The following is a 115,343-nucleotide window of genomic DNA, read 5'->3' as shown; positions in this document are numbered from 1 at the left end:
CGTGCTGACGTTGCACCGCGCCGACCGCGTCGGTGAACGCATCTACAACGTGCGCAAGCAGGAGCTGCGCGGCTTTGACAGCATTTTCCAGAGTTCCAAGGTCATGGCCGCCGTGGTTCGCGAAGCGCGACGCATGGCGCCGCTGGATGCGCCTCTATTAATAGAAGGCGAAACCGGCACCGGCAAAGAACTGCTCGCGCGTGCCTGTCATCTGGCCAGCCCGCGTGGTCAATCGCCGTTGATGGCGCTTAACTGCGCCGGTTTGCCGGAGTCGATGGCCGAGACCGAGCTGTTCGGCTACGGCCCCGGCGCGTTCGAAGGTGCGCGCGCCGAAGGCAAGCTGGGGCTGCTGGAGTTGACGGCGGGCGGCACGCTGTTTCTCGACGGCGTGGGGGAAATGAGCGCGCGCTTGCAGGTGAAGTTGCTGCGCTTTTTGCAGGACGGTTGCTTCCGCCGCGTAGGCAGCGATGAAGAGGTGTACCTGGATGTGCGGGTCATCTGCGCCACCCAGGTGGACTTGTCTGAACTGTGCGCCCGTGGCGAATTCCGCCAGGACCTTTACCACCGTCTAAATGTGCTGTCCCTGCATATCCCGCCGCTGCGCGAATGCCTCGACGGCCTGGCGCCGCTGGTGGATCACTTCCTTGATCAGGCCAGCCGGCAGATCGGCTGCCCGCTGCCGAAGCTCGCGACGGCTGCGATGGATCGTCTGAGCCACTACCACTGGCCAGGCAACGTACGGCAGTTGGAAAACGTGCTATTCCAGGCGGTGTCGTTGTGCGATGGCGGGATGGTCAAGGCCGAGCATATTCGGCTGCCGGACTATGGCGTGCGTCAGCCCCTTGGCGATTTTTCCTTGGAGGGCGGCTTGGAGGACATTGTCGGGCGCTTCGAGAAGGCGGTGCTGGAAAGTTTGTACGCCGAGCACCCGAGCAGTCGGCAGTTGGGCAAGCGGTTAGGGGTATCGCACACCACCATCGCCAATAAATTGCGCGATTACGAAGTCGTCAAGGCCGACAAATAACCCACTGGCTAAACAGGGGCAAGCTGTGGGGGCGGGCTTGCTCGCTCCCACATCATTTGAATTTTTGTCGCCTGTAATACCGGTGTTTGCCGCACGCGGCAGTAGTCCGCCGTTTTTTCGACTCTCAGCCGGCAGCCTAATCCACCCATCTCCCGCCAAACCCCCGTCCCGCCTGCACTTCTCCTTCTTTTCCAAAGTTGGTTCGCAAATTGCTTAAGCCTTATCAGTACAGCGGTGGGCGGCAAGCGTCCGTCAGAAAGAGGAAAGAGCGTGGACAAGTACCTTTATGTGGCAATGACCGGCGCCAGCCAGAATGCTCTGGCGCAGAAGGCCCATGCCAACAACCTGGCGAACATTTCCACCAATGGTTTCCAGCGTGACCTGGAGCAGGCGCGTTCGATGCCAGTGTTCGGTGACAGCTTTCCGGCGCGGGCGTTTGCCTTGACCGAGCGCCCAGGCACTGACTTCTCCCCTGGCGCGATGATTGAGACCGGCCGTGACCTGGACGTTGCCGTCAGCGGCGATGGCTGGATGGCCGTGCAAACCCCGGATGGCGGCGAGGCCTACGTGCGCAGCGCCAGCATGAACGTCGATGCATTGGGCGTGCTGCGGGCCGGCAACGGCATGCCGATCATGGGCAACGGTGGCCCGATTGCCGTGCCGCCCCAGCAGAAAATCGAAGTGGGTGCCGACGGCACCATCAGCATCCGCGCCATGGGTGAAGGCCCGCGTGTGATGGCTGAAGTGGACCGCATCAAGCTGGTCCAGCCGGACCTGAAGAACATGAGCAAAGGCCTGGACGGCACCATCCACACCAAGGATGGCCAGCCGGCTCAAGCCGACGCTAGGGTCACGCTGACCTCGGGCTTTCTGCAGGCGAGCAACGTCAATGCCGTAGAAGAAATGACAGCGGTGCTGGCGCTTTCTAAGCAGTTCGAGCTGCACATCAAGATGATGAACAGCGCCAAAGAAGACGATCAGGCCATGACTCGCGTCATGCAGATGAGCTGATAGCCCCTAACTAATTTGCAACGCGGCGCCAACAAACAGGCGCACGAAGGAGAACAGCATGCTTCCGGCTCTATGGGTTGCCAAAACAGGTCTGTCCGCCCAGGACACCAACCTGACCACCATTTCCAACAACTTGGCCAACGTGTCGACCACGGGTTTCAAACGTGACCGTGCCGAGTTCCAGGACTTGCTCTATCAGATCAAGAAACAGCCAGGCGCCCAATCGACCCAGGACAGCGAACTGCCGTCGGGCCTGCAACTGGGTACCGGTGTGCAGATCGTCGGCACCCAGAAGAACTTCAGCGCCGGCAACCTGCAGCAGACCGGCCAGCCGCTGGACATGGCCATCAACGGCCGTGGTTTCTTCCAGATCCTGCAACCGGACGGCACCACTTCCTACACCCGTGACGGTACTTTCCACTTGGATTCCAACGGCCAGATCGTGACGGCCAACGGTTTCTCCCTGGAGCCAGCCGTTGTCGTACCAGCTGATGCCAAGACGTTCACTGTCGGCAACGACGGCACCGTGTCTATCACCGTCGCCGGTAACCCGGCTTCGCAAGTGATCGGTAACCTGCAAACCGCCGACTTCATCAACCCGGCCGGCCTGCAGGCCATGGGTAACAACCTGTTCCTGGAAACCGCCTCCAGCGGCGCACCGCAAATCGGCACCCCTGGCCTGAACGGTTTTGGCACCACGCTGCAAAGCACCCTGGAAACGTCCAACGTGAGCACCGTTGAGGAGATGGTCAACATGATCACCACCCAGCGCGCCTACGAGATGAACTCCAAGGTGATCTCCACCGCCGACCAGATGCTTTCGTTCGTAACGCAGAATCTGTAATCAAGTCTATGGGGCGCCCCTGAGGTCGCCTGCAACACCGTGAGGTAAGGGTCATGAATCGCTATGTTTCTGTTCTGGCATTGAGTGGGATTGCCGTGCTCGCGGGCTGTGTCGCCCCGACGCCAAAACCCAATGACCCGTACTACGCGCCGGTGTTGCCACGCACGCCGTTGCCGGCGGCTGCCAACAATGGCTCGATCTATCAGGCGGGCTTCGAACAGAACCTGTACAGCGACCGCAAGGCGTTCCGGGTCGGTGACATCATCACCATCACCCTGAACGAGCGCACCCAGGCCAGCAAGAACGCCAACTCTCAAGTCGGCAAGACCAGTAAGGCTGGCATCGGCCTGACGTCGTTGTTCGGCGCCGTGCCCAACGTCAACAACCCATTGGGTGATGGCGACCTGAGCCTCAGCGCCGGCTACAGCGGCGACCGTGCCACCAGCGGCAAAAGCGCAGCGGGGCAGGGCAACAGCCTGACCGGTTCGATCACCGTGACCGTAGCCGATGTATTGCCCAACGGCATCCTCGCCGTACGCGGTGAAAAGTGGATGACGCTCAATACCGGTGACGAACTGGTGCGCATTGCGGGCATGGTTCGCGCCGATGACATCACCACCGACAACACCGTGCCGTCCACGCGTATTGCCGATGCACGCATCACTTATTCCGGCACGGGCGCCTTTGCCGATGCGAGCCAGCCGGGCTGGTTCGACCGTTTCTTCCTTAGCCCGCTGTTCCCTTTCTAGGTGGCCACTTTGAACTTCAAACAGCTGATGGCGGCCGCGCTCCTGCTTTGCTTAAGCGCTGTCGCCCAGGCCGAACGCCTGAAGGACATCGCGAGCATTTCCGGTGTGCGTTCCAACCAGTTGATCGGCTACGGCCTGGTGGTGGGGCTCAATGGTACGGGTGACCAGACCACCCAGACCCCGTTCACCCTGCAGACCTTCAACAACATGCTCTCGCAGTTCGGCATCAAGGTGCCGGCCGGTTCGGGCAACGTGCAACTGAAAAACGTCGCGGCGGTGTCGATCAGTGCTGACTTGCCGGCGTTCTCCAAGCCCGGCCAACTGGTGGACATCACTGTCGCGTCGATCGGTAACTCGAAAAGCCTGCGTGGCGGCACCTTGCTGATGACGCCGCTCAAGGGGATCGACGGCAACGTCTACGCCATCGCCCAGGGCAACCTGGTGGTGGGCGGGTTTGATGCTGAAGGTCGCGACGGCTCGAAGATCACTGTCAACGTGCCGTCGGCGGGTCGTATCCCAGGCGGTGCCAGTGTTGAACGCACTGTGCCGAGCGGCTTCAACCAGGGCAACAGCCTGACCCTGAACCTCAACCGCTCCGACTTCACCACCGCCAAGCGTGTGGTGGATAAGATCAACGACATGCTCGGCCCTGGCGTGGCCCAGGCGATCGACGGCGGCTCGATCCGTGTGACCGCCCCGCTGGACCCCAGCCAGCGCGTCGACTACCTGTCGATCCTGGAAAACCTTGAAGTCGACCCGGGCCAGGCTGTCGCCAAAGTCATCATCAACTCGCGTACCGGTACCATTGTGATCGGCCAGAACGTCAAGGTATCGCCGGCAGCGGTGACCCACGGCAGCCTGACCGTGACCATCACCGAAGACCCGATCGTCAGCCAACCTGGGCCTTTGTCCAACGGCCAGACGGCGGTGGTGCCACGCTCACGCGTCAACGCCCAGCAAGAAGCCAAGCCGATGTTCAAGTTCGGTCCCGGCACCACCCTGGATGAGATTGTCCGTGCGGTGAACCAGGTGGGCGCGGCGCCCGGCGACTTGATGGCGATTCTCGAAGCACTGAAACAGGCCGGCGCCTTGCAAGCCGACCTGATAGTGATCTGAGGCCATGGTCATGGACATGCGCAAGAGCGGTATCAGCAGCACGGCGGACTCGGGGTCTTACTCCGACTTGAACCGGCTTAACCAGCTCAAGGTCGGCGACGACAAGAACAGCGAAGGCAACATGCGCAAGGTCGCGCAGGAGTTCGAGTCGCTGTTTTTGAGCGAGATGCTCAAGTCCATGCGTTCGGCCACCGAGGCGTTGGGTAAGGACAACCCGCTGAACACGCCGGCCGCCAAGCAATATCAGGAAATGTACGACCAGCAACTCGCGGTCTCGATGTCCCGCGAAGGCGGGGGTATCGGCCTGGCCGATGTGCTGATGCGTCAGATGCAGAAGAACAAGCCGGTGGAGGCCCAGGCCGCCACCCTGCAGGGCCCTGCGGCGGCAGGGGCTGCCAAGAAAGTCGACGTGCCGACGGAAATTGCCGCCGGCACCCAGGCCGAAGGTCCGTTGGGCCGTTCCAATGGCCAGCGTCCGCTGTGGGCTTACCGCGTGGCAGAGCCACAGGCTGGGGCTGCTGCATCGCACAGCAATGACATGGAATTGATGAACCAGCGTCGGATTGCCTTGCCGAGCAGGCTGACTGATCGCCTGCTGTCCGGCATCGTGCCGAGTACCGATGCAACCACCGTCGCCAAGTCTGCGCCACTGCGTAACAGCGCGGCCGATGACAACGTGGTCAACAGCACGGCGCGCACTTTCGCGGTGCCGGGCGACCGCATGCAGGTCTACGGCCGTGCCGTGGCCCAGCCACCGTTGGCGCCGGCGAAGAAGGCCTTCAGTTCGCAGGATGAATTTGTCGCGACCATGTTGCCAATGGCCAAGGCGGCCGCCGCGCGCATTGGTGTCGACCCGAAGTACCTGGTGGCCCAGGCCGCCCTGGAAACTGGTTGGGGTAAATCGGTGATGCGCGCCCAGGATGGCACCAGCAGCCACAACCTGTTTGGCATCAAGGCCGGCCAGAGTTGGCAGGGCGAGAAAGCGCGTGCGATCACCAGCGAGTTCCGTGACGGGGCAATGGTCAAGGAAACGGCGCAGTTCCGTTCCTACAACTCTTACCAGGACAGCTTCCATGACCTGGTGACATTGCTGCAAAGCAATGATCGCTATAAAGAAGTTGTGAAGTCGGCCGACAACCCGGAACAGTTTGTACGCGAGTTGCAAAAAGCCGGTTACGCAACCGACCCGGCCTACGCCAGCAAGATTTCGCAGATCGCCAAAACGATGGACAGTTACCAGAACTACGCTGCCGCTGGCGCAACCACACATTTATAAGGTCTGAACCATGAGTTTGCTCAATATCGGGATGTCGGGGCTTAACGCTGCTCAAGGATCGTTGTCGGTCTTGAGTAACAACATTGCCAACGCCAACACGGCGGGCTATTCGCGTCAGCAGACTACCCAGAGCGCGAATGCGTCGAACCAGTACGGCGGCGTGTTTATCGGCAGCGGTACCACCCTGGCTGACGTGCGCCGGGTGTACAACGAATACCTGGACACGGCGTACCAGAACAGCACCTCGCTCAACAGCGATGCCAAGGCTTACCTGGATCAAGTGAGCGCCGTGGACAAGACGTTGTCGGACAAGACTACGGGCATGTCGTCCGTGCTCAGTTCGTTCTTTGCCGCTGTTCAGACCGCCTCGGCTAACCCGAGTGATACCTCGGCTCGCCAGATACTGCTGACCAGCGCCCAGACATTGAGCAACCGCTTCAACTCGATCTCCAGCCAATTGAGCCAGCAGAAAGAAACCATTAACAGCCAGTTGACCTCCTTGACCGATCAGGTCAACCAGCTGACCTCGTCGATTGCTTCGCTCAACAAACAGATTACCCAGGTGCAGGGGTCTTCGAACACCACCCCGGCCAACCTGCTGGACGCGCGCGCCGAAGCCGTACGTTCGCTCAATGAGTTGATCGGCGTGAACGCCAGCGAGAAGAACGGTGTGTTCAGCGTCAGTACCGGTACCGGCCAGTCCCTGGTGCTGGGCGATCGGTCCAACACCCTTTCTGCCGTACCGAGCAAGAGCGACACCAGCCAGTACACGATTCAGATGAATGCGGCTGGCGGGACGACGATGGACCTGGGCAACGTGATCAGTGGTGGCAGCATCGGTGGCTTGCTGCGCTATCGCAGCGATGTGTTGATGCCGGCCATCAATGACCTGGGTCGCATTGCTATCGTCACTGCCGATACGATCAACAGTCAACTGGGCCAGGGTATCGACCTGAACGGCGAATTCGGCTCGTCGATGTTCAAAGACATCAACAGCGCTGCGTCTGTCGCGCTGCGTAGCCTTTCCGCTCAAGGTAATCAGGGCGTTGGTAGCCTGGGTGTTACGATCAAGGACACCAGCAAGCTGACCAACTTCGATTACAAGGTCACCTTCAGCGACCCTGTCGATCTCAACAAAGTCACCGTCGAGCGCTCTGATGGCAAAGCCATGGGCACGTTTGATATCACGGCTACACCGCCCTCGGTGATCGATGGTTTCACCCTGGAACTCAAGAACGGACCGATGCAGGCGGGTGACAGCTTTAAAGTCAGCCCGACCGCCAGTGGCGCCCAGAATATCGGTACTGTCCTCAACGACCCGAGCAAGATTGCGTTTGCCGCGCCGCTGAACGGGGAGGCCAGCAAAACCAACCAGGGTACCGGTAGCTTCACACCGCCGACCCTGACCCTGCCCCTGGATATCCAGGGTGGCGCTACTACCGCGCAACAGCGCGTTGGCATTGAAAATTCGATGCCGGTGAAGATGGTGTTCGGCAAGCCGGCGGCTGATGGCACTCAGAGCTATACCCTTAACGACGCCAAGGGCGATCCTATCGGCTCGGGGACCATCATTCCGGGGCAGGCCAATAAAATCACCGTCAACGTGCCGATGCGTGATGCCAGCGGTGCCCTGGTGGTGCCGGCCAAGAGTTTTGGTTTTGACACCACGGTTGCGGGCTCGCCGACCGAGGGGGATAGCACCACCTTTTCGTTTAACGCCACGGGCGTATCCGACAACCGCAATGCCCAGCAACTGCTGAATCTGCAAACCAAGGCCACCGTGGGCGTGGCGACAGATGGCACCGGCGGCACGAGCCTGGTCGGGGCCAACAGTAAGTTGGTGTCTACTGTAGGCGCCAAGGCCGCTGCGGCCACCACTGACACCACGGCCACCAATGCGTTGCTGGCGGCTAACAAAAATGCGCGCAACTCCGTGTCCCAGGTCAACCTGGACGAAGAGGCGGGCGACATGATCAAGTTCCAGCAGTACTACACAGCGTCGTCGCAGATCATCAAGGCTGCGCAAGAAACCTTCAGCACGCTGATTAATAGTCTTTAAGGGAGTCTGGGACGATGCGCATTTCTACACAGCAGTATTTCGACACCAGTGCGAGCAAGTATCAGAACAATTATTCCAGCGTGGTTAAGGCCCAGGAACAGGCGAGTTCCGGCGTGCGTGTACAGACCGCTGGGGATGATCCGGTGGCCGCGCAGCGTTTGCTGATGTTGCAGCAGCAGAAAGATATGCTGGCGCAGTCCAGCGGTAATATCAGCTCCCTGAAAAGTTCGCTGACCAACGAGCAGAGCATCCTGGATGCGCTCGACAAGGCGATGCAGGCTGGCAAGCAGCTGGCCCTGCGGGCTGGCGGTGTGACCAGCGATGCTGATCGCAAGTCAATCTCGGTCGAAGTGGGGGCCCTGGAAGAGCAGGTACTGGGTTTGCTCAACAGCAAGGATGCGGCAGGCAATTACTTGTTCTCCGGCTCCAAGACCCAAACCCCCCCGTATTCGCGCAACAGCGATGGCACCTACAGCTACCAGGGCGACGAAAACGAACTGAGCCTGCAGGTTTCCGAGACGCTCACGGTGCGCACTGGCGATACCGGCAAAACCATTCTGGGAGGGGCGGCCAACAGCAGTCGCACCCAGTCCACCTACATTGCACCTGCGGCTGCGCCTCTTCCGCCAGCGATTTCTCCGCCTTTGGTCGATGATAAAAAGGTTGCGATTTCGGCCGGCCTGGTGACTTCGGGTATCGACTACACCAAGCAGTTTGCCGACGGCCAACCTTACAAGCTGACCTTCACCAGTAGCACCCAGTACAAGGTGACGGACAAGGACAACAATGACATTACCTCAGAGATTGCGGGTAATGGCACGTTCGATTCCACCAAGGAAGGCAGCGGCAGCGTGAACCTACGCGGGGTTAAGTTCGACATCACCATCGACCTTACCGACACCGCCACCGGGCCGAATGCCGATGCGTTGGTCAAGGGCCGCGAGTTCAACCTGGCTGCCAAGCCGGATGCGTTCAATGTCTCGCGTACCGCGAGCAACCAGTCGACCGCGCAACTGACCAACGGCAACGTCAGCAGCGCGGCGGACTATTCCAGCACCTTTCCCGGCAATAGCGGGGTGCTGATCAAGTTCAGTGACACTGACCCGACGGCCTTCAAGGTATTTGCCCAGCCGTATACCGCCGACAGCAAAGAGATCGATTCGGGCGTTATCGACACAGCCACGACGCCGAATACCATCACTGCGGCCGGTGTGACCTTTGGGTTGAGCGGTACGCCGCAGACCGGCGACCAGTTTGCCGCCGGTGCCAGCACCCAGAAAACCCAGAACGCCCTCGACACCTTGAGCCAGCTGCGCCAAGCCCTGGAAAAGCCGGCCGATGGCATCCCGGGCGCGCGGGTCAAGCTTCAGGACGCGCTGAACGCTGCGGTCAGTAACCTGACCAACTCGACCACCCAGCTGGGCAATGTGATTGGCTCCATTGGTGCGCGGGAAAATGCGCTCGATGTGCAAGCTGACGCAAATGCCAGTATCGGCCTGGCCAATACCACCACCATGAGTGCACTGGCCAATATCGACATGGGCGAAGCCGCGATCAACCTGACCCTGCAGCAGACCATGCTGGAAGCCTCGCAGCTGGCGTTTGTAAAAGTCTCGCAGTTGAGCCTCTTCAACAAGATGTAAGTGGCGTGACGTCAAGCGGCCCGCTCTGGAAACAGGGCGGGCCGTTGTTGTTTATGGGGTTTAATTGTTTGAAGGTTTTGCACAAAGCACACAAAATTGAGTGACCTGTGAGTCATAAAGCGCATCTTCACTGTATCGTGTGAAAAGGATAAGTCGTCACAGGGTCCTTGCGGGACGGCTTTCAGCGAGATTTTTATGGGGTTACCCCCTTTATTGTCAGCACTCCGGGCGCAGTCCCAGGGGTGTTCTCCAGCTATTTAGTATTGGGAAGCCACAATGATTGGCATAAAAAGCATCGCCAGTTACGTGCCGGCAGACGGGATCGATAACTACGCCCAGGGCGCCAAATTCGCCAAGGATGAAGAGTTCATCATTGGCAAGATCGGTTCGGCGTTTTTGCCGCGCAAGGATGCCGCGCAGGAAACGTCTGACCTGTGTGTCGAAGCGGTCAACGCTTTGTTTGCCAACAACCCGGATTTGAAGCGCGAGTCCATCGACGCACTGATCGTTGTGACCCAGAACGGTGATGAAGAGGGCTTGCCCCACACCGCCGCCATCGTCCAGGACAAACTCGGCCTGCCGACTCACGTTGCGGCGTTCGATATTTCCCTGGGCTGCTCGGGCTACGTCTACGGCATCTATGCGATGAAGGGCTTCATGGAAGCCGCGGGCCTGAAAAACGGCCTGCTGGTCACCGCCGACCCGTACTCGAAGATCGTCGACCCGGAAGACCGCAACACCACCATGCTGTTCGGCGACGCCGCCACCGCCACCTGGATGGGTGAAGACGCACCGTGGCTGCTGGGCAAGGCCAAGTTCGGCACCGACGGTTCCGGCGCACCGCACCTTAAGGTCAGCGACGGCGTGTTCTTTATGAATGGCCGCCAGGTGTTCAACTTCGCGCTGCTTAAAGTGCCGGCGCATTTGCACGAGCTGCTCAACGAGTCGGACCTCAAGGCTGACGAGATTGATGCCTTCTGCATTCACCAGGGCAGTGCGGCCATTGTCGACGCCGTGGCGCGTCGATTTGAAGACGCTCCGGTGGACAAGTTCATCAAGGACATGGTCGAAACCGGCAACACCGTTTCATCGAGCATTCCATTGCTGCTGGAAAAACACGTGATGGACGCCACCTGGAAGCGCGTGGCAATCAGTGGTTTTGGTGTGGGCCTGTCGTGGGGTTCGGCGATTCTCTATCGCCCTTGATGCTTTAATCGCTTCAATAAAAAAAACGCCGATGATCGAAAGATTATCGGCGTTTTTTATTTGGCGCCAGAAAACCCAATGAATTCGGGGTTTCGAGCCTGCGTAAACCCTTGAATTACAAGGGGTGGCACGACGCCAGTAAATAATTTCAAAAAAATCCTCAAGCATCCGGCTACCACGACGATAACTATTACGTAGGTTCTCAGGCCACACCCGGCGGTTGCCAGGGCCGGAAGCCGCAGTATCCATCCAACGAGGATTTCGTCATGGCTTTAACAGTAAACACCAACATTGCTTCGATCACTACTCAGGGTAACCTGAACAAAGCTGGCGGCGCCCTGGCCACTTCCATGCAGCGCCTGTCTTCCGGCCTGCGTATCAACAGCGCTAAAGACGACGCTGCCGGCCTGCAGATCGCTAACCGCCTGACCAGCCAAATCAACGGCCTGGGCCAAGCAGTCAAAAACGTGAACGACGGTATCTCGATCGCTCAGACCGCTGAAGGCGCGATGCAGGCTTCGACCGACATCCTGCAAAAAATGCGTACCCTGGCTCTGTCCTCGGCAACTGGTTCCCTCAGCCCTGACGACCGTAAGTCGAACAACGACGAATACCAGGCTCTGACTTCGGAACTGACCCGTATCTCCACTACTACCACCTTCGGTGGCCAGAAGTTGCTGGACGGTTCGTACGGTACCAAAGCCATCCAGGTTGGCGCCAACGCTAACGAAACCATCAACCTGAGCCTGGAAAACGTTTCGGCCAACAACATCGGCTCCCAGCAGCTGAAAAGTGTTGCCATCGCTCCAGGTACCGGTACTGTTGCAGGCGCGATCAACGTAACGGGTAACGGTCAAACCGGTACTTACACCGCTGCTGCCGGTGATTCGGCTAAAACCATCGCCAGCAACCTGAACGGCCTCATCGGTGGCCTGACTGCAGCTGCCAGCACCGAAGCCAAGTTCGCAGTAGACGAAGCGGCCGCTACTCTGGCTCCTGCCTCGTTCACCCTGACCGTTGGCGGCGCTGCCGTTGAGTTCAAGGGCGTTACCACCCAATCCGGCCTGGCCGACCAGCTGAAATCCAACGCCGCCAAACTGGGTATCAGCGTCAGCTACGACGAAAGCAAAAAGACTCTGGAAGTCAAGTCCGACACCGGTGAGAACATCGTGGTCAGCGGTTCGACTGATCCAGGTTCGGTGACTGTTGCTGCTAAAGATGGTGCTGGTGCTTACGGTACTGCAGTTGCCTTGGCGGACGCCCTGATCGTTACCGGTCAAGTGTCGCTGGATTCCGCCAAAGGCTACTCCCTGAGTGGTGCTGGTGTTGCTGGTCTGTTCGCGGCCGGTGCTGCTACCGAAGCAGCTGCGATCAAGACCACCGTTGCTCAAACCGACGTGACCGACGCCACCAAGGCCCAGAACGCCCTGGCTGTCATCGACAAAGCCATCGGCACCATCGACGGTGTTCGTTCGGGCCTGGGTGCTACCCAGAACCGTCTGACTACTACTGCAGACAACCTGCAGAACATTCAGAAGAACTCCACCGCTGCACGCTCCACCGTTCAGGACGTCGACTTCGCTTCCGAAACCGCCGAGCTGACCAAGCAACAAACCCTGCAATCGGCTTCCACCGCGATCCTGTCGCAGGCTAACCAGCTGCCATCCGCTGTACTGAAGCTGCTTCAGTAACACCAGCGCTTGGTAACTAACGGAAGGGCGCGTCTACGTGCCCTTCCGTTTTTTCGGTTTAGAGGAGATTGGACATGGACATGAGTGTAAAGCTGAACCAGTCTTATCCGCCGGTTGCCCCTCAAGGCGCACCTGTGCAGGTGGCCGCCGACAAGAGCGTCACTAAAGTCCAGGAAACCCCGGCCACAGGCAAAGAGCCTGAGCGTGCGGACCTGGAAAAAGCAGTTACCGATATTCGCGAATTCGTACAAGCGTCCGAGCGCAAGCTGGACTTTTCCATTGATGACTCCACCCATCGTGTGGTGGTCAAGGTGATCGCCACCGACAGCGGTGAAGTGATTCGCCAGATTCCGTCGGAAACGGCGCTGAAGCTGGCACAGAACCTTTCCAGCGCAAGCCACCTGTTGTTTGACGACAAGGTCTGAGCTGGCATGAAACTTGTTGCTGTCGTGTCTTGAGGTGTAATAAGTCAAGATAACGGCAGCCACCGAACAGGAGATAGATGATGGCGGGTTCAACGGTAAGTGGTATCGGTTCGAACATCGATACGCAAGCGATCGTGAAGTCCTTGGTGGACGCCGAAAAGGTGCCCAAGCAGACGCAGATCAATACCGCGTCCCAGAAGGCGACCACCACGCTGTCTTCGATCGGCAAGATTCAGGCGGCGCTGGATGCGTTCCGTGGTGCCCTGGACACAATGTCCACCGGCAACAGCTTCACCGGCTTGACGGGCTCATCCTCGGATGAAAAGGTCGCCACCATGACGGCGAGCAACACGGCGTCAAACGGTAGTTTCCGTTTGATCGTGACTCAGCTGGCCCAGGCGTCCAAGTTGTCCAGTACAACGTTCTCCGCGGGTGCCAATGCGGTGGTAAACGCCACTGATAAGCCGACGACGTTGACCATCACGCAGTCGGGCAAGGGCTACGACCTGAGCGTCCCGGCTGGTGCGACACTGCAGCAGGTGCGTGATTCGATCAATACCCAATTCGGTACTTCGGGGTTGAGTGCGAACATCCAGACCGACGCCAATGGTTCGCGGTTGATCCTGACCTCGACCACCATGGGGACGGGCTCAGACCTGACGCTGTCGGGGACTTCGGGATTGGATGTCGGCGCCACAGTGGTCGATGACCCCCAAGACGCGCTTTACAGCATTGATGGGGTCAATTCCGTTTCCAAATCCAACAACATCGAAGGCGCCTTGAGTGGGGTGAACATCAAGCTGGTCTCGGTCTCGGCTACCGTGACGGCTGGTGACGTTTCCCCAGATGCGAAGAGGAACGCTACGCTGATTACGGTCAGCACTAACAACGCGGCCCTCAAATCCGGGGTCAAGGGCTTTGTCGATACTTACAACGCCTTGATGACTGCGATGACCGCCGAGACCAAGGTCACTACCAACCTCGATGGCAGCACTACGGCGGCGGCCCTGACGGGCGACTCCAGCATGCGTGCGCTGCAGAACGCTATCCGCAACGAGTTCAACAAGCTGTCTGGCACCGGTACGTTCAAGTCCCTGGCTCAATTCGGCGTAGGTACGAGTTCGACAACCGGCATGCTGGCGTTGGACGATAAAAAATGGGACGCGGCGGTCAAGACCAACGCAGCCGACATCAGCAGCATGTTTTCCGGCAAAACCGGCATGCTGGCGCGCATGAAAAGTGCCACGGATGATTACGCCAGGGCAAGCACCGGCGTACTGGCTACGCGCACGGCTTCTTTGTCGGACACGTTGAAAGATCTGTCCAAGGACCAGGCAACGCTCGATGAGCGCATGACCCTGCTCACCAGCAGCCTCTCCGCCAAATACAATGCCATGGACACCCTGGTCGCCCAATTGCGCCAGCAAAGCACCAGCGTCATGACCACGCTCAATGCATTGAACAACCCAAAAACCAATAATTGATCCCTTCAGTGGATACGGGCCAGACACTTGTCTGGCCTTTTTTTATCATTGACGACTGGCCTAAAGCTTTTTGCGGCCCAGTCGACATATTGGTTACTGAATTCCTTTTCGCTGTCGCCTGTCACGAGGTAGAAACATGAATCCCATGAGAGCCCTTCGCCAATACCAGAAGGTCAATTCCCATGCTCAGATCTCCGAAGCCAGCCCGCATCGCCTGGTGCAGATGCTGATGGAAGGCGGCCTGGACCGCATGGCCCAAGCCAAAGGTGCGCTGGCGCGTGGTGACATCGCGGCCAAGGGTCTGATGCTCGGCAAGGCGATTGATATCGTGATCGGCCTGCGTGACGGCCTGGATGCGCAAAAAAGTGATAACCCGGCTTACGTCCAGCAGTTGGAAAGTTTGTATGCATATATGACCAACCGACTGATGGAAGCGAACCTGCATAACGACGCCGACATGATCGACGAAGTGGCGCGTTTGCTGATCACCGTAAAAGAAGGCTGGGACGCTATTGCGGCGCCACAGGCAGCAGCAGAATAAGGCCACCGGCCTTGAGGTACACGTTATGAGCCAAGCACTGCAACGCATTGATGAAACCCGTGAGGCGCTGATGGGCGCGCTGGCGGACCGTAACTGGGACGCCATCGGCGAACTGGACCTGGGCTGCCGTCACGTTATCGATGAGGTGCTCAGTGAAGCGCCAGTGGACGAGGATGCGTTGCGTGAGAAGCTTGAGAGCCTGTTGGCGGTTTACCAGCAATTGCTTGAGGTGACGACTGGCGAGCGCCAGGCGATTTTCGAAGAGATGTCGCAGATCAACCAAGCGAAAAATGCGTCGAAGGTCTACCATCTGTTCGGGTGAATGCGCTTAGTTAATCCGGGCGGCGCGTCATATATTTGACTGTGCCAGCATTTTTGACTTAACTAGTGCTGTTTTCAGATTTCAGACGTCTATAGAGTAAGAAGTCCTACAGCCGTCTTGATTGCCCTCACACCGGGCAGGAAGTTTTACTAGGGAAGTTGCTATTGCATGTGGCGTGAAACCAAAATTCTGCTGATCGATGACGATAGCGTCCGCCGCCGCGACCTGGCGGTGATTTTAAATTTTCTCGGTGAAGAAAATTTGCCCTGCGGCAGCCATGACTGGCAGCAGGTGGTCAGCTCATTGTCGTCGAGCCGTGAAGTCATATGCGTGCTGATCGGGACGGTAAACGCTCCTGGCGCTGTTTTGGGCTTGTTAAAGACACTGTCCACCTGGGATGAGTTCCTGCCTGTGTTGCTAATAGGCGATATTTCTTCTGTCGATCTGCCAGAAGACCAACGCCGCCGCGTGCTTTCCACCCTGGAAATGCCGCCCAGCTACAGCAAACTGCTGGATTCCCTACACCGTGCCCAGGTCTATCGCGAGATGTACGATCAGGCGCGCGAGCGCGGTCGTCATCGCGAACCCAACCTGTTCCGCAGCCTGGTCGGCACCAGCCGTGCCATCCAGCATGTACGCCAGATGATGCAGCAAGTGGCCGACACCGACGCCAGCGTACTGATTCTCGGCGAGTCGGGCACCGGCAAGGAAGTGGTCGCGCGCAACCTGCACTATCACTCCAAGCGCCGCGACGGGCCTTTTGTGCCGGTCAACTGCGGGGCGATCCCGGCAGAGTTGCTCGAAAGCGAACTGTTCGGCCACGAGAAGGGCGCCTTTACCGGGGCGATCACCAGCCGTGCCGGGCGTTTCGAGCTGGCCAACGGCGGCACCTTGTTCCTTGATGAAATCGGCGATATGCCGCTGCCGATGCAGGTCAAGCTGCTGCGCGTGTTGCAGGAGCGCACCTTCGAGCGTGTGGGCAGCAACAAGACCCAGAGCGTCGACGTGCGCATCATCGCGGCCACCCACAAGAACCTCGAAAGCATGATCGAGGTCGGCAGCTTCCGCGAAGACCTGTACTACCGGCTCAACGTCTTCCCGATCGAGATGGCCCCGCTGCGTGAGCGCGTGGAAGACATCCCGCTGCTGATGAACGAACTGATCTCGCGCATGGAGCACGAAAAGCGCGGCTCGATACGGTTCAACTCCGCTGCAATCATGTCCCTGTGCCGCCACGGCTGGCCGGGTAACGTGCGCGAGCTGGCCAATCTGGTGGAGCGCATGGCGATCATGCACCCCTATGGCGTGATCGGCGTGGTCGAGTTGCCGAAGAAATTCCGCTACGTCGACGACGAAGACGAGCAACTGGTCGACAGCCTGCGTAGTGACTTGGAAGAGCGCGTAGCCATCAACGGCCATACCCCGGACTTCGGTTCCACCGCCATGTTGCCGCCTGAAGGTCTGGACCTGAAGGACTACCTCGGCAACCTGGAACAAGGCTTGATTCAACAAGCCCTGGACGACGCCAACGGCATCGTCGCCCGTGCCGCCGAGCGCCTGCGCATCCGTCGAACCACCCTGGTGGAGAAAATGCGTAAGTACGGTATGAGCCGCAAAGAAGGTGATGAACAGGCAGATGATTGACGCCTGTTTTTCAAGCCGCTGATTTTGGGTGTCCGGCCTCGCCAATACTGTTCCGTTTTTGACGGCGTCTGTTGCCGTCATACTGCGTTGCAGCTCCTCCCCATAGCCAGCTATGAGTCGTCGCTGCGCCTTGTCTGACGGCAACAGCCACTCGTCAAAACGAAACTGTATTGGCGAGGCCGGGCACCTTGGTTTTTTTTCGGCACAAGTATTGCAAAAGCCCTCGCAACGTTCCGTTTAACTGACGGTCAGCCAAGCGAGAGAGCATGATGCCCCACGCCGCCCAACTATCTTCGGCCCCTGTTACCCAGGGGTTGATCCCGCCTGTAGAACCGCTGTCCCGTCAGGGGCTTGAGCACGCGTTCTCGCAGTTCAACCAGATGTCGAGCCAGCTGACCGATTCCTACAGCCTGCTCGAAGCCAGGGTGTCCGAGCTAAAAGGCGAGCTGGCCGTGGTCAGTGCCCAGCGCATGGAAGAGCTGGCCGAGAAAGAACGCCTGGCCAACCGCCTGCAAAACTTGCTGTCGCTGTTGCCAGGTGGCGTGATCGTCATCGATGAAGACGGCCGCGTGCGCGAAGCCAACCCGGCCGCCTGCGACATGCTTGGCCTGCCGCTGGAAGGTGAATTGTGGCGCCACGTCATCACTCGCTGCTTTGCGCCGCGTGAAGACGATGGCCACGAAATCTCCCTCAAAGACGGCCGTCGCCTGTCCATTGCTACCCGATCTCTTGACGCGGAGCCGGGCCAACTCGTGCTGCTCAACGACCTGACCGAAACCCGTCACCTGCAAGATCAGCTGGCGCGCCACGAGCGTTTGTCCTCGCTGGGGCGCATGGTCGCGTCTCTGGCGCACCAGATCCGCACGCCGCTGTCGGCAGCGTTGATCTACGCCAGTCATTTGACTGATGAGCAATTGCCCGCTGCCACCCATCAGCGCTTTGCAGGGCGCCTTAAAGAGCGTCTGCATGAGTTGGAGCATCAGGTGCGTGACATGCTGGTGTTTGCCCGCGGTGAATTGCCGCTGACCGATCGCATTACGCCGGCCGAGTTGATGCAGGCTCTGCAAGCGGCGGCCGCCACCCATATTCAAGACGTCCAGGTGCGCTGGCAATGCGACAGCCACCTCGGTGAGCTGCTGTGCAACCGCGACACGCTTGTAGGTTCGCTGCTTAACCTGATCGAAAACGCCACCCAGGCCAGTGGTCCCGGTGCGCGGCTCAAGGTGCACCTGTACAGCCGTGGGCAAACCCTGCGCCTGTGCATCAGTGACAGCGGTAGCGGCATCGAGCCCGCCGTTTTGCAGCGTTTGGGCGAACCCTTTTTCACCACCAAGACCAACGGTACGGGCCTGGGCCTGACCGTGGTCAAGGCAGTGGCGCGTGCTCATCAGGGGGAATTGCAGCTGCATTCCCGTCTGGGGCGTGGCACTTGTGCATTGATGACCTTGCCGCTGTTTTCATGCGCGGCAAGCGCGGAGTAGAGAGGATATGGCTATCAAGGTTCTGTTGGTGGAAGACGATCGCGCCCTGCGTGAAGCATTGGCTGACACGCTGCTGCTGGCGGGTCACGACTACCGAGCGGTCGGTTCTGCCGAGGACGCCTTGGAGGCGGTGGAGCAGGAGTCCTTCAGCCTGGTGGTCAGTGATGTGAACATGCCCGGTATGGACGGCCACCAGTTGCTCGGCCTGCTGCGTGCACGTCAACCGCAGTTGCCGGTGTTGCTGATGACCGCCCATGGCGCCGTGGAGCGCGCGGTCGACGCGATGCGCCAGGGTGCGGCGGATTACCTGGTCAAGCCATTCGAGCCTAAAGCACTGATCGAATTGGTCGCTCGGCATGCCCTCGGCGTGATCTCTGCCGGCGAAGGCGAGGGCCCGATTGCCTTCGAACCGGCCAGTGCTCAGTTGCTGGAACTGGCGGCCCGCGTGGCGCGCAGTGATTCCACTGTGTTGATCTCCGGCGAGTCCGGCACCGGCAAAGAAGTGCTGGCACGTTACATCCATCAGCAATCGACCCGCGCCAAGCAACCGTTTATCGCGATCAACTGCGCGGCAATTCCCGACAACATGCTCGAAGCCACGTTGTTCGGTCACGAAAAAGGCTCGTTCACCGGCGCCATCGCGGCCCAGGCTGGCAAGTTCGAACAGGCCGACGGCGGCACCATCCTGCTCGATGAGATTTCGGAAATGCCTCTGGGCCTGCAAGCCAAGTTGCTGCGGGTCCTGCAGGAACGTGAAGTAGAGCGTGTCGGCGCACGCAAGCCGATCCAGCTGGATATCCGCGTGGTCGCTACCACCAACCGCGACCTGGCGGGCGAAGTGGCGGCGGGGCGCTTCCGTGAAGACCTGTTCTACCGTCTGTCGGTATTTCCCCTGGCCTGGCGCCCGTTGCGCGAGCGCCCGGCGGACATCATCCCGCTGGCCGAACGCCTGCTGAACAACCACGTCAAAAAAATGAAGCACGCTCAGGCACGCCTGTCCGCTGAGGCCCAGGCTTGCCTGATCAGCTATCCGTGGCCGGGCAACGTGCGGGAATTGGACAATGCCATCCAGCGCGCGCTGATTCTGCAGCAGGGCGGGCTGATCCAGCCCCAGGATTTCTGTTTGGCCATGGGCAGCGGTGTGGCGCCGCTCCCGACCTTGGCGCCCGCGCCCGTGGTGGCTGAAATCGAAACTGCCGGTGCCCTGGGCGACGACCTGCGTCGCCGCGAATTCCAGATGATCATCGACACCCTGCGTTCCGAACGCGGCCGCCGCAAAGAGGCCGCCGAACGCCTGGGCATCAGCCCGCGCACCCTGCGTTACAAGCTGGCGCAGATGCGCGACGCCGGCATGGACGTGGACGCGTACCTATTCGCCACCTGATCTGTATCGAGGCCGACAAGCTTTGTCGCCTTTTCTTACGACTTGATACAGAGCTGGCACCCTTGTTGCTACTTCCCCTAGTAATTGCGGCGTAGCGTCAAAAAACTGCGGGTTGTCGGAGAGAGAAGTTCATGAGCCAAGGTATTGAGTTCAATCGGTTGATGTTGGATATGCGCTCCATGCAAATGGACGCCATGGCTCAACCGAAATCCGTCGCGCCAGCGCCGGAATTGGGCCAAAGCAGTTTCGCCGACATGCTGGGTTCGGCGATTAACAAAGTCAGTAGCACCCAGCAAGCCTCCAGCCAGTTGGCCAATGCGTTCGAGATCGGCAAAAGCGGCGTGGACCTCACCGACGTGATGGTCGCTTCGCAAAAGGCCAGCGTTTCGTTCCAGGCGCTGACCCAAGTGCGTAACAAGCTGGTTCAGGCTTACCAAGACATCATGCAGATGCCGGTTTAAGGACGAGATTTAAGTCATGGCAGAAGCAGTCGTGGACAACGCACCCGCCAAGGCAGACGGCAAGCCGCCCCTGTTTGGCCTGTCGTTCCTGGAAAACCTCTCTGAAATGACCATGCTGCGTCAGGTGGGCCTGATGGTCGGCCTGGCTGCCAGCGTGGCAATTGGTTTTGCCGTGGTGCTGTGGTCGCAGCAACCTGATTACCGGCCGCTGTATGGCAGCCTGGCGGGCATGGATTCCAAGCAGATCATGGAAACCCTGGCCGCCGCCGACATCGCCTACACCGTTGAGCCCAACTCCGGGGCGCTGCTGGTCAAGGCCGACGATGTGGCCCGTGCGCGCATGAAGCTCGCGGCGGCCGGCGTGACCCCGTCCGACAGCAATATCGGTTTTGAAATCCTCGACAAGGACCAGGGCCTGGGGACCAGCCAGTTCATGGAAGCCACTCGCTACCGTCGTGGCCTGGAAGGCGAACTGGCGCGCACCATCTCCAGCCTGAATAACGTCAAGGGTGCACGCGTGCACCTGGCCATTCCGAAGAGCTCGGTGTTTGTGCGCGATGAGCGCAAACCCAGTGCTTCGGTATTGGTTGAGCTGTTTTCTGGCCGCTCCCTTGAGCCTGGCCAGGTCCTGGCGATCATTAACCTGGTAGCCACCAGTGTTCCTGAGCTGAACAAGTCGCAGATCACCGTCGTTGACCAGAAGGGCAACCTGCTGTCCGACATGGCCGAAAACTCCGCGCTGACCCAGGCCGGCAAGCAGTTCGACTACAGCCGTCGAATGGAAAGCATGCTCACCCAGCGTGTGCACAACATCCTGCAACCGGTGCTGGGCAATGATCGCTACAAGGCTGAAGTGTCCGCCGACATCGACTTCAGCGCCGTCGAGTCGACCTCCGAGCAGTTCAACCCGGACCAACCGGCGTTGCGCAGCGAGCAGTCGACCAGTGAACAACGCACCGCCGCCAATGGCCCGCCGCAAGGCGTGCCGGGTGCCCTGAGCAACCAGCCACCGGCCCCGGCCTCGGCCCCGCAAACCACGGGTGGCGCTGCCGCTACTGCGGGTGCGATTCAGCCTGGCCAGCCATTGCTGGATGCCAACGGCCAGCAGATCATGGACCCGGCCACCGGCCAGCCGATGCTCGCACCGTACCCGGCGGACAAGCGTAACCAGTCCACCAAGAACTTCGAGCTTGACCGTTCCATCAGCCACACCAAGCAACAACAGGGTCGCGTCAATCGCCTGTCGGTGTCGGTGGTGGTCGATGATCAAGTCAAGGTCAACGCTGCTGACGGTGCGGTAACCCGCGCCCCATGGAGCGCCGACGAATTGGCGCGCTTCACTCGCCTGGTTCAGGACGCGGTCGGTTTCGACGCCAGCCGTGGTGACAGCGTCAGCGTCATCAATATGCCGTTCTCCGCCGAACGTGGCGAAGTCATCGCCGAGGCCGCGTTCTACACACAGCCGTGGTTCTGGGACATCGTCAAGCAAGTGCTGGGTGTGTTGTTTATCCTGGTACTGGTGTTTGGCGTGCTGCGCCCGGTGCTCAACAACATCACCGGCAACGGCAAGAAACAACTGGCTCCCTTCGGTGGCAGCGATGTCGAGTTGGGTGGCATGGGCGGCCTGGACGGCGAACTGGCCAACGACCGCGTCAGCCTGGGCGGCCCGCAAAGCATTCTGTTGCCAAGCCCGAGCGAAGGCTATGACGCTCAGTTGAACGCAATCAAGAGTCTGGTAGCAGAAGACCCGGGCCGTGTGGCCCAGGTCGTGAAAGAGTGGATTAACGCAGATGAGTGATCGAGCCGCTGTTGCCAAGCTCACCAAGGTCGATAAAGCCGCAGTCTTGCTGCTGTCCCTCGGTGAAACCGACGCCGCCCAAGTGCTGCGCCACATGGGCCCCAAAGAGGTTCAACGGGTCGGCGTGGCCATGGCGCAAATGCGCAATGTGCACCGCGAGCAAGTCGAGCAGGTGATGAGCGAGTTCGTCGAGATCGTCGGCGACCAGACCAGCCTGGGCGTCGGCTCCGACAGTTACATCCGCAAGATGCTCACTTCGGCCCTGGGCGAAGACAAAGCCAACGGCCTGATCGACCGCATCCTGCTGGGTGGCAACACCAGCGGCCTCGACAGCCTGAAATGGATGGAGCCGCGCGCCGTTGCCGACGTGATCCGCTTCGAGCACCCGCAGATCCAGGCGATCGTAGTGGCGTACCTCGACCCCGACCAGGCCGGTGAAGTCCTCGGCCACTTCGACCATAAAGTGCGCCTGGACATCATCCTGCGCGTGTCGTCGCTGAACACCGTGCAGCCGGCGGCCCTGAAAGAACTCAACACGATTCTCGAGAAGCAGTTCTCGGGCAACTCGAATGCCTCGCGTACCACCCTGGGTGGTATCAAGCGCGCGGCCGACATCATGAACTTCCTCGACAGCTCGGTCGAAGGCCAGTTGATGGACTCGATCCGCGAGATCGACGACACCCTGTCCGGCCAGATCGAAGACCTCATGTTCGTGTTCAACAACCTCTCCGATGTCGACGATCGTGGCATCCAGGCGTTGCTGCGCGAAGTCTCCTCCGACGTGCTGGTACTCGCACTCAAGGGCTCGGACGAGGGCGTCAAGGAAAAGATTTTCAAGAACATGTCCAAGCGCGCCTCGGAACTGTTGCGCGACGACCTGGAAGCCAAAGGCCCGGTGCGCGTCAGCGACGTGGAAACCGCGCAGAAAGAAATCCTCACCATTGCCCGCCGTATGGCCGAAGCCGGAGAAATCGTTCTCGGCGGGAAGGGCGGCGAAGAAATGATTTAAGGCGCTTTCCATGTCGAACAAAGATGAGGCACCCAGCGATCTGATTCGCGCACGGGATGTCGGCGGGTTCGACATCTGGTCGTTGCCCAGCTTCGATCCACACGTGCCGGAGCCTGAGCCGGAGCCGGTTGTAGAAGCTCCGGTGGAAATGGAAGAAGTGCCGCTGGATGAAGTCCAGCCACTGACCCTGGAAGAGTTGGAAGGCATCCGCCAGGAGGCCTACAACGAAGGCTTCGCCGTCGGTGAAAAAGACGGTTTTCGCAGCACCACGCTCAAGGTGCGCCAGGAAGCCGAGGTAGCGCTGAGCGTCAAGCTGGCCAGCCTGGAGCGCTTGATGGGCTGCCTGTTCGAGCCTATCGCCGAGCAGGATTCGCAGATCGAAAAGTCCATGGTCGACCTGGTGCAGCACATTGCCCGCCAGGTGATCCAGCGTGAGCTGGTGCTGGACTCCAGCCATATCGAAAGCGTGATGCGCGAAGCGCTTAAGCTGCTGCCCCTGGGCGTCGGCAATGTGCGGCTGTACATTAACCCGCAGGATTTCGAACAGGTCAAAGCCCTGCGCGAGCGCCATGAAGAAACCTGGCGCATCGTCGAAGATGCGGCGCTGCAACCCGGTGGCTGCCGTGTCGAAACCGAACACAGCCGGATCGACGCCACGGTGGAAACCCGCATCAGCCAGATCACGGCCAAGCTGCTGGACCAGGCCCACGAGCAGGTGTTGAACCCGGCAGAGCCTGACCTGAGCGTGGACCTGGACGCACCCGATGCGCCTTGATCGCACCAGCTTCGCCAAGCGCTTGAGCGGTTACGCCGAAGCCACAGAGTTGCCCGGCCAGCCAATCCTTGAAGGGCGCCTGCTACGCATGGTCGGCCTGACCCTCGAGGCCGAAGGCCTGCGCGCCGCCATGGGCAGCCGCTGTATGGTGATCAACGACGACAGCTACCACCCGGTGCAGGTCGAAGCCGAAGTGATGGGCTTTTCCGGCAACAAGATTTTCCTGATGCCCGTCGGCAGCCTGGCAGGCATTGCCCCCGGCGCTCGCGTGGTGCCATTGGCCGATACCGGCCGTCTGCCCATGGGCATGAGCATGCTCGGCCGCGTACTCGACGGCGCCGGTCGTGCGTTGGATGGCAAAGGCGGCATGAAGGCCGAAGACTGGGTGCCAATGGACGGCCCTACCATCAACCCGCTTAACCGTAACCCCATCAGCGTGCCGCTGGATGTGGGCATTCGCTGCATCAACGGATTATTGACGGTCGGTCGCGGCCAGCGTCTGGGCCTGTTCGCCGGTACCGGCGTGGGTAAGTCGGTGTTGCTGGGCATGATGACGCGCTTCACCGAAGCCGACATCATTGTGGTGGGGCTGATCGGCGAGCGGGGCCGCGAGGTGAAGGAATTCATCGAGCACAGCCTCGGCGAAGAAGGCCTCAAGCGCTCGGTTGTGGTCGCGTCGCCGGCGGATGACGCGCCGCTGATGCGTCTGCGCGCCGCCATGTACTGCACGCGCATCGCCGAATATTTTCGCGACAAGGGCAAGAACGTCCTGTTGCTGATGGATTCGCTCACACGTTTCGCCCAGGCCCAGCGGGAAATTGCCCTGGCCATTGGTGAACCGCCGGCCACCAAGGGCTATCCGCCGTCGGTGTTCGCCAAGCTGCCCAAGCTGGTTGAGCGCGCCGGTAACGCCGAGGCCGGCGGTGGCTCGATCACCGCGTTCTACACCGTATTGTCTGAAGGCGATGACCAGCAGGACCCGATTGCCGACTCGGCGCGGGGCGTGCTCGATGGCCACATCGTGCTGTCGCGGCGCCTGGCAGAAGAGGGGCACTACCCGGCCATCGACATCGAAGCGTCCATCAGCCGGGTGATGCCGGCGGTGGTTACGCCGGAACACATGGCCCGCGCGCAACAGTTCAAACAGCTGTGGTCGCGCTACCAACAGAGCCGCGATTTGATCAGCGTCGGCGCCTACGTGGCCGGCGGCGATCGCGAGACTGACCTGGCTATCGCCCTGCAACCGCAGTTGGTGACCTACTTGCGCCAGGGCCTCAACGACAAGATCAGCATGGGCGAAAGCGAAGCGCACCTGCAGACGATCTTCGCTCCTGCGCCGGGCGGCTAAGCCATGGCCAACAGCCGTGCTGCGCGCCTGGCTCCGGTGGTGGACATGGCCGAAAAAGCCGAAAAAACCGCCGTTCAGCGCCTGGGGTATTTCCAGGGCCAAGTCCGCCTGGCGGAAAGCAAACTGGGTGACCTGGAGCGCTTTCGCGGTGAGTACCAGCAGCAATGGATCGAGCGCGGCACCCAAGGTGTCTCGGGCCAATGGTTGATGGGCTACCAGGGCTTTCTCAACCAGCTGGAAACTGCCGTCGGCCAGCAACGCCAGAGCCTGGCGTGGCACCAGAACAACCTCGACAAGGCCCGCGAAAGCTGGCAGCAGGCGTTTGCCCGCGTCGAGGGCTTGCGCAAACTGGTGCAACGCTACATTGACGAAGCGCGGGCGCTGGAAGACAAGCGCGAGCAGAAGCTGCTGGACGAACTGTCACAGCGCCTTCCACGCCAAGAACAGTATTAAGGAGTGGGCTTACCTGCGATGGCCACGGGCATTTACACACACAAATATTGCATAGCCCACACACATTTGATTTGTTGTGTTGCCCATAGCCGGTTCACCTGCTAAACCTTGTGTCATTGCCAATGACAAGGAAGCAGTCGCATGTCAGTTGAGTCAGAAGTATCCCTGGATGGGAAGAAATTGACGATCGTGATCAAAGGTCGGTTCGATTACGGCAGCCATCAAACCTTTCGCGAGGCCTATGAGCCGTTCAACAAAGTGCCTGAGTTGTACGTCGTCGACTTGAAGGACACCCTCTACATGGACAGCTCGGCCTTGGGCATGCTCTTGCTGTTGCGTGATCACGCGGGGGGCGACGACTCGGAAGTCCGGGTAATCAACAGCAACTCCGATGTGCGCAAGATCCTCGCTATCTCCAACTTCGACAAACTGTTCGACATCAGTTGAGCGCCCTGGCCCCCGTCCTTGAACCGCTGACGATCCTGATCGCCGAAGACAGCGCCGCCGACCTGCTGTTGCTGGCGACCATCGTACGGCGCCAGGGCCACCAAGTGCTGACGGCCACCAACGGTGCAGAGGCGGTCGAGGTGTTTATCCGTGAGCGCCCGCAGTTGGTGTTGATGGATGCGCTGATGCCGGTGATGGATGGCTTTGAGGCGGCGCGCCGGATCAAGCAGTTGGCGGGTGAAGAGCTGGTGCCGCTGATTTTCCTCACCTCCCTGCGTGAGAGCGAGGCCCTGGCCCAATGCCTGGATGCCGGCGGCGATGATTTCCTGCCCAAACCCTACAACCAACTTATTCTCGCGGCGAAGATCAATGCGATGGACCGTCTGCGGCGGTTGCAGGCCACGGTCCTGCAGCAGCGAGACCTGATCGCCAAGCATCATGACTATCTCCTGCATGAGCAGCGGGTGGCCAAGGCGGTGTTCGACAAGGTTGCGCATTCGGGCTGTATCAACGCCGCGCCGAATATTCGCTACCTGCAATCGCCCTACGCGTTGTTCAACGGCGACTTGCTATTGGCCGCCTACACGCCCTCCGGCGACATGCATGTGTTGCTCGGCGATTTCACCGGCCACGGCCTGCCGGCGGCGGTGGGCGCCATGCCCCTGGCAGAAGTGTTCTACGGCATGACCGCCAAGGGTTACGGCCTGGCGCAAGTTTTGAGCGAGATGAACGCCAAGCTCAAGCGCATCCTGCCGGTGGACATGTTCTGCTGCGCCACGCTGTTGTGCCTGAGCACGCAGCGGCGGGTGGTGGAGGTGTGGAACGGCGGCATGCCCGAAGGGTATGTGCATGAAGTCGCCACCGGCAGACGCACGCCACTGGCATCCCGACATTTGCCGTTAGGGGTGCTGTCGGCGGAGGCCTTTGATGATCGCACTGAAGTCTGGCCCATGGCCCTGGGCGACCGGGTGTTCTTGCTGTCCGATGGCGTGTTGGACACTGCTGGCGCCAATGACCAGCTGTTTGGCGCAGAGCGTTTGCAGCAGGTGTTCGCTGCCAATCGCGAGCCTGACCGTTTATTTGAAGATATCGAACAGGCCCTGGCGGCGTTTCGAGGTGAAGCGCGGGATGACGTGAGCATGGTGGAAATCACCCTGCAAGCCGGCCAGCAGCCGCGTGCCACCGGGCAGTTATACGCCGACAGCGGGCAGGCATGCCCGCTGGATTGGTCGGTGAGTTTTGAATTCCGCGCCGAAACGTTAAAACGTTACAACCCTTTGCCGTACCTGTTGCAACTGTTGCTGGAAATCCATGGCCTTCGCGAGCAGAGCGGGGCGCTTTACAGCGTGATGGCCGAGCTGTATTCCAACGCGCTGGAGCATGGCGTGCTGGGCCTGGACTCCCGGCTCAAGCGCGATGCCCAAGGGTTTGCCGAGTATTACCACCTGCGCAATGACCGCCTGAACCTGCTGACCAGCGGTTATGTGCGGGTGCATGTGCAGGTGGTGCCGACGCAGGGGGGCGGTCGCCTGAGCCTGTGTATTGAAGACAGCGGCGCGGGCTTTGACGTGGAACAGGTGCTGGCGCGGCCGCGGGACATCGACCGTCTGTCTGGCCGGGGGTTGAGCTTGGTACGGCAGTTGAGCAGCGATGTACGCTGGTCCGATGGCGGGCGCAGTGTCTGCGTGGAGTTTTGCTGGGAGGCTCTGGCATAATCTGCCGATTCTTGATCAAGGAGCGAGCAAGTGATTGATCTACATCTGGACCCAGATGTGTTGTCGGGTTTGCAGGAAGTCATGGAAGGCGAGTATCCCAAGTTGCTTGATACCTTTCTCGACGATTCCCAGAAGCGTGTCGAGGCGCTGCGCAAGGCGCGGGATGATGCGAAGGCGTTGGGGCGGATTGCGCATAGCTTCAAGGGGAGCAGTGGGAACCTTGGGGCGGTGCGGTTGGCGCAGTTGTGTCAGCGGTTGGAAATTGAGTCGGTTCAATCCACCACGGATCTGGGGGCGCTCGTGGATCAGATTGATTATGAGTTTGCTTTGGTTAAGCCGCTGTACGAGTCGGAGCGGCAGCGGTTTGGGGTTTGAGTTGCGGTTGTGTGCATATCCGTTATTTAGGTCATGGCTACTTATGGTTTCGCTCTTACAGCGACTCACTTTTGGAAAGGCCCAAAAGTAAGCAAAAAGCCTTCGCCCCAACACTCGGCACCTCGCTTAGGCTCGGTGTGCCCGAACGAAGGCTTTGGAGCGTGGGCCGCCGCGATGGGCCATCCTTGGCCCAGCGCGTCTAACCGGCGTCCTGCCGGGTTACCCACGCTCCAAAGCCTGCGTTCGGCCAGCGTGTTTAACGGGGCGCCCCAGATCAAAAGCAAAGCGCGGCGGCCTTAGGGCCGACCGGGGTTTTGAGGCCGGCCTCGGTCACCTGTTGGAGCTGGCTTGCCTGCGATGGCATCGCCCTGGTTTATCTGATGTACCGAGTTGCCTGCATCGCAGGCAAGCCAGCTCCCACAATTTAAATCTCCATTCATCAGGCAGATATCAACCTGCTCTTGATCTGCTCTTGATCTGCTCTTGATCTGGCTTGTGATCTTGATCTGAGGCGCCCCGTTAAACACGCTGGCCGGAATTCGACATGGATTTGGGGGGTAAACCGGCAGGGATGCCGGTTTAGCCGCCCCGCGCCATGGATGGCGCGTGGCGGCGGCCCCCCAAATCCATGTCGGATTACGGGCACACCGAGCCTAGGCGAGGTGCCGAGTGTTGGGGCAAGAGCCCTTTGCTTACTTTGGGGCTCTTTTCCAAAGTGAGCCGCCGTAAGGGCGGAACCAATAGCAGCCGTAACCGCAGAAACGGATATGTACACAATAAAACCAGTCCAACAAGAAACCTGGCCCAACTCTTGCTCTACCTCCTGATACTGCATCCCCGATCCCCATGCAGTGGAGACCTTTACCTATGCCAGTCGCCCCGAATTCGCTCCTTCAGGCTGCCCCTGCGGCCAAGCCTCAAGCACCCGTCGCCAACCCACCGGCAGCGGTTGCGACCCCACGGGACACGGGCCCTGGCTTCGCTCAAGTGTTCGCCAGCCAAGGCGCCAAACCCACGCTCAAGGCCGACGATAACTCGCCCAAACCCACTGCCGGCAAGTCTTCGGATGCAAGTGCCAAACCTGCAGCGGGCAACGACAAACCTGCCGCCAGCACGCCAGCGGTTGCCGATAGCGGCAAACCCTTGCCTGCCACCCCGCCGGCCAAGACCGACGACTCTGCCAGCAAAGACGACGACGCATCGTCCGACCCGACCCTCGTGCAGCAGCCTCCGGCTGATCCGGTGGTCGATCCGGCATTGATTGCCACCGTCACCCCGGTGGCTGTGCCGGTAATACCGGTAGAAACCCCCGCGCCCCTGACCGCCGCCAAGGATGACAAGGCTCAGCCGGTAGTCGCGGCACCGATCGCAGCAACCGAGGAGGCCAAGCCGGCCTTCGACCCGGAAGCTGATCCCCTGGATGCCATGCCGGCCGTGCGCCTGGCGATGGAGCAGGGCGGTCATGTCTCTGCCAGCAGCCAGGCGCAGGCGAAAGCGGCCCCGCCCCCGACTCAAGATCAGCCGACCGCCGCGCAGAATTTTGCTGCTGGCCTGGCCACTATGGTCGACCAGCAAGCCTCCAAGGACAGCACTGACCAAGGCGGCGACAAAGCGTTCAGTGGGCTGATCGAGGACGGGCTCAAGGACCTGAAGAACGCCAGCAGCGACACCCGTGTCGATGACTTCGCCAACCGCTTGGCCGCGTTGACTCAAGCCGCCACGCCGAAAACCGCCAATGCCTTGCCGCCGGTGACTAATGCGCCATTGGCCATGCACCAGAGCGGCTGGACCGACGAAATCGTCAACCGCGTGATGTACCTGTCCAGCGCCAACCTCAAGTCGGCGGAGATCCAGTTACAGCCGGCTGAACTCGGTCGCCTGGATATCAAGGTCAACATGACCGCCGACCAGCAGGCCCAGGTCAACTTCATGAGCGCCCACCCGGTGGTGCGTGAGGCGCTGGAAAGCCAGTCGGGGCGTTTGCGCGAGATGTTTGCCCAGCAGGGGATGGGGCAGGTGGATGTGAACGTGTCTGACCAGTCTCGTGGTCAGGAACAACAACAGCCGCAGGCCCAGACCCGTGGAGTGGGCGGCGGCAGCGGGCGTGGTGACAGCGGCGACAACGGCGCTCACGTTGACGTGGCTGAAGCTGTCGCGCCTGTGACCTCTACGGTGATCGGCTCCAGCGCTGTCGATTACTACGCCTGACTCGAACCCTGCACAGGCCTAAATGTAGGAGCGGGCTTGCTCGCGAATGCGGTGGATCAGTGACAGATGGATTAACTGACACACCGCATTCGTGAGCAAGCCCGCTGCCACATGGGATATCCAGCGTGACATCTGCCCCTGTCTACCAGACAACTCTGGCATAACACTTGCTCTTGCCTTTCCGTAGATCTATGAATCCCCGAATAGTGACGGATTATTGGCATGGCGAAGAGCGACGACGCAGTAAAAGCACCCGCAGGCAAAGGTAAGCTCAAGCTTATCCTGTTGATAGTCGTGGGCCTGCTCCTGGCCATCGGCGCCTCGGTGGGTGGCACCTGGTACATCATGCACAGCAGCGCCGCCAAACCGGCAGCCGCCGCTGAAACTGCCAGTAACGTCAAGCAACCGGCAATCTTCGAGCCGATGCTTCCGGCCTTTGTCGCCAACTTCAATCAGAACGGTCGTCAACGCTACCTGCAGGTGAGCATCACCTTGCTGGCGCGTAACCAGTCGGACCTGGATGCCCTCAAGGTGCATATGCCAGTGATCCGCAACAACTTGGTGATGCTGTTCTCCGGCCAGAGCTTCGACACACTTGCCACCCCGGTAGGCCAGGAAATGCTGCGCCAGAAGGTCACTGCCAGTGTGCAGGAAGTGGCCCAGAAGGAACTCGGCAAAGTCGTGATCGAACAGGCGCTCTTCACTAACTTCGTATTGCAGTAGGATCACGACATGGCCGTGCAAGACCTGCTGTCCCAGGATGAAATCGACGCGCTGCTGCATGGTGTCGACGATGGTCTGGTACAGACCGAAATGGCTGCCGAGCCCGGCAGCGTCAAAAGTTATGACCTCACCAGCCAGGATCGCATCGTCCGTGGGCGCATGCCGACCCTGGAGATGATCAACGAACGTTTCGCCCGTTACACCCGCATCAGCATGTTCAACATGTTGCGCCGTTCGGCGGACGTGGCGGTGGGCGGTGTGCAGGTGATGAAGTTCGGTGAGTACGTGCATTCGCTGTACGTGCCCACCAGCCTCAACCTGGTCAAGATCAAGCCGCTACGCGGCACTGCGCTGTTCATCCTTGACGCCAAGCTGGTGTTCAAGCTGGTGGACAACTTCTTCGGTGGCGACGGCCGTCACGCCAAGATCGAAGGCCGTGAATTCACCCCCACCGAACTGCGGGTGGTGCGCATGGTGCTGGAGCAAGCCTTCATCGACTTGAAGGAAGCCTGGCAGGCGGTCATGGAAGTCAATTTCGAGTACATCAACTCGGAAGTGAACCCGGCCATGGCCAACATCGTCGGCCCCAGTGAAGCGATTGTGGTGTCGACGTTCCACATCGAACTCGATGGCGGCGGCGGCGACCTGCACGTGACCATGCCGTACTCGATGATCGAGCCGGTGCGCGAAATGCTCGACGCTGGCTTCCAGTCCGACCTGGACGACCAGGACGAACGTTGGGTCAAGGCCCTGCGCGAAGACCTGCTGGATGTCGACGTACCGCTGAGCGCCACCGTGGCCCGTCGCCAGTTGCGTCTGCGCGATATTTTGCACATGCAGCCGGGGGACATCATCCCTGTCGAATTGCCGGAAGAAATGATCATGCGCGCCAGCGGCGTGCCGTCGTTCAAGGTCAAGCTCGGCTCCCACAAGGGCAACCTGGCACTGCAAGTGGTCGAGCCGATCAACCGTCGCTGATTCGCCCTAATTAATTTATGAATGTTTGCTCCGCCGAGGACATGTAATGGCTACCGAACACGAAAACACTTCCGCCGAAGACCAGGCCCTGGCTGACGAATGGGCGGCTGCCCTGGAAGAAACCGGCGATGTTGGCCAAGACGATATCGATGCGCTGCTGGCCGCTGACGCTGCCACTGCACCGGCCGGCAATCGCCTGCAAATGGAAGAATTCGGCAGCATGCCGAAGAACAACGACCCGGTGACCCTCGACGGCCCGAACCTGGATGTGATTCTCGACATTCCGGTGTCGATCTCCATGGAAGTCGGCAGCACCGAAATCAACATCCGCAACCTGCTGCAACTCAACCAGGGCTCGGTCATCGAGCTCGACCGCCTGGCCGGCGAGCCGTTGGACGTGCTGGTGAACGGCACCCTGATTGCTCACGGCGAAGTGGTCGTGGTCAACGAAAAGTTCGGCATCCGCCTGACGGACGTGATCAGCCCGAGCGAACGCATCAAGAAGTTGCGCTGATATGAAACGGCTGATCGTGGGACTGTTAGTCGCATTGCCCCTGGACGCCTGGGCCGCTGAACCGGTGGCCCAGGCCGCCGCTGCGCCCGTGGGCAGTGTCGGCGGGCAGCTCACTCAGCTGGTGCTGGGCCTGTTGCTGGTGGTCGGCTTGATTTTTGCGCTGGCCTGGCTGATGCGCCGCGTACAGCGCGTGGGCCCGGGCAACGGCCAGGTGATCGAAATGATCGGCTCCCGTGCCCTCGGCCCGCGTGATCGGCTGGTGTTGGTGCAAGTGGGTGAGGAACAGATCCTGCTGGGCATTACCCCCGGACGCATCACTCCGCTGCACGTGCTCAAGACGCCGGTAAACGTGGACCCGTCCAAGCCCGCCACGCCAGAATTCGCTCAGCGCCTGATGGAGTTGCTGGGCAAGGATCAGAAGGATAAGAAGTAATGCGCGTTTTATTGACGCTCATGCTGTTGCTGGCGGCGCCATTGGCGCTTGGCGCCGACCCGCTGTCGATCCCGGCCATTACGCTGGGCACCAATGCGGCCGGAGCGCAGGAGTATTCGGTCAGCCTGCAGATCCTGCTGATCATGACCGCGCTGAGCTTTATCCCGGCGTTTGTCATGCTGATGACCAGCTTCACGCGGATCATCATCGTGTTCTCCATCTTGCGCCAGGCCCTGGGCCTGCAGCAGACGCCGTCGAACCAGATCCTCACCGGCATGGCGTTGTTCTTGACGATGTTCATCATGGCGCCGGTGTTCGACAAGGTGAACCAACAAGCGCTGCAACCGTACCTGGCGGAGAAAATGACCGCCCAGGATGCGATCGACAAAGCCCAGGTCCCGATCAAGGATTTCATGCTGTCGCAGACCCGCTCCAGCGACCTTGAGCTGTTCATGCGCCTGTCCAAGCGCACCGACATCGCCACCCCCGACCAGGCGCCGCTGACCATCCTGGTGCCGGCGTTTGTCACGTCCGAGTTGAAGACCGCGTTCCAGATCGGCTTCATGATCTTTATTCCGTTCCTGATCATCGACTTGGTGGTGGCGAGCGTGCTGATGGCGATGGGTATGATGATGCTGTCGCCGCTGATCATCTCGTTGCCGTTCAAGATCATGCTGTTTGTGTTGGTGGACGGCTGGGCGCTGATTATCGGCACCCTGGCCGGCAGTTTCGGCGGGGTATAGCGCGATGACACCTGAAGTTGCCGTCGACCTGTTTCGTGAAGCGCTGTGGCTGACCACCTTGATGGTCGCCGTGCTGGTCGTCCCGAGCCTGTTGGTGGGCTTGCTGGTGGCGATGTTCCAGGCCGCGACCCAGATCAACGAACAGACCTTGAGTTTCCTGCCGCGCCTGCTGGTGATGCTGGTCACGCTGATCGTTGCCGGTCCGTGGCTGGTACAGACCTTCATGGAATATATCCTGCAGTTGTACGGCAGTATTCCGCAGTTGATCGGCTGACCCGATGCAGTCTTTGCTGGCATTGACCGACACTCAGATCAGCACCTGGGTGGCGTCCTTCATCCTGCCGCTGTTTCGCGTAACGGCGATGTTGATGGCCATGCCGGTGTTCGGCACGACCCTGGTGCCACGGCGCGTGCGCCTGTACTTTGCGGTGGCGATTACCGTAGTGATCGTGCCGGGTTTGCCACCGATGCCGCCGGTGAATGCCATCGACCTCAGCGCACTGCTGCTGATTGCCGAGGAGGTCCTGATCGGCGCTATGTTGGGGTTCTCCCTCTCGCTGTTTTTCCAGGCCTTTGTCATCGCCGGGCAAATCATCTCGATCCAGATGGGCATGGGCTTCGCGTCCATGGTCGACCCTACGAACGGTGTGTCGGCGGCGGTGATTGGGCAGTTCCTGACCATGCTGGTGACCCTGCTGTTCCTGGCGATGAATGGGCACTTGGTGGCGTTCGAGGTGTTGACCGAGAGCTTCACCACCTTACCGGTCGGCTCGGGGCTGGTGGTCAATCACTTCTGGGAAATCGTGGGGCGCTTGGGTTGGGTGTTGGGCGCCTCGCTATTGCTGGTGTTGCCGGCGATCACTGCGCTGCTGGTGGTCAACATCGCGTTTGGTGTGATGACCCGCGCGGCGCCACAGCTGAACATTTTTTCGATTGGTTTCCCGTTGACCCTGGTGTTGGGCATGGGGATTTTCTGGCTCGGCCTGGCTGACATTCTCAATCAGTATCAACCGCTGGCGACCGACGCCCTGCAGTTCTTACGTGATCTGGCAAGGGCGCGCTGAGCCATGGCCGAGAGCGAGAGTGGTCAGGACAAAACAGAAGACCCCACGGAGAAACGTAAAAAGGACTCGAGGGAAAAGGGCGAGATTGCGCGCTCCAAAGAGCTCAACACAGTTGCGACCATGATGGCCGGCGCCGGCGCCTTGCTGATCTACGGCGGTGGCCTGGCGCTGGACTTGATGGAGTTGATGAAGCACAACTTCGCCTTGCCCCGCGAGGTGCTGCTCAATCCTGGTGCCATGGGCCAGTACCTGCTGCACTCGGGGAAAATCGCGCTCCTGGCGGTGCAGCCGATCCTGATCACCTTGCTGCTGGCCGCGTTGATCGGCCCGGTCGCCCTCGGCGGCTGGCTGTTCGCCGCCGGCAGCATGGCCCCCAAATTCAGCCGCATGAACCCCGGTGCCGGGCTCAAGCGCATGTTTTCCGCCAAGGCTCTGGTGGAGTTGCTCAAGGCCCTGGCCAAATTCATTCTGATCTTGTTTGTGGCGCTGATGGTGCTCTCGTCGGATATCGACGACCTGCTGCGCATCGCCCATGAACCGCTGGAGTCGGCGATCATTCACAGCGTGCAGGTGGTGGGCTGGAGCGCGCTGTGGATGGCCGCCGGGCTGATCATCATTGCCGCCGTGGATGCGCCGATCCAGCTGTGGGAAAGCCATAAGAAACTGCTGATGACCAAGCAGGAAGTGCGCGACGAGCACAAGGATTCGGAAGGCCGCCCCGAGGTGAAACAGCGTATTCGCCAACTGCAACGGGAAATGTCCCAGCGCAAGATGATGGCCGCGGTGCCCGACGCCGACGTGGTCATCACCAACCCGACGCACTATGCCGTGGCCCTCAAGTACGACCCGGAGAAGGGGGGGGCGCCGATGTTGTTGGCCAAGGGCAGTGACTTTACGGCCCTTAAGATTCGTGAGATTGCGGTGGCCAACAACATCCTGTTGCTGGAGTCGCCGGAGTTGGCGCGGTCGATCTTCTACTCCACCGACCTCGACCAGGAAATTCCCGCCGGGTTGTACCTCGCCGTGGCTCAGGTGTTGGCCTATGTCTATCAGATCCGCCAATACCGTGCGGGCAAGGGCAAGCGCCCGGACCCGCTGAAAGACTTGCCAATCCCGCCTGAATTACGCCGCGACTCCTGATCATCTCCGCCTATCACGCCTCATGATCTTCCGTCTACCTGTCATATTTGACAGTAGCCATCTTGTGCTTCCCGCAGTTCTACTACAGCCAGCACTGCGCGCAGGCTGTAAACGAGATGCAGGGAGAGAGGGGAAGATGTTCAGAGGCACGGTCAAATCTTATGACCGCAAGACTGGGAAAGGTTGGATTGCCCTGGAAGGTGGGGACGACGTGCAAGTGGATCTCTTGGGTTCTCGCTGCATCTGGCTTGCGGTGGGCCAGCGAGTGGAATTTTGCATGATTCACCGGCCCGATGGCGTCTTTGCGTGCGAAGCCAGAGTTATCCCTAATGTCCTTGAGCGAGATGTCAGGGGAACGGCAATGGCAACCGGTACGGTGAAATGGTTTAACGCGCAGAAGGGGTTTGGGGTTATCACTCGGGACGAAGGTGAAGCTGATCAATAGCGTCGGTTGTTCGGCGCCATCGAGCACTCGCTCCGCCAGCCCAATCAGCTGTGCGACGCCCCGTGCGCCCCCTCATTTGAATCGATTCACACTTGGGAGTTCGGTTGCTTGTGAGGTCATCACAGCTCAAGCCAGAAGCGATCTAAGCGGCAAAGCAAAAGTTGGAAGGCTTCTTGCAATAACGCCTTCAGGACGCCTCCCGGCGTCAAAACTTTGCTTCAAGGGATACGAGGAATACCGGTGGTTGATCGCTCTCAAATGCTCGGCACGGCACGTTCCACCCTGACTGACCTCTCGCGGGGCAATCTGGGTGTGCCGTTGTTGTTGCTGGTGATGCTGGCAATGATGATGTTGCCAATGCCGCCGTTCCTGCTGGACGTGTTCTTCACCTTCAACATTGCCCTGTCGGTCGTCGTGCTGCTGGTTTGCGTATACGCCTTGCGGCCGCTGGATTTCGCGGTATTCCCGACCATTCTGCTGATCGCGACGCTGCTGCGGCTGGCGCTGAACGTGGCGTCCACCCGCGTGGTGATGCTCAACGGCCAAGACGGCCACGCGGCGGCCGGTAAGGTGATCCAGGCCTTCGGTGAGGTGGTGATCGGCGGTAACTACGTGGTCGGTATCGTGGTGTTTGCGATCCTGATGATCATCAACTTCGTAGTGGTGACCAAGGGTGCCGGGCGGATTTCCGAGGTGAGCGCGCGTTTTACCCTCGACGCGATGCCCGGCAAACAGATGGCCATCGACGCCGACCTCAACGCCGGCCTGATCGACCAGAACCAAGCCAAGTCACGCCGCCTGGAAGTGGCCCAGGAGGCCGAGTTCTACGGTTCCATGGACGGTGCCAGCAAATTTGTGCGCGGTGACGCCATCGCTGGCTTGCTGATCCTGTTCATCAACCTCATCGGCGGCGTCGCGGTCGGCATCTTCCAGCACGGCATGACCTTTGGCGAGGCGGGCAAGGTTTATGCCTTGCTGACCATCGGTGACGGTTTAGTGGCGCAATTGCCATCACTGTTGTTATCCACAGCTGCAGCGATCATGGTGACCCGTGCTTCGGGCTCCGAAGACATGGGCAAGCAGATCAGCCGGCAGATGTTTGCATCGCCCAAGGCGTTGGCCGTGGCGGCAGGCATCATGGCGATCATGGGTATCGTGCCGGGCATGCCTCATGTCTCGTTCCTGAGCATGGCCGCCCTTGCCGGTGGCGCTGCGTACCTGTTCTGGAAAAAGCAAAACGCCGTCAAGGTGCAGGCCTTGCAGGATGTTGCGCGTCAGCAGGAGCTGCTGCCATCCCCGGCCCGCGCCCAGGAAACCAAGGAGTTGGGCTGGGATGACGTGACGCCGATCGACATGATCGGCCTGGAAGTGGGCTACCGCCTGATTCCGCTGGTAGACCGCAACCAGGGCGGCCAATTGCTCGCGCGGATCAAGGGCGTGCGCAAGAAGCTGTCCCAGGACCTGGGCTTCTTGATGCCCACCGTGCATATCCGCGACAACCTCGACCTGGCCCCAAGCGCCTACCGCCTGACCTTGATGGGCGTGATCCTGGCGGAAGCCGAGATTTACCCGGACCGCGAGTTGGCGATCAACCCAGGGCAGGTATTCGGCAGTCTCAACGGCATCACCGCCAAAGATCCGGCTTTTGGCCTGGACGCGGTGTGGATCGAAATCAGCCAGCGCAGCCAGGCGCAGTCCCTCGGTTACACCGTGGTCGACGCCAGCACCGTGGTCGCCACCCACCTCAATCAGATCCTCTACAAGCACTCCCACGAGCTGATCGGCCACGAAGAAGTCCAGCAATTGATGGGTTTGCTCGGCAAAGCCTCGCCAAAACTCGCCGAAGAGCTGGTGCCGGGCATCCTCTCGCTGTCGCAATTGCTCAAGGTGCTGCAGGCGCTGCTGGCCGAACAAGTACCGGTGCGCGACATTCGCAGCATCGCCGAGGCCATCGCCAATAATGCCGCCAAGAGTCAAGATACTGCCGCTCTGGTGGCTGCGGTGCGCGTCGGATTGTCCCGCGCAATCGTGCAAAGCATTGTAGGGCTTGACTCCGAGCTGCCTGTGATCACCTTGGAACCAAGGTTGGAACAGATTTTGCTCAATAGTATTCAGAAGGCCGGGCTTGGTCAGGAAGAGGGCGTCCTGCTGGAGCCAAGCATGGCTGAGAAGCTGCAGCGTTCGTTGATCGACGCCGCACAGCGCCAGGAGATGCAAGGCCAACCAGTGATCCTGCTGGTGGCAGGCCCCGTCCGGGCGATGTTGTCGCGGTTTGGACGCCTGGCAGTACCGAATTTGCACGTTTTGGCTTATCAGGAAATTCCTGACAATAAGCAAGTGACTATCGTCGCGACAGTAGGGCCGAACGGCTGAGGGTAGTGGGTTATGCAAGTTAAGCGTTTTTTCGCCGCCGATATGCGTCAGGCCATGAAACTGGTTCGTGATGAGCTGGGCGCCGACGCCGCGATTATCGGAAATCGTCGTATTGCCGGCGGTGTCGAGCTGACGGCTGCCCTGGACTACACCCCCTCGGCACTGGCGCCGCGCGTGCCGAACATGGAGCTCGAAGACGAGCTGCGCAAGACGGCGTCGCGCATTGTCTCGGCCCAGGCTGAACTGAGCATGCGTGGCGACAGCGATGCCACCACCAATCGCCAATTGTTCGCCGGCTTGCCGCTGACGGCTTCCGAACCGTTGGTTGAGCCGACCTTCAAAGAACCGCAGCGCCCTGCCGCGCCAGCCCCGGCTGCTGGCGTCGACCAGCGTGTGTTCGACTCGATGCGTTTTGAACTCAACGGCCTGCGCGAACTGCTCGAAGTGCAGCTAGGCTCGCTGGCCTGGACGCAGTTGCAAGGCAGCAAGCCGCAACAGGCCAACCTGTGGCGCCGCCTGCAACGCATCGGCCTGTCCGGCCCGCTGTCGCGTGACCTGCTGGCCCTGACCACCGAAATCGAAGAACCCCGCCAGGCCTGGCGCATGTTGCTGGCCCACTTGGCGCGGATGATCACCACGCCGGAAATCGAACCTCTGGAAGAGGGCGGTGTGATTGCCATGGTCGGCCCTGCCGGCATGGGCAAAACCACCACCCTCGCCAAGCTGGCGGCGCGTTATGTGCTCAAGTACGGCGCGCAGAACATCGCGCTGGTGAGCATGGACAGCTACCGTATTGGCGCCCAGGAACAGCTCAAGACCCTGGGCCGAATCCTCAATGTGCCGGTGACCCACGTTGACCCGGGCCAGTCCCTGGCCAACGCTCTCGACCCGTTGCTGCGCAAGCGCGTGGTGCTGATCGATACCGCCGGCCTGCAAGCCAGCGACCCGGCCTTGCGCATGCAGCTTGAAAGCCTCGCCGGGCGTGGCATCAAGTCGAAGAATTACCTGGTGCTTGCAACCACCAGCCAGAAACAGGTTCTTACCGCTGCGTATCATAGTTACAAGCGTTGTGGCCTGTCCGGTTGCATCCTCACCAAGCTCGATGAAACCGCGAGCCTGGGTGAAGTGCTGAGCCTGGCCATCAGTCATGAATTGCCGGTCGCCTACCTGACCGACGGGCCGCGGATTCCGGATGATCTGCACCTGCCGCGCCGTCATCAGTTGGTCAGCCGTGCTGTCAGCGTGCAAATGCAAGAAGAGCCTAGCGAGGAAGCGATGGCCGATATGTTCGCCGACCTTTACCACAGCCCCGCAAAACGGGTGGGTTGAGGTCAGGATGAACACCATGAAATGTATCTACATCGATGGTCTGCAAGCGATTCACGCGGCCAAGCCATGTAGCCTGCGTCTAAGCAAGACAAGGTAAAGAAATAAAATGGGCAGCATGCATCCCGTACAGGTGATCGCGGTGACCGGCGGCAAAGGTGGCGTCGGCAAAACTAACGTGTCAGTGAATTTGTCCCTGGCCCTGGCAGAGCTTGGCCGTCGCGTCATGCTGCTGGATGCTGACCTGGGGCTGGCGAACGTTGACGTTCTGCTGGGGTTGACGCCCAAACACACCCTTGCCGATGTGATCGAGGGCCGCTGTGAGCTGCGCGATGTGCTGCTGCAGGGCCCCGGTGGCATCCGCATCGTGCCGGCGGCCTCTGGCACCCAGAGCATGGTGCACCTGAGCCCGGCGCAGCATGCCGGCCTGATCCAGGCGTTCAGTGATATCGGCGACAACCTCGACGTGCTGGTGATCGACACCGCCGCCGGGATCGGCGAGTCAGTGGTCAGCTTCGTGCGCGCTGCGCAGGAAGTCTTGCTGGTGGTCTGCGATGAACCCACCTCGATTACCGACGCCTACGCCCTGATCAAACTGCTTAACCGCGACCACGGCATGAACCGCTTCCGCGTCCTGGCCAACATGGCCCAGAGCCCGCAGGAAGGGCGCAATCTGTTCGCCAAGTTGACCAAGGTCACGGACCGCTTCCTCGATGTCGCCTTACAATACGTTGGCGCAGTTCCCTACGACGAGTGTGTGCGCAAGGCTGTGCAAAAGCAGCGTGCAGTCTACGAAGCGTTTCCTCGTTCCAAATGCGCATTGGCGTTCAAGGCTATTGCCCAAAAGGTCGATACTTGGCCGTTGCCCGCCAACCCTCGGGGGCATCTGGAGTTTTTCGTCGAGCGATTGGTTCATCAGACGAGCGCAGGACCGGTGCTATGACAGCGAACGGCTACAACGCTTACAAGAAGTCTGCCCGTGACAGCCAGGGCGAGTTGATCGAGCGCTACGCGCCCTTGGTCAAGCGCATTGCCTATCACTTGCTGGCACGCCTGCCCGCCAGCGTCCAGGTCGAAGACCTGATCCAGGCTGGCATGATCGGCTTGCTCGAGGTGTCGACCAAATACGACGCGAGCAAGGGGGCGAGTTTCGAGACGTATGCGGGTATCCGTATCCGTGGCGCGATGCTCGATGAAGTGCGTAAAGGCGACTGGGCGCCGCGTTCGGTACACCGCAATACGCGCATGGTCAGTGACGCAATTCGCGCAATTGAAGCAAAAACCGGTCGCGACGCTAAAGATCACGAAGTTGCGGCCGAACTCCAATTGAGTCTCGACGATTACTACGGGATTTTGAACGATACCTTGGGCAGCCGCTTGTTCAGTTTCGACGACCTGTTGCAGGACGGCGAACACGAAGGGCTGCACGAGGACGGCGCGAGCGCTCATATGGAGCCATCGCGCGACCTGGAAGATGAACGCTTCCAGGGGGCGCTGGCGGAAGCGATTGCCAATTTGCCGGAGCGGGAGCGGCTGGTGTTGGCGCTGTACTACGACGAAGAGCTGAACCTCAAGGAAATCGGTGAGGTCCTGGGGGTCAGTGAATCGCGGGTCAGCCAGTTGCATAGCCAGTGCGCAGCCCGCTTGCGGGGGCGTTTGGGAGAGTGGCGAGCGCGCTGACAGGCAGTGTGGGGACACTGCAGACGATACCGCGACGGTGATTGACCTTCGCGGGTTCGACCCGTGGTGGCCCCGGCAGTCCTTTTTGTGTAATGCCTGTTGAATGATATGGCGCGTCCAGGTGCTGGGCGCGTTTAAGACTGCTTGGAGGTCGAATTGGACAAGAACATGAAAATCCTCATCGTTGATGACTTCTCAACGATGCGGCGGATCATAAAAAACCTGTTGCGTGACCTTGGGTTCACTAACACGGTCGAGGCGGATGACGGCATCACAGCCATTCCGATCCTCAACAGCGGCAGCATCGACTTTCTGGTAACAGACTGGAACATGCCGGGCATGACCGGTATCGACTTGCTGCGCCACGTGCGTGCTGACGAAAAGCTGCGCAGCCTTCCTGTGCTGATGGTGACCGCCGAAGCCAAGCGTGAGCAGATCATCGAAGCCGCCCAAGCCGGGGTTAACGGTTACGTGGTCAAGCCATTCACTGCATTGGCCTTGAAAGAGAAGATCGAAAAAATCTTCGAACGCATCCACGGCTAATGCCATCGCGGGGGAGCTATGGAGCATAAAGAAACGTCACAGGGAGACTTTGAGTCAACCCTGAAAAAGCATGCTCACCAGTTGGTCGACAGCCTTGAAAAAGGCCATTTCGGCGACGCGGTGCAGTTGATCCATGAGCTCAACCAGACCCGTGACCGCGGCCTGTACCAGGAAGTGGGCAAGCTCACGCGCGAGCTGCACAGTGCGATCGTCAATTTCCAGATTGACCCGCATATGCCCCAGGCCGAAGAAATTTCGCAAATCACCGATGCCACCGAACGCCTGTCCTACGTGGTCAGGCTGACTGAGGCGGCGGCCAACCGCACCATGGACCTGGTGGAAAATGCCACGCCCCTGGTCAATGGCATGGCCACCGAAGCCCAGGCCCTCAGCGTTGACTGGGGCCGCTTCATGCGTCGCGAAGTCGGGGCTGAAGAGTTCCGTGAGCTGGCGCGTCGGGTCGAAGGGTTCTTGTCACGCAGCGAGCAGGAAAACCGCACGGTTTCCAGCAACCTCAACGACATTCTGCTCGCCCAGGATTACCAGGACCTCACCGGCCAGGTGATCAAGCGTGTGACTCAGTTGGTCACCGAAGTAGAAAGCAACTTGCTCAAATTAGTGCTTATGGCAGGCCAGGTAGACCGTTTTGCCGGTATCGAACATGACCGCGAAGCGATCCTCTCGGAAAAAGATCCACAAAAACATCTCGCCAAGGGTGAAGGTCCGCAGATTCATGCCGATAAACGTGAAGACGTTGTATCGGGTCAGGATGATGTTGATGACCTGTTATCCAGTTTAGGCTTCTAAGGAGCACCCACATGAGCTTCGGCGCCGATGAAGAAATCCTTCAGGATTTCCTTGTAGAGGCCGGCGAAATTTTAGAGCAACTGTCCGAACAGCTGGTCGAGCTGGAAAGCCGACCAGATGATGCGAACCTGCTCAATGCAATTTTTCGCGGTTTTCACACTGTAAAAGGGGGCGCCGGCTTCCTCCAGCTCCATGAGCTGGTGGAGTGCTGCCACATCGCCGAGAACGTGTTCGACATCCTTCGCAAGGGGGAGCGTCACGTTGATTCGGAGTTGATGGACGTGATTCTCGAAGCACTGGATGCGGTCAACGGGATGTTCAGCGAAGTCCGCGAACGTGCCCCGATCACCGCGGCCACGCCGGAACTGTTGGCTGCGCTGGCACGTTATGCGGAGCCCGCCGACCTGTCGGCTGCGCCGGTAGCAGAAGCGGCGCCCGAGCCAGTGGCTGAGGCCGAGCCGGACGTGACGGACAGCGAGTTCGAGCAGTTGCTCAACTCCCTCAGTGCCGTGAAGGCCGAGGCAGAAGCACCGCCTGCGCCTGTTGCCGCGCCAACCAGCGAAGACATCACTGACGCTGAGTTCGAATCCCTGCTCGACCAGTTGCATGGCAAAGGCCAGTTCGCGGCCGACGCCGTGCCGCCTGCTGCTGCGCCGCAAGCGCCTGCCGCTACCGCCAGCACCGACATCACGGACGATGAGTTCGAAGCGTTGCTGGACCAACTGCATGGCAAGGGCACCTTTGCGGCCGACGCCTTGCCGGCGGTCGCTGCGCCGGCTGCAACACCGGCTGCCAGCGCCGCCCCCGGCGCTGATGGCCTGATTTCGGATCACGAATTCGAGTCGCTGCTTGACGAATTGCACGGCAAGGGCAAGTTCACCGAAGTTGCCCCGGCCGCTGCAGTCGCCACGGCTGCACCGGTGGCTGCCAAAGCCGCTGCGCCAGCACCGGCGGCCAAGCCTGCTTCAGCACCGACCGCAGCGCCGGCGCCAGCGCGTGCCGCCGCCGCACCGGTTGCGGAAAAACCTGCCAGTGAAGCCGAAACCACCGTGCGCGTTGATACCGCGCGCCTGGACGACATCATGAACATGGTCGGCGAACTGGTACTGGTGCGTAACCGCCTGGTGCGCCTGGGCCTGAGCAGCGGCGATGAAGCCATGCAAAAGGCCGTGTCGAACCTGGATGTGGTGACTGCCGACCTGCAAACCGCGGTGATGAAAACGCGGATGCAACCGATCAAGAAAGTCTTTGGCCGCTTCCCACGTTTGGTTCGCGACTTGGCGCGCCAGTTAAAGAAAGAGATCAACCTGGAACTGGTGGGTGAAGAAACCGACCTCGACAAGAACCTTGTCGAGGCCCTGGCCGACCCGCTGGTCCACTTGGTGCGCAACGCCGTCGACCACGGCGTGGAAACCCCGGAAGAGCGCGAAGCCTCGGGCAAGTCCCGTGGCGGCAAGGTGATCCTGGCGGCGGAGCAAGAGGGCGACCACATCCTGCTGTCGATCACCGATGACGGCAAAGGCATGGACCCGGCCATATTGCGCAATATCGCGGTCAAGCGTGGCGTGATGGACAAGGACGCCGCCGACCGCCTGACCGATAGCGAATGCTACAACCTGATCTTTGCCCCGGGCTTCTCGACCAAGACCGAGATTTCCGATGTGTCTGGCCGCGGTGTGGGCATGGACGTGGTGAAGACCAAGATCAGCCAGCTCAACGGCTCAATCAACATCTACTCGACCAAGGGCCAGGGCTCGAAGATCGTCATCAAGGTGCCGTTGACCCTGGCGATCATGCCGACCCTGATGGTGATGCTGGGCAACCAGGCCTTCGCCTTCCCGTTGGTCAACGTCAACGAGATCTTCCACCTCGACCTGTCGCGCACCAACGTGGTGGACGGCCAGGAAGTGGTGATCGTGCGCGATAAGGCGTTGCCACTGTTCTACCTCAAGCGCTGGCTGGTCGCTTCGGCTGCCCATGAAGAGCAGCGCGAAGGGCATGTGGTGATTCTCTCCGTGGGCACCCAGCGTATCGGCTTTGTCGTCGATCAGTTGGTTGGCCAGGAAGAGGTGGTCATCAAGCCTTTGGGCAAAATGCTGCAGGGAACCCCGGGCATGTCGGGTGCGACCATCACCGGTGACGGTCGGATCGCGCTGATTCTCGATGTTCCGAGCATGCTCAAGCGTTACGCCGCTCGGCGTATTTGATTCTGGTGGGGCAGGGCGGTTAGCCCGCCCCGCCTAACGGAGTGTTTATGGCAGTCAAGGTCCTGGTGGTGGACGATTCGGGTTTCTTCCGTCGCCGCGTCTCGGAAATTCTTTCCGCCGATCCAACGATCCAGGTGGTTGGCACGGCCACCAACGGTAAAGAGGCGATTGATCAAGCCATTGCGTTGAAACCGGACGTGATCACCATGGACTACGAGATGCCGATGATGGATGGCATCACGGCAGTTCGGCACATCATGCAACGCTGCCCGACCCCGGTATTGATGTTCTCCTCGCTCACCCACGAAGGCGCCCGAGTGACCCTCGACGCGTTGGACGCTGGCGCGGTGGACTTCCTGCCGAAGAATTTCGAAGACATCTCGCGCAACCCCGAGAAGGTCAAGCAGATGCTGTGCGAGAAGGTGCACAGCATTTCGCGCAGTAACCGTCGCAGCTTGTTCAGCGCGCCAGCGCCTGCACCGGTGGTGGCCCCAGCTGCACCCGCTAGTTCCTCATTCAGTCGCCCAGCCCCAGCCTCGACCTCCGTTGCACGGCCTGCCGTGGTGCCGACACGTGCGTCTGCGCCAAGTGCGCATTCGCCTGCACCCAAGCGTAAAGCCTACAAGCTGGTTGCTATCGGTACGTCCACGGGCGGCCCGGTTGCCCTTCAACGCGTATTGACCCAACTGCCGGCCAACTTCCCGGCGCCGATCCTGTTGATCCAGCACATGCCTGCCGCCTTCACCAAGGCCTTTGCCGAGCGCCTGGACAAGTTGTGCCGCATCAGCGTCAAGGAAGCCGAGGATGGCGACATCCTGCGTCCTGGCCTGGCGCTGCTGGCCCCGGGTGGCAAGCAGATGATGGTGGATGGCCGTGGTGCGATCAAAATCCTGCCGGGCGATGAGCGCCTGAACTACAAGCCGTGCGTGGATATCACCTTTGGTTCGGCCGCCAAGTCCTACGGCGACAAAGTTCTGGCGGTGGTGCTCACCGGCATGGGCGCCGACGGCCGTGAAGGCGCGCGCCTGCTCAAGCAGGGCGGCAGCGCCATCTGGGCGCAGGACGAAGCCAGCTGTGTGATCTATGGCATGCCCATGGCCATCGTCAAAGCGGACCTGGCCGACGCCGTTTACAGCCTGGACGATATTGGCAAGCATCTGGTGGAGGCCTGCCTCTGATGGATGTCTTGAGCCTGATCGGCATCATCATGGCGTTTGTCGCAATCATCGGCGGCAACTACCTTGAGGGCGGCCACCTCGGCGCCTTGGCCAACGGCCCGGCGGCGCTCATCGTGATCGGCGGCACTGTGGGCGCGGCGTTGCTGCAGTCGCCCATGAGCTCGTTCAAGCGCGCCATGCAAATTCTGATATGGATCATTTTCCCACCTCGCGTGGACCTGCCAGGCGGCATCGACCGCGTGGTCAACTGGAGCCTCACCGCACGCAAGGAAGGCCTGCTGGGCCTGGAAGGCGTGGCCGATGCCGAGCCCGACAGTTACGCGCGCAAAGGCTTGCAGTTGCTGGTGGACGGCGCCGAGCCGGAAGCGATCCGCAGCATCCTGGAAGTGGATTTCTACACCCAGGAAAGCCGTGACATCAACGCCGCCAAAGTCTATGAAAGCATGGGCGGTTACGCGCCGACCATCGGCATCATCGGTGCGGTGATGGGCTTGATCCACGTGATGGGCAATCTCGCCGATCCATCGCAACTGGGCAGCGGCATTGCCGTGGCATTTGTCGCCACCATCTACGGCGTGGCGAGTGCCAACCTGGTGCTGTTGCCAGTGGCCAGCAAGCTCAAGTCGATTGCCATGCGCCAGTCGCGTTACCGCGAAATGTTGCTCGAAGGCATTCTGTCGATTGCCGAGGGCGAGAACCCGCGCTCCATCGAATTGAAGCTCCAGGGCTTCATGGATTGATGGGAGATATCGATTATGAGCCGTCGCCGTCGCGAGCCTGAAGAACACGTCAACCATGAACGGTGGCTGGTGTCCTACGCGGACTTCATCACCTTGCTGTTCGCGTTTTTCGTGGTGATGTACTCGATCTCGTCGATTAACGAAGGCAAGTACAAAGTCATTTCCCAGGCGCTGATTGGCGTGTTCAACGACGCCGACCGCGCCCTCAAGCCGATCCCGATCGGCGAAGAACGGCCCAAGACCGTGACCCCGGCCAAGCCGCTGGTCAACGACAGCGATGAAACCGCTGCTGGCGTGGGTGGCACCAGCGATCCGCTGAAAAGCATCGCCGACGACATCAGTGCTGCGTTTGGCGACTTGATCCGTTCCAATCAGATGACCGTGCGTGGCAATGAGTTGTGGGTGGAGATCGAGCTTAATTCCAGCCTGCTGTTCGCCAGCGCCGATGCGATGCCCAGCGACCAGGCATTCACCATCATTGATAAGGTAGCGGCGATTCTGAAGCCGTTCGAAAATCCGATCCACGTTGAAGGCTTTACCGACAATTTTCCGATCGCCACCGCGCAGTACCCGACCAACTGGGAGCTTTCGGCAGCACGGGCGTCGAGCATCGTGCGCATGCTCGCGATGCAGGGCGTGAACCCCGGGCGCTTGGCGTCGGTAGGGTACGGCGAGTTCCAGCCGGTGGCCAATAACGCCACGGTAGAAGGCCGCGCACGCAATCGTCGGGTGGTGCTGGTGGTGTCGCGCAACTTGGATGTGCGCCGCAGCCTGACCGGTACCGGCACCGCCAATGCAACTCCGGATGCCGCGTTGAGGCGGGCTGGCACACAAACTGCACCGGCACTTGCAAAGCCGCCGGTTCGTCAGAGTGCCGTCAATTCTCCGTCGCCGGCTCAATAACCCAATGCAATGTCTCGGTCGCGCCTGTGCCCGCCGGGAGGAACCAACCGAATGAGAGTCTGGGCAGTTGCCAATCAAAAAGGTGGAGTCGGCAAGACCACCACCTCCATCGCCTTAGCCGGTTTGCTCGCTGAGGCGGGTAAGCGTGTGGTCGTGGTGGACCTGGACCCTCACGGCTCCATGACCAGCTATTTCGGCTACGACCCGGATGCGCTGGAACACAGCAACTACGACCTGTTCCTGCACAAAGGCAGCGTGCCGGCCGATTTGCCGGGCCAACTGCTGCTGCCTACCAGCAACGAAAGCATTTCCTTGTTGCCCTCCAGCACCGCCCTGGCCACCCTGGAGCGCCAGTCGCCGGGGCAGAGTGGGCTGGGCCTGGTGATTGCCAAGACCCTGGCGCAACTGTGGCAGGACTTCGATTACGCGATCATCGACAGCCCGCCGTTGCTTGGCGTGTTGATGGTCAACGCCCTGGCAGCCAGCCAACAACTGGTGATCCCGGTGCAGACCGAACACCTGGCGGTTAAAGGCCTGGAGCGCATGGTCAGCACCCTGGCGATGATCAACCGCTCGCGCAAGCAGGCGCTGCCGTACAGCATCGTGCCGACCTTGTTCGACCGTCGTACCCAGGCGTCCCTCGGCACCCTGCGCGTATTGCGCGATGCCTACCCGGACACCATCTGGAACGGCTACATCCCGGTGGACACGCGCCTGCGTGACGCCAGCCGTGCAGGCCTCACACCGTCGCAGTTCGACGGCAAGAGCCGTGGCGTACTTGCCTACCGCGCATTGCTCAAGCACCTGCTGTCCCAGCAGCTTGTGGCGCAGGTGGCGTGATGAACCGGCCCACCAAACTCAAGACCCGGCCGCAACTGGCACTGGAATCCTACCTGGATGCCTTGCTGCAGGATGCGACCGCGGAAGAACTGCCGGAACCTATCCTGGTGCTGGAGCCGGCTGTTGAACCATTAGCCGTGCTGGATGAATTCCAGTTGGCGGTACTGGAAGAGCAAGCCCGAGATGCGCAGGTCGTGGTGCCGATTACGTCGGTTGTGGTCGCGCCTGTGGTGGTCGCACCCGTCGTGGTCGAGCCGGTGGTGGACGTGCACCTGCCGCCGAGCATCACGCCGCCGCCGGTGACCGGTGATGGCCGCCCGAGCTGGGCTGCAGAGCCGTTTGAATGCCTGCTGTTCGACGTCGCCGGGTTGACCCTGGCGGTGCCGCTGGTGTGCCTGGGCTCGATTTATTCACTGGAAGGCCAGGAACTGACGCCACTGTTCGGGCAACCGGAGTGGTTCCTCGGCATCCTGCCCAGCCAGGCTGGCAACTTGAAAGTCCTCGATACCGCGCGCTGGGTCATGCCTGACCGCTACCGTGATGACTTCCGCCAAGGCTTGCAATACGTGATCTCGGTGCAGGGCTACGAGTGGGGGCTGGCCGTGCATCAAGTCAGCCGCTCGTTGCGCCTGGACCCGAACGAAATCAAATGGCGCAGCCATCGGGGTCAACGGCCTTGGCTGGCGGGCACCGTGATTGAACACATGTGCGCGTTGCTTGATGTTTCCGAACTGGCCGAGTTGATCGCCAGTGGCGCCGCCAAGTCGATGCCAATAACTAAACGTAGTTGATTGAACAATAAGGGCCGCATGTGAATGTGGTCAGCGAAGCACACACGCCGTGTAAAACGGCATTTGAAGGGGTCAGTGGTATGAACAAGTCAGCGTCCGCACAAGGTTTGGATGATCCGATCCTGCAATGGGTTACCTTCAAACTGGACAACGAGTCCTATGGCATTAACGTGATGCGCGTGCAGGAAGTGCTGCGCTACACCGAGATCGCCCCGGTACCGGGTGCACCGAGCTACGTGCTGGGCATCATCAACCTGCGCGGCAACGTGGTGACGGTGATCGACACCCGCCAGCGTTTCGGCTTGGTGTCCACCGAAGTCAATGACAATACGCGTATCGTCATCATCGAGGCCGACAAGCAAGTGGTCGGGATCATGGTCGATAGCGTGGCCGAAGTGGTCTACCTGCGCCAATCCGAAGTTGAAACCGCGCCGAACGTGGGTAACGAAGAGTCCGCCAAGTTCATCCAGGGCGTGTGCAACAAGAACGGCGAGCTGCTGATTCTGGTTGAGCTGGACAAGATGATGAGCGAAGAAGAATGGTCGGATCTGGAGAACATCTGATTGTTTCTTGAAGCAGCGGTAGTTGTCCTGGCCCTGTTGTGGGCCGGGACGTTGGCATTTCTGCTGCGCTATGTGCGCCAGCAACGCGAGTTGTTATTGCAGCAGGCCGAGCGCGATGCTGTGCGTGACCGGCGCGTGCTTGAGTTGGTAAAGCGGGTCGATCATTTCCAGCAGAGTGCGGTGAAGGTTGGGAATGAGGTGCATGAACTGCGCGCGATTCTTGCGCCGTTGCCGGATAAGCTGGCGCAGATTGAGCAGCGGGATCCATCGAGTCTGTCGTTTGCCCAGGCCGCCAAGTTGGTGGGGATGGGGGCTACGGTGGATGAGCTGACGCAGTCGTGTGGGTTGACTCAGGCTGAGGCGCAGTTGATGAGTAAGCTGCATAAGAGCTGATTGGGTTTTGAGTACATATCCGTTGCCTAAAAAACGGATATGTACTCAGTCATCCAATTATTTTCCCATTCCATGGCTTTTTTCTCCCCGCCAAAGGTCCACATCCTTCAAGCACCTTTGAAGCCAGGAGTAACTCACCCATGACCACCCCCAAGGCACTGTTGATCCTCCACGGCAAGCAAGCCCTCAACGAGGATGTGCGCGACGCGGTGAAGGCCCGGCGCGAGCAGGGCGGCGAGCTCGCCGTGCGGGTGACGTGGGAGGGCGGTGACGCCCAGCGCCTGGTCAGCGAAGCCCTCACAGACGGCTACACCCATATCATCGCTGGCGGCGGCGACGGTACCTTGCGTGATGTGGCCGAAGCCATGGCCCGGGCCAAAACCGACGCCAGCCTGGTGCTGATGCCCTTGGGCACCGCCAACGATTTCGCCAAGGCTGCCGGTGTGCCGCTGGAACCCGCCCAGGCCCTGGCGCTGCTGGACGTGCCGCCACGGGCCATCGACCTCGGTCAGGTGGGCGAGCAAATTTTTCTCAATATGGCCACCGGCGGTTTTGGCAGCCAGGTCACTGCCAATACTTCCGACGATTTGAAGAAGGTGCTCGGCGGTGCCGCTTACCTGTTCACCGGCCTGTCGCGTTTCAGCGAGTTGAAGGCCGCCTACGCCGAGCTGGATGGTCCCGATTTTCACTGGAAGGGCGAGTTGCTCGCTTTGGGTATCGGCAACGGTCGCCAGGCGGGTGGTGGGCATGAGCTATGCCCCGGTGCAATGGCGGATGATGGCCTGCTGGACGTCAGTATCCTGCCCGCGCCGCAGGAAGTGGTCGGCACGCTTCGCGAGCTGATGAACAATGGTTGGGGCTTGGACACTATGTTTGTTCGGGCACGCCTGCCATGGGTTGAAATCAGACGGGCTGAAGGCCTGTACATCAACCTTGACGGCGAACCGCTCAAGGGCGACGACCTGCACTTCGAGGCCTTGCCCAAGGCCTTGCGCGTGCACCTGCCGGTGGATTCGCCGTTAGTCGTCCAGGCTGATGATCTGCTCGCGCACGGCAAATAACACCAGGCCGGCCACGTCGAAAATCTGCAGGCGTTTCATGATTTGCGAGCGGTGCGCTTCCACGGTCTTGATGCTCAAGCCCAAGCCGTGGGCGATTTCCCGGGTGGACTTGCCGCGCACGATCAAGCGCAGGATTTCCAGCTGCCGCGCCGTGAGGTTATGGCTGTGCGCGGCGGGCGTGGCGGGCCCCTGGCTACGCACCAGCGCTTGGTTGATCACCGTGTGGGCAATCGCCGGGCTCAGGTAACGTTCGTTGTTGCGCAAGGCCAGCAGCGCGTGTTCCAGCTCGTTGGCGGTGGTGTCCTTGAGCAGGTAGCCATGGGCGCCGGATTCCAGCGCGCACATGATCAATGCCGGGTCGGTGTGCATCGACAGGATCAGCACGCGGCTCTTGGGGTAGGCCCGCCTGAGTTGCTGCAAGGCATCCAGGCCGCCGGTGTGCTTCATCGACAGGTCCAATAACACGATATCGGGTAGCAAGGCGCTGAACTGCTCAAGTAGCTGTGCACCGTCGCTGGCTTCGCCGATGACGGTGTAGCCCGGAATGTCCTGGACCAGCGCGCGTACGCCGGCCCGGATCAAAGCGTGGTCATCCACCAGGAGTAATTTGCAGGTCACTCGATAACCTTAGGGGAACTGGCCCGATCGAGGGCGCGGGGCGCCCAGGGGAAAAGCGCGTTGATCCGTGTCCCTTTGCCTGGCTGGCTGCTGACGGATAATGAACCGCCAAGCTGATCAACCCGCTCGGACATGCCGGCCATGCCCCGTTGGCCTTCCAAGGCAGGGTTGATGGCCGGCGAAAAACCCTGGCCGTCATCGCAGATACTCAGCGAGAGGCCCTCGGGCAGGCGTTGCAGGCGGACCAGCAGGTTACCCGCCTGGGCGTGGCGTAGCATGTTGGTCACCGCTTCCTGGGTGATTCGAAAGGCCGCCAGCGCCATTTCTTCCGGGATACCGGTCAGCCGTTGCTGGCATTCCAGGCTCCAGCACACCTGGGTATTTTCCAGGGTCTTGAGCAGGTGCGCGCGCAGGCTGGCTTCCAGGCCCAGGTTGGCCAGCTGGCGAGGGTTGAGAATGGCAGACACGTCGCGCACCTTGGCCAGGGTTTCATTCAGCGTGTTGCACAGCACCGTGCACTGGCTTTGCAGGTCGTCCGGCAGGCGGCGCTTGAGCCATTCGCTTTGCAGCTTGGCGGCGGTGAGCAGTTGGCCGATATCGTCATGCAGCTCGCGGCTGAGGCGGTGGCGTTCGTTTTCCTGGACTTGCAGCAGGCGGTCGGCCAGTTCCTGGGGCTGGAACTTGATGGATTTGCGCGAATGCCACTGTTGCAGGCCCACCACGAGCAGGATGGCCAGGTTGAGCACAATCACCAGCAGCGGCAGTGGCGCGGAACGGGTATAGGTCCAGAGGCTCAGCAACAGCGAGCCAAGGCACAGGGCGAGGATCAAATGGCGTGCATTGCTGCGGGACGCGGACCTTGCGATGAGTGTCTTGAGGCTGGCGTACATAGCGGATGGAGCCAATGAGGGTTCGCTGCGGGAAGACCGGTCATGGCGGCTGACAGGGCTCTGTTTGGAATGCGTTATCGAATCATTTTCAAGCATGATGAAGGGGGCGCACTTCGAGCGGGGCATAATACCACCACTATTGCCGTTGGTCGCCTGGCTGGGTTGTTAAACGTGCAAATGTTCCAGGCGGTATTCCCGGAGTTTATGAAGTGAGGGGTTATATTGTTTCCGTGAATTTGTATCGTTATTACCGTTACTGGCTAATTGATATTGCGTGAGTGGGATTCAATTCCATTTGATGGGTGGGGGGGCGTTTTTAGATAACTTCCGGTTCATACACGACCTGATATCCGCTCAAGACATGTTGTGCATTCGCTGCTGAGGTTTAAAGCTGAAATCCTTTTGTGGAATATGCAGAGTTACCGTAGCAATCAGCGTCGTTTGCTCCGCTTCATCCAATGCCAGTTGGCCGGTTCTTACATCAATCAGCTCCAGCTGCCAGGCGAGCAATGTCAAGCACTCTTCCAAGGCGTCCAAGGCTTGATCATGCAACTGCAAGGGGCTCTCGGCGTTGGCGATCAGGTACTGGATATGCCGCGAGAACTCGCTGATCGCCTGCAGTGCAAGGTCATCGGCGCTCTCGGCGAGCTTGATCAGGCTGACCTTTATGCAGTCGATGGCGTCACTGTCGTTTCGGATCAAATGCAGGTGGCTCAGGCATTCCTCCGATTTGGCCAGCAGCTTTTCCGCCTCGTGCAGGAATTCGGGAAGTGCAAGTTGCCACTCTCTACCGTCGTTCATCATGCAAGTCTCCACAACATAAGGTCGGGTGATGAGATGTCGCACCGGGTGAATGGCTTAAAAGTAGCGCTGAAATATGACTGAAATCTGTAGGTTGGTTCTGAGATTTTAGTAGGACGTTTATTAGAGTGACAGCGACGGCTGTGCGCGGCCCTGGTGAACGGGGTCAATTGCACACCTTCAAGTGCCGACATCTGAGTGTCTGAAAGACCCGCGTGCTGAGGGCTTGGGATGGCAAACAAAAGCCTGACTCCATTCATGCATTGAGAATGGCGTCACATTAATGGCTATTAGATATTGCGAATATCAGGTTGGGCCTGATTGTGCATAGGGGAATCCCTTACATGGCGGAACCTTGCGTCGAACTTAATGTCGCGCAACGTCGCTGCACCGCTATTTGTAGAGCCCGAGCAGTAAACCATGATGTCAGTGTGACATCAATGCATTTACGTGGCATTTTACAGGGGTCAAGGTCTGGCGCTCGCCGCCGATAACAACCGTTATGTGAACTGCACAATCCCCTAGCGCATCAGGAGCTTTTAATGGCCGGCATTCTCGACACGGTAGATCAACGCACGCAACTGGTGGGTGAGAATCGCCTTGAGATCCTTATGTTCCGCCTGGCCGGGCGGCAGCTGTTCGCGATCAACGTGTTCAAGGTGCAGGAAGTCCTGCAACTGCCCAAGCTGACGTTGATGCCGCAACGCCACCCGTTCGTATGCGGCGTGGTCAACCTGCGGGGCCAGACGCTGCCGGTGATCGACCTGTCCCAGGCCATCGGCATGCGCCCGCTTGTGCCGGGGCCCAACAGCACTATTATTGTCACCGAGTACAACCGTTCGGTGCAGGCGTTCCTGGTGGGCGGCGTGGAACGCATCGTCAATATGAACTGGGAAGCCATCCTGCCGCCGCCAGCCAGCGCCGGGCGCCAGCATTACCTCACCGCCATCAGCAAGGTCGACGACCAGTTGGTGGAAATCATCGACGTGGAAAAAGTCCTGGCTGAGATCGTGCCGTACAACGCCAAGGTCTCCCGTGAAAAACTCGAAGACCCCGTGCTGGAACGCGCCCGTGGCCGTGAAGTGCTGCTGGTGGATGACTCCAACGTGGCCCTCTCGCAACTGCGCGACACCCTCGGCCAACTGGGCGTAAAGATGCACATCGCCAGCGATGGTCTCAAGGCATTGAACATGCTCAAGGCCTGGGCCGACAACGGCCAGGTGATGACCGACAAGCTGTTGATGATCTTCACCGACGCCGAAATGCCCGAGATGGACGGCTACCGCCTCACCACCGAGATCCGCAATGACCCACGCCTGCGCAGCCTCTACGTGGTGCTGCACACCTCGTTGTCGGGCAGCTTCAACGAGTCGATGGTGAAGAAGGTCGGCTGTGACAACTTCCTGTCCAAGTTCCAGCCTGACAAGCTGGTGGATGTGGTGCGCCAACGTCTGATGCTGGACGAAGTGCCCGCCGTGTAGTGAGCGGTTATAGTATGGTCTTTGCTCGTCAAGGAATGCAGGCCCATGCTTCGTCTCAGCGCGTTGTACCGTTACCCTTTGAAGTCTGGCAAGGCCGAAATACTGCAACAGGTCGGCCTGGATAAACTCGGTGTGGACGGGGATCGACGCTGGATGCTGGTGGATGAAGCCAGTGGGCGTTTCCTCACACAGCGCGCCGTGGCTAAGATGAGCCAACTGTCGGCGCTCTGGAACAGCCGCGGTGGCCTCACCCTGAGTTCGCCTGGCTACACGCCGCTGGACGTGGCGCTGCCGGCCAGCGACGACGAGTTGCGTGGTGTGACTATCTGGCGGGACACCCTGCGTGTGCCGGACGCAGGCGACGCGGCGGCTGCCTGGGTCAGTGACTTTATCGGCAAACCGACGCGACTGGTACACATCCCCCTGGAACGCGCCCGTACCACCCAGGCCGGTTACGGCAAGGACGATGACCAGGTCGCGTTTGCCGACGGTTACCCCTTGCTCGTGATCAGCCAGGCCTCCCTGGACGACCTCTCGCAACGCATCGGCCGCCCCATGGAAATGCTGCGCTTTCGTCCCAACCTCGTGATCGAAGGCAGCGAAGCCTTCGCCGAAGACGGCTGGAAACGCCTGCGTATTGGCGATGTGGAGTTCCGTGCGGTCAAGCCGTGCTCGCGCTGCATTCTTACCACCATCGACCCGCACACCGGCGAACGCAGCGCCGACCGCGAGCCTTTTGCAACGCTGGAGACTTATCGCAAGACTGAGGATGGCGCGATTTTCGGCCAGAACCTAGTCAATGACGGCATTGGGCGGCTCGAGATTGGAATGCCGGTGACCCTTCTCGAGTGATTCACCCGCCCATAAAAAATGCCCGTCTCGCAGGAGACGGGCATTTTTTTGAGCCTTGGAAAACCCTTACCCGCGGTATTCGCACAGATAAGCGGTGTCCACGGCGACCTTGAGCTGGAACTTGCTGTTGGCCGGTACGTTGAACTGGCTGCCGGCAGCAAAGGTTTCCCAGCCGTTGGCGTCAGGCAGTTTGACGGTCAGGGCGCCAGAGACCACGTGCATGATTTCACGCTGCGCCGTACCGAACTCGTATTCACCCGGGGCCATTACGCCGATGGTCGCCGGACCTTCTGCAGTGCCGAAAGCGATCGACTTGACGGTGCCGTCGAAGTACTCGTTGACTTTAAACATGGGCGATTCCTCGGAAAAGGGTCTGGAAAGGTCGGCCAGTATGCCCAAGGGCAGGGGAGCTGCCTAGGCCGGCAGAATCAGCGGTAACAGGCGCGCCGTATTGCGCGCATCCTCCAACGCCCGATGCTGCTGGCCATGGAACTGCATGCCCGCCAATTGCAGGGCGCCGTTGAGGCCCGGCGGCTTGTCCAGGCGTCGGGCCTTGGCGAAGCGCTGCTTGAGGTTTACATGGGGCGTGTTGGCGAGCGCGCTGGCCAAGCCATGGCGCTGCCACTCCAGCTCCAGCTGCTTGCGATCGTAATCGCCCCAACTGGCCCAGCCTTCCAGGCGCGGCTGATGCTGGCCGAGCCAGCGTTCGAACAGCGGCCACACCTCGGTGAACGGCGCCGCGCCATCGATGTTTGCCTGGGTAATGTGCGTCAGCTGGCGACAGAATGGCGTCAGCAATGGCCGGCGCAGCGGGCGTACAAAGCGCTGGAAATGATCCAGCTCGCGCCCCTGGCGGTTGACCAGGCTCGCGCCGATCTCGATGACTTCCATCTCCGTCACGGGCCAGCCGCCTTCATCCGTTGTGGCTTCAAGGTCAATAATCAGCCAATGAGGCATCGCGCAGGTTCCCGTACTCTTCCTTTTCTGTTGGGGATAGAGCGTAGCCCGGCCGTGTAGTTCCGCCTAGGGGCTATTCGATCTCCAGTAAAACCTGACGATTGCGCACTTGATCTCCGGCAATTACCTGCACGCCCTTGATCACGCCGTCGATGCCGGCGGTCAGTGGATGCTCCATTTTCATGGCTTCGAGCACCAGCAGCAGTTGGCCTTTGGTCACGTTGTCGCCAGCGCAAACCCGCACATCGACGATGGCGCCGTCCATCGGTGCCTTGACTGTGCCACTGCTGGCGTCGGCCTGGCGGCCGGCGACTTGCTGGCTGCGGTTAGTCACCGTGAGGCCGGGTAGCCACAGTTGGTTGCCGTCAAGGTGATAGGCAACGCGGCGGCGGATGCCGTTGAGTACCACGGTGGCGTAGCGTCCGTCGGTGGTGAGTGGCAGCGGGTCAGCGCTGACGGTGTGGATTTCGCCATTGATTTCAAGGCGATAGGTGCAGGGGGCGCTGGCGGTGTTGCGCCATCCCGCCAGGGCTTGAGGATGCTGGTCGGCGCTGTGTGTGTAAAACAGCGCGGCGGCCAGGGCGAGTTGGTCTTTTGATGCGGACTGGGGCAGGACTTCGTTGAAGTGTTCTGCGATAAATCCGGTGCTGAAATTCCCTGCGATAAAGTCCGGGTGCTTGAGCATATCGGCCAACAGTTGCCGATTGGTCGCGACCCCTAGCAACAGGGTGTCTTCAACCGCCCGCAGCAGTTTGCGCCGCGCCTCTTCACGTGTGGCGCCATGGGCGATGATCTTGCCCAGCATCGGGTCGTAGAACGGGCTGATGCGCTGGCCTTCCACCACGCCATGATCGATGCGCACGCCCACGGCCGGTTCCCAGCGCAGCACTTCGCCGGTTTGCGGCAGGAAGCCCTGCGCCGGGTCTTCGGCGTACAGGCGCACTTCCATGGCGTGGCCACCCAGGGTGACGTCGGCTTGTGTCAGCGGCAGCGTTTGGCCGGCGGCGATCTGCAATTGCCAATCCACCAGGTCCAGCCCGGTGATCAGCTCGGTTACCGGGTGCTCCACCTGCAGACGGGTGTTCATCTCCAAGAAGTAGAACTGGCCGTGGCGGTCAAGCAGGAATTCCACGGTGCCCGCACCGACGTAATTCACCGCACGCCCGGCCTTCAGGGCGGCTTCGCCCATGGCTTGGCGCAGTGCTTGGGTCATGACGGGGCAGGGGGCTTCTTCGATGACTTTCTGGTGGCGGCGTTGGATCGAGCAGTCGCGTTCGCCGAGGTAGATCAGGTTGCCGTGGCTGTCGCCGAACAGTTGGATTTCGACGTGCCGTGGGTCGATCAGGGCTTGTTCGAGGATCAGTTCGTCACTGCCGAAGGCATTTTTGGCTTCGGAGCGGGCGCTGTGCAGGTTGTTCAACAGGTCTTTTGGGTGGTGCACCAGGCGCATGCCGCGACCGCCGCCGCCGGCGCTGGCTTTGATCATGAGAGGGTAACCGATGCGCTCGGCTTGTTGCTGCAGGGTGGTGTCGTCCTGTGCGCTGCCTTGGTAGCCGGCGATGCACGGGACGCCGGCTTCGAGCATGGCGAGTTTGGATTGGCGTTTGCTGCCCATCAGTTCGATGGCCTCGACGCTGGGGCCGATGAAGGTCAGGTTGGCGTGTTGGCAGGCGCGGGCGAAATGGGGGTTTTCGGAGAGGAAGCCGTAGCCGGGGTGGATGGCGTCGGCGCCTGTGCGTTTGGCGGCGTTTATGATGGTTTCTATGTTCAGGTACGACTGGTGGACTGGGGAGGGGCCGATGTGGACGGCTTCGTCGGCCATTTGGACGTGTAGGGCTTGGGTGTCGGCGTCGCTGTAGACCGCGACCGTGCGGTAGCCCAGGGCTTGGGCGGTGCGTTGGATGCGGCAGGCGATTTCGCCGCGGTTGGCGATCAGGATTTTGGTGAACTTTGGCATTTTCTGCTCCGGGTACATATCCGTTATTTAGGTAACGGCCACAATTGGTTCCGCTCTTACAGCGGGTCACTTTTGGAAAGGCCCAAAAGTAACCAAAAGGCCTTCGCCCCAACACTCGGCACCTCGCCTAGGCTCGGTGTGCCCGAACGAAGGCTTTGGAGCGTGGGCCGCCGCGATGGGCCCTCCTTGGCCCAGCGCGGCTAACCCGGCGTCCTGCCGGGTTACCCACGCTCCAAAGCCTGCGTTCGGCCAGCGTGTTTGACGGGGCGCCTGAGATCAAAATCAAAAGCACGGCGGCCTGACAGCCGGCCTGAGTGGTGTAGATCAAAAGCGCAGTTGTGGGGGCTGGGTTGAACCAGGCTCCCACATTTGGAATGCATTCCCCTGTGGGAGCTGGCTTGTCGGATCGCCGCACCGCTGCGAAGGCGTTATCTGCACCACCCCGGCTTGCGCTTCTGCACAAACGCCTGCGTCCCCTCAATCCCTTCCTCGCTCCTCACCGCCTCGGCAAACCACTGCGCGCCTCGATCCAGCACAGCCTCAAGCGGCTCATCGACACTGGCCAGCATCAGGGATTTGGTCCGCCCATTCGCCCCCGGCGCGCACCGCAGCACTTGCCCCAATACCTCATCCAAGCGCTCTGCCAACGCCTGCGGGTCGCGCTCGGTGAAGTGCACGACGCCCAGCCGCTGCGCTTCCACACCATCAAACCGCGCCGCCGTCAGCGCCAGTCGCCGCGCTTGGGTCAGGCCAATGCGCTTGACCACAAACGGTGCGATTTGCGCCGGCAACAATCCCAGGCTGGTCTCCGGCAATCCGAATTGCGCCTGGTGGTCCGCAATCGCAATATCACTCACACACGCCAGCCCGAACCCACCGCCCAGCACCGCGCCTTGCAGCACCACGATCACTACTTGCGGCACCGCTTCCACTTCTTGCAGTAACGTGCCAAACGCTCGATTCAGCGCCTGTAGTTGGTTGTCCGCAGTGACTAGGTCCTTCACATCGGCCCCGGCGCAGAAATGTCCGCCCGCGCCGCTGATTACCAGCGCGCGCACCTGGCCGTCCAGTTGTGCCACTACGGCGCGCAGTTCGTTGACCATCTCCAGGCTCATCGCATTGCGGCTTTCCGGTCGGTTGAGGGTGATGTGCAGCACGCCGTTGTGCGGTTCCAGCAGCAAGGTATTCATGATTTTTTGCCCGGCAGGGTGCCCATCAGTTTGCAGATGATGCCCAGCATGATTTCGTCGGCGCCGCCGCCAATCGACACCAGCCGCACATCGCGGTATGCGCGCGCTACCGGGTTGTCCCACATAAAGCCCATGCCGCCCCAGTATTGCAGGCAACTGTCGCTGACTTCGCGGCCCAGACGCCCGGCCTTGAGCTTGGCCATGGAGGCCAGGCGCGTTACGTCCTGGCCTTTGATGTATTGCTCGGTGGCCTGGTAGACCAACGCGCGCAAGCATTCGATTTCGGTGGACAGTTCGGCCAGGCGAAAGTGGATGACTTGGTTGTCGATCAGCGCCTTGCCGAAGGTCTGGCGTTCTTTGCAGTAGTCGATGGTGCTGTCGATGCAATGTTCCAGGCCCTTGATCATATTGGCCGCGCCAAACAGGCGCTCTTCCTGGAACTGCAGCATCTGCATCATGAAGCCTGCGCCTTCGTGGCCGATGCGGTTGCGCTGGGGTACGCGCACGTTGTCGAAAAACACCTGCGCGGTCTCGGAGCTGTGCATGCCGAGTTTTTCCAGGGGCGGGCTGACGCTGATGCCGGGGGTGTTCATCGCCAGCATGATCAGTGATTTGTTGATGTGCGGTTTGTCGTCGGAGGTGTTGGCCAGCAGGCAGATGAAATCGGCGCTGGGCGAGTTGGTGATCCACATTTTGCTGCCGTTGATCACGTAGTCGTCGCCGTCTTTGCGCGCATGGGTCTTGAGCCCGGCCACGTCGGAACCGGCGCCGGTTTCCGAGACGCCGATGCAGCCGACCTGTTCGCCGCTGATGGCCGGGCGGAGGAATTCGTCGCGCAGTTCATCGGAGCCGAAGCGGGCGAGGGCGGGGGTGCACATGTCGGTTTGCACGCCGATGGACATGGGGATACCGCCGCAACGGATGGTGCCGAACTCTTCGGCGGCGACGATAGAGTAGCTGTAGTCCAGGCCCATGCCGCCGAATGTCTCCGGTTTGGAAATGCCCAGCAGGCCGAGGTCGCCAGCCTTGCGGAAGATCTCGTGGATGGGAAAGCGGCCGGCTTTTTCCCATTCATCCACATGGGGGTTGATCTCGCGGTCGACGAAGGCACGCACGGTGCGGCGCAGTTCCTGGTGTTCCTGGGTGAAGATCATTTTTCTTGTTCTCCTGATCGCGACGCGCAGCGTCCCGGCGAAATTTAGAGACGCGCTACACCGAAAGTATTGGCTTGCAACTCACGCACCTCGGCCTCGTGGCAGGTATCCAGCAAAAAGCCCAGCAAGGTCCGCGTATCCCGTGGATCAATCAGCCCGTCGTCCCACAGGTTGGCGCTGCCGTACAGCGCGGTGGACTGGCTGTCGAGCTTCTGCGCGGTGACCTGCTCCAACATATCCAGCACCTTGGGGTCCGGCACCAGGCCGTCCTTCAACTGCTTGGCCTCGGTGACAATCCGCAGCACCTTGCCTGCCTGCGCGCCACCCATGACCGCCGTGCGGCTGTTGGGCCAGGCGAAGATAAAGCGCGGGTCCAGGCCGCGGCCGCACATCGCGTAGTTGCCGGCGCCATAAGAGCCGCCCACCACCACCGTGAGTTTAGGCACGCGGGCATTGGCCACCGCCTGGATCATCTTTGCGCCGTGTTTGATCACACCTTGTTGTTCCGACTCGGTGCCCACCATGAAACCGGTGGTGTTGTGAAGGAACAGCAGCGGTGTGCGGCTTTGGTCGCAGAGCTGGATGAATTGCGCGGCCTTGCTCGCGCCCTTCGGCGTGATGGGGCCGTTGTTGCCGATCACACCGACGGCGCGGCCCTGGATGTGCAGGTGGCCGCAGAGGGTGTGGGCGTCGAACTCGCCTTTGAATTCGAGGAACTGCGAGCCGTCTGCCAGGCGCGCGAGGATTTCGCGCACGTCGTAGGGTTTTTTCGGGTCATCGGGGATCAGGCCCAGCAGTTCTTCGATGGGGTACAGCGGGTCTGCGAAGGCGCGTTTCGGCGCCAGCGGCAGGCGATCGTCCCAAGGCAACAGGCTGACAATCTCACGTGCGATGCGAACGCCATCGGCGTCATTTTCCGCCAAGTATTCGGCGGTGCCGGCCGTTTGTGCGTGCATCTCGGCGCCGCCCAGTTCTTCATCGGTCGCCACTTCGCCGGTCGCGGCTTTAAGCAGCGGCGGGCCGGCGAGGAACAGTTTGGCCCGGCCGCGCACCACCACCACGTAATCCGACAGCCCCGGCTGATACGCACCGCCCGCCGTGGCCGAGCCATGCACCACGGTGATCTGCGGCAAGCCCATGGCCGACATGCGCGCCTGATTGGCAAAGCTGCGCGCGCCCTCGACGAAAATCTCGGCGGCATAGTTGAGGTTGGCACCGCCGCTCTCGGCGAGGGTCACCACCGGCAGTTTGTTCTCCATGGCGATCTGTTGCAGGCGCAGGGATTTCTTCAAGCCCGTGGGGGAGATGGTGCCGCCCTTGATCGCGCTGTTATTGGCCACCACCAGCATGCGCACGCCGCTGACGTAGCCGATCCCGGCGATCAACCCACCGCCGGCGGCGCTGCCGTCCTTGTCGTCGTGCAGCTTGTAGCCGGCCAGGCTGGCCAGCTCCAGAAACGGCGCGCCGGGGTCCAGCAAAAGGTTGAGGCGCTCGCGGGGCAGCAGTTGGCTGCGCTTGTCGAACTTGGGCTTGGCGTCCTGTGCCTTGCTCAGCAGGGTGTGTTCCAGTTCGCGCACGTGAGCGATGGCGGCGAGCATGGCTTCGCGGTTCTGCGCGAACGGTGGGCTGTGGGTATCGATCAGGGATTCAATCACTGGCATGGCTTATTTCTCCGCCTTGAGCACATCCGGCAGGTAGGCGCGGTGGAAGCCGTTGAACGGTTCGCTCGGCGGTTGCGCCTTGTGCAACGGCCAGGCGCGGCTGCCGAGGCTGGCGGCGCCGTCGATGCGCAGGGTGCTACCGCTGATAAAGGCGGCGGCGGGGCTGAGCAGGAAGACAATGGCCGCGCTGACTTCCGACTCGGTGCCGATGCGCTTGAGCGGCACATGTTCGCGCAGGGTTGGAATCACTGCCTTGAAGGCGCCTTCGTAGGTGTCCATGCCGCTGGAAGCGATCCAGCCCGGCGCGACGGCGTTGACTCGCACGCCGGCACAACCCCACTCAACGGCGGCGGTCTTGGTGAAGTTGTCCATGCCGGCGCGCGCCGCGCCCGAGTGGCCCATGCCGGGCATGCCGCCCCACATGTCCGCGAGCATGTTGACGATGGCACCACCATGCTTGCTCATGGATTGGTTGAACACTTCACGGGCCATCAGGAAACCGCCGACCAGGTTGGTGCGCAGCACGGTTTCAAAGCCTTTCTGGTTGATCGAGGCCAACGGTGACGGGTACTGGCCGCCGGCGTTGTTTACCAAGCCGTGGACCTCGCCGTGTTCGTTCAGGATCTGGCTGACCAGCGTCTTCACGGCTTCTTCATCACGAATGTCGCAGGCCTGCCAATGAGCGATGCCACCGTCTTCAGCGATTTCCGCTGCGACCGCTTGCAGCTTTTCCGGCTTGCGTCCCACCATAATCACCTGGGCGCCCAAGGCTGCCAATTCGTGTGCAGTGCAACGGCCAATCCCGCTGCCACCGCCGGTGACAATCACGGTCTGCCCCTGGAACAGGTCGGCTTTGAAGATCGAGTCGAAGGCCACGGCAACGCTCCTGTTATACAAGTTGATCGGCTATGTGCTGCGGCACCGCAATCGGGATTTCCAGCAGTTGCTGGGCGAAGGCTTTACCTTGCGGGTCAATGCGCAGGCTGGCGATGCCGCCACCACCGAGTGCGTTTTCCAGCAAAAAGTTGAGGCTGTGGCTGCCGGGCAAATACCAGCGCTCGACGCGGGCATGAACGGGATCCAGTACGTGGCCCATCCAATCGACAATCACCTGCGGGGTCAGCGCTTCGGCGATCCACGGCAGGTAGTCGGGATCGCGGGCGATCACGCCGATATTGCTGTGGTTACCCTTGTCGCCGGAGCGCGCCACGGCCAGTTTCACCAAGGGCACGCTGGCGTCGGCAAGGCCTTGGGGTTTGGGTGGGGCGATCGGCGCAGCGTGCAGGGTAGGGGCGTTGGCAATCGGCAGTGCGCAGGTGTGGCGTCCGCTCCGGAGGTCGATTTCCAGTTCGCAAACGGATTTGTCGATCAAGAACGAAAACAGCCGAATCAGCGGATACACCGTTGGCCGCCCGCCGACGATGCCGGTCAGCCCTGGCGCCATGCCGGTGGCTGCCTGGGCAATCTCGCGGGCGAACAGCACCAGCGCCTGTTTACTGGGGTGTCGCACCGCCAATTTCACCACCACTTCGCGGCAGTCCTGGCGCATCGCATGGGCGCCATAAGTCGCTTCGCTGCCCAGCAGTTCCATATTCACCTCGGTATAGGGCGCCCAGCCGCGTTGGCTGAACAGCTCCGAGGTTTTGTTGATGATCGCCTGGCCGACCCGTTCGGCCTTGGCCACCGCATCGATCCCGGCGATCAGGCAACTGGCGGTGCAGCGAAAACCCTCCGGGTAGGTGGCGCTGACTTTGTACTGGGCGGTTGGGGGCGAGCCCTTGGCGCCATGCAGGCGTACCTGGTTCTTACCTTGCTGCTGCAATTTGACCTGGCTGAAATCGCAGATTACATCCGGTAGCAGGTAGGCATGCGGATCGCCGATTTCATACAGCAACTGTTCGGCCACGCTGAGTTCGCTGATCAGCCCACCGCTGCCGTCGACTTTACTCACAATAAACTGGCCGTCGTCGCTGACGTCTACGATAGGAAAACCGATGTGCTCGTAGTCCGGTACCGCGCGCCAATCGGTAAAATTGCCGCCGGTGCACTGCGCGCCGCATTCGATGATATGCCCGGCCAGTGCGGCCTGGGCGAGGCGGTCGTAATCCTGCCAGGACCAGTTGAACTCATGCACCAACGCCGCGCTGACCACCGCGCTGTCCACCACGCGGCCGGTAATGACGATGTCCGCGCCCAATGCCAGCGCCTGTGCAATGCCCGGTGCGCCGAGGTAGGCATTGGCGGACAGGCACATCGGCGGTAGCGGTGCGCCATTGAACATATCGGTGATGCCGTGCAGCTGCTTGAGCTGGGGTTGCAGGTCATCGCCCAGTAGCACGGCGATGTTCAGTTCAACGCCCGCCTTGTCACAGGCTGCTTGCAGAGCGGCGGCGCAGGCCTGGGGGTTGATGCCGCCAGCGTTGCTGATCACACGGACGCCCTGGCGTTGGATATCGCCCAGCAACGGCGTGAGCACCTCGACAAAATCCGTCGCGTAGCCGGCCTGGGGATCTTTCATCCGCGCACCGGCCAGGATCGACATCGTGACTTCCGCCAGGTAGTCGAAGACCAGGTAATCCAGCTCACCGCCGTGCACCAACTGCGCGGCAGCGGTACAGGTGTCGCCCCAGAAGGCGCTGGCGCAGCCGATACGAACCGTCTTGCTCATGAGAAATCCTTCCTCGAATGGCTGCTAGCGAGCCTACCAAGCAAGCGCTTGGTTTGTAAACTCCGTTCACAAGTTTTAGCCAAGCGCTTGCTTGGGTGGCCGTCACGGCCTAAATTGCCGGCCAAGACGTCCGTGGAAGTAGAGGAGAGAGGCATGGATGAGCATAAAGCCCTGCGGGTGATGCGCACCATGATCGACGGCGGCCAATTGACCGACCCCGAAAGCGCTCGTGGCAAGCTGCTGCAAACGGCGGCCCACCTGTTTCGCAACAAGGGTTTCGAGCGCACCACCGTGCGCGACCTGGCCAGCGCAGTGGGCATCCAGTCCGGCAGCATCTTTCATCACTTCAAGAGCAAGGACGAGATCCTGCGCGCAGTGATGGAAGAAACCATCCACTACAACACCGCGATGATGCGCGCTTCTCTTGAGGAAGCTACCGACGTACGCGAACGTGTGTTGGCGCTGATCCGCTGCGAATTGCAGTCGATCATGGGCGGCAGCGGCGAGGCGATGGCGGTGCTGGTATATGAATGGCGCTCGCTGTCGGCTGAAGGCCAGGCTGAGGTGTTGGCCCTGCGCGATGTGTACGAGGCGCTGTGGCTGCAAGTACTGGGCGAGGCCAAGGACGCCGGCTATATCCGTGGCGATGTGTTTATCACCCGGCGCTTTCTGACCGGCGCTTTGTCCTGGACCACCACTTGGTTCCGCGCCGAGGGCAGCATGACGCTCGAGCAATTGGCCGAAGAAGCCATGCTGATGGTTTTGAAAGCCGATTAAGGTGCAAGGCATTAATTTGCCGGTGAAAAGTTGTCTCGCCAGACAAAAACGCCTAGCTTATCGCCATCAGAGTGTTGAACGGTGTGTGCCTTGATGTTTTCGCCATGGCGGCTGGCTGCAGGACTAACTTTTTGGGCAGTGGGCACCGCGTGGTGTATGCCGGCTTCGGCTGCCCAATTGGTAAGGATTGGCGCGGCGCATTTCCCGCCGTACACCGTGCGTCCGGAGCAGGGCGCTGACACCGGTTTGCTGCCGCAACTGGTCGAGGCCTTGAACGCCTCGCAGACCGACTATCAATTTGTGCTGGTGCCCACCTCAATTCCTCGACGTTTTCGCGATTTCGAGCAGGGTCGGATTGATATGGCCATCTTCGAAAACCCCGACTGGGGCTGGCAGGAGATCACCCACACAACAGTCGACATGGGCCTGGAAGACGCGGAAATTTTCGTCGCCCAACGTGAGCCCGGTCGCGATCAGGCCTATTTCGCTGACCTGAACGGCAAGCATTTGGCGGTCTTCAGCGGTTACCACTACGCCTTCGCAAACTTCAACCCCGATCCCAAGTACATGGCAGAGCACTTCAACGCCACGTTGACCTACTCCCATGACAGCAACCTGTTGATGGTCGCGCGCGGGCGGGCCGACATCGCCTTGGTGACCCGTTCGTACCTGAGTGATTTCATGGTGCGCAATGCGGACATGGCCGGGCAGTTCCTGGTGTCAGAGCGTATCGACCAGGTGTATCACCACTACGCGTTGCTGCGCCCCAAAGCGCCGATCACGGGGCAAGCGTTTTCCGCGTTGCTCAAGCGCTTGCGCGAAAATGGCGAGATGTTGAAGATTTTCGAGCCGTATCGGATTGATGTCATGCCGATACCCTGACAGGCGCAACGCAGATCAAAACTGTGGGAGCTGGCTTGCCAGCTCCCACATTGTTTACAGCGGCGCTGTCAGACCCGCCGCGCAAACGTATCGCTGTGGTTGCCCGACACCTTGCGGCAATGCACCAGCGCATCCCGAATCATGAAATTCACCAAGGTCGGCGATACGCCGAGTTCCTTGGCGATATCCTTTTGCGGCACGCCATGCAGGCGGTACATCTCGAACGCGTAGCGGGTGCGCTGCGGCAACTCCGTCAGGGCGTCGGCGATGTTTTCCAGGGTGTTGAAATTGATGTGCGAGGTTTCCGTTGAAGCGCCGTGAATGACCACATTCAAGCCTTCCTCTTCGGTGCCTGAGTATTTGAGCTCCAGGGCCTGCTTGCGGTAGTGATCTATCGCCAGGTTGCGCACGATCTGGAACAGATAGCTGAGCTGGGCCTTGAACGATGAGGTGATCGTCGGCGCCGACTGCAGGCGGAAGTAGGCATCCTGCACTACGTCTTCGGCCCGGGAGCGGCACCCGGTAATACGTGCCGCAATCTTCACCAGAATCAGTCGATTATCGACGAACGCCTGGAGAAGCGGTGAGTTGCACCTGCCTGTGGATACTTGTTCCGTCATGGAAATCACCTTGTCGCAAAAGAGGTTAGGGGAGGGCGTCCTTGCTGAGGCCTCCTACACATCGGGCAACAAATTATGATGAATGATAATGATTGTCAAATGAGAAGGCGAACTAATCTTATGCGTTCTTGTTAGGTGTGAACCGCGTCTCGCTTGTACCCGACGACTAATTATTTGCCGGCGCCGTCCGTTCTTCTGGGTGACAGGTCCGTTAGTAAAACGACCAGGGATCAACACCCGCAGGAGGACGAGATGGGTTTGCATCGTGTGCACAGCGTGTTTCAGTTTGGAGTCGTCGCCTGATGAGTACGCCGGCTCGACTGCGCCTGTTCTGCCTGCCTCATTCGGGCGCCAGCGCCATGGTTTACGCGCGCTGGCGCCGGGCCCTGCCGGACTGGTTGCACGTGTGCCCGCTGGAGTTACCCGGGCGTGGCATGCGCATGGATGAACCTTTGCAGCGCGATATCAAAGCCTTGGCCGCACAGCTTGCGGATGAAATCAGCCGCGACTTGAATGGCCCTTATGCCTTGTTCGGCCACAGCCTCGGCGGCCTGCTCGCCTTCGAACTGGCCCACGCGCTGAATGCACGCGATGTGCCTGCGCCGTTGGCGCTGTTCGCCTCCGGTACAGCCGGGCCGGCACGCCGCGACGTCAGCGAATACGCCATCGAAAAGACCGACGAACAACTGATCGCCCGCCTGCGCGAGCTGCAAGGCACCGCCGAAGAAGCCCTGGCCAACCCCGAGTTGATGCAGTTGATGCTGCCAATCCTGCGCGCCGATTTTCTCTTGTGCGGCAGTTTTACCTATGGCGAGCGGGCGCCGCTGGGCATGCCGATTCATGTGTTTGGCGGCAAACAGGACAGCGTGCGCGCCGACCAGTTGCTCGACTGGCAACTCGACGCCGCCAGTGGCTTTTCCCTGGACATGTTCGACGGCCACCACTTCTTCCTCATCCAACATGAAAGCGCCGTGCTGCGCTGCGTGCGGCGCTACGCCGACGAACACCTGGCCCGCTGGCGCAATGGCGCGGCGCGGCAACTGGCCACCGGCTAAAAGCCCCCCCCCCATTCCCGAATTTCCCGCAAGCCGATTTCAGGCAGGAACCCCATGATGGACGCCTTCGAACTTCCCCTAACGCTGGTCCAGTCCCTTCAACGTCGCGCCGTGCAGACGCCGGACCAGGTCGCTCTGCGCTTCCTCGCTGAGTCGGCCGAGCACAGCGTTGTGCTCAGTTACCGCGACCTGGACCTGCGCGCCCGCACCATCGCCGCAGCCTTGCAAGCCAATGCGGACCTGGGCGACCGTGCGGTGCTGTTGTTCCCCAGCGGCCCGGATTACGTCGCGGCGTTCTTTGGTTGCCTGTACGCCGGCGTCATTGCGGTGCCGGCTTACCCGCCGGAGTCGACCCGTCGCCACCATCAGGAACGCCTGCTCTCGATCATCAGCGATGCCGAGCCGCGCCTGCTGCTGACCATCGCCAGCCTCGCCGATGGCCTGGCACAGATCGAAAACGCGCCAATGGTATTGAGCGTCGATACCTTGCAGAGTGCCGGCACTTGGATCGCCCCCGACCTGCACCCCGACGACATCGCGTTCCTGCAATACACCTCCGGCTCCACCGCATTGCCCAAGGGCGTGCAAGTCAGCCATGGCAACCTGGTGGCCAACGAAGTGCTGATCCGTCGCGGCTTTGGCATCGACCTCAACCCGGATGACGTGATCGTCAGCTGGCTGCCGCTGTACCACGACATGGGCCTGATCGGCGGCCTCCTGCAACCGATCTTCAGCGGCGTGCCCTGCGTGTTGATGTCGCCGGCGTACTTCCTCGGTCGGCCATTGCGCTGGCTGGAAGCGATCAGTGAATACGGCGGCACTATCAGCGGCGGCCCGGATTTCGCCTACCGCCTGTGCAGCGAGCGGGTCAGCGAGTCGGCATTGGAACGCCTGGACTTGCGCCAGTGGCGCGTGGCCTATTCCGGCTCCGAACCGATCCGCCTCGACACCCTGGAACGTTTCGCCGAGAAGTTCGCGGCCTGCGGTTTTACCCCGAATAATTTCTTCGCGTCCTACGGCCTGGCCGAAGCGACCCTGTTTGTCGCGGGTGGCATTCGCGGCCATGGCATCCCGGCGCTGCGCGTCGACGAGCAGGCATTGGCTGCCAACCGTGCCGAGCCGGGGCAGGGCAGTGCGATCATGAGTTGCGGCACCAGCCAACCCGAACACGCGGTGCTGATCGCCGACCCGCACACCCTTACCGAACTGGCCGAGAATGAGGTCGGTGAGCTCTGGGCCACCGGCCCGAGCATCGCCCACGGCTACTGGCGCAACCCCGTGGCCACCGCCACTGCCTTCGTGCAACACGCCGGCCGTACCTGGTTGCGTACCGGCGACCTGGGCTTTATCCGCGAAGGCGAGGTGTACATCACCGGCCGCCTGAAAGACTTGCTGATCGTGCGCGGCCATAACCTGTACCCGCAGGACATCGAACAGACCATCGAGCGCGAAGTGGAAGTCGTACGCAAAGGCCGGGTCGCGGCATTCGCAGTGAATGACCAAGGCCTGGAAGGCATCGGCATTGCCGCCGAAATCAGCCGCAGCGTGCAGAAAATCCTGCCGTCCGACGCGCTGATCAAGGCGATCCGCCAAGCCGTCGCCGAGGCGTATCAGGAGGCGCCGAGCGTGGTGGTGCTGCTCAACCCGGGTGCCTTGCCGAAGACCTCCAGCGGCAAGGTGCAACGTGCGGCGTGTGCGCTGCGGTATGTCGATGGCAGCCTCGACAGCTATGCGCAGTTTCCTGATCTGCACGTGCAGGTCAGCGAGGCAGCGTTGGACTCCGAACTGCAAAACCAGATCGCCGCGATCTGGTGCGAACAACTGCACGTCGCGACGGTCGCGGCCGATGACCATTTCTTCCTGCTCGGCGGCAACTCCATCACCGCCACCCAGGTGGTCGCGCGCCTGCGTGAAACACTGGGCCTGGAGCTGAACCTGCGCATGCTGTTCGAAGCGCCAACCCTGGAAGGCTTTGCCGCCAACGTTGCGCAGTTGCAACAGGATGGCGGCGTTGCCCAAGGCGCCATCCAACCCCTGTCACGCCAGGAAGACCTGCCCCAATCCCTTGCGCAAAACCGCCTGTGGATCACTTGGCAACTGGACCCGCACAGCAGCGCCTACACCATCCCCGGCGCCCTGCGCCTGCGCGGCGAGCTGGATGAAGACGCCGTGCGCTTGAGCTTCCAGCAACTGGTCCAGCGCCACGAAGCCCTGCGCACCCGCTTCTACGAACGCGACGGCCAGGCCTTCCAGCGCATCGATGCCAAAGCGGATTTCGAGTTGCAAGTCATCGACCTCAGCGACCTGCCCGTGGCCGAGCGCGACACCCGCGCGCAACGGATTCGCGAAGACGAAGCGCGCACCCAGTTCGACCTGGAAAAAGGCCCGCTGCTGTGGGTGACCCTGGTACGCCTGGACGATGCAGATCACCAGTTGCTGGTGACGCTGCACCACATCATCGCGGATGGCTGGTCGCTGAATATCCTCATCGACGAATTCTCACGCCTGTACGCCGCCGCAACCCAGGGCGAAACCCTTGAGCTGCCGCCGCTGGCCCTGCAATACGCCGACTACGGCCGCTGGCAGCGCCAGTGGCTGGCCGAAGGCGAAGGTCAGCGCCAATTGGCGTATTGGAAAGCGCAACTCGGTGAAGAACATCCAACCTTGAGCCTGGCTACCGACCACCCGCGCTCGGCGCAACACCGGAACAGCGCTTCGCGTCATACCGTACGAACTAGCGTGCACCTCAGCGAGGCGATTCGCCAGACCGCCCAGGCCAACCAATCCACCCCGTTCATGGTGTTACTGGCAGCATTCCAGAGCCTGCTCTACCGCTACAGCGGTCAGCGTGACATCCGCATCGGCGTGCCCAACGCCAACCGTCCGCGCCAGGAAACCCAAGGCCTGGTCGGCTTTTTCATCAACACGCAGGTCATGCGTGCCGAGCTGGACGCTTGTTTGCCGTTCAACGAACTGTTGGCCGCGACTCGCCAAGCTGCGTTGAGCGCCCAGGCCCATCAGGACCTGCCGTTCGAACAACTGCTGGAAGCCTTCCCGCAAGCGCGCGGGCAGGGTCTGTTCCAGGTCATGTTCAACCACCAGCAACGCGACCTCAGCGCCTTGCGCCGTCTGCCGGGCATGCTCGCCGACGAGCTGCCATGGCACAGCCGCGAAGCCAAGTTCGACCTGCAACTGCACAGCGAAGAAGACCGTAACGGGCGCCTGAGCCTGTCGTTCGACTACGCCGACGAAGTGTTTGACAGCGCGACCATCCAGCGCCTGGCCGAGCACTTCATCAACCTGTTGCAAGCCGCGTGTGACCAGCCGCAGCAAGCCATCGGCGACCTCAAGCTGATGCCGGAAGACGAGCAGCAACCGTGGAGTGAAACGCCGTGCGCGCCCGCCCAGCAATGGCTGCCGGAGCTGCTCAACAGACACACCTCGGACAGCACCGCGCTGGTCTGGCAGGGCAGCAGCCTGACCTTCGCCCAATTGCACACTCAGGCCAATCGCCTGGCTCACTACCTGCGTGACAAGGGTGTCGGCCCGGACGTGTGCGTGGCGATCGCCGCCGAGCGTTCGCCGCAACTGCTGATCGGCCTGCTGGCGATCATCAAGGCCGGCGGCGCCTATGTGCCGCTGGACCCGGATTACCCCGCCGAGCGCCTGGCCTACATGCTGGAGGACAGCGGCGTGCATCTGCTGCTGACCCAGACCACGTTGCTGGACCACGTGCCAGTTGCCTGCGGCGTCTGCGTGATTGCAATGGACAGCCTGCACCTCGACAGCTGGCCGACCCAGCCGCCTGGCCTGCACCTGCACGGCGATAACCTCGCCTACGTGATCTACACCTCTGGCTCCACCGGCCAGCCCAAAGGCGTGGGCAATACCCATGCGGCCCTGGCCGAACGCTTGCAGTGGATGCAGGCCACCTATCAACTGAATGACACCGATGTGCTGATGCAAAAGGCACCGATCAGTTTTGACGTGTCGGTGTGGGAATGCTTCTGGCCGCTGATCACCGGTTGCCGCCTGGTGCTGGCCGGCCCTGGCGAGCATCGCGACCCGCACCGTATCGCGCAGTTGGTGCGGGAACACGGCGTGACCACGTTGCACTTTGTGCCGCCGCTGCTGCAGCTGTTTATCGACGAACCGCTGGCCGCCGAATGCACCAGCCTGCGTCGCCTGTTCTCCGGTGGCGAAGCCTTGCCCGCCGAGCTGCGCAACCGCGTCCTGGCGCAGCTACCGGCGGTGCAATTGCACAACCGTTATGGCCCCACCGAAACCGCGATCAACGTGACCCACTGGCACTGCCGCGCGGAGGACGGCGAGCGCTCGCCGATTGGCCGCCCGCTGGGCAATGTGATCTGCCGCGTGCTGGACGATCAGCTCAACCCCGTGCCGCTGGGTGTGCCGGGTGAACTGTGCATCGGCGGTATCGGCCTGGCCCGGGGTTACCTGGGGCGCGCCGGGTTGACGGCTGAGCGTTTTGTCGCCGACCACTCGGGGGCGCGCCTTTATCGCACCGGCGACCGCGTCCGTTGGAGCGCCGAGGGTGTGCTTGAGTACCTGGGCCGTCTCGACCAGCAGGTCAAGCTACGCGGTTTCCGCGTGGAGCCGGAAGAAATCGAAGCGCGCATGCTGGCCCTGAACGGCATCGCCCAAGCCGTGGTGCTGGTGCGTGACACGCAGTTGATCGGCTACTACACCGCCCATGTCGCGCTGGACGAACAGCAGGTGAAAACCGCCCTGGCCGCCGAGCTGCCGGAGTACATGGTGCCCGCGCTGTTGATGCGCCTCGACGCCATGCCCCTGAGCCCCAGCGGCAAGCTGGACCGTCGCGCGTTGCCGGAGCCGGTGTGGCAAACCCGTGAGCACATTGAACCCGAAACCCCCTTGCAGCAGCAGATCGCAGCTATCTGGCGCGAAGTCCTCGGACGGCCGAAAATCGGCCTGGGCGATGACTTCTTCGCCCTCGGCGGCCACTCGTTGCTGGCCACGCAAATCATCTCGCGCACCCGCCAGGCGTGTGACGTCGAGTTGCCGTTGCGCACCTTGTTTGAAGCCAGTGAGCTGGGCGCGTTTGCCGAGCAGGTCGGGCTGATCCAGGCGTCGGGCCTACGCAACCAGCAGACGGCTATTGCTAAGGTCGACCGCAGCCAACCGGTGCCGTTGTCCTATTCCCAGCAGCGCATGTGGTTCCTGTGGCAGATGGAGCCAGACAGCCCGGCCTACAACGTCGGCGGCATGGCGCGCTTGCGTGGCGTGCTCGATGTGGGGCGTTTCGAAGCGGCGTTGCAGGCCTTGATCATGCGTCACGAAACTTTGCGCACCACCTTCCCGAGCGTCGACGGCGTGGCCTATCAAAAGGTCTCGCCGCAGACCGGCTTGCGCATGGATTGGCGGGATTTCTCAGGCCAGAACGAAACCGAGCGCCAGCAGCGTCTGCAGCAGTTGGCTGATCATGAAGCGCACACGCCGTTCAACCTGGAAACCGGGCCGTTGCTGCGTGCCTGCCTGGTCAAGGCTGGCGAGCAGGAACACTACCTGGTGCTGACCCTGCACCACATCGTCACCGAAGGCTGGGCCATGGACATCTTTGCCCGTGAACTCAGCGCGCTGTACGAAGCCTTTATCGACGAGCGCGAATCGCCGCTGGCGCCGTTGCCGGTTCAATACCTGGATTACAGCGTGTGGCAGCGTCAGTGGCTGGAGTCCGGCGAGCGTCAGCGCCAACTCGACTACTGGACCGCGCAACTGGGCACTGAACATCCGCTGCTGGAACTGCCCGGCGACCGCCCACGCCCACCGGTGCAAAGCCACCAGGGTGAACTGTATCGCTTCGACCTCAGCGATGACCTGGCCGCCCGCGTGCGTGCCTTCAATGCCGAGCGCGGCCTGACCCTGTTCATGACCATGACCGCCACCCTGGCCGTGTTGCTCTACCGCTACAGCGGCCAGACCGACCTGCGCATCGGCGCCCCCGTCGCCAACCGTATTCGCCCGGAAAGCGAAGGGCTGATCGGCGCGTTCCTCAACACCCAGGTGCTGCGTTGCCAGCTCAATGGGCAGATGAACGTCGCTGAACTGTTTGAGCACGTGCGCCATACGGTGATCGAAGGCCAGTCCCATCAAGACCTGCCGTTCGACCACCTGGTGGAAGCCCTGCAACCACCGCGCAGTGCGGCGTACAACCCGCTGTTCCAGGTGATGTGCAACGTGCAGCGCTGGGAGTTCCAGCAAAGCCGCCAACTGGCCGGCATGACTGTCGAGTACCTGGCCAACGATGCCCGCGCGACCAAGTTCGACCTCAATCTGGAAGTCACCGACCTCGACCATCGCCTGGGTTGCTGCCTGACCTACAGCACCGACCTGTTCGACGAACCGCGTATTGCGCGTATGGCCGGACATTGGCGCAACCTGCTGGAAGCCTTGATCGCCAATCCGCAGCGGCGCCTCAGCGAGTTGCCGTTACTGACGGCCGCCGAACAGCACGCGTTGCAGGACAGCCTGGGCGCCGAAGCAGGCGAGCACCGCCTTGATCAGTGCATTCATCAACTGTTCAGCCAGCAAGCGGCAGCCCGTGGCGATGCACCGGCGCTGACCTTTGCCGGCGTTAGCCTCAGCTATCGTGAGCTCGATGCCCGCGCTAACCGCCTGGCCTGGATGCTGCGCGAGCGTGGCGTCGGCCCGCAGGTGCGCGTCGGCCTGGCGCTGCCGCGTTCCCTGGAAATGGTCATCGGCCTGCTGGCGATCCTCAAGGCCGGAGGCGCCTACGTGCCGTTGGACCCGGAATACCCGCTGGACCGCTTGCACTACATGATCGAAGACAGCGGCATCGGCCTGCTGCTCAGCGATGCGGCGATGTTTGAAGCCCTCGGCGAGTTGCCTGCAACCGTGGCGCGCTGGTGCCTGGAAGATGACGCGCCGCTGCTTGCCAACTACCCGTCCGACGCGTTGCCGTTTATCAGCCTGCCGCAACACCAGGCGTACCTTATCTACACCTCCGGCTCCACCGGCAAGCCCAAGGGCGTGGTGGTGTGCCACGGTGAAATCGCCATGCATTGCACGGCGGTGATCGCGCGTTTCGGCATGCGCGCCGACGACTGTGAACTGCACTTCTATTCGATCAACTTCGACGCCGCCACCGAGCGTTTGCTGGTGCCGCTGCTCAGCGGGGCCCAGGTGGTATTGCGTGCCCAGGGCCAGTGGGACGCGCAAGAAATCTGCGCGCTGATCCGCACCCATCGCATCACTGTCCTGGGCTTCACGCCGAGCTACGGCAGCCAGCTGGCGCAGTGGCTGGCGACCCAGCAGCAGACCTTGCCGGTGCGCATGTGCATCACTGGCGGCGAAGCGCTGACGGGTGAGCATTTGCAGCGCATCCGCGCAGCGTTCCAGCCCGAGATGTTCTTCAACGCCTACGGCCCGACCGAAACCGTAGTGATGCCGCTGGCGAGCCTCGCGCCCGAACAGTTGGAGGAGGGCGCTGCAAGCGTGCCAATCGGCAGCATCATCGGTGACCGCGTGGCCTATATTCTCGACGCCGATCTGGCGTTGGTGCCGCAAGGTGCGACCGGCGAGCTGTACGTCGGCGGCGCCGGTTTGGCCCAGGGGTATCACCAGCGCCCGGGCATGACGGCGGAGCGCTTCGTTGCGGATCCGTTTGCTACGCACGGTGGGCGGCTATACCGCACCGGCGACCTGGTGCGCCAGCGCGCTGATGGCCTGGTGGAGTACCTGGGGCGTATCGACCATCAGGTGAAGATTCGCGGTTTCCGTATTGAACTGGGCGAGATCGAAACCCGCCTGCTGGAGCACGACGGCGTGCGCGAAGCGGTGGTGCTCGCGCTGGATTCGCCAAGCGGCAAACAGTTGGTGGCGTACCTGGTCAGCGACGCAGACCACGGCGCGTTGCGCGACGCGCTCAAGGCCCACCTCAAGGCGCAGCTGCCGGACTACATGGTGCCCGCGCACTTGATCGTGCTGGACAGTATGCCGCTGACCGCCAACGGCAAACTCGACCGCCGTGCCTTGCCGCAACCCGACCCTGAGGCCAATCGCCAACAGTACGTGGCGCCCCGCAATGAGCTGCAAAGCACATTGGCGGCGATCTGGTGCGCAGTGCTGAATGTGCAGCAAGTCGGTCTGGACGATAACTTCTTTGAACGGGGCGGCGACTCGATCCTGTCGATCCAGGTGGTCAGCCGTGCGCGGCAAGCGGGCATTCACTTCAGCCCGCGCGACTTGTTCCAGCACCAGACCGTGCAAACCCTGGCCGCTGTCGCCACGCGCGCTGAGCACATCAGCGCTGAGCAAGGCGTGCTGACGGGCAGCTCGGGCCTGACGCCGATCCAGCACTGGTTCTTCGACACCGAGATCCCGCAGCGTCAGCACTGGAACCAGGCGCTGCTGCTCAAACCGCTGCAACTGCTTGACCCGCACCGCCTTGAGCAAGCGCTGCTGGCGGTACTGGAACACCACGACGCCCTGCGCCTGAGCTTCACCCGACGCGACGCGCAATGGCACGCCGAACACCTCGCCGTACCGCAGGGTGGTGTGTTGATGCAGGCGCAAGTGCGCGACATGGACGCGTGCATTGCGCTGTTCAGCGACACCCAGCGCAGCCTCGACCTGGCACACGGCCCGTTGCTGCGCGCCTTGCTCGTGGAGGGTCCCGAGGGCCAGCAGCGCCTGTTGATCGCTATCCATCACTTGGTGGTGGACGGCGTGTCATGGCGTGTATTGCTCGAAGACTTGCAAAGCGTTTACCGCCAACTGAGCGACGGCCAATCCGTCAGCCTGCCAGCCAAGACCAGTGCGCTACGTGACTGGGCCGCGCGTTTGCAGGCCTACGCCGGCAGCGAATCCCTGCGCGAAGAGCTGAGCGTCTGGCAGCACCAACTGGCCGGCCCGCAGGCCGCACTGCCGGTGGCACGCCCGCAAGGTTTGCTGCGCAACCGCGACGCCGACACCGTCAGCGTGCGCCTGGATGCCGAACACACCCGACAACTGCTGCAACAGGCCCCGAGCACCTACCGCACCCAGGTCAACGACTTGCTGCTGACCGCGTTGGCGCGAGTGTTGTGCCGCTGGAGTGGTCACGCTTCGGCGCTGATCCAGCTGGAAGGCCACGGCCGCGAAACCCTGTTCGATGAGGTCGACCTGACCCGCAGTGTCGGCTGGTTCACCAGTGCCTATCCATTGCGCCTCACCCCGCAAGCCGGGCAGGGCGATTCCATCAAGGCGATCAAGGAACAACTGCGTGCCGTGCCGCATAAAGGCTTGGGTTATGGCGTGCTGCGTTACCTGGCGGATGACCTGTGCAAGCAGACCATGGCCGCACTGCCGAGCGCGCCGATCACGTTCAACTACCTCGGCCAGTTCGACCAGAGCTTTGGCGCTGATGCACTGTTCCACCCGCTGGATGAGTCCGCGGGCCTGGCCCATGATCCGGATGCGCCGTTGCCCAACGAGTTGAGCGTCGACAGCCAGGTGTACGGCGGCGAACTGGTGCTGCGCTGGACTTTCAGTCGTGAGCGCTTTGATCAGCACACCATTCGCGAATTGGCCGATGCGTATCTGGCCGAACTGCACAGCCTGGTCGCGCATTGCCTTGAGGACACCGCCGGCGGCCTCACGCCGTCCGACTTCCCGCTGGCGCACCTGACCCAGTCACAACTCGACAGCTTGCCGGTACCGGCCAGTGCCATCGAAGACGTTTACCCGCTGACCCCGATGCAGGAGGGCCTGCTGCTGCACACCCTGCTGGAGCCGGGCACCGGCCTTTACTACATGCAAGACCGCTACCGCATCAACAGCGCGTTGGACCCGGAGCGTTTTGCCCAGGCCTGGCAAGCGGTGATCGCCCGCCACGAAGCCTTGCGCGCCTCATTCTGCTGGAACGTTGGCGAAGACATGCTGCAAGTGATCCACAAACCGGGCAGTACGCCGGTCGAGTACCTGGACTGGAGCGGCGATCCGGAAAGCGAACAGGAGCCGCGCCTGCAAGCCTTGCTCAAGCATGAGCGCGAAGCCGGTTTCGATCTGCTCAACCAGCCGCCGTTCCACCTGCGCCTGATCCGCGTCGGCGAAGCGCGTTACTGGTTCATGATGAGCAACCACCACATCCTCATCGATGCCTGGTGCCGTTCGTTGCTGATGAATGACTTCTTCGAGATCTACATGGCCCTCGGCGAAGGCCGCGACGCGCAACTGGCCACGCCACCGCGCTACCGCGACTACATCGCCTGGCTGCAACGCCAGAACCTGAATGAGGCACGCCAGTGGTGGCAGCAGAACCTGCAAGGCTTCGAACGCACCACGCCGATCCCGAGCGACCGGCCGTTCCTGCGTGAGCACGCGGGCCACAGCGGCGCCATGGTGGTGGGCGACTGCTACACCCGCCTCGACGCCCGCGACGGTGCGCAACTGCGCGAACTGGCGCAGGCGCATCAACTGACCGTCAATACCTTCGCCCAGGCTGCCTGGGCCCTGGTACTGCGCCGTTTGAGCGGGGATCGTGACGTGCTGTTTGGCGTTACTGTGGCCGGCCGCCCGGTGGAAATGCCAGAGATGCAACGCACCGTTGGCCTGTTCATCAACAGCATCGCGCTGCGGGTGAAACTGCCCGAGTATGACCAGCGTTGCAGCGTGCGCCAGTGGTTGAGCGGCCTGCTCGACAGCAATATGCAGCTGCGCGAGTACGAATACCTGCCGCTGGTGACGATCCAGGAACACAGCGAATTGCCCAAGGGCCAGCCGCTGTTCGACAGCCTGTTCGTGTTCGAAAACGCCCCGGTGGACGTCTCGGTGCTGGACCGCGCGCAAAGCCTGAATGCCACCTCGGATTCCGGCCGTACCCACACCAACTTCCCGCTGACGGCCGTGTGTTATCCGGGCGACGACCTCGGTTTGCATCTGTCCTATGACCAGCGTTACTTCGACGAAACCACCGTGCAAGGCATGCTTGGCGAGTTCAAGCGCCTGCTGCTGGCGCTGGTGCAGGGCTTCCATGGCGACATGGCTGAACTGCCGCTGATTGGCGAGCAGGAGCGCGAGTTCCTGGTGGAGGGCTGCAACCAGAGCGAACACGACTACCCGCTGGAGCGCAGCTACGTCGAGCTGTTCGAAACGCAGGTGGCCGCGCATCCGCAGCGCGTCGCCGCCAGTTGCCTTGGTCAGCAATGGACCTACGACGAGTTGAACCGGCGCAGTAACGGCCTGGGCCACGCGCTGATTGCGGCGGGCGTGGGCGCTGATCAACCGGTGGCGTTGCTGGCCGAGCGTAACCTTGATTTGCTCGGCATGATCATCGGCAGCTTCAAGGCGGGGGCCGGCTACCTGCCGCTGGACCCCGGCCTGCCGCGCCAGCGGCTGAGCCGCATTCTTGACCTGAGCCGCACACCGTTGCTGGTGTGCACCGAGGCCAGTCGCGAGCAGGCCATCGAGTTGCTCGAAGGCTTCGACTGCCAGTTGCTGGTGTGGGAGGAAATCCCTGCGCGTGGCGAAAACCCAGGTGTCTACAGCGCCCCGGACAACCTCGCCTACGTGATCTACACCTCGGGCTCCACCGGCCTGCCCAAAGGCGTGATGGTCGAACAGCGCGGCATGCTCAATAACCAGTTGAGCAAGGTGCCGTACCTGGCCTTGAGCGATGCCGATGTGATTGCGCAAACTGCGTCGCAGAGCTTCGATATTTCCGTGTGGCAATTCCTCGCTGCACTGCTGTTCGGCGCACGGGTGGATATCGTGCCGAATACGATTGCCCATGATCCCCAAGGCTTGCTCGCCCATGTGCAGGCCCAAGGCATCACCGTGCTGGAAAGCGTGCCGTCCCTGATCCAGGGCATGCTGGCCCAGGACCTTATCAGCCTGGACGGCCTGCGCTGGATGCTACCCACCGGGGAAGCCATGCCGCCGGAGCTGGCGCACCAATGGCTGCTGCGTTACCCGCAGATTGGTTTGGTGAACGCCTACGGCCCAGCGGAATGCTCGGACGATGTGGCGTTCTACCGTGTCGACCTGGCGTCTACCCGTGGCACTTACCTGCCGATTGGTACGCCCACCGACAACAACCGTTTGTACCTGTTGGACGGTGCACTGGAGTTGGTGGCCCAAGGCGCTGTGGGCGAGTTGTGCGTCGCCGGTACGGGCGTCGGTCGCGGTTACGTCGGCGACCCGCTGCGCACCGCCACGGTTTTTGTGCCCAACCCCTTCGGCGCACCGGGCGAACGCCTCTACCGCACCGGCGACCTGGCGCGGCGTCGCAGCGATGGCGTGCTGGAATACGTCGGGCGTATCGACCACCAAGTGAAGATTCGCGGCTACCGTATCGAACTGGGCGAAATCGAAGCGCGCCTGCACGAGCAACCGCAAGTGCGCGACGCGGCGGTCGGCGTGCAGGAGAGCGTCAACGGCAAGCATCTGGTTGGCTACCTCGTTGCCGCAGACGAAGCGCTCAACCCAAGCGAACGCCTCGACCGCATCAAGCAACGCCTGCGCGCCGAGTTGCCGGAATACATGGTGCCGCTGCACTGGCTGTGGCTCGACCGCCTGCCGCACAACGCCAACGGCAAACTTGACCGCAACGCCCTGCCGGCCCTGGAGATCGGCCAGTTGCACAGCCAGGACTACCTGGCGCCACGCAACGAACTGGAAACCACCTTGGCCGCGATCTGGGCCGAGGTGCTGAAAGTCGAACGGGTCGGGCTGCAGGACAACTTCTTCGAACTGGGCGGGCATTCGTTGCTGGCGACGCAGATTGCCTCGCGGGTACAGAAAACCTTGCAGCGGGATGTACCGCTAAGGGCGATGTTCGAGTGCAGCACGGTGGCGGAGTTGGCTGGATATATCGAAGGGCTGGCGGGGAATGAGATCAGTGCGCAGAAGGTGGAGCGGTTGAGTGATTTGATGGCGGAGTTGGAGGGGTTGTGAGGGGGCCGTTTGTCAGAACTGTCAGATCTGACAGTAGGCTAGTGGGCTCACACGAGGTTTAGATAACTATTGTTTCCTGGCCTGCAGAGGCGGGCCGGGTGGTTATCTTTCCTTGGATGGGAGTGCCGATCGTGGCTAAACCGACTAAACCAAACACAACAGGCTCAGCGAATGCAACGGCTCCGGGCCGGGGCAGCTCGGCCGTCGTTCCCAAAAAACCAGCCAACCAATACCTGTTGCCGACCGTAAAGAACGCCACGACTAACAACACGTTGTATCCGATAGATGCAACGGCGGGGGCGACGGTGACGTGCCCGTCAGCGATTCCGGCAGGCACTCAAATTACGCTGAGCGTGGCGATCAAGGGCCAAGAAGACAATCCCGTTTTCACCGCCATGACCCAAGGCACCGGGGCGCCCAATGTCGAGGTAAATGTTCCCGCATGGGTCATTGGCTATTGCATCGGCCTGACCGTGATCATTTGGTACAAGACGGCGGCGGGTGAGTCCTTCCGGCTGGAACTCTTCATTGAAGTGATCAAGCCTGATGACATGCCTGTTCCCAGGTTCACCGACCTGTCATTCGTTGACGGCTCCTGGTGGCTGGACATGGCCACTTTTCCAGGCGATGCCGGCGTCGAATTGTGCGATTTGCCCTTTATCGCTGCCGGGCAGCGCATATGGTTTGAAGCGGTTGGCAATGAACACCATGCACAGCCGGGTTTCTTCTGGATTCTTGAAAATCATGTCGTGACGGAAGATGAGGCGCAGAGTGGCTTCTGTTTCCTGTTGGGCATCCTGCGCGCGTGGCTGGCTGAAAATGACGATTATTCGTCGGTCACCACGGGGGCGGGCATCATTTACTCAGATGCTGAGGCCACCGCACCTGAGGACCCGCGAATTTCCCGGCTACCGGGTAACGCGCAGTTGTCTCGACGAGCCACGGCTAACCTGCGAGTGCGTGAGCCGGAGTTGAAGCTGTATGCGCCGACTATCCGGGAAGCCGTGTATGTCGAGGGGAAAGGGTATTTGATCAACCCGGCGAATACCGTCAATGGGGGCCATGTCGTGGTGGCGTACGACGGCATTAAACCCGGTGATAAGGTATGTGTAGAATTTGCAGGTACGCCGGGACCAGGCACTCCGGTATTGGCGTGTCAGGTCGTGCAGCAGGGGGAGACCAGCCTGTTGTTCGGCGTGCCTGCTTCGGCCATCAGTGCGAACTTCGGTAAATCCATTAAGGTGTCTTACACCGTCCTTCGTGGCAGTGTGTGGCCTTCGTTGGAGTTACTGGCTCGGGTGCTTGAGCCCACCGGATTGAGCGGTATAGACGTTGATGAAAGAACCGGCGGTAAGATTTGCCTCAACACTTTTCCCGGTGACGCTACGGTCAGGGTTTCGATTTGGGATTACATTGCCTTGGGGCAAACCGTTTGTTTGTGGATAACGGGAGAACTAGGAGACGGCAGCCCATTTCACTGGGACATACTCACTGCTGAGACCGTAAAACCCGAGTGGGTGACCGCTGGCGTGAGTGCGGCACTGAGGCGGGATGAGTTGGAAAAACTGGCCGACTGCCAGGTATTCCAGATTCATTTTTCAGTGAGCTTCAGCGGCTCGACCCAGATGGAGGACGCAATTGCATTCCTACCGTTGTCATTGGAAATGGTTCAGAAAGACCTCGAGCTGGTGGCGCCTTCGGTGCGAGAGGCAGTCGGTAATTTATTGACCGTCTGGAATGGCCGTGATGGCGTGACGGTGAGAGTGGCCTATGACGGCATGTGCGATCGCCACACCATCGCGTTGTGCTGGGAGCAAGCGGGTGTTTGCCTGGCGTTGGCTTCCCAGCCGGGAGACTCCGTTGCGGGCTATGTGGACTTCCATATCCCTAGCGCAGCGGTCATTCATGGTATTGGCAAAACAGTGCCGATCCGCTTCAGTGTCGTTAGCCGTTGCAAGCAAGTGACGTCGCCGAATCTTGAGTTGAAGATCAGCGTGCCTGTGCGAGTGCCGACGCCGGTGGTGCCTCAAGCTACGCCGCCTGGGGTTCAGAATGGCATTTTGGATTTGGCGGCCTTTGTCGGGGATGCATGGATACTTGTTGAGAACTGGTGGTTCAGCCTGCTCGGGCAACGGGTTTGGTTGAAATGCACGGGTATCGGCAAGGATGGAAATACCCGCGTTTTCTACCCAGTGAACGGTCAGCTACTCACGCAAGATGAGATCACACATGGACTCGAAGTGCCGATGAGACGGGCTGAATTAGCCTCGTTAAAGCATGACACGCCCATTAAGGTCACCTGTACGGTTACTGCCGATGGTGGAGAGTCGGAGAGCAAAGGGGTCGTTTTTTCGGTGCTTAACTTGAACCTTCGGCAGCCGCTTGTCTGTAAGCAGGAGCTGTTTGAAACATTGGCGCTTGGTGTTTATACGGCCCCACACAAGTGGCATATCCCGTTGATGACTATCGATTTTGTATCAGGCGGCGGTTTGGCAGGTATTTCCCGATTCCACAATAACGGGCTTGGCTCGGGTAACCATTACACCCTGTGCGATCAAGTTGACCTTCAGACCCCCCCGCAATTGCACCGATTGACCTTCACCCATGCGAGTGAGTCCGTGAAGTTTGCATGCCTGTCATTGCAGCGTCCTGCGACATTCACGTTTTACGATCTGGCTGGTGGCGTGATCAAGGTAGTCAACGAGCCCGGTGACAAGCCGGGAGGCTTTTGGGTTGAATGCGTCGCGCCACCTGGCGTCAGTATTGGTGTATTGACGGTTAATGTCATGGATTGGGCATTTCTCGATCAGTTTACTATCTGTTATCGATTGTAAAGTGAGAACTCAAGTTTGCCGTTGGTCCGGTAAGTCCTGAGTTGGCGGCAGAGCTGTCAGATCTGACACTAGGCAATACTTCTGATCCAAGCGTTAGATAACCGAAGTGCCTGGCTGGCAAGGCCAGCCTCGGCGGTTATCTAACGTTGGACAGGAGTCTTATCGTGGCTAAAAAACCGATCCCCCAAAAAAACTCCCCAGTTCAGGCTGTGAGTGAGGGGGCCGTTTGTCAGAACTGTTAATTCTGACAGTAGGCGAGCGGATGCCAACAGCGCTCACTTAAGGGAGACCCTTGGCTTCAGATCGAGCCAAGGGAACAGCCCCTGGAACAAGGAGTTCTTACCATGGCTAAGAAAGTCCCGGCGTCGAACGCACCCTCTAACGTTATCAGAGCGCCAACACCCAAGCGGCCAAAACCCAAAGCTCTTGAAGTAGACAGTCCGTTAGTTTCCAGTGAGCAGAACGGAACGGTTGCGACCTCTCGCATGGTGGGTTCATACCTGACATTTGATTCACGAATGGACAAGGATGAACCCATTATCGCCAGCTTCCGCACCAAGGAAACACCTGGGCTGGCGTTCGAGGATATTGTGTATTCAGGCGGTGAGTCTGGCGCCGACGAAACTGAAATTCCACTGCGTTACATGACGGCGGCAATGGGGAAAACGCTCGTCATTTCGTATACCGGGAAAGTGCAAGGGCAGGTAGCCGCTTCTTTGAACAAAGAAGTCTTGATCGAGTTTTACCAAGCCAACGAAAGTAAAAAGTACGCACCTTATTTTCTTCACGAAAAAATCTATCAAAACTCACCTGTCATTGACATGCACGATTTCAAAGGGGACGGCATCGTCAAGACGGAGATTCCTTATCTTGCCCAAGTAAATGATAGATTTTACTGCACCCTTGTGACTCAGCAATTCAGTGGAGAGCCCGTTTTCTATACAGTGGCTGATGGATATGCGTTAACAGCTGAGGATATAGCTTCGGGCGAACTCACTCACGCTGTTAGACGTACTTGGCTGGCGCGACAAATACCGCTCTATGAGTCAATGACCCTGCAATGCGCCTACATCACGAGTGGCGAAACGGCCCAGCCTCCAGCTGACGTGACTAATCCTGATGAAGAGACGCGTCTTCCGAGAAATGCCCTTCAAATCCAACATCGCCGCACGGCTGCTTTCATCGGGGATCAAGGCCTTGATCTTCAGCCTGCGCATCTGCGGCAGTCCGCATTTTTCAACGATGACTGGTGCCTTAACCCGGAACTCACCAAGCAGGGAGGGAACGTGGACACTCCCGGCTTGGACACTTATGCAGACGACCAAATCTGTTTTTATGTGAGCGGGCTGGGTTATGCGAGTAAGCCACTTGGATGCGTGACAATTGCAAACGACGGGGACTTGGCAACCATCGAGCTATCGCCCTGTGTCATTGCCTGTTTTTTTAACAAGGCGATGACCCTGACCTACACCGTGCAATTCCCCAACAGCAATGGATCACAACAATCACCTGAGCGAGTGATTAATGTGTCGCTGCCCCACTTTCCTCACGCTGAGGTCGAACAGGCAACGGGCGACGTCGTGGATCTCAATACATTCCCAATGGACGCGATTGGTTTTACGCCTGTCTGGGCCTATGCCGAGTGTGCGAAATGTTGTTGGATGTGGATTACGGGTAAGCGTGAAGACGGCAGTGCTTTGCGTTTTGATATTTTGATGGATGCGCCTGTTACAGACGCTTGGAAGGCTAAGGGCGTTGATGCCCCCATCCTCAGGGCTGAGCTGCAAAATCTGGCGGATTGCAGCGAATTCGACCTGCACTTTGCGGCGAGTTTTTGTGATAAGTGTGATGTGTCGAGCGCGCACGCATTCCCTGTTCAAACCTTCAAAATCGAGCAGGAGCCCTTGGTGCTGATCGAACCCTCCGTGAGGGAAGCGGTGCTTGACCAATTGACCGCTTACAACGGGCGCAATGGCGTACAGGTTGAAGTAAATTATGTCGGCAATAACCCCAAGCACACCATCAGCGTCTGCTGGAAAAAGCCTGATGGTACTTGCTGGCCGTTGGCATCCCAATCCGGCAGTGTTTCGGGGCCGGTCATCTTTCCTCTGCCACCGGAAGCCGTGATCGAGAGCATGGGTAAAGTAGTGGAGATCACTTCCATCGTCACCACCGCCTGCAAGGTGCAGACCTCACCGCCTTTGAACTTAAACATCAGTTTGCCTGTGCGACTGGAAACGCCAAACGTGCTGGAGGCGACGCCGCCCAGGACTCAGAATGCCGTTCTGGACCTGAGAACATTTATTGGGAATGCCAGTGCTCTCGAAGATCCGATGTGGTTCTTGCGGGCAGGGCAGAAGTGCTGGCTGCAGGCAGCCGGGACGGATAAAAACGGCAATCCTTACGCGTTCAATGTGTACGCGGCCCGAACCATTACCGTGGCAGAGGTGACAGCGGGTGTTTCGGCTCCGGTACTGCGATCCGATTTGGATAGGTCAAAAGATAAAGCCGACTCGCGCTTTACTTTCAGCGTAGCAACCGACGGTAGCTCGACTGCGAATGTGGTATGTCCTTCGCGGGTGTTGAACGTGCGCGTAGCGTTCTATGACCACACCAGTTTCAATCCAGCCGACCGCGGCTGGAATGGCTGGGTAAAAGGGCCGGGGGCTACGGACTCGAGAGACCTTGCGCTTAATAAAGGGCCTATTCCTGGATCATCGGCCGGATACTTTTTGTTTGACTGGGGCTATACCAACACAAGCAACGTTAACACCCAGCGTGTGAAGTTGTTCAAGGACTTCACAGCACTGGAAATTGGGCATAAGTACGAGTTCTCGGCGTATGTTCGTGATAACAGTGGGGTGCCGAATAAGCCAAATTTAGTGCTGGTAGCCCAAGGTGTGGAAGTTACGCCACGAACGTTGCCTGGCATTACTTGGCAACTGCTCAAAGGTGTGTTCATCGCCAGCTCAACAAGCGCGCGTCTGAGCCTCGATAATCTCCAGATGGGGATGGGGCCGGGTAACGATTTTGATGTAACCGGAATAACCGTTCGGGAGGTTTGATAAGGTTTGTCAAGCTAGACAAACATAAGGCCTCCGATTCTTGGAGGCCTTATCAGGTCCGTATTTAGTGAACTACTTAGGCCCCATAATTTTCCCCAACTTCTCCGGCGAAGGCGCCCCTTGCTGCTGCTGCAACCCCCCCTTGTCATCCAGATAGAAAATCGCTGGCGTCGCCGATAACTCCAGCGCCTCCATCAACTTCATATTGGCATCAAGCTTGGCCTCGATATTGGCGGGGATCTTGTCCAGTGCCTGCAACTTGCTGCCTTTGCCGGCGCCTTCATGTTCTTCCAAGGCTTTTTGCGGGTCTTTGGCGGCGAACAGCGCGGCGGATTTGCCTGGGCTGTCTTCGCGGATAATGCCGACCATGATGTGGCGCAACTGCACTTTGCCGGCTTTTACCCACGGGCGTGCCTGTTCCCAGAACATATTGCAGTACGGGCAGTTGGGGTCGCTGAACAGGTAGACCGTGCGTGGCGCGTTGACGTCGCCGTCCTGGATCCAACTGCTTTTTTCCATCTTGGCCCAGACTTCCTTGGCCATCGGTGCGTACACCAGTTTTTCCAGGGGCGCGGTGCTCAGGTCGTTGCCTTGGGCGTCGTACAGGTTGCCGGCTATCACACTTTTGCCGTCAGCGGTCAGGTACAACGCCATGCCACGGTTCTGGTACTGCGCGGCGTAGCCGGTGAGGCCGCTGGGGGCGTCGAATTTGCCGAGGATCTTGGCGCCCTTGGCCTCGATCTGTTTGATCGGCGCCGGCCAGTCTTCGGCCTGTGCCAGGGCGGCGGCGAGCGTCAGCGGCAGCAGGGTCAGCAGGTGGCGGAGGCGTGGCATGTTGGTTTCCTTGTGGCAGCGGGAGCGAAGTCGAAGGGTTCCATGGCGCGGGCCAGGCTGGCTTGGGACAGTTCACCCAAGTGGCTGTTGATCAGGCGTCCGTCGGCTTGGTAGAACAAGGTGGTGGGCAAGGCCATCGAGCCCACGGCCTGGCCGAGGCGGCCACTGGCGTCGAACAGCACGTTGTCGAGGGTCAGGCCCTGTGTCGCGAGGTAGGTGCTGACGCTTTGCATGCTTTCGGCCTGGTTGACGAACAGGAAGGTCACGTCGGGACGGTGGTGTTGGGCGCGTTCCAATACCGGCATTTCGCGACGGCATGGCGGGCACCAGGTGGCCCACAGGTTGATCACCAGCGGGCCACCCTTGTAGTCGGCCAGTTGCACCACGTCGCCGTTGGCATTGCGCAGGGTGATGTCCGGGAGTTGCGAGCCTTTGTCGTAGAGGCTCAGGGATAAACTGGTCACGCCCCAGAACACCAGGCCGGTGATCACGCCAGCACTCAATGGCTTGCGCAGGGCCGGGCGCCGCCAGCCGTAGGCCAGGGCGCCGAGTACCAGAGCGATCACGCCGGGCCAGGCGAGGAAACCGCCGTCGCGCAGGTCGACCATCTGCAACGGGTCGTGCCGGTAATCACTCCAGTACATCAGTACAAAGGTGACGCGAGCGACCAGCATCGCCAGCAGGAACAGGCTGAACAGCACCGATTCCGGGTTTTCACCGCCACGCTTGGCCACGCGCCAGCCCACCAGGGTGGCGAGAATCAGCGCGCTGATCAGCAGCAAGTGATTCAGGGCGATGGCGAAGGTGCCGATGGTCAGGGTCAGCATCAAAGGGCGTCCCGGGTGTGCGTCCAGCGTTGCAGGAAGGTGGCGGCATCGACTTCGCCGGTGATGCGTTGCGCGCGGCGTTCTTCACCGTCCGGACCGATCCACACGAAGCTCGGTGGGCCAGGTATTTTGTAGCGGCCGAGCAGCGCGCGGCTGGCGGCGTTGTCGGCGGTAACGTCGAGGCGCAATAGGCGCACGTCTTTCAGGGCGTCCATGACGTCGGGTTTGCCGAAGACCTGTTTTTCCATGATTTTGCACGACACGCACCAGTCGGCGTAGTAGTCCACCAGCACCCATTGGCCCTGTGCCTTGGCGCTGTCGAGTTGGCTTTGCAGCACGGCGGGTTCTTTGATGGTCATGAACGCGTCGTGGGCGGTCGGTGCAGCGACGGTCTGCGAGCCGCCGTAGACTTTCAGCGGTTGCCACAGGTCATCGCTGCCGCCGGCTGCACCGACGATCAGCACGGCGCCCCACAGGCCCAGCACCAGGGAACCGGCACCAAACACCTTGGCCGCGAGGCCGTATTCGCGGGCCAGCGTCCAGCCGCAGTAAGCCATCACCAGCGCGAGTGCGCCCCACAGGCCGATCCACAGGCTTTCGCCAACCACTGGGCGCAGCATCAGCACGGCGGTGCCGAGGAACAGGAACCCGAAGACCCCCTTGAGCACGTTCATCCAGGTGCCCGGCTTGGGCAGGAAGCGATTACCCACGGTGACCAGCAACAACAGTGGGATGCCGATGCCGATGCCCATGGCGAACAGGATCAGGCCGCCGTGCAACGCATTGCCGCTCTGGGCGATGTAGAGCAGGGCGCCAGCCAGCGGCGCGGTCATGCATGGGCCCACCAGCAGGCCGGACAGTGCGCCGAGCACCCCGGCGCCGACCAGGCTGCCACCGCTTTGCTGGCGGCTGACGTTGTCCAGGCGGTCGCGCAGGAAGGCGGGCAGTTGCAGTTCAAAGAAGCCGAACATCGGCAGGGCAAGGATGACGAACAAGGCGGCGAAGCTGCCGAGGATCCACGGGGTTTGCAGCAGCGCGGCTAGATTGCTGCCGAGCAGCGCGGCCAGTACGCCCAGTGCGGCATACACCAGCGCCATGCACACCACATAGCTGCTGGCCAAGGCAAAACCGCGACGCGGGCTGGCGCCACTGCCGACGACCAGACCGGCGAGGATCGGTAGCATCGGCAGCGAACAGGGGGCAAATGCCAGCAACAGGCCTAGGCCGAAGAACAGCAACAGGCTCCAACCCAGGCTGCGTTGTTGCAGGCCACTGGCCAGGCTTTGGTCCTGAGCTTCAGCAGTCGCTGCGACGGCCGGGTTGCCGCCAAGGTCCACGGTGATCGACTGCGGCGGATAGCACAGGCCCGCATCGGCACAGCCCTGCCAGCCGAGCTTGATCTGGCCGGTTGCGCCGGCCGGGATCTTCACTTCAAGGCCTTGGCGATACACCTCTTGGTCACCGAAGAATTCATCGCTATGGGCCTCGCCTTGCGGCAGCGCGGGCTTTTCAGTCAGGCCATCGAACTTCATGCGCTGCTTGTACAGGTAATAACCGTCGGCAATCTGCCAATACAGTTGGGTCTCGCCACTTTCAAGACGTTCGGAGGTAAAGGTGAAGGCTTTGCCCACCGGAAGGAAATCGGGTTTGGTCTCAAACGGGTTGCCTGGCGCGGCCTGGGCAAACCCTGCGAACAACACCAGCAGAAAGGTAAACAGATGCCGCATGGTCAAGCCTTAGTTCGATGCAAGTAGGCACACAATGTGTGGCGTTGATTAACCGATGATTAACCGGGGCTATTCTAGAGGGAGTGTGGATCATTTAGCGGCATAATCTGCGCTTAATCCGCTGGACTTCTAATCCCCCCATCTTTCATGAAGGGTTCACCATGCACGTACTGGTCTGTGAAGACGACGAACTGATCGCCAGCGGCATCGTGGCCGGCCTGACCGCCCAGGGTTTTACCGTCGAGCGCGTGGCCTCGGCTGGCGCGGCGCGCGCCATGCTCAAGGCGGCGACATTCGACATCATGGTGCTCGACCTCGGCCTGCCGGACGAAGATGGCCTCAAGCTGCTGCAACAACTACGCAGCCAGGGCCTGGAAATCCCGGTACTGATCCTGACCGCACGGGACTCGGTGACCAACCGCGTCGACGGCCTCCAAGCCGGCGCCGACGACTACCTGCTCAAGCCCTTCGACCTGCGCGAACTTGCCGCGCGCCTGCAGACTCTGCTGCGGCGGATGGCGGGGCGCAGCGTCAACCTGATTGAGCACGGTCGCCTGGCCTACGATCCGAGCAGCCGCGAAACTTTCCTGGGCGGCCAGCCAGTGGACCTGTCACGCCGTGAACAGGCGCTGCTGCAAGCCCTGCTGCATAACAAAGGCCGTGTGCTTTCCAGCGAGCAACTCAAGGACAGCGTCTACGGCTTCAGCGATGAGCTGGAAAGCAACGCGCTCAACGTGCACATCCACCACCTGCGGCGAAAATTGGGCAATGGCATTGTCGAGACCGTGCGCGGCCTCGGCTATCGCCTGGGCTCGGCTGACGGGGGCGAGGACGCGTCGTGAAAAGCCTGCGCCTGCGACTGACGTTCAAGCTGGGCGCCGCTTTTGTGCTGATCTGGGCCCTGGCGGCGGCCTGGATGCTCAGTGATCTGCGCAACCAGATGATGTTCTCCCTCGACCAACGCCTGGTGGCGTCGGCGCGCATGGTGGCGGGGCTGACCGAGCAGATGCCGGGCCTCGCCAGTGTGGGTGGCGACGCGCATTTCCATGGGGCGCAACTGAATGTTCCGGGGGGCATGGCGTGCCAGGTCAGCTCCTTGCGCGGTGAAGTACTGGCGCGTAGCCACGCCACGCCGGATGAAGGGCTGGAATCGCGCCAGAGTGGTTTTCGTGACCAACTGATCGAGGGCGTCAACTGGCGCAGTTTTACCCTGTCCCGTGGCGACCTGTTGATCACCACCGCCGACCGCCAAGTGGAACGTGAGGCGCTGAACCTGTCGATCCTGCTGGCCGCTTCGGTGCCGGTGGGTGTGGCGATGCTCGGCTGCCTGTGCTTGTTGTGGCTGGGCATCGGCCAGAGCCTGCTGCCGCTCAACCGCATGCGTGACGCCTTGATGCGGCGCAGCGCCGACTCTCTCGAGCCGCTGCAGATCCACCCATTGCCCAGCGAACTCAAACCGCTGCTCGACACGCAGAATCAACTGTTGCAGCGTATCGCCAAGACCATCGAGCGCGAACGCCGCCTCACTGGTGACGCCGCCCACGAACTGCGCAGCCCATTGACGGCGATCAAGACCCACCTGCAAGTGGCGCGCATGACCGACGGCGCGGCCCGCGATCAGTCCCTGGCCCATGCCGAGGCGGGCGCCGACCGTTTGCATCGCACCCTGGAGCAGTTGCTGTTGCTGGCGCGCGTGGAAGGCAGCCTGTCATTCGACGATGGGCTGCAGTCCAGCGCCGAAGAAGTGGCACGCCTGGCGATCCAGGATGCGAATGCCGGCGACAATTCGCGCATTGACCTGATCCTGCCGGACAACCTTTGCGCCACCCCGGTGGAAATGCCCGTGGGCCTGGCAGTCGCAGCCCTGCGCAATCTGCTGGACAACGCCTTGCGTCACACGCCGGCGGATACGCGGGTGGAACTCAGTGTATTCACCGACACCGACACCGACAACGTGGTGTTCCGCGTGCGTGACCACGGCACGCAGATTTGCGCCGATGACCTGCAATACCTGACCCAACGCTTCTGGCGCAATGGCAGCAGCGAAGGCTGCGGCTTGGGGCTGGCGATCGTGCAAGCCATTGTGCAGCGGTGTTCCTGTTCCTTGAAATTCGACAGCCAACCGGATGGCCTGCGCGTCGACCTGGGCATGCCGCTGCGGCGCTGACCACTTTTCTTTCACGTGCCAAATAGTTACCGCCCTCCTGACGCTCAAGTCTTCAGGATGGCGGTAATTTTTTTGCGCTTGAACGGGCTGAACGACTCAGCCTTTATTGAAAAGGACGGTTCTTATGTTGGTCATCGATACCAGTTTTCCTGCTACGGGCTTTAACGAACGCAACGGCGAGCCTGTGGGGCAGGTCATCCTGCATTACACCGCGGCGCCTTTTGGCTCCTCCCTGCGCACCCTCACCCAGGATGGGGTGAGTGCGCACTATCTGCTGCCCGACCCAAACGATCCCAGCTACCGCGCGGCTGGCTATGAAGAGTTGCGTGTCTTGCGCTTGGTGGAGGAAGACAAGCGCGCCTGGCATGCCGGGGCCAGCCATTGGGCAGGACGCGACAACCTCAATAGCCGCTCGATTGGCATCGAGATCGTCAACCTGGCGCGCGATGACGGCGGCGTGTTCACGTTCCCTGAGTACGGTGAGGAACAAATTGAGATGTTGATTGCGTTAGTGCGCGACATTCTCGGGCGTTACCCACAGGTTGGGCCCACGGACATCCTCGGGCATTCGGACGTGGCGTACGCGCGCAAGAGTGACCCAGGGCCCCGGCTGCCGTGGCAGCGCCTGCATGAAGCGGGGCTGGGGGCCTGGTTTGATGAAGCGACGCGGGCGATGTATCAGCGCCGCTTTTGTGCCGGATTGCCACGGGAAGCCGAGGTGGAGCGGGCATTTCAGCGATTCGGGTACGCACCTGCGAAAAACCGGCAGGGGTTTCAACAGCGGACGCGGGCGTTTCAGATGCACTTCAGGGCGCGGGATTGTTGTGGGTTTCTGGATGGCGAGACCTGCGCGATTTTGTATGCGCTGAATGAAAAATACCGCGGGCTCTGATTCCGAGCGCGCTCCCATATTTGGTTTTTCATACATCAGTTAACGATCGCCGGCCCTAAATCCCGTCGGCGCTGGTGCGTTTCCAGAACAGTAAATCCGTTCGCACGCTCCCTCGGGGCCAGACGCCAGCGGATCGGCAGTTTGGTCACCACCATCAGCGTATTGAGGGATCGAGAAATGTCAGTCGCTACCAGCCGTATCGAAGACGCCCAGGTACATGAAACGCTCTACCAGTTCGACGAAACCCCGCTGCTCGCCCGCCAGCGTCAGCAGGAGTCCAACGCCCGCAGCTACCCACGGCGCATTCCCCTGGCGCTCAAACGCGCCAAGGGCATTTACGTGGAAGACGTGGAAGGCCGCAGTTTCATCGATTGCCTGGCGGGCGCAGGGACCCTGGCGCTGGGGCACAACCACCCGGTGGTGATCGAAGCTATCCAGCGAGTGCTGGCCGATGAGCTGCCGCTGCACACACTGGACCTGACGACGCCGGTCAAAGACCAGTTCGTGCAGGACTTGTTCGGCCTGTTGCCGCCAGCGCTGGCGCGGGAAGCGAAGATCCAGTTCTGTGGCCCTACCGGCACCGATGCCGTGGAAGCCGCGTTGAAACTGGTGCGCACCGCCACCGGTCGCAGCACTGTGTTGTCCTTCCAGGGCGGTTACCACGGCATGAGCCAGGGCGCCTTGAGCCTGATGGGCAGCCTGGGGCCGAAGAAACCTTTGGGCGCCTTGCTGGGCAACGGCGTGCAATTTCTACCGTACCCCTACGACTACCGTTGCCCGTTCGGCCTGGGTGGCGCGGAAGGCGTGCGGGTCAACCTGCATTACCTGGAAAACCTGCTGAATGACCCAGAGGCTGGTGTGTTGCTGCCAGCGGCGGTGATTGTCGAGGTGGTGCAAGGCGAGGGCGGGGTGATTCCGGCTGATCTGGACTGGCTGCGCGGCCTGCGTCGCATCACCGAGCAAGCGGGTGTGGCGTTGATCGTGGATGAAATCCAGAGCGGTTTCGGTCGCACCGGCAGGATGTTCGCCTTCGAGCACGCCGGCATCATCCCGGATGTGGTGGTGATGTCCAAGGCCATCGGCGGCAGCCTGCCGCTGGCGGTGGTGGTCTATCGCGACTGGCTCGACACCTGGCTGCCGGGCGCGCATGCCGGTACGTTCCGGGGCAATCAGCTGGCGATGGCGGCGGGATCGGCGGTGATGCGCTACCTCAAGGACCACGACGTGGCCAGCCACGCAGCGGCTATGGGCGAGCGCCTGGGCGAACACCTGCGCATCCTGCAGCGCGACTTCCCGCACCTGGGGGATATTCGCGGTCGCGGGCTGATGCTCGGCGTGGAACTGGTTGAGCCGAATGGCGCACTGGATATCCAAGGCCATCCACCCGTGCATCGCCAACTGGCGCCGCTGGTGCAGCGCGAATGCCTCAAGCGCGGGCTGATCCTGGAACTGGGCGGTCGACACGGCAGCGTCGTGCGTTTCCTGCCGCCGCTGGTGATCACTGCCGCGGAAGTTGATCGGGTGGCGGATATCTTCGGTCGCGCGTTGGCGGCGGCGGTCGCCAGCCTCTAATTTTTTTGCAACTTGATACGTTTCTATAGATATCAGTGCTGCGCGCAGTGCGCAGCCAGCCTTTTAGCGATGGAGAACAGCAATGACCTCAGTATTTGACCGCGACGACATCCTGTTTCAGGTAGTGGTCAACCATGAAGAACAGTACTCCATCTGGCCCGACTACAAAGCCGTGCCGGAAGGCTGGCGGACGGTAGGTAAGAGCGGCATGAAGAAAGAGTGCCTGGCCTACATCGAAGAAGTCTGGACCGACATGCGCCCGCTGAGCCTGCGTCAGAAAATGGAGGGTGCCACGCTGACCAACTGATACACCGTGACCCAATGTGGGAGCGAGCGTGCTCGCGAATGCGCAGTGTCAGTCAACTATAGTGTGACTGTTCCAGCGCATTCGCGAGCACGCCCGGCCCCACAAAAAAGCCCTAGAGTGCCTGGTTGGCGTACAAGTAATCCGTCGCCAACGACGCCAACGTCCTCACCCCCACCACCAACGCCGACTCATCCACAAAGAACCCCGGATTGTGGTTCGGCGCAGCCTTGCTCATGTCCTGATCCCGCGGCGTCACCCCCAGGAACACAAACAGCCCCGGCGCCTCCTTGGCATAAAACGAGAAGTCTTCCGCGCCGCCCACCAAAGGCCCCAGCACCACGTCATCCTGGGCCGCCCAGCGCAGGCTTGGCAGCATTTTCTCGGTCAGTGCCGGGTTGTTGAGGGTGGGGTCGTACTTCTCGATGATGGTGACCTCGGCCTTGGCACCGCCGCTTTCGGCGATTTTTTCCACGGTCTGGCGCACGTCCGCGTGCAGCTTCTGACGGATGCCGTAGTCGTAGGAGCGAATGGTCCCGGTCATGTCTACCGACTCAGGAATGATGTTATAGCGCGTGCCGCCATTGATGGTGCCAATGCTCACCACCGACGGAAACGACGAGATGTCGGTGCGGCGGCTGACCACGGTTTGCAGGCCGACAATGGTCTGCGCACCCACGGTAATCGGGTCGATGCCATCCCAAGGGCGACCCGCGTGGGTTTGCTTGCCGAGGATTTTGATGCGCAAGTCATCGGAGCTTGCCAGGGTCGGTCCCGGGCGGTACGTAATCCGGCCGGCGGGCACGCCTGCCCACACATGCAGGCCAAACACCGCGTCCGGCTTGGGCGCCTTCATCACGCCTTCCTGCACCATCATTTTGGCGCCCCAGGTGTTTTTGCCGTCGGGGATGAAATCACTCGGGCCTTCCTCGGCCGGTTGGAAGTAGAACACCACAGTGCCGGGAAGGCGCTCGCGCATGCCGGTCAGGATCTTCGCAGTGCTCAGCAGAATGGCGACGTGGGCGTCGTGGCCGCAGGCGTGCATCACGTCGACTTCCTTGCCCAGGTAGGTGCCCTTGGCTTTCGAGGCGAAGGGCAGGTCGGCGACCTCCTTGACGGGCAGCGCGTCCATGTCGGCGCGCAGGGCGACGGTCGGGCCGGGCAGGGCACCTTTGAGCACGGCAACAACGCCGGTGCGTGCTACGCCGGTTTTCACCTCGAGGCCGAGGTCGCGCAGCTGCTTGGCGACCCGCTCGGCCGTGCGGGTTTCGGTATTGCCCAATTCAGGGTGGGCGTGAATGTCGCGGCGGGTTTCCAGCAGCGCCGGCTCAAGGATTTTTGCCTGCGCGGCGATTTCCTCCCGGGCCCTGTCCTGGCCGCTGCTGGCGGCAATCACCGCACTGCTGGCGACCCCGCAAAGCATGCCGAAGACCCACGGGTGTGTCAGACCGGTTAAACGCATAAGGACCTCTCCTGAGTTTATTGTTGTAGCGCTTTCTCCTTCACAGTGCCGGCGGTGACCACCTGCACACTCAAGCGCGGCGTCGCCAGGTCCAGCCCGGCTTCATCCAGATGACGCTTGAGCGACAGGTTGAACGCCCGCGACACTTCCCACTGCTTGATCGGCGCCGTCTTGAAGCGCGCACGTAGAATCGCACTGCCCGACTCGAAGCTCTCCACGCCCTGAATCTCCAGCGGCGACCAGATGTTGCGGCGCTGCAGTGGGTCGTTGCGCATTTTCTGGCCGACATCGCGCATCAGCTTGATCGCGTCGTCGACTTCCATGTTGTAGGGGATCGCCACGCGGAAGATCGCGTAGCCGAACTCCCTCGAGTAGTTCTTGATGCTCTTGATCTCGCTGAACGGGATGGTGTGCACAATGCCGTCGATATCGCGCAGGCGCACGGTGCGGATGGTCAGGCCTTCCACCGTACCGAGGTGGCCACCGACATCTACATAGTCATCGATGGCCAGGGAGTCTTCGATGATGATGAACAGGCCGGTGATCAAGTCTGCCACCAGCGATTGTGCACCAAAGCCAATGGCCAGGCCGATCACACCGGCACCGGCCAGCAACGGCGTGACGTTCATGCCCATGTTCGCCAGTGCAACAATGGCAGCGATGATAAAGATGGTCACAAACAGCACGTTGCGGATCAACGGCATCATCGTCTGCGCGCGGGCATTGGCCAGGCCTTTGCGCGAGCGGGTGAGCGCGTGGTGGATCGCGGTGTCGCTGAGGATCCAGATCAGCCAGGCAAACAGCAGCGTGCCGCCGAGGCCGAACAGCTTGACGCTGATTTCATGCCCGTCGCCTTCGGTAAAGCGAATCAGCGACAGGCCCCAGACCCGCAGGCCCAGTTCGATAAACACCAGCCAGACCACCAGGTGGGCCAGGGTATAGACGAAGCTCTTCAGCCGCTCGGAGTACAACGCATGGCGTTTGTGCCCGCGTTGCGGCTTAAGCGCATGGCGGCGAACAAGGCCATTGATCACCATGCACAACACCAACAAAACGGTGCACAGCAGCGACTGGCGCAATGCCGTGCTGGTATCGCCGGCAGAGACGAAGGTGGCGAACAGCGAGATCCCCACCAGCAGCAAGGCCGGGATGTACCAGAAGGTGCCGACGATCTCGATGGTGTCGCTGAGCGCGCGGCGGGTCAGCCGGCGCGAGAGGGGTTGGTTACGGATCAAGTGCGCGATCGGCCGGCGGAAACGCAGGATAAAGACACCCGTGGACAGTGCCGCCATCACGTTGGCGATGGTCGCCGCCGTGTGTGCCAGGTGCTGGCCGAGCGCTGTGACCAGCCTGGGGTCATTCAAGGCTTCGCCAAAGGCGGCGAAACTGCCGATTAACCACAGCGGTCGGAAAGCCTGGTGGCGCAGGATATACAGCGCGCGGTGACGGTGCGGGCCGTCCAGTACAGAGAAGGCAATCACGCAGATCGCCGAGAAACAGGTGCCTACCACCAGCGCATAGGCCAGCACCATCGCCAAGGATTTACCCAGTGACGAAGGCAGTGCGTAGCTCAGGTAAACCGTGATGATCAAGGCGATCAGCCATGGCCCCAATTTGCGTAGGGCGAATCGCACCATGTCCCAGGTACGCGGGTGTTGCGGCAGCTCTTCGGGCAGGCCGAAGCGCTCGCGTACGCGGTGGCTGAGCCAGATCAGCGCAGCGGCGAGCAGGCTCCACACGGCCAGGATCACGGCGAACCCGAAAATGATCGGCAGCCATTCATTGGCCGGCATGATCAGCGCACCGAGTTCATCCTTGGCCTGGTCGACTTCGTTGGACCAACGCCCCAGTGGGCTGTCGGCGCCGTAGAACTGTGTTTCCAGGTTTGTCAGGGTGCCGCCGATCAAACCCAGCACGCCTTGCTCGGCTGCGGGTTGGGCTTTTTGCGTAGCGGCGCGCAGCTTCTTCAGGTCGCTGAGCAGTTGGGTGCGCTGCTGGTCGTTTTCGAGTGTTTTGATCACCTCGTCCAACGACTGGCCCAGGGGGACTTCGGCCTGGGGTTGGGCTTTGTTGGTGCTGCCCAGCAGGCCGGGCAAGCCCACGGCGTGGGCAGGTGCGAGCGGCAGCAGCGTGAGCAGGGCGATCAGGCAAAAGCAGGGCAGGGCAAACAGACGGGAAAGCACGAGCGGTCAACCTTGAAAACGACGAGTAAACCCGAGTGTACGAGGCCGCTATGCCAGATGCGAGTGCATTTGTCATTCGGCCAGTTTGGCGAGGATCTTGTACACCACGGTGCCCAGGATCAGCAGCATGCCGACCCACATACCAAACACGCCGAGGGGTTTTTCGCGAAAATTGAAGCCCACGGCCAGCATCATCATGCCGATCAGAATCGGGATAAGCATGGCGTGGAAAGAGGACATGGAGATCATGGTGCGACGGCCTTGTCGGAGTGGAAACACTGACAAGTCTAGGTCGGATTATGGGAAGTTGGGTTGATGCGTGTCAGATAGCGTTGGGAGTGTTTGAAGTCGCCATCGTAGGTAAGCCAGTTCCCACACTTGATTTGCGAATACCTTCAAGTGTGGGCTGGCTTGCCTGCGATGGGCACGCCTCGGTATCAGGGCAAATCACGACTCGCGTAAAACGCACCCAATACCTTCACCAAATGCGCCAGGTCATGGCTGCCGCACAGCTCACGAATTGAATGCATGGCAAACGTCGGCAGGCCGATGTCCACGGTGCGCACGCCCAGGTGGCTGGCGGTGATCGGGCCGATGGTGGAGCCGCAACCCATGTCGCTGCGCACCACAAAGCTCTGCACCGGCACTTCCTGTGCCATGCACAGGTGACGGAAGAACCCCGCGGTTTCGCTGTTGGTGGCGTAGCGCTGGTTGCTGTTGACCTTGATCACTGGGCCCGCGTTGAGCTTGGGGCCGTGATTGGCGTCGTGCTTCTCGGCGTAGTTTGGGTGCACGCCGTGGGCGTTGTCCGCAGACACCAACAGAGATTTCTGAATGGTGCGTACGAATTCATCACCTTCTGGCAGCAGGCGACGCAGGGTCTGTTCCAGCATCGGGCCATCCGCGCCGCAGGCCGAGCAGGAGCCGACTTCTTCGTGGTCGTTGCACACCAGCACGCAGGTTTCATCGGTCTCGCTGGTGAGCAAGGCTTGCAGGCCGGCGTAGCACGACAGCAGGTTGTCGAGGCGCGCGCCGGCGATGAAGTCACCGTTCAGGCCAATCACGGCGGCACTTTGGGTGTCGTAGAAGCTCAACTCGTAATCCAGCACTACGTCGGCGTTCAGCCCGTGTTCCCGTGCCAGTTGCTCAGTGAGCACGGCACGGAAGTCCACGCGCTCGTCACCGGCAAATTGCGCGAGGATCGGCGGCAGCTCGGTCTGGGCATTGATCGCCCAACCTTGGTTGGCTTCACGGTTCAGGTGAATGGCCAGGTTGGGGATGATGGCGATGGGCAGCTTGAAATCGATCAACTGGCTTTCGACCTTGCCGTCGCGGCGGAAGGTCACGCGGCCAGCCAGGGACAGATCACGGTCGAACCACGGCGCCAGCAGTGCACCACCATAGACTTCCACACCCAACTGCCAGAAACCCTGGCGTTGCAGCTCCGGCTGTGGCTTGACGCGCAGGCACGGGCTGTCGGTGTGGGCGCCGACCAGGCGAATACCGCCCTGTAGCGGCGAATGGCGGCCAAGCTTGAAGGCAATGATCGAGGAATCGTTGCGGGTCACGTAATAGCGCCCGTTAGCTTCGGTGGTCCAGGTCTCGCGCTCGTCGAGACGCTGGAAACCGGCCGCTTCCAGGCGCTGGGCCAGGGCGGCAGTGGCATGAAAAGGAGTAGGGGAGGCCTTGAGGAAGTCGATCAGGCCTTGATTCAACGCTTCGCGCATAAGTAGCTCCAGACAGCAGTGCGCGGAGTTTACCGTATTGGTTTAACTCGGTGGCGAGAACTGATGCAGATCTGAATGTGAGAGCGGGCTTGCTCGCGAAGACGTCGGCCCAGCAAATATTGAGGTTGACTGGCCTACCGCTTTCGCGAGCAAGCCCGCACATGTGATTGGGTTTGCAGTCTAAAACGGCGCGGGGCACTCGAAGCGCAGACGCTCGCCGCTTTGCGGATGCGTGAAGCTCAGCATGCTCGCGTGCAGGCACAGGCGCGGCCAGGCAGCCAAGGCTTGTTCGTGGGCATAAAGACCATCACCGAGCAACGGGTGACCAATCGACAGCATGTGCACACGCAACTGGTGCGAACGCCCGGTAATCGGCGTCAGCTCGACGCGGCACCAATCGCCGCAACGTTCCAGCACTTTCCAGAAGGTCAATGCATGCTTGCCAAACTCGTGGTCGACCACATGGCGCGGCTTGGTCGGCGGGTCGTAGCGCAGGGGCAGGTCGATGCTGCCGCTGTCCAGTTCCGGTTGGCCCCAGGCCAGTGCGGTGTAGGCCTTTTCGGTTTCGCGGTCGTGAAACTGGCGGGACAGTTCGCGGTGGGTATCGGCGTCCCGTGCCAGCAGAATGATCCCCGAGGTTTCCCAGTCCAGTCGATGGACGATGCGGGCTTCGGGGTAGCCGTTTTCCTGCAGGCGGGTGATCAGGCAGTCCTTGTTGTCATCGGCACGGCCAGGCACCGAGAGCAGCAGGGTTGGCTTGTTCACCACCAGGACAGCGTCGTCCTGATGGAGGATGTGGATAGTAGACAACGGCATTAAACAGCCTCGCAACAAACGCCAACGGCGGCTCGCCCACCCGACCCTTAAAAGGGATCAGGGTGAACGAGCCGCCGTGGCGGCCGCCTTTTCGATTAACGATCAGGCAGGGTGATATTGAGTTCCAGAATTGAGCAGCTGCCGTCATTTTCCAGGGCGACATGCACGTCATCGTTGCCGATATTGACGTACTTGCGGATTACCTCGACCAGTTCCTTCTGCAAGGCTGGCAGATAATCCGGCGTGCTGCGTTGGCCGCGTTCGTGCGCCACGATGATCTGTAGACGCTCTTTCGCTACCGACGCGGTACTTGGCTTTTTGTTGGCGCGAAAGAAGTCGAGAAATTTCATTGTTTAGTTGCCTCCAAAGATACGCTCGAAGAATCCCTTCTTCTTCACATCGAGGAAGCGGTGTTCCACGGTCTTGCCCAGCAAGCGATCGACGGCATCACTGTACGCCTGGCCAGCGTCGCTCTGGTCGTCAAGAATCACCGGAACACCTTGGTTGGAAGCCTTCAGGACTGCCTGGGATTCTGGAATTACACCCAGCAGGGTCACTGCGAGGATGTCCTTCACGTCTTCAACACCGAGCATTTCGCCGTTGCTGACGCGCTCAGGGTTGTAACGGGTGAGCAGCAAGTGTTCCTTGATCGGGTCTTCGCCTTTTTCGGCGCGCTGGGACTTGCTGGCCAGCAGGCCGAGCATGCGGTCCGAGTCACGTACCGAGGAGACTTCCGGGTTGGTCACCACGATGGCCTCATCCGCGAAGTACATCGCCAGGTGAGCGCCGGTTTCGATACCGGCCGGCGAGTCGCAGACCACGTATTCGAAGGTTTCCTTCAGCTCGGCAAGGACTTTGCCTACGCCTTCTTTAGTCAGCGCTTCTTTGTCGCGAGTCTGGCTGGCGGCCAATACGTACAGGTTCTCAAGGCGCTTGTCCTTGATCAGGGCCTGTTGCAGGTTGGCTTCGCCGTTGACCACGTTGACAAAGTCATACACCACGCGGCGTTCGCAGCCCATGATCAGGTCGAGGTTACGCAAACCGACGTCGAAGTCGACGATAACTGTCTTGTGGCCGCGCAAGGCGAGGCCGGTACCGATAGCGGCGCTGGTGGTGGTCTTACCCACACCACCCTTGCCGGATGTAACCACGAGAATCTTGGCCAAGGTGTTTCACCCCTAAGGAAAAAGGACTTTTCGGTCCCTGAAAAACATCTCTTGGAACTCGCCGCAGGCGGACAGCCTTTGCAGGAAAAAGATGTGGTTTCCGCTGGGGAAACGCCAACTTCCAATTATTCCTACGCAAGTATTGCCGGTTTCGCTGTGCTATCAGAGTCTAGAGATGCTTGGAAAATGCGGCAGTATCCGTTAAAGACGGATGATGTTCAACACATCGCCCGACAGGTTGATCTGCACCGAAGCTCCCCACAGTGGATCACGGCGCAAATCTTCTGAAACCTTGTACTGGCCTGCGATTGACACAAGCTCTGCGGTCAACAGCTGGCAAAAAATACGCGCCTTGGTATCGCCCTTGATGCCGGCGAGGGCACGTCCGCGCATCGGGCCGTATACATGGATGTTGCCATCGGCAAGAAGTTCCGCCCCCGGGCTGACCGAGGAGATCACTACAAGGTCACCTCCCTGGGCGTAAATCTGCTGCCCGCCACGTACGGGCGAGGTGATGATCTTTGTCGGCTTGATCGTCGGCTCCGGTGGTTTTTCCGGTTTTTTCTTCTCTTCACCGACCAATGGTTCAAGCGGTCGCTCGCGCGCGCCGGACGGTGGCAGTACTGGCAGTTCAATGGCGATAGCCGCAGCAATGTCTTCAATGCGGCTGGCGCGAATCGCCAACGTGCGCAGGCCATGGGAGCGACAGACGCGCATCAGGCCGGGCAGATCGATACTGCCTTGGCCGGCGGGCAGTTTGTCCAGCGCCAGCACCAGCGGGGCGTTGTTGAAAAAATTCGGCGCCAGGGCGACCTTGGCGGCCAGCTGGCGGTCCAGGGCCTCGAGGTCGTTACGGGCGAGTTCCAGCACGGTGATGGCGAGCATGCTGCCTTTCAGCTGGAACACGGGATCTTGGTCTAGCGGTTCGGTTTGGCTCATGGTCGGCAAAGCGGCTTGTCACGAAAAGTGTCGAGACTTATAACGAGAACACTCACCCGCCGCAAGCCGAGTCGAACCGTTGTAGAATGCGCGGCCCTTGTCTTTACCGGAATCTGTAATGGATCGCCCGCGTTTTCGAGCTGTTTTTTTTCACCCGCGCTTTTGGCTGTTATGGCTGGGGCTCGGCCTGCTGTGGCTGATTACCCAACTGCCATACCGCGCGCTGCTGACCATTGGTCGCCTGCTGGGTGCTGGCATGTACCGCGTGGCGGGCGAGCGTCGCCGTATCGCCGCGCGAAACCTGGAACTGTGCTTCCCGGAAAAATCCGCTAAAGAGCGTAAACATTTGCTCAAGGAAAACTTTGCCTCCACCGGCATCGCCTTCTTTGAGATGGCGATGAGTTGGTGGTGGTCGCGCCAGCGCTTAGCGCGCCTGGCCCATGTCGAAGGCCTGGAACACCTCAAGCAGGCCCAACTGGATGGCAAGGGCGTGATCCTCATGGCCCTGCATTTCACCACCCTGGAAATCGGCGCGGCGCTGCTTGGCCAGAAGCACACCATTGATGGCATGTACCGCGAGCACGGCAACCCGTTGTTCGACTACATCCAGCGCCGTGGCCGTGAACGTCATAACCTCGATTCCCTGGCCGTGGAGCGTGAAGACGTGCGCGGTATGCTTAAGCTGCTGCGCGCTGGCCGCGCCATCTGGTACGCACCGGACCAGGACTACGGCGCGAAGCAAAGCATCTTTGTGCCGCTGTTCGGCATCCAGGCTGCCACCGTGCCCGCCACCAGTAAGTTCGCCAAGCTGGGCAAGGCGTTGGTCGTGCCGTTCACTCAAGAGCGCCTCGTCGATGGCAGCGGTTACCGCCTGGTGATCCACCCGCCGCTGACTGACTTCCCTGGCGAAAGCGATGAAGTCGACTGCCTGCGTATCAACCAGTGGGTCGAAGCCTCGGTGCGTGAATGCCCTGAGCAATACTTGTGGACCCATCGCCGCTTCAAGAGCCGGCCACCGGGTGAACCCAAGCTGTACGAAAAACGCCGCTGATAAGACTGTTTTTTCCCCACATGGAGTGACGCAATGCGCCCAACTGAACCGGTTACAGGCTTGATTCTTTCCGGCGGCGGGGCGCGAGCGGCTTATCAGGTGGGGGTGCTGGCGGCGATTGCAGAGTTGTTGCCGCCGGGGGCGCCGAATCCTTTTCCGGTGATCGTCGGCACCTCGGCCGGCGCGATCAATGCGGTGAGCCTGGCCAGCGGCGCCATGGACTTCAGGGCCGCGATCCAACGTCTTACCGCCTTCTGGCAGGGCTTTCGTAGCCACCTGGTGTTGCGCAGTGATTGGCCGGGGGTGATTCGCCAAGCGAGCCGCTTCTTTATCCACAGTCTGCTGGGCCTTGGGGCCCGGGTGCCGGTGGCCTTGCTCAACAGCTCACCGTTACGCGACCTGTTGCAAGAGCGCTTGAACCTGGACGGCATCGACGAGGCCATCCAGCATAAACATCTGCACGCGGTAGCCGTGACGGCCTTTGGTTATGAGTCCGGGCAAGCGGTGACCTTTTATCAAGGCGGCGGCACCATCGACGCCTGGTTGCGCCATCGCCGTATCGGCATGCCCACTCAGTTGACCGTTGAACACCTGCTGGCCAGTTCGGCGATCCCTTTGCTGTTTGCGCCGGTCAAACTCGACCACGAGTTCTTTGGCGACGGTGCAGTGCGGCAATCGGCGCCCATCAGCCCGGCCCTGCATTTGGGCGCCAATCGCGTGCTGGTAGTCGGGGTCAGCGGCAACCCGCGTGGCAATGAACCGGCCGTGCAACGCACCTACACCGGCCAGGAGCCGACCCTGGCGCAGATCGGCGGGCACATGCTCAACAGCACGTTCATTGACAGCCTGGAAAGCGATATCGAATTGCTGGAGCGCTTGAATCAGTTCAGCCATTTCCAGCCGGCCGACAGCGCGGCTCAGGGCCTGGCGCCGGTTGAAGTGCTGGTGATTGCGCCCAGCCAGCCCATTGATGAGATCGCCGCGCGGCATCGCCAGGAATTGCCGGCGGCGTTGCGCTTGTTTTTACGTGGGCCGGGGGCGACCAAGACCAGCGGGGCAGGGGTGTTGAGTTACTTGCTGTTCGAGGCGGGGTATTGCAGCGAGTTGATTGAACTGGGGCGGCGGGATGCGTTGGCCAAGCGTGAGGAAATCACCCGGTTCCTCGGGTTGCCCCCGGTCTGAATGTGGGAGCGGGCTTGCTCCCACATAGGTTATGCGGTTAACGATCAGAAGTGATACTTGACCAAGAAGCTCGCCGTATCCTGCGTCGTCTTGAACGCACCCGAATCTTCAATCCCGTACTTGTTCTTCCAGTAGTCGTATTCAAAACCGACATACAACTGCTTGTCGCCCCAGTGCAGTGCCTTGCCCAAGTCATATTTGACCTGTGGGTTGAAGTGCAGGTTGGCGTGGTAAGTGCCACGGGCATTCTTGTCGTTGTCCACGACCCAGTCCATGAAGCCGTCGATCAACACGTCGGAGTTGCCCACCGGAATGGTGTACGACCAGACCGGCGTGATCTGCCAAACGCCATCGCCTGGGCGATTGCCTTCGGTCTGGCGCTGGTAGAAGTTCAGCTGGAAGTAGTCGAAACCGGGGATGTTCAAATCGAAGCCAGGACCGACCAGGTACGATTCATTATCGCCTTCACCAAACTCGTAAGTCATCGCCAGCAATACATCCTTGATCGGACCAAAGGACAGGTCCTTGTCGAGAATCTTGCCAAACGACAAACGCGGGCTGAACTCGCCGTAATAAGTATTCGGGCCGACGTTGCCATCTTCCTTGCCGTTATAAAAGATGCGGTCGAGGAAGAAGAAGTTGTCGCCGTACTTCCAGGCATCGGCATGTTCGAACGTGACGGTTTGCTGGACCTGCGGGTTGACGGTGAAGCGCTTGCCCCACAAGTAAGTCAGGCTGTTGTTCTGCCACTGCAACAGGTCACCGGCCACGGCTTGGCCACCGGCCAGCAGGGATCCCGCCAGCATCAGGCCTTTGAACATAGGTTTCATTCGGTTGCTCCCGAGTTAAAGTTTTATGGTGTTTCTTCTACGCAGGCGCTCTGGTGTGGCGCCTTTTGGTCAGCTGCAAAAATCGTCTGTTCGGTCAGCTTTAGTGCATTTAGCAAGAGCTGCGCCAAGGTGTTTAAAAAGCCAAAAAATCCGCGTCGGCTGCAGGGGATGCAGTCGAATTCAGGGGACTTTTGCGCACGCAGGCCGAAGACATAAGGCCGGGATAAGTTGGCCTTGCAGTCAGCTTTTACAGTCGCTGTTTTTTTTTGAGTCGATTCGAGCGGGCGCGGAGAATACTGGCTCTTATGCCTGGGCTCAAGTGCGCTGTAACAGAGCGCGTGGGGCGAGAATGGGGCACGGCTTGTGGCCGGCCCCGGGTGAATGGCGTGCATGTCGTGGTTCCCAGTTTCGTTATTGTTTTTGTAAGAACGAAGGAATCAATGGGTAGGGGCGACGGCAGGTCGTTCAGACCCGCCGAGGATGTTGAACAGGATATTCAGCGACAGCGCGCTGAGGGTGGCCATGGCGATGCCACTGTGGGTAATCGGGCTCATCCACAGCGGTAGTTGCGCGAAGAATTCCGGGCGCACCACCGGGATAAGGCCCATGCCGATACTCACCGCCACCAGCAGTTGGTTGCGACGGTCGGCGATATCGGCGTCCTGCAGGATTTTGATCCCGGTGGCCGCGACCATGCCGAACATGGCAATCGCCGCACCACCCAGCACCGCCGCAGGAATCGACGCCACCAGGTAAGCGGCTTTGGGCAGCAGGCTGAGCACAATAAGGAAGGCCCCGGCCATGATCGTCACCGAGCGGCAACGCACGCCGGTCATCTGCACCAGGCCGATGTTTTGTGCGAACGAAGAGTGGGTGAACGTGTTGAAGAACCCGGCAAAGAACGACGCGCCGGCATCGCACAACAAACCACGGCGCAGCATCTTCGGCGTGACGTCCTGGCCGGTGATCTTGCCCAGCGCGAGGAACATCCCGGTGGATTCAACAAAGATGATCACCACCACCAAGCACATCGACAGGATAGGCGCCAACTCGAACGTAGGCATGCCGAAGTGCAGCGGTGTCACCACTTGCACCCACGGTGCCTGGGCCAGGCCGCTGAGGTCGACCATGCCAAGCAGGCCGCACAAGGCGTAACCCAGGCCCATGCCGACCAGTACCGAAATGTTCACCCAGAAACCGCACATGAAGCGGTTGATCAACAAGATGGTGCCCAGTACCAGCGCAGCAATCGCCAGGTAGATCGGCGAACCAAATGTTGCAGCGCCACTGCCGCCACCGGCCCAGTTCACGGCGACCGGAAAGAGTGAGAGGCCAATCGCGGTGATCACGGTGCCGGTCACCAAGGGCGGGAAAAAGCGCACGATCTTGGACATGAACGGCGCGATCAACATACCGAAGAACCCGGCGGCGATGGTCGCGCCGAAGATACCCTGCAAGCCGATACCGGGCATGCCGGCCATGGCGACCATGCTGCCGACGGCGGCGAAACTGGCGCCCATCATCACCGGCATGCGGATGCCCACCGGGCCGATACCGAACGACTGCACCAGCGTGGCAATGCCGGCTACCAGCAGGTCGGCGTTAATCAGGAAAGCGATGTCTTCACGGCTCAAACCGGCGGCCTGGCCAATGATCAGGGGCACGGCGACGGCGCCGCCGTACATCAGCAAGACGTGTTGCAGGCCTACCAGAATCAGTTGCAAGAGGGGCAGCCGCACCATCGCGGGCACGGCAGGAATCTGCGGTTCGACTAACTCGGTCATGCAACACCTCGGATCTTTTTTATTTTTGTGTTGTGTGAAACGCAATCTCTACATCATCACTAATCCCCTGTGGGAGCGGGCTTGCTCGCGAATACGGTGTGTCAGTCGCTGAATGTGCTGACTGATCCGGCGCCTTCGCGAGCAAGCCCGCTCCCGCATTTGGAGCTGTGTGAATCAGTGAGCTAATTGGTACGCGCCCCCTGGTTGATCCAGGTACCAATCAAATCCCGCTCCTGCTGGGTCATCTGGGTGATGTTGCCCAGGGGCATGATCTGGCTCGCCACGGCTTGCGCTTGAATACGCGCAGCCTGCTGCTGGATCTGCGCCGGTGTATCAAACATCACCCCGGCCGGAGCAGTGCTGAACAGCGGGCTGGTGGGCTTGGCCGAATGGCACACGGTGCAGCGCTGTTCGATCACATGGTGAACCTGGCCAAAATCCGTGGTGGCCTGGGCGGGCGCGGGCTCAGCAGCCGGAGCAGCAGGCGCGGCGGGCACGGCGGGCTTCAAGCCGCCACCTAATGCCGTTTCCGGCAGCGGCTGGTACTCAATGGCCGCCGGTGCCTTGACCACTTCGGCGACGGGCTTGGGACCGGTCACATACGCCAGGCAAATCATCGCCAACGCACCCACCGGCAAGGTCCACGCGTACTTCTGGCTGTTATGCCGGGTGTTGAAGTAGTGCCGCACCAACACCGCCGCCACCGCGATGCCCGCCAGGACCAGCCAGTTGTATTGGCTGCCGTAGGTGCTCGGGAAGTGGTTGCTGATCATGATGAACAGCACTGGCAAGGTGAAGTAGTTGTTGTGACGCGAACGCAGCAACCCTTTGGCGGGCAGTGCCGGATCCGGCGTGCGGTTTTGCGCGATAGCCGCCACCAGCGCGCGTTGCGCCGGCATGATGATGCGGAACACGTTACCGACCATGATGGTGCCGATTATCGCGCCAACGTGCAGGTACGCACCGCGCCCGCTGAACACCTTGCTGAAGCCATAGGCTGCCGCAATCAACAGCACAAACAGGATAAAACCAAGCAGGGCAGGGCGTTTGCCTAGGGCCGAGTCGCAGAGGAAGGAGTAGATGAACCAGCCGGCGAACAGTGAGCCAAGGCCCAGCAATACGCCTTCGGTGCCGCTGAGCGTGCTGCCGGGGGCGAGCAGGTACAGCGTCGGGTTGAGGTAGAACACCACGCACAGCAGCGCGACGCCCGACATCCAGGTGAAATAGGCTTCCCATTTGAACCAGTGCAGATTGTCCGGCATGGTCGGTGGGGCCAGTTTGTATTTTTCCAAGTGGTAGATACCGCCACCATGGATCGCCCACAAGTCACCGGCCAGGCCGTTCTTGGGGTTGACGCGGTTGAGGTTGTTTTCCAGCCAGACGAAGTAGAAAGAAGCGCCGATCCACGCGACGCCAGTGATCATATGAACCCAGCGCACGCTCAGGTTCAGCCATTCCAACAGATGTGCTTCCACAGTCTTTACCTCTCGCCTGTCACCCTTGTTGTCGGGTGATCCGGCCTTCTCTTATTGGTGGGGGGCGAGGATCAACCGCTCATCCTCTTCAAAAAAATGCTCATCGCAGTTATTGCCTGTGCCACTGCGATCAACCACCAGGAAGTCATCCCGCTTTTCGATCGTCAGCACCGGGTGGTGCCAGACGCCGCGATGGTAATTAATGCCCTGCCTGCCGTTGGTGACGAAGGCGCGGACCAAACCTGATACAGGTGCATCGCCAAGTGGCGCGACCACGATCAGAAAAGGGTTGCCGAGCAGCGGTATGAACGCCTGGCTGCCCAGCGGGTGTCGTTCCAGCATGCACACGGTCAGCGGCATGTCCTGCGCGTCGGCGCGGAAGATGCTGATGATCGCGTTGTCCTCAGGCTGTGCGGTTTCGACCGTCGCCAGCTTGTGAAAGCGCATGGTCGACCCGTTGTTGATCATGAAGTGATCGCTGCCATCGGTTTCGATAACGTCTCCGAAAGGGGCGAAGGCTTCTTTGGTCAGGGGTTCGATCATCAGTGTGCGCATGGCTGTCTCTTATCCGAATGCTGTGTTGTTGGTTCTGCTTGCTTTTGTAGTGAGCGGGGCAAGCCCGCTCACTGCAGGTTTCAGCGTTTACTTCGAAACTTTACCGAGCACGCGCAAGCGACTCACACCACCATCCGGGAACACATTCAGGCGGATGTGGGTAATCGGCCCCAGTGCCTTGATCTGCTCGGCGAAGGTGTGTTCGGCGTGCATTTCCAGCTTCTGCGCCGGCAGCAGTTCGCGCCAGAACAGTGACTGGGTTTCGATCTGGCTGTCGGTGCCGCCCTTCACGAACGCGCCCTGGATCGAGCAGGTGTCCGGGTAGTTGCCCTTGAAGTGCAGGGTGTCGACGATGATCTTCTCGATCGCGCCTGGGTGGCCCAGGGCGACGATCACCCAGTCATTGCCCGGTGTACGACGACGTGCGGTTTCCCAGCCGTCGCCCATGTTGATGCCACGGCCTGGGTTGAGGATGTTGCTCATGCGGCCGAAGTGTTCATCGGAGCACGCCAGCGCGCGACCTCCGTTGAGCGCCGAGGCCAGGTCGACTTGTTCGTTGTCGCCGACCGAGGACCAGTCGCGGAATGGAATGCCGTACACACGTAGACGCGCCACGCCGCCATCCGGGTAGATGTTGAAGCGCAGGTGGCTGTAGGCCTGGTCGTTGTTGATCTCGTGGTAGTGGTGGCTGTTGCCTTGCAGCTCGACGGCCGACAGCACTTCCACCCACTGGGTGTTTTCGTCCGGGTCGCCCGAGGCCAGGAAGCAGGCTTCCAGCGACGCCGACGGCGGGTAGTTGCCGGTGAAGAATGAGGTGTCGATGTCCACGCCCTTGATCGAGCCAGGTACGCCCAGGCGAATGACCGCACTGTCGTAGCCTTCGAAGCGCTTGCGGCGTGACTCCCAGCCGTCCATCCACTTGCCGTTGTCATCGAAAACGCCCTCCTTCCACACGGCCGGCGTCGGCTGGAACAGACGGTTGGCGTCAGCGAACCAGTCATCGGTCACCGAAAGGATCTTGGTGCCCAGACGGGCGTCGGCCAGGTTGACGAACTTCTCGAAAGGTACGGCGTAAGCTTTCATTCTTCTTGTCTGCCTTAGATAGAGTGGCTGGGGATGGTCGTTTAGAGGGTCAGTAATCGGAACAACGCGATCTTGTTGATCTCGGCCAGTGCGCAGTTGAACTCGGCGTCTGCCGAATTGTGGATGCGTGTTTCGAACGCGGCCAGGATCTGATGCCGGTTGCTGCCTTTTACCGCCATGATGAAGGGAAACTTGAACGTGGCCTTGTAGGTGTCGTTCAGCTCGGTGAAGCGTGAGAACTCTTCGGCCGTGCATTGGTGAATACCCGCGCCGGCTTGTTCATCGGTGCTGGCTTGGGTCAGTTGGCCCTGGACGGCGGCTTTGCCGGCCAGGTCCGGGTGAGCGTTGATCAGGGCCAGTTGACTGGCATGATCGGCGCTCAACAGGATATCGCTCATGCGCTGGTGCAGGGTTTCGATCTCGTCGATCGAAGCGTCCTGGCCCAGGTCGAAGGCCTTCTCGGCTACCCATGGCGAATGTTCGTAGATGTCGGCGAAGGCGGCGACGAATTCATCGCGGCTCAGGGTCGACGGCTTAAGGGTTTGGAACGCGGTCATTTCGCTGCTCCCGTGTACGGGTGGGTTTCGTGCCAGTGACGGGCAATGTCCACGCGACGGGTGAACCACACGTGTTCGTGACCTTTGGCGTACTCGAGAAACCGCTTCAACGAAGCCAGGCGCGCAGGGCGGCCGATCAGGCGGCAATGCAGGCCGATGGAAAGCATCTTCGGCGCCTCGTCCCCTTCGGCGTAGAGCACGTCGAAGGCGTCCTTGAGGTATTCGAAAAAGTCATCGCCCTTGTTGAAACCCTGCACCTGGGTGAAGCGCATGTCATTGGTGTCCAGGGTGTAGGGGATCACCAAGTGCGGCTTGTCGGTAGGGTTGTTAGGCTCCCAGTAGGGCAGGTCGTCGTCGTAGGTGTCGCAGTCATACAGGAAACCGCCTTCCTCCATCACCAGCCGGCGGGTATTCGGGCCGGTGCGCCCGGTGTACCAGCCCAATGGGCGCTCGCCGGTGAGTTCGGTGAGGATGCGGATGGCTTCGAGCATGTGCTCGCGCTCCTGGGCCTCGTCCATGTATTGGTAGTCGATCCAGCGGTAGCCGTGGCTGCAGATTTCGTGACCGGCCTCGACCATCGCGCGGATCACGTCCGGGTGACGCTGGGCGGCCATGGCCACGGCGAAGACGGTCAGTGGAATATCGAATGCTTTAAACAGCTTGAGGATGCGCCAAACGCCGGCGCGGCTGCCGTATTCGTACAGCGACTCCATGCTCATGTTGCGCGCGCCTTGCAGCGGCTGCGCCGAAACCATTTCCGACAGGAAGGCTTCAGACTCTTTATCACCGTGCAAAATATTGCGCTCGCCGCCTTCTTCGTAATTGAGTACGAAAGACAACGCGATGCGCGCCTTGCCCGGCCAGTGGGGGTGAGGAGGGTTACTGCCGTAACCGATCAGGTCGCGTGGGTAGTCAGCGCTCACTGCAGTCTTCCTTCTTGTGCGTGATCATTCATGTGGCGGCCGGGCAGTGAAAAGACTGGGTGGCGTCACAGCGATGAGTGATTGTATACAACTTATCGGCAACTTTGTAAGCCTGCTTTTCTGCATTTTTTCCGCAGAGCTCTGTGTAAAGGGTGTAGCAAGAAACTTGCCTGACTGGTCAGCTAATGGACAAAAGGTTGTTTAAAAGCAAGGATTACTCATCGATCAGTCTGTCGAGCATCAGCAGCATGCTGATCCAAAGCGTTATAATTTTTATTGTGTACAATTTTTTTTAAAAGTGTCTTAATCAGCCATCGCCGGCTTTTTCGATGCCCTGAAAAAGTGCGGATCACTCTTCTACTGACCACGGGAGGCGCGTAGACGCCATGGGACGCTTGACCACACACATTTTGGACGCCGCACACGGCTGCCCCGGCAGCGCGATCAAGGTTGAACTGTATCGCGTCGAAGGCACTCAGCTTGAGTGGGTCGCTACCGCCGTGACCAACAGCGACGGGCGCTGCGAAGCACCATTGCTGCAAGGCGACGACTACCGCAGCGGTGTCTACCAGCTGCAATTCAGCGCCGGTGATTACTACCGTGCCCGTGGCGTGCAATTGCCTGAACCGGCGTTTCTCGATGTGGTGGTGTTGCGCTTTGGCATCAGCGCCGAACAGGATCACTACCATGTCCCACTGTTGATTTCGCCTTACAGCTATTCCACCTACCGCGGTAGCTGAGCGTCACCTCGCTTCACACCCCCAAAGCTCTTCGTTGGTTTTTCGCCCGCCCACACTGCGGGCTTTTTTTGCCTGCAGTGGGCTCAATTATCTAGCGCGTTCTGACCGCCTGCGTTGCTTAGGCTGGGTGTTTTCCTCCACGAGAAAAAACACCATGACCTCGGCCACCGAAAGTCAGTCCGCTCCTCCCGTTTCCAGCGCTGCGTCCGACACCG

At 60.7% G+C, this 115,343-nt stretch carries 99 protein-coding genes (2 of these 99 running past the window's edge); 68 read left to right on the top strand and 31 right to left on the bottom strand.

The features are described from left to right. The 51 genes from AACY44_RS13065 to yegS all read left to right on the top strand — a co-directional run. A protein-coding gene (locus AACY44_RS13065; RefSeq protein WP_339493456.1) for a sigma-54-dependent transcriptional regulator crosses the window boundary here: on the top strand, nt 1-1,024 show its 3' portion. Its footprint begins 539 nt before the window's first position; only the last 1,024 of its 1,563 coding nucleotides appear in the window; its start codon lies beyond the left edge, outside the window; the stop codon is at nt 1,022-1,024. Between the two features lie 270 nt (nt 1,025-1,294). Then, nucleotides 1,295-2,035 carry a flagellar basal body rod protein FlgF gene (locus AACY44_RS13060; protein WP_065873760.1) on the top strand — a complete coding sequence of 247 codons (741 nt, stop codon included), beginning with the start codon at nt 1,295-1,297 and terminating at the stop codon, nt 2,033-2,035. Nucleotides 2,036-2,093: 58 nt separating this feature from the next. Further along, nucleotides 2,094-2,879: a flagellar basal-body rod protein FlgG gene (gene flgG / locus AACY44_RS13055; protein WP_185703632.1), complete on the top strand. Its 786-nt coding sequence runs from the start codon at nt 2,094-2,096 to the stop codon at nt 2,877-2,879. 53 nt (nt 2,880-2,932) lie between these two features. After that, the gene (gene flgH / locus AACY44_RS13050; protein WP_339416637.1) at nt 2,933-3,628 is read left to right on the top strand and encodes a flagellar basal body L-ring protein FlgH; all 696 of its coding nucleotides are present in this window, start codon (nt 2,933-2,935) and stop codon (nt 3,626-3,628) included. A 27-nt stretch (nt 3,629-3,655) separates the two neighbouring features. Next, nucleotides 3,656-4,744, top strand: coding sequence for a flagellar basal body P-ring protein FlgI (locus tag AACY44_RS13045; protein WP_339416765.1), 1,089 nt, complete (start codon nt 3,656-3,658; stop codon nt 4,742-4,744). Between the two features lie 4 nt (nt 4,745-4,748). Further along, the gene (gene flgJ / locus AACY44_RS13040; RefSeq protein WP_339438378.1) at nt 4,749-6,020 is read left to right on the top strand and encodes a flagellar assembly peptidoglycan hydrolase FlgJ; all 1,272 of its coding nucleotides are present in this window, start codon (nt 4,749-4,751) and stop codon (nt 6,018-6,020) included. 10 nt (nt 6,021-6,030) lie between these two features. After that, nucleotides 6,031-8,079, top strand: coding sequence for a flagellar hook-associated protein FlgK (flgK, locus tag AACY44_RS13035; RefSeq protein ID WP_339530387.1), 2,049 nt, complete (start codon nt 6,031-6,033; stop codon nt 8,077-8,079). Between the two features lie 14 nt (nt 8,080-8,093). After that, nucleotides 8,094-9,722 carry a flagellar hook-associated protein 3 gene (locus AACY44_RS13030; protein WP_339530385.1) on the top strand — a complete coding sequence of 543 codons (1,629 nt, stop codon included), beginning with the start codon at nt 8,094-8,096 and terminating at the stop codon, nt 9,720-9,722. 276 nt (nt 9,723-9,998) lie between these two features. Beyond that, nucleotides 9,999-10,928: a ketoacyl-ACP synthase III gene (locus AACY44_RS13025; RefSeq protein ID WP_339416633.1), complete on the top strand. Its 930-nt coding sequence runs from the start codon at nt 9,999-10,001 to the stop codon at nt 10,926-10,928. A 266-nt stretch (nt 10,929-11,194) separates the two neighbouring features. Continuing rightward, nucleotides 11,195-12,619: a flagellin N-terminal helical domain-containing protein gene (locus tag AACY44_RS13020; protein ID WP_339438374.1), complete on the top strand. Its 1,425-nt coding sequence runs from the start codon at nt 11,195-11,197 to the stop codon at nt 12,617-12,619. A 74-nt stretch (nt 12,620-12,693) separates the two neighbouring features. Further along, on the top strand, nt 12,694-13,044 hold the full coding sequence (locus tag AACY44_RS13015; protein ID WP_339416630.1) for a flagellar protein FlaG: 351 nt from the start codon (nt 12,694-12,696) through the stop codon (nt 13,042-13,044). A gap of 80 nt (nt 13,045-13,124) precedes the next feature. Continuing rightward, nucleotides 13,125-14,528 carry a flagellar filament capping protein FliD gene (fliD, locus tag AACY44_RS13010; protein WP_339416629.1) on the top strand — a complete coding sequence of 468 codons (1,404 nt, stop codon included), beginning with the start codon at nt 13,125-13,127 and terminating at the stop codon, nt 14,526-14,528. A 136-nt stretch (nt 14,529-14,664) separates the two neighbouring features. Then, nucleotides 14,665-15,069, top strand: a complete 405-nt coding sequence (fliS, locus tag AACY44_RS13005) for a flagellar export chaperone FliS (RefSeq protein ID WP_339416628.1) — start codon at nt 14,665-14,667, stop codon at nt 15,067-15,069. Nucleotides 15,070-15,094: 25 nt separating this feature from the next. Further along, a complete protein-coding gene (locus AACY44_RS13000; RefSeq protein ID WP_015885198.1) occupies nt 15,095-15,391 on the top strand; it encodes a flagellar assembly protein FliT in 297 nt (98 codons plus the stop codon). A gap of 168 nt (nt 15,392-15,559) precedes the next feature. After that, nucleotides 15,560-17,035 (top strand): sigma-54 dependent transcriptional regulator, encoded by a 1,476-nt coding sequence (locus AACY44_RS12995; protein WP_339416625.1) that lies wholly within the window; start codon nt 15,560-15,562, stop codon nt 17,033-17,035. Between the two features lie 269 nt (nt 17,036-17,304). Continuing rightward, nucleotides 17,305-18,516 carry a sensor histidine kinase gene (locus tag AACY44_RS12990; RefSeq protein ID WP_339416763.1) on the top strand — a complete coding sequence of 404 codons (1,212 nt, stop codon included), beginning with the start codon at nt 17,305-17,307 and terminating at the stop codon, nt 18,514-18,516. Between the two features lie 7 nt (nt 18,517-18,523). Further along, on the top strand, nt 18,524-19,900 hold the full coding sequence (locus tag AACY44_RS12985) for a sigma-54-dependent transcriptional regulator (protein WP_339416623.1): 1,377 nt from the start codon (nt 18,524-18,526) through the stop codon (nt 19,898-19,900). 131 nt (nt 19,901-20,031) lie between these two features. Further along, nucleotides 20,032-20,361, top strand: coding sequence for a flagellar hook-basal body complex protein FliE (fliE, locus tag AACY44_RS12980; RefSeq protein WP_049712148.1), 330 nt, complete (start codon nt 20,032-20,034; stop codon nt 20,359-20,361). A gap of 16 nt (nt 20,362-20,377) precedes the next feature. Then, entirely contained in the window at nt 20,378-22,159 is a 1,782-nt protein-coding gene (gene fliF / locus AACY44_RS12975; RefSeq protein ID WP_339436307.1) for a flagellar basal-body MS-ring/collar protein FliF, read from the top strand. Next, nucleotides 22,152-23,168, top strand: a complete 1,017-nt coding sequence (gene fliG, locus AACY44_RS12970) for a flagellar motor switch protein FliG (protein WP_032887877.1) — start codon at nt 22,152-22,154, stop codon at nt 23,166-23,168. The genes fliF and fliG overlap by 8 nt, the downstream gene beginning before the upstream one ends. Before the next feature lie 10 nt (nt 23,169-23,178). Beyond that, entirely contained in the window at nt 23,179-23,943 is a 765-nt protein-coding gene (gene fliH / locus AACY44_RS12965) for a flagellar assembly protein FliH (RefSeq protein WP_339427404.1), read from the top strand. After that, on the top strand, nt 23,933-25,291 hold the full coding sequence (gene fliI / locus AACY44_RS12960; RefSeq protein ID WP_339416618.1) for a flagellar protein export ATPase FliI: 1,359 nt from the start codon (nt 23,933-23,935) through the stop codon (nt 25,289-25,291). The genes fliH and fliI overlap by 11 nt, the downstream gene beginning before the upstream one ends. Nucleotides 25,292-25,294: 3 nt before the next feature. Continuing rightward, the gene (gene fliJ / locus AACY44_RS12955; protein WP_339416616.1) at nt 25,295-25,744 is read left to right on the top strand and encodes a flagellar export protein FliJ; all 450 of its coding nucleotides are present in this window, start codon (nt 25,295-25,297) and stop codon (nt 25,742-25,744) included. A gap of 141 nt (nt 25,745-25,885) precedes the next feature. Beyond that, the gene (locus AACY44_RS12950) at nt 25,886-26,191 is read left to right on the top strand and encodes an STAS domain-containing protein (protein WP_339416615.1); all 306 of its coding nucleotides are present in this window, start codon (nt 25,886-25,888) and stop codon (nt 26,189-26,191) included. Beyond that, nucleotides 26,188-27,906, top strand: a complete 1,719-nt coding sequence (locus AACY44_RS12945) for an ATP-binding SpoIIE family protein phosphatase (protein WP_339416613.1) — start codon at nt 26,188-26,190, stop codon at nt 27,904-27,906. Before AACY44_RS12950 ends, AACY44_RS12945 begins: the two co-directional genes overlap by 4 nt. Before the next feature lie 30 nt (nt 27,907-27,936). Continuing rightward, the gene (locus tag AACY44_RS12940) at nt 27,937-28,281 is read left to right on the top strand and encodes an Hpt domain-containing protein (RefSeq protein WP_339416611.1); all 345 of its coding nucleotides are present in this window, start codon (nt 27,937-27,939) and stop codon (nt 28,279-28,281) included. Between the two features lie 867 nt (nt 28,282-29,148). Further along, nucleotides 29,149-30,489, top strand: a complete 1,341-nt coding sequence (locus AACY44_RS12935; protein WP_339530382.1) for a flagellar hook-length control protein FliK — start codon at nt 29,149-29,151, stop codon at nt 30,487-30,489. Nucleotides 30,490-30,711: 222 nt separating this feature from the next. Further along, entirely contained in the window at nt 30,712-31,212 is a 501-nt protein-coding gene (gene fliL, locus AACY44_RS12930) for a flagellar basal body-associated protein FliL (RefSeq protein ID WP_339416608.1), read from the top strand. 9 nt (nt 31,213-31,221) lie between these two features. Further along, nucleotides 31,222-32,190, top strand: coding sequence for a flagellar motor switch protein FliM (gene fliM / locus AACY44_RS12925; RefSeq protein ID WP_339416607.1), 969 nt, complete (start codon nt 31,222-31,224; stop codon nt 32,188-32,190). 46 nt (nt 32,191-32,236) lie between these two features. Further along, nucleotides 32,237-32,704, top strand: a complete 468-nt coding sequence (gene fliN / locus AACY44_RS12920; RefSeq protein WP_339416606.1) for a flagellar motor switch protein FliN — start codon at nt 32,237-32,239, stop codon at nt 32,702-32,704. Nucleotide 32,705: 1 nt separating this feature from the next. Further along, a complete protein-coding gene (gene fliO / locus AACY44_RS12915) occupies nt 32,706-33,137 on the top strand; it encodes a flagellar biosynthetic protein FliO (RefSeq protein WP_314568761.1) in 432 nt (143 codons plus the stop codon). Further along, nucleotides 33,137-33,880 carry a flagellar type III secretion system pore protein FliP gene (fliP, locus tag AACY44_RS12910; protein ID WP_339416603.1) on the top strand — a complete coding sequence of 248 codons (744 nt, stop codon included), beginning with the start codon at nt 33,137-33,139 and terminating at the stop codon, nt 33,878-33,880. Before fliO ends, fliP begins: the two co-directional genes overlap by 1 nt. Before the next feature lie 4 nt (nt 33,881-33,884). Continuing rightward, nucleotides 33,885-34,154: a flagellar biosynthesis protein FliQ gene (fliQ, locus tag AACY44_RS12905; RefSeq protein WP_003192936.1), complete on the top strand. Its 270-nt coding sequence runs from the start codon at nt 33,885-33,887 to the stop codon at nt 34,152-34,154. 4 nt (nt 34,155-34,158) lie between these two features. Continuing rightward, the gene (gene fliR / locus AACY44_RS12900; protein WP_339416602.1) at nt 34,159-34,944 is read left to right on the top strand and encodes a flagellar biosynthetic protein FliR; all 786 of its coding nucleotides are present in this window, start codon (nt 34,159-34,161) and stop codon (nt 34,942-34,944) included. 3 nt (nt 34,945-34,947) lie between these two features. Next, the gene (gene flhB, locus AACY44_RS12895) at nt 34,948-36,084 is read left to right on the top strand and encodes a flagellar biosynthesis protein FlhB (protein ID WP_339416600.1); all 1,137 of its coding nucleotides are present in this window, start codon (nt 34,948-34,950) and stop codon (nt 36,082-36,084) included. A 22-nt stretch (nt 36,085-36,106) separates the two neighbouring features. Further along, on the top strand, nt 36,107-36,529 hold the full coding sequence (locus AACY44_RS12890; RefSeq protein WP_339416599.1) for a cold-shock protein: 423 nt from the start codon (nt 36,107-36,109) through the stop codon (nt 36,527-36,529). Nucleotides 36,530-36,787: 258 nt separating this feature from the next. After that, entirely contained in the window at nt 36,788-38,902 is a 2,115-nt protein-coding gene (flhA, locus tag AACY44_RS12885) for a flagellar biosynthesis protein FlhA (RefSeq protein ID WP_339416761.1), read from the top strand. Nucleotides 38,903-38,914: 12 nt separating this feature from the next. Continuing rightward, nucleotides 38,915-40,231 carry a flagellar biosynthesis protein FlhF gene (gene flhF / locus AACY44_RS12880; protein WP_339416598.1) on the top strand — a complete coding sequence of 439 codons (1,317 nt, stop codon included), beginning with the start codon at nt 38,915-38,917 and terminating at the stop codon, nt 40,229-40,231. Between the two features lie 106 nt (nt 40,232-40,337). Then, a complete protein-coding gene (gene fleN, locus AACY44_RS12875) occupies nt 40,338-41,171 on the top strand; it encodes a flagellar synthesis regulator FleN (RefSeq protein WP_339416596.1) in 834 nt (277 codons plus the stop codon). Further along, the gene (fliA, locus tag AACY44_RS12870) at nt 41,168-41,908 is read left to right on the top strand and encodes an RNA polymerase sigma factor FliA (protein ID WP_049712165.1); all 741 of its coding nucleotides are present in this window, start codon (nt 41,168-41,170) and stop codon (nt 41,906-41,908) included. The genes fleN and fliA overlap by 4 nt, the downstream gene beginning before the upstream one ends. A gap of 168 nt (nt 41,909-42,076) precedes the next feature. Then, entirely contained in the window at nt 42,077-42,451 is a 375-nt protein-coding gene (locus AACY44_RS12865) for a chemotaxis response regulator CheY (RefSeq protein WP_015885173.1), read from the top strand. An 18-nt stretch (nt 42,452-42,469) separates the two neighbouring features. Beyond that, nucleotides 42,470-43,258, top strand: coding sequence for a protein phosphatase CheZ (locus tag AACY44_RS12860; protein ID WP_090399987.1), 789 nt, complete (start codon nt 42,470-42,472; stop codon nt 43,256-43,258). Nucleotides 43,259-43,269: 11 nt separating this feature from the next. Further along, nucleotides 43,270-45,465, top strand: coding sequence for a chemotaxis protein CheA (locus AACY44_RS12855; protein ID WP_339427406.1), 2,196 nt, complete (start codon nt 43,270-43,272; stop codon nt 45,463-45,465). Nucleotides 45,466-45,512: 47 nt separating this feature from the next. Beyond that, the gene (locus AACY44_RS12850) at nt 45,513-46,643 is read left to right on the top strand and encodes a protein-glutamate methylesterase/protein-glutamine glutaminase (RefSeq protein WP_339416593.1); all 1,131 of its coding nucleotides are present in this window, start codon (nt 45,513-45,515) and stop codon (nt 46,641-46,643) included. Further along, nucleotides 46,643-47,383 carry a flagellar motor protein gene (locus AACY44_RS12845; protein WP_033900785.1) on the top strand — a complete coding sequence of 247 codons (741 nt, stop codon included), beginning with the start codon at nt 46,643-46,645 and terminating at the stop codon, nt 47,381-47,383. The genes AACY44_RS12850 and AACY44_RS12845 overlap by 1 nt, the downstream gene beginning before the upstream one ends. A gap of 15 nt (nt 47,384-47,398) precedes the next feature. Beyond that, entirely contained in the window at nt 47,399-48,286 is an 888-nt protein-coding gene (gene motD / locus AACY44_RS12840; RefSeq protein WP_339416591.1) for a flagellar motor protein MotD, read from the top strand. A gap of 51 nt (nt 48,287-48,337) precedes the next feature. After that, nucleotides 48,338-49,126 (top strand): ParA family protein, encoded by a 789-nt coding sequence (locus AACY44_RS12835; protein ID WP_015885168.1) that lies wholly within the window; start codon nt 48,338-48,340, stop codon nt 49,124-49,126. Next, nucleotides 49,126-49,917: a CheW domain-containing protein gene (locus AACY44_RS12830; protein WP_339436302.1), complete on the top strand. Its 792-nt coding sequence runs from the start codon at nt 49,126-49,128 to the stop codon at nt 49,915-49,917. Before AACY44_RS12835 ends, AACY44_RS12830 begins: the two co-directional genes overlap by 1 nt. 80 nt (nt 49,918-49,997) lie before the next feature. Beyond that, entirely contained in the window at nt 49,998-50,480 is a 483-nt protein-coding gene (locus tag AACY44_RS12825; protein WP_339416588.1) for a chemotaxis protein CheW, read from the top strand. Continuing rightward, the gene (locus tag AACY44_RS12820; protein ID WP_339416587.1) at nt 50,481-50,873 is read left to right on the top strand and encodes a DUF2802 domain-containing protein; all 393 of its coding nucleotides are present in this window, start codon (nt 50,481-50,483) and stop codon (nt 50,871-50,873) included. A 140-nt stretch (nt 50,874-51,013) separates the two neighbouring features. Then, on the top strand, nt 51,014-51,934 hold the full coding sequence (gene yegS / locus AACY44_RS12815; protein ID WP_339416586.1) for a lipid kinase YegS: 921 nt from the start codon (nt 51,014-51,016) through the stop codon (nt 51,932-51,934). Here the strand turns inward: yegS and AACY44_RS12810 are convergent. The 3 genes from AACY44_RS12810 to AACY44_RS12800 all read right to left on the bottom strand — a co-directional run bounded on the left by AACY44_RS12810 (nt 51,893) and on the right by AACY44_RS12800 (nt 54,246). Continuing rightward, nucleotides 51,893-52,552 carry a response regulator transcription factor gene (locus tag AACY44_RS12810; RefSeq protein ID WP_339436301.1) on the bottom strand — a complete coding sequence of 220 codons (660 nt, stop codon included), beginning with the start codon at nt 52,550-52,552 and terminating at the stop codon, nt 51,893-51,895. The genes yegS and AACY44_RS12810 overlap by 42 nt on opposite strands. Next, entirely contained in the window at nt 52,549-53,442 is an 894-nt protein-coding gene (locus tag AACY44_RS12805; protein WP_339436334.1) for a sensor histidine kinase, read from the bottom strand. Before AACY44_RS12805 ends, AACY44_RS12810 begins: the two co-directional genes overlap by 4 nt. 354 nt (nt 53,443-53,796) lie before the next feature. Beyond that, the gene (locus AACY44_RS12800) at nt 53,797-54,246 is read right to left on the bottom strand and encodes a hypothetical protein (protein ID WP_339427408.1); all 450 of its coding nucleotides are present in this window, start codon (nt 54,244-54,246) and stop codon (nt 53,797-53,799) included. Between the two features lie 539 nt (nt 54,247-54,785). Here AACY44_RS12800 and AACY44_RS12795 point away from each other — a divergent pair. Continuing rightward, entirely contained in the window at nt 54,786-55,724 is a 939-nt protein-coding gene (locus tag AACY44_RS12795; protein ID WP_339416582.1) for a chemotaxis protein CheV, read from the top strand. Between the two features lie 45 nt (nt 55,725-55,769). Further along, entirely contained in the window at nt 55,770-56,576 is an 807-nt protein-coding gene (locus AACY44_RS12790; protein WP_339427409.1) for an MOSC domain-containing protein, read from the top strand. Between the two features lie 66 nt (nt 56,577-56,642). Here AACY44_RS12790 and ppnP read toward each other — a convergent pair whose 3' ends face one another. The 8 genes from ppnP to AACY44_RS12750 all read right to left on the bottom strand — a co-directional run bounded on the left by ppnP (nt 56,643) and on the right by AACY44_RS12750 (nt 66,163). Next, nucleotides 56,643-56,927 carry a pyrimidine/purine nucleoside phosphorylase gene (gene ppnP / locus AACY44_RS12785; RefSeq protein WP_339436299.1) on the bottom strand — a complete coding sequence of 95 codons (285 nt, stop codon included), beginning with the start codon at nt 56,925-56,927 and terminating at the stop codon, nt 56,643-56,645. Nucleotides 56,928-56,990: 63 nt separating this feature from the next. Next, nucleotides 56,991-57,533, bottom strand: a complete 543-nt coding sequence (locus AACY44_RS12780) for an exonuclease domain-containing protein (RefSeq protein ID WP_339416578.1) — start codon at nt 57,531-57,533, stop codon at nt 56,991-56,993. Nucleotides 57,534-57,606: 73 nt separating this feature from the next. Continuing rightward, nucleotides 57,607-59,490 (bottom strand): acetyl/propionyl/methylcrotonyl-CoA carboxylase subunit alpha, encoded by a 1,884-nt coding sequence (locus tag AACY44_RS12775; protein WP_339438364.1) that lies wholly within the window; start codon nt 59,488-59,490, stop codon nt 57,607-57,609. A 428-nt stretch (nt 59,491-59,918) separates the two neighbouring features. After that, nucleotides 59,919-60,680 carry an enoyl-CoA hydratase/isomerase family protein gene (locus AACY44_RS12770; RefSeq protein ID WP_339427412.1) on the bottom strand — a complete coding sequence of 254 codons (762 nt, stop codon included), beginning with the start codon at nt 60,678-60,680 and terminating at the stop codon, nt 59,919-59,921. Further along, nucleotides 60,677-61,834, bottom strand: coding sequence for a citronellyl-CoA dehydrogenase (gene atuD, locus AACY44_RS12765; protein WP_339416573.1), 1,158 nt, complete (start codon nt 61,832-61,834; stop codon nt 60,677-60,679). The genes AACY44_RS12770 and atuD overlap by 4 nt, the downstream gene beginning before the upstream one ends. A 44-nt stretch (nt 61,835-61,878) precedes the next feature. Continuing rightward, on the bottom strand, nt 61,879-63,495 hold the full coding sequence (gene atuC / locus AACY44_RS12760; protein ID WP_339416571.1) for a geranyl-CoA carboxylase subunit beta: 1,617 nt from the start codon (nt 63,493-63,495) through the stop codon (nt 61,879-61,881). Nucleotides 63,496-63,498: 3 nt separating this feature from the next. Further along, entirely contained in the window at nt 63,499-64,371 is an 873-nt protein-coding gene (locus AACY44_RS12755) for an SDR family oxidoreductase (protein WP_339416569.1), read from the bottom strand. Nucleotides 64,372-64,384: 13 nt separating this feature from the next. After that, nucleotides 64,385-66,163, bottom strand: a complete 1,779-nt coding sequence (locus AACY44_RS12750; RefSeq protein WP_339530377.1) for an acyclic terpene utilization AtuA family protein — start codon at nt 66,161-66,163, stop codon at nt 64,385-64,387. Between the two features lie 153 nt (nt 66,164-66,316). Between AACY44_RS12750 and AACY44_RS12745 the strand changes: the two genes are divergently transcribed. Continuing rightward, a complete protein-coding gene (locus AACY44_RS12745) occupies nt 66,317-66,940 on the top strand; it encodes a TetR/AcrR family transcriptional regulator (RefSeq protein ID WP_339416566.1) in 624 nt (207 codons plus the stop codon). Between the two features lie 93 nt (nt 66,941-67,033). After that, on the top strand, nt 67,034-67,822 hold the full coding sequence (locus AACY44_RS12740) for a substrate-binding periplasmic protein (protein ID WP_339416564.1): 789 nt from the start codon (nt 67,034-67,036) through the stop codon (nt 67,820-67,822). A gap of 68 nt (nt 67,823-67,890) precedes the next feature. Here the strand turns inward: AACY44_RS12740 and AACY44_RS12735 are convergent, their stop codons facing one another. Continuing rightward, entirely contained in the window at nt 67,891-68,442 is a 552-nt protein-coding gene (locus tag AACY44_RS12735) for an RNA polymerase factor sigma-70 (RefSeq protein WP_339427415.1), read from the bottom strand. Nucleotides 68,443-68,744: 302 nt separating this feature from the next. On the opposite strand from AACY44_RS12735, the gene AACY44_RS12730 reads away from it, so the two are divergent. From AACY44_RS12730 to AACY44_RS12715, 4 genes are all read left to right on the top strand, one after another. After that, a complete protein-coding gene (locus AACY44_RS12730) occupies nt 68,745-69,497 on the top strand; it encodes a thioesterase II family protein (protein ID WP_339455456.1) in 753 nt (250 codons plus the stop codon). A gap of 54 nt (nt 69,498-69,551) precedes the next feature. After that, nucleotides 69,552-82,433: a non-ribosomal peptide synthetase gene (locus AACY44_RS12725; RefSeq protein ID WP_339530375.1), complete on the top strand. Its 12,882-nt coding sequence runs from the start codon at nt 69,552-69,554 to the stop codon at nt 82,431-82,433. A 131-nt stretch (nt 82,434-82,564) separates the two neighbouring features. Further along, nucleotides 82,565-85,267, top strand: a complete 2,703-nt coding sequence (locus tag AACY44_RS12720; RefSeq protein WP_339436294.1) for a hypothetical protein — start codon at nt 82,565-82,567, stop codon at nt 85,265-85,267. Nucleotides 85,268-85,611: 344 nt separating this feature from the next. Next, entirely contained in the window at nt 85,612-88,332 is a 2,721-nt protein-coding gene (locus AACY44_RS12715) for a hypothetical protein (RefSeq protein ID WP_339436293.1), read from the top strand. A 72-nt stretch (nt 88,333-88,404) separates the two neighbouring features. Here AACY44_RS12715 and dsbG read toward each other — a convergent pair whose 3' ends face one another. From dsbG to dsbD, 3 genes are read right to left on the bottom strand one after another with little or no spacing between them, the layout of a single operon-like run. Next, a complete protein-coding gene (gene dsbG / locus AACY44_RS12710; RefSeq protein WP_339436292.1) occupies nt 88,405-89,166 on the bottom strand; it encodes a thiol:disulfide interchange protein DsbG in 762 nt (253 codons plus the stop codon). Next, nucleotides 89,142-89,993 (bottom strand): TlpA disulfide reductase family protein, encoded by an 852-nt coding sequence (locus tag AACY44_RS12705; RefSeq protein WP_339427420.1) that lies wholly within the window; start codon nt 89,991-89,993, stop codon nt 89,142-89,144. The genes dsbG and AACY44_RS12705 overlap by 25 nt, the downstream gene beginning before the upstream one ends. After that, entirely contained in the window at nt 89,993-91,720 is a 1,728-nt protein-coding gene (gene dsbD, locus AACY44_RS12700; protein WP_339416553.1) for a protein-disulfide reductase DsbD, read from the bottom strand. Before dsbD ends, AACY44_RS12705 begins: the two co-directional genes overlap by 1 nt. A gap of 161 nt (nt 91,721-91,881) precedes the next feature. Between dsbD and AACY44_RS12695 the strand changes: the two genes are divergently transcribed. The 5 genes from AACY44_RS12695 to AACY44_RS12675 all read left to right on the top strand — a co-directional run bounded on the left by AACY44_RS12695 (nt 91,882) and on the right by AACY44_RS12675 (nt 96,658). Continuing rightward, nucleotides 91,882-92,562, top strand: a complete 681-nt coding sequence (locus AACY44_RS12695) for a response regulator (RefSeq protein WP_339416552.1) — start codon at nt 91,882-91,884, stop codon at nt 92,560-92,562. Beyond that, on the top strand, nt 92,559-93,887 hold the full coding sequence (locus AACY44_RS12690; RefSeq protein ID WP_339436291.1) for an ATP-binding protein: 1,329 nt from the start codon (nt 92,559-92,561) through the stop codon (nt 93,885-93,887). The genes AACY44_RS12695 and AACY44_RS12690 overlap by 4 nt, the downstream gene beginning before the upstream one ends. A gap of 124 nt (nt 93,888-94,011) precedes the next feature. After that, nucleotides 94,012-94,779 (top strand): N-acetylmuramoyl-L-alanine amidase, encoded by a 768-nt coding sequence (locus tag AACY44_RS12685; RefSeq protein ID WP_339416549.1) that lies wholly within the window; start codon nt 94,012-94,014, stop codon nt 94,777-94,779. A 177-nt stretch (nt 94,780-94,956) separates the two neighbouring features. Then, a complete protein-coding gene (locus AACY44_RS12680; protein WP_339494777.1) occupies nt 94,957-96,351 on the top strand; it encodes an aspartate aminotransferase family protein in 1,395 nt (464 codons plus the stop codon). A gap of 82 nt (nt 96,352-96,433) precedes the next feature. Further along, nucleotides 96,434-96,658, top strand: coding sequence for an MbtH family protein (locus AACY44_RS12675; RefSeq protein ID WP_339416545.1), 225 nt, complete (start codon nt 96,434-96,436; stop codon nt 96,656-96,658). 112 nt (nt 96,659-96,770) lie between these two features. Here AACY44_RS12675 and AACY44_RS12670 read toward each other — a convergent pair whose 3' ends face one another. The 8 genes from AACY44_RS12670 to minC form a co-directional block, all read right to left on the bottom strand. Then, a complete protein-coding gene (locus AACY44_RS12670) occupies nt 96,771-98,117 on the bottom strand; it encodes an amidohydrolase (protein ID WP_339427423.1) in 1,347 nt (448 codons plus the stop codon). Between the two features lie 17 nt (nt 98,118-98,134). Continuing rightward, nucleotides 98,135-100,300, bottom strand: coding sequence for a mechanosensitive ion channel family protein (locus AACY44_RS12665; protein WP_339506336.1), 2,166 nt, complete (start codon nt 100,298-100,300; stop codon nt 98,135-98,137). Nucleotides 100,301-100,372: 72 nt separating this feature from the next. Further along, nucleotides 100,373-100,549: a hypothetical protein gene (locus AACY44_RS12660; protein WP_339438354.1), complete on the bottom strand. Its 177-nt coding sequence runs from the start codon at nt 100,547-100,549 to the stop codon at nt 100,373-100,375. Nucleotides 100,550-100,737: 188 nt separating this feature from the next. Next, nucleotides 100,738-102,027, bottom strand: a complete 1,290-nt coding sequence (locus AACY44_RS12655; RefSeq protein WP_339468199.1) for a M18 family aminopeptidase — start codon at nt 102,025-102,027, stop codon at nt 100,738-100,740. 180 nt (nt 102,028-102,207) lie between these two features. Continuing rightward, nucleotides 102,208-102,843 (bottom strand): RluA family pseudouridine synthase, encoded by a 636-nt coding sequence (locus AACY44_RS12650; RefSeq protein ID WP_027603908.1) that lies wholly within the window; start codon nt 102,841-102,843, stop codon nt 102,208-102,210. A gap of 95 nt (nt 102,844-102,938) precedes the next feature. Then, nucleotides 102,939-103,193 carry a cell division topological specificity factor MinE gene (gene minE, locus AACY44_RS12645; protein WP_003175252.1) on the bottom strand — a complete coding sequence of 85 codons (255 nt, stop codon included), beginning with the start codon at nt 103,191-103,193 and terminating at the stop codon, nt 102,939-102,941. A gap of 3 nt (nt 103,194-103,196) precedes the next feature. Further along, nucleotides 103,197-104,009, bottom strand: a complete 813-nt coding sequence (minD, locus tag AACY44_RS12640) for a septum site-determining protein MinD (RefSeq protein ID WP_339416537.1) — start codon at nt 104,007-104,009, stop codon at nt 103,197-103,199. A gap of 201 nt (nt 104,010-104,210) precedes the next feature. Next, a complete protein-coding gene (gene minC, locus AACY44_RS12635; RefSeq protein ID WP_339436289.1) occupies nt 104,211-104,948 on the bottom strand; it encodes a septum site-determining protein MinC in 738 nt (245 codons plus the stop codon). A 118-nt stretch (nt 104,949-105,066) separates the two neighbouring features. Between minC and AACY44_RS12630 the strand changes: the two genes are divergently transcribed. Together AACY44_RS12630 and AACY44_RS12625 are read left to right on the top strand one after the other, a co-directional pair. Continuing rightward, nucleotides 105,067-105,999 (top strand): lipid A biosynthesis lauroyl acyltransferase, encoded by a 933-nt coding sequence (locus AACY44_RS12630; protein WP_339416533.1) that lies wholly within the window; start codon nt 105,067-105,069, stop codon nt 105,997-105,999. Nucleotides 106,000-106,032: 33 nt separating this feature from the next. Beyond that, nucleotides 106,033-107,181, top strand: a complete 1,149-nt coding sequence (locus AACY44_RS12625) for a patatin-like phospholipase family protein (RefSeq protein WP_339436288.1) — start codon at nt 106,033-106,035, stop codon at nt 107,179-107,181. Between the two features lie 44 nt (nt 107,182-107,225). Here the strand turns inward: AACY44_RS12625 and AACY44_RS12620 are convergent, their stop codons facing one another. The 8 genes from AACY44_RS12620 to puuE form a co-directional block, all read right to left on the bottom strand. Beyond that, nucleotides 107,226-108,011 (bottom strand): outer membrane protein OmpK, encoded by a 786-nt coding sequence (locus AACY44_RS12620; RefSeq protein ID WP_339438351.1) that lies wholly within the window; start codon nt 108,009-108,011, stop codon nt 107,226-107,228. Between the two features lie 23 nt (nt 108,012-108,034). Next, on the bottom strand, nt 108,035-108,403 hold the full coding sequence (locus tag AACY44_RS12615; RefSeq protein WP_339497029.1) for a hypothetical protein: 369 nt from the start codon (nt 108,401-108,403) through the stop codon (nt 108,035-108,037). 45 nt (nt 108,404-108,448) lie between these two features. Beyond that, nucleotides 108,449-109,795, bottom strand: coding sequence for a nucleobase:cation symporter-2 family protein (locus AACY44_RS12610; protein ID WP_339416527.1), 1,347 nt, complete (start codon nt 109,793-109,795; stop codon nt 108,449-108,451). A gap of 182 nt (nt 109,796-109,977) precedes the next feature. Further along, nucleotides 109,978-111,270, bottom strand: coding sequence for a urate hydroxylase PuuD (locus AACY44_RS12605; RefSeq protein WP_339455461.1), 1,293 nt, complete (start codon nt 111,268-111,270; stop codon nt 109,978-109,980). Nucleotides 111,271-111,321: 51 nt separating this feature from the next. Beyond that, the gene (locus AACY44_RS12600) at nt 111,322-111,825 is read right to left on the bottom strand and encodes an ureidoglycolate lyase (RefSeq protein ID WP_065873378.1); all 504 of its coding nucleotides are present in this window, start codon (nt 111,823-111,825) and stop codon (nt 111,322-111,324) included. An 87-nt stretch (nt 111,826-111,912) separates the two neighbouring features. Further along, on the bottom strand, nt 111,913-112,908 hold the full coding sequence (gene alc, locus AACY44_RS12595) for an allantoicase (protein WP_339416525.1): 996 nt from the start codon (nt 112,906-112,908) through the stop codon (nt 111,913-111,915). 41 nt (nt 112,909-112,949) lie between these two features. Then, nucleotides 112,950-113,465, bottom strand: coding sequence for a 2-oxo-4-hydroxy-4-carboxy-5-ureidoimidazoline decarboxylase (gene uraD, locus AACY44_RS12590; protein ID WP_339416523.1), 516 nt, complete (start codon nt 113,463-113,465; stop codon nt 112,950-112,952). Further along, on the bottom strand, nt 113,462-114,388 hold the full coding sequence (puuE, locus tag AACY44_RS12585) for an allantoinase PuuE (RefSeq protein ID WP_339416521.1): 927 nt from the start codon (nt 114,386-114,388) through the stop codon (nt 113,462-113,464). Before puuE ends, uraD begins: the two co-directional genes overlap by 4 nt. 386 nt (nt 114,389-114,774) lie before the next feature. Here puuE and uraH point away from each other — a divergent pair, with 386 nt between their 5' ends. Next, complete coding sequence (gene uraH, locus AACY44_RS12580; RefSeq protein WP_339416519.1) at nt 114,775-115,128, top strand: hydroxyisourate hydrolase; 354 nt, start codon at nt 114,775-114,777, stop codon at nt 115,126-115,128. A 154-nt stretch (nt 115,129-115,282) separates the two neighbouring features. Next, a protein-coding gene (locus tag AACY44_RS12575) for a dermonecrotic toxin domain-containing protein (protein WP_339530369.1) crosses the window boundary here: on the top strand, nt 115,283-115,343 show its 5' portion. The gene runs 5,204 nt beyond the window's last position; only the first 61 of its 5,265 coding nucleotides appear in the window; its start codon is at nt 115,283-115,285; the stop codon falls past the right edge of the window.

It is taken from the genome of Pseudomonas sp. RA_15y_Pfl1_P11, from assembly GCF_963970975.1.
Lineage (GTDB): Bacteria > Pseudomonadota > Gammaproteobacteria > Pseudomonadales > Pseudomonadaceae > Aquipseudomonas > Aquipseudomonas tritici.
This window is presented reverse-complemented; position numbering and strand designations above follow the sequence as displayed.

Excerpts from the sequence above, each read along its gene's own strand:
- AACY44_RS12625 (WP_339436288.1), top strand. The coding sequence starts at position 106,033 with ATGCGCCCAACTGAACCGGTTACAGGCTTGATTCTTTCCGGCGGCGGG.
- flgJ (WP_339438378.1), top strand. The coding sequence starts at position 4,749 with ATGGTCATGGACATGCGCAAGAGCGGTATCAGCAGCACGGCGGACTCG.
- AACY44_RS13015 (WP_339416630.1), top strand. The coding sequence starts at position 12,694 with ATGGACATGAGTGTAAAGCTGAACCAGTCTTATCCGCCGGTTGCCCCT.
- AACY44_RS12705 (WP_339427420.1), bottom strand. The coding sequence starts at position 89,993 with ATGCTGACCCTGACCATCGGCACCTTCGCCATCGCCCTGAATCACTTG.
- AACY44_RS12685 (WP_339416549.1), top strand. The coding sequence starts at position 94,012 with ATGTTGGTCATCGATACCAGTTTTCCTGCTACGGGCTTTAACGAACGC.
- ppnP (WP_339436299.1), bottom strand. The coding sequence starts at position 56,927 with ATGTTTAAAGTCAACGAGTACTTCGACGGCACCGTCAAGTCGATCGCT.
- fliD (WP_339416629.1), top strand. The coding sequence starts at position 13,125 with ATGGCGGGTTCAACGGTAAGTGGTATCGGTTCGAACATCGATACGCAA.
- fliL (WP_339416608.1), top strand. The coding sequence starts at position 30,712 with ATGGCGAAGAGCGACGACGCAGTAAAAGCACCCGCAGGCAAAGGTAAG.
- alc (WP_339416525.1), bottom strand. The coding sequence starts at position 112,908 with ATGAAAGCTTACGCCGTACCTTTCGAGAAGTTCGTCAACCTGGCCGAC.
- fliA (WP_049712165.1), top strand. The coding sequence starts at position 41,168 with ATGACAGCGAACGGCTACAACGCTTACAAGAAGTCTGCCCGTGACAGC.
- flgG (WP_185703632.1), top strand. The coding sequence starts at position 2,094 with ATGCTTCCGGCTCTATGGGTTGCCAAAACAGGTCTGTCCGCCCAGGAC.
- fliF (WP_339436307.1), top strand. The coding sequence starts at position 20,378 with ATGGCAGAAGCAGTCGTGGACAACGCACCCGCCAAGGCAGACGGCAAG.
- fliS (WP_339416628.1), top strand. The coding sequence starts at position 14,665 with ATGAATCCCATGAGAGCCCTTCGCCAATACCAGAAGGTCAATTCCCAT.
- fliO (WP_314568761.1), top strand. The coding sequence starts at position 32,706 with ATGAAACGGCTGATCGTGGGACTGTTAGTCGCATTGCCCCTGGACGCC.
- flgH (WP_339416637.1), top strand. The coding sequence starts at position 2,933 with ATGAATCGCTATGTTTCTGTTCTGGCATTGAGTGGGATTGCCGTGCTC.
- motD (WP_339416591.1), top strand. The coding sequence starts at position 47,399 with ATGAGCCGTCGCCGTCGCGAGCCTGAAGAACACGTCAACCATGAACGG.
- AACY44_RS12995 (WP_339416625.1), top strand. The coding sequence starts at position 15,560 with ATGTGGCGTGAAACCAAAATTCTGCTGATCGATGACGATAGCGTCCGC.
- AACY44_RS12835 (WP_015885168.1), top strand. The coding sequence starts at position 48,338 with ATGAGAGTCTGGGCAGTTGCCAATCAAAAAGGTGGAGTCGGCAAGACC.
- AACY44_RS12670 (WP_339427423.1), bottom strand. The coding sequence starts at position 98,117 with ATGCGTTTAACCGGTCTGACACACCCGTGGGTCTTCGGCATGCTTTGC.
- AACY44_RS12850 (WP_339416593.1), top strand. The coding sequence starts at position 45,513 with ATGGCAGTCAAGGTCCTGGTGGTGGACGATTCGGGTTTCTTCCGTCGC.
- AACY44_RS12855 (WP_339427406.1), top strand. The coding sequence starts at position 43,270 with ATGAGCTTCGGCGCCGATGAAGAAATCCTTCAGGATTTCCTTGTAGAG.
- AACY44_RS13030 (WP_339530385.1), top strand. The coding sequence starts at position 8,094 with ATGCGCATTTCTACACAGCAGTATTTCGACACCAGTGCGAGCAAGTAT.
- fliN (WP_339416606.1), top strand. The coding sequence starts at position 32,237 with ATGGCTACCGAACACGAAAACACTTCCGCCGAAGACCAGGCCCTGGCT.
- AACY44_RS12610 (WP_339416527.1), bottom strand. The coding sequence starts at position 109,795 with ATGACCGAGTTAGTCGAACCGCAGATTCCTGCCGTGCCCGCGATGGTG.
- AACY44_RS12890 (WP_339416599.1), top strand. The coding sequence starts at position 36,107 with ATGATCTTCCGTCTACCTGTCATATTTGACAGTAGCCATCTTGTGCTT.
- AACY44_RS12655 (WP_339468199.1), bottom strand. The coding sequence starts at position 102,027 with ATGCGCGAAGCGTTGAATCAAGGCCTGATCGACTTCCTCAAGGCCTCC.
- fliE (WP_049712148.1), top strand. The coding sequence starts at position 20,032 with ATGAGCCAAGGTATTGAGTTCAATCGGTTGATGTTGGATATGCGCTCC.
- AACY44_RS13045 (WP_339416765.1), top strand. The coding sequence starts at position 3,656 with ATGGCGGCCGCGCTCCTGCTTTGCTTAAGCGCTGTCGCCCAGGCCGAA.
- AACY44_RS12865 (WP_015885173.1), top strand. The coding sequence starts at position 42,077 with ATGAAAATCCTCATCGTTGATGACTTCTCAACGATGCGGCGGATCATA.
- AACY44_RS12800 (WP_339427408.1), bottom strand. The coding sequence starts at position 54,246 with ATGATGAACGACGGTAGAGAGTGGCAACTTGCACTTCCCGAATTCCTG.
- AACY44_RS12985 (WP_339416623.1), top strand. The coding sequence starts at position 18,524 with ATGGCTATCAAGGTTCTGTTGGTGGAAGACGATCGCGCCCTGCGTGAA.
- fliM (WP_339416607.1), top strand. The coding sequence starts at position 31,222 with ATGGCCGTGCAAGACCTGCTGTCCCAGGATGAAATCGACGCGCTGCTG.
- AACY44_RS12650 (WP_027603908.1), bottom strand. The coding sequence starts at position 102,843 with ATGCCGTTGTCTACTATCCACATCCTCCATCAGGACGACGCTGTCCTG.
- AACY44_RS12675 (WP_339416545.1), top strand. The coding sequence starts at position 96,434 with ATGACCTCAGTATTTGACCGCGACGACATCCTGTTTCAGGTAGTGGTC.
- uraD (WP_339416523.1), bottom strand. The coding sequence starts at position 113,465 with ATGACCGCGTTCCAAACCCTTAAGCCGTCGACCCTGAGCCGCGATGAA.
- AACY44_RS12680 (WP_339494777.1), top strand. The coding sequence starts at position 94,957 with ATGTCAGTCGCTACCAGCCGTATCGAAGACGCCCAGGTACATGAAACG.
- AACY44_RS12770 (WP_339427412.1), bottom strand. The coding sequence starts at position 60,680 with ATGAATACCTTGCTGCTGGAACCGCACAACGGCGTGCTGCACATCACC.
- fliJ (WP_339416616.1), top strand. The coding sequence starts at position 25,295 with ATGGCCAACAGCCGTGCTGCGCGCCTGGCTCCGGTGGTGGACATGGCC.
- fliR (WP_339416602.1), top strand. The coding sequence starts at position 34,159 with ATGCAGTCTTTGCTGGCATTGACCGACACTCAGATCAGCACCTGGGTG.
- fliH (WP_339427404.1), top strand. The coding sequence starts at position 23,179 with ATGTCGAACAAAGATGAGGCACCCAGCGATCTGATTCGCGCACGGGAT.
- flhF (WP_339416598.1), top strand. The coding sequence starts at position 38,915 with ATGCAAGTTAAGCGTTTTTTCGCCGCCGATATGCGTCAGGCCATGAAA.
- fleN (WP_339416596.1), top strand. The coding sequence starts at position 40,338 with ATGGGCAGCATGCATCCCGTACAGGTGATCGCGGTGACCGGCGGCAAA.
- minE (WP_003175252.1), bottom strand. The coding sequence starts at position 103,193 with ATGAAATTTCTCGACTTCTTTCGCGCCAACAAAAAGCCAAGTACCGCG.
- AACY44_RS13020 (WP_339438374.1), top strand. The coding sequence starts at position 11,195 with ATGGCTTTAACAGTAAACACCAACATTGCTTCGATCACTACTCAGGGT.
- AACY44_RS13025 (WP_339416633.1), top strand. The coding sequence starts at position 9,999 with ATGATTGGCATAAAAAGCATCGCCAGTTACGTGCCGGCAGACGGGATC.
- flgK (WP_339530387.1), top strand. The coding sequence starts at position 6,031 with ATGAGTTTGCTCAATATCGGGATGTCGGGGCTTAACGCTGCTCAAGGA.
- AACY44_RS12775 (WP_339438364.1), bottom strand. The coding sequence starts at position 59,490 with ATGCCAAAGTTCACCAAAATCCTGATCGCCAACCGCGGCGAAATCGCC.
- atuD (WP_339416573.1), bottom strand. The coding sequence starts at position 61,834 with ATGATCTTCACCCAGGAACACCAGGAACTGCGCCGCACCGTGCGTGCC.
- AACY44_RS12600 (WP_065873378.1), bottom strand. The coding sequence starts at position 111,825 with ATGCGCACACTGATGATCGAACCCCTGACCAAAGAAGCCTTCGCCCCT.
- AACY44_RS12950 (WP_339416615.1), top strand. The coding sequence starts at position 25,886 with ATGTCAGTTGAGTCAGAAGTATCCCTGGATGGGAAGAAATTGACGATC.
- AACY44_RS12845 (WP_033900785.1), top strand. The coding sequence starts at position 46,643 with ATGGATGTCTTGAGCCTGATCGGCATCATCATGGCGTTTGTCGCAATC.
- AACY44_RS12860 (WP_090399987.1), top strand. The coding sequence starts at position 42,470 with ATGGAGCATAAAGAAACGTCACAGGGAGACTTTGAGTCAACCCTGAAA.
- AACY44_RS12795 (WP_339416582.1), top strand. The coding sequence starts at position 54,786 with ATGGCCGGCATTCTCGACACGGTAGATCAACGCACGCAACTGGTGGGT.
- AACY44_RS12715 (WP_339436293.1), top strand. The coding sequence starts at position 85,612 with ATGGCTAAGAAAGTCCCGGCGTCGAACGCACCCTCTAACGTTATCAGA.
- flhB (WP_339416600.1), top strand. The coding sequence starts at position 34,948 with ATGGCCGAGAGCGAGAGTGGTCAGGACAAAACAGAAGACCCCACGGAG.
- AACY44_RS12735 (WP_339427415.1), bottom strand. The coding sequence starts at position 68,442 with ATGACGGAACAAGTATCCACAGGCAGGTGCAACTCACCGCTTCTCCAG.
- AACY44_RS12745 (WP_339416566.1), top strand. The coding sequence starts at position 66,317 with ATGGATGAGCATAAAGCCCTGCGGGTGATGCGCACCATGATCGACGGC.
- uraH (WP_339416519.1), top strand. The coding sequence starts at position 114,775 with ATGGGACGCTTGACCACACACATTTTGGACGCCGCACACGGCTGCCCC.
- atuC (WP_339416571.1), bottom strand. The coding sequence starts at position 63,495 with ATGCCAGTGATTGAATCCCTGATCGATACCCACAGCCCACCGTTCGCG.
- AACY44_RS12740 (WP_339416564.1), top strand. The coding sequence starts at position 67,034 with ATGTTTTCGCCATGGCGGCTGGCTGCAGGACTAACTTTTTGGGCAGTG.
- AACY44_RS12750 (WP_339530377.1), bottom strand. The coding sequence starts at position 66,163 with ATGAGCAAGACGGTTCGTATCGGCTGCGCCAGCGCCTTCTGGGGCGAC.
- AACY44_RS12790 (WP_339427409.1), top strand. The coding sequence starts at position 55,770 with ATGCTTCGTCTCAGCGCGTTGTACCGTTACCCTTTGAAGTCTGGCAAG.
- AACY44_RS12725 (WP_339530375.1), top strand. The coding sequence starts at position 69,552 with ATGATGGACGCCTTCGAACTTCCCCTAACGCTGGTCCAGTCCCTTCAA.
- dsbD (WP_339416553.1), bottom strand. The coding sequence starts at position 91,720 with ATGCGGCATCTGTTTACCTTTCTGCTGGTGTTGTTCGCAGGGTTTGCC.
- fliI (WP_339416618.1), top strand. The coding sequence starts at position 23,933 with ATGCGCCTTGATCGCACCAGCTTCGCCAAGCGCTTGAGCGGTTACGCC.
- AACY44_RS12825 (WP_339416588.1), top strand. The coding sequence starts at position 49,998 with ATGAACAAGTCAGCGTCCGCACAAGGTTTGGATGATCCGATCCTGCAA.
- AACY44_RS12830 (WP_339436302.1), top strand. The coding sequence starts at position 49,126 with ATGAACCGGCCCACCAAACTCAAGACCCGGCCGCAACTGGCACTGGAA.
- AACY44_RS12990 (WP_339416763.1), top strand. The coding sequence starts at position 17,305 with ATGCCCCACGCCGCCCAACTATCTTCGGCCCCTGTTACCCAGGGGTTG.
- fliQ (WP_003192936.1), top strand. The coding sequence starts at position 33,885 with ATGACACCTGAAGTTGCCGTCGACCTGTTTCGTGAAGCGCTGTGGCTG.
- AACY44_RS12695 (WP_339416552.1), top strand. The coding sequence starts at position 91,882 with ATGCACGTACTGGTCTGTGAAGACGACGAACTGATCGCCAGCGGCATC.
- AACY44_RS12660 (WP_339438354.1), bottom strand. The coding sequence starts at position 100,549 with ATGATCTCCATGTCCTCTTTCCACGCCATGCTTATCCCGATTCTGATC.
- yegS (WP_339416586.1), top strand. The coding sequence starts at position 51,014 with ATGACCACCCCCAAGGCACTGTTGATCCTCCACGGCAAGCAAGCCCTC.
- AACY44_RS12615 (WP_339497029.1), bottom strand. The coding sequence starts at position 108,403 with ATGCACGCCATTCACCCGGGGCCGGCCACAAGCCGTGCCCCATTCTCG.
- AACY44_RS12730 (WP_339455456.1), top strand. The coding sequence starts at position 68,745 with ATGAGTACGCCGGCTCGACTGCGCCTGTTCTGCCTGCCTCATTCGGGC.
- AACY44_RS12630 (WP_339416533.1), top strand. The coding sequence starts at position 105,067 with ATGGATCGCCCGCGTTTTCGAGCTGTTTTTTTTCACCCGCGCTTTTGG.
- AACY44_RS12805 (WP_339436334.1), bottom strand. The coding sequence starts at position 53,442 with ATGTACGCCAGCCTCAAGACACTCATCGCAAGGTCCGCGTCCCGCAGC.
- AACY44_RS12935 (WP_339530382.1), top strand. The coding sequence starts at position 29,149 with ATGCCAGTCGCCCCGAATTCGCTCCTTCAGGCTGCCCCTGCGGCCAAG.
- AACY44_RS13000 (WP_015885198.1), top strand. The coding sequence starts at position 15,095 with ATGAGCCAAGCACTGCAACGCATTGATGAAACCCGTGAGGCGCTGATG.
- AACY44_RS12620 (WP_339438351.1), bottom strand. The coding sequence starts at position 108,011 with ATGAAACCTATGTTCAAAGGCCTGATGCTGGCGGGATCCCTGCTGGCC.
- flhA (WP_339416761.1), top strand. The coding sequence starts at position 36,788 with ATGCTCGGCACGGCACGTTCCACCCTGACTGACCTCTCGCGGGGCAAT.
- minC (WP_339436289.1), bottom strand. The coding sequence starts at position 104,948 with ATGAGCCAAACCGAACCGCTAGACCAAGATCCCGTGTTCCAGCTGAAA.
- fliG (WP_032887877.1), top strand. The coding sequence starts at position 22,152 with ATGAGTGATCGAGCCGCTGTTGCCAAGCTCACCAAGGTCGATAAAGCC.
- dsbG (WP_339436292.1), bottom strand. The coding sequence starts at position 89,166 with ATGCCACGCCTCCGCCACCTGCTGACCCTGCTGCCGCTGACGCTCGCC.
- fliP (WP_339416603.1), top strand. The coding sequence starts at position 33,137 with ATGCGCGTTTTATTGACGCTCATGCTGTTGCTGGCGGCGCCATTGGCG.
- AACY44_RS12780 (WP_339416578.1), bottom strand. The coding sequence starts at position 57,533 with ATGCCTCATTGGCTGATTATTGACCTTGAAGCCACAACGGATGAAGGC.